The following is a 113,275-nucleotide window of genomic DNA, read 5'->3' on the forward strand; positions in this document are numbered from 1 at the left end:
ACGTTAAGAATCCATGTCACTTTGAGTGCCCACACAGATTGTCTGATAAATTGTTAAAGAGCAGTGCGACGGCGCTGAGCGCTCTGTCGCGAGGTGGCGTATATTACGCTTTCCTCTTTCAGAGTCAACCCTGAATTTCAGAGTTTTTTCCCTGCCGACCCGACTTAATCTGTGAACTCGTTCACATTCGCCGTGTCAGTGGGAGCGCATTATAGGGAGTTTTGTTTGTATGGCAAGCCTTAAAATACAAAAAACTTATCAAGCGCTCATTATTTGAACTTTAGCGTTCTTCCCTTCACGGCCTGTAAAGGCAACAACTCAGCATTCATGCGGCTTACAGCGTCATTCAGGCGAAAGGGCCACGACGGTAAAAAAAGCGTTGTGGCGATGGCCGCCCTCCCCTTTGCTTATCTTTCTTTATGCAACTCGCCCTGCAGCCGCCTCAGATGGCGGTTTAAGCAGCAGTATTGACGCATGACAAGGCGCCCATAACCGACACCTTTCTATAATCAGGCCCGTTTCTACATGACTGGTGTGAATCTATGGCTTATCAACTCAATATTAACTGGCCCGAGTTTTTAGAGAAGTACTGGCAAAAGCGGCCGGTAGTGTTAAAGAATGCTTTCCCGGACTTCGTTGACCCAATTACTCCGGACGAGCTGGCGGGTCTGGCCATGGAACCGGAGGTCGACAGTCGGCTGGTGAGCCTCGTTGACGATCGCTGGCAGGCCAGCAACGGGCCGTTTGAACATTTTGACGGTCTGGGCGAGACCGGCTGGTCGCTGCTGGCGCAGGCGGTGAACCACTGGCATATGCCGGCCGCCGAGCTGGTCCGCCCGTTCCGCGTCCTGCCGGACTGGCGTTTAGACGATCTGATGATCTCATTCTCGGTCCCCGGCGGCGGCGTTGGTCCGCATATCGACCAGTATGACGTCTTTATTATTCAGGGGATGGGCAGCCGCCGCTGGCGCGTTGGCGACAAGCTACCGATGCGTCAGTTCTGCCCACATCCGGCGCTCCTGCATGTCGATCCGTTCCCGCCGATTATCGACGAAGACCTCGCGCCTGGCGACATCCTCTATATTCCACCGGGATTCCCGCACGACGGCGTCACCCACGAAACGGCGCTGAACTACTCCGTCGGCTTCCGGGGCCCGAACGGCCGCGATCTGCTCAGCAGCTTTGCCGACTACGCGCTGGAAAACGATCTTGGCGGCGAGCACTACAGCGATCCGGATCTCAGCTGTCGCGAACATCCGGGCCGGGTAGAAGAGTATGAACTCGAACGCCTGCGCACGATGATGATCGACATGATTAACCAGCCGGAAGACTTTAAGCAGTGGTTCGGCCGTTTCGCCACCACCCCGCGCCATGAGCTGGATATCGCCCCGGCGGAACCGCCGTATGGCGAAGAAGAGGTGGTGGATGCGCTGAACGGCGGCGAAAAGCTGTGCCGCCTGAGCGGGTTGCGGGTTCTGCATATCGGCGACAGCTTCTTTGTCAACAGCGAACGGCTGGAAACCCGCGATGCCCACGCGCTGGACGCCCTGTGCCGGTTCACCACGCTGGGCAAGGATGAGCTGGGCGACGCGCTGCACAACCCGGCTTTTGTCGCTGAGCTGGTGCGCCTGATCAACCAGGGTTACTGGTACTTCGAGGAGTAATCCTCCCCCGCAAGCCTGGCCAGCCCCGGCTTGCGCCACTCCTCACCCCTGTTTTGGCAACGTCATGATAAAGCGCGTGGAGCGCGCATCGGACTCTACCCCCACGCTGCCGTGATGCGCGGTCACAATCGACTTCACGATGGCCAGCCCGATACCGCTCCCCTCTCCCTTGCGCTGCCGGGAGGGGTCGACGCGATAGAAGCGGTCAAACAGGCGGGGTAAATGCTCGGCGGCAATCGGCATACCGGGGTTTTCCACCACCAGCCGCACCAGGCCTTCGCTTTCGCGCAGATGCAGGGTGACCGTCTGCTGGCGCGGGGTATAGCGAATGGCGTTTGATAGCAAGTTACTGATTGCCCGGCGCAGCATTAACGGGTCGCCACTCACCCGGCATGCGCTGCCGCTAAAGCGCAGCGTTACCTCTTTCTCCTCCGCCCAGGCTTCAAAGAAGTCGAACACTTTACTTACCTCATCGGCGAGGTCCAGCGCTTGCTGCTCGGGGATCAGCTGGTTATTGTCCGCCTGCGCCAGAAACAGCATATCGCTCACCATCCTCGACATTCGCGAGAACTCTTCCAGACTGGAGTACAGCACATCCTCCAGCTCCTTCTGGCTGCGGGTCTGGCTGAGGGCGATTTCGGTTTGCGTCACGAGATTGGTAATCGGCGTGCGGATCTCATGGGCAATATCGGCGGAAAAATTCGCCTGACGGGTAAACACATCCTCAATCCGCTCCAGCATATGGTTAAAGGAGAGCGCCAGCCGCTCCAGCTCTACCGGCACATTCTCAGGATTTAAGCGCACATCGAGATCTCTGGAGGTGATGTTCTGAATCTGGCGGCTGATCTGACGGATTGGCTTGTGCCCCTGATACACCACCAGCAGCACAATAAAGATAATAAGGATGCTGATAATCGACGCCGCCGAGATCAGCTTCACCTTCAGCTCATTAATATAGTGCAGATGAAAGTCGATCGATAAGGCCATCAACAGGCGGTAAGTCGGCTGGCCGTCCGCCTGCTTGCCAAGCGGCAGCATAATCAGGCGCCAGGCGCGGGTCCGCATGCTGTGGTTATCATGCGTCATCGCCCGCGGATGCGGGTCGCTCCACGAAATTACATTCCCGTCCTGCAGCTGGCTCGCCATCCCGGGGGTACTGATGATATGGCTGAGATCCGGGCCGTCAGGCGACTGGAAAAGCACCGTGCCGTTGGCATCAGCAAGGCAGATAAAGACGTTGGCGTAGCCCTCAATCACGCTCTTTAATATTGCCAGCCGCTGGGGCTGCGCCTCGTCGCCGCGATCGAGCACGGTTTCAAGCGTGGTGGCGAGCTGCTTTAGATCGTGAACATCACGCTCTTCAAAGTGCGCTTTTACCGAGTTGATCATGATCCAGGTGAAAGCAAAGAACGCGACGATCGTCGCCAGGCTGATAAAGAAGGTCAGCCGGGTCGCCAGCGAAAAAGGCCGCGAAAAGCGCTTATTCGCCATCCGGCACCTCGAGCATATAGCCCACGCCGCGCACGGTCTGGATCAGCTTCGGTACAAAATCATTATCTATTTTGCCCCGTAGCCGTTTGACCGCCACGTCAATGGCGTTGGTGTCGCTGTCAAAATTCATATCCCAGACCTGGGAGGCGATCAGCGACCGGGGCAACACCTCCCCCTGGTGGCGCAGAAAGAACTCCAGCAGGGTGAACTCTTTGCTGGTCAGGGTGATACGCACTCCCCCGCGGGTAACTTTGCGGCTCACCAGATCGACGAATAAATCCGCCGCCTGAAACTGGCTTTCGACAATCACCGACGCGCCGCGCCGCAGCAAGGTCCTCACCCGCGCCAGCAGTTCGGCAAAAGCAAACGGCTTCACCAGATAATCGTCCGCCCCCAGCTCCAGCCCCTTCACCCGATGCTCCACCGTACCCAGCGCGGTCAGCAGCAGAATCGGCACGCCTTTGTCGGCGGTACGCAGCATTCTGACAATATCCCAGCCGTTCACATCCGGCAGCATGATATCGAGAATCAGCAGGTCATAATCGCTGGTCATCGCCAGGTGATAGCCGTTCAGGCCGTTATCGGCCAGGTCAACGACAAAACCGGCTTCCGTCAGCCCTTTGGTCAGGTACTCACCGGTTTTCCTCTCATCTTCGACGATCAAAATCTTCATGACTTGCTCCTTCACGCGCCTTTTGTGCGGGTTTTCAATTCTAGAGGAGCCGGACCGGATGGCAATGCATTATCAGGAAAATGACAGCTTTGTCATTTTCCTGTCACGCGTCGAACAGAGGCCATTTTGTAAAGTACCCGCCATCCATCGTTCGCCGAAAATGTCCTGCCCTATGCGCCCATTACAGCTCATCACGCTCAGCGTTATTTTTGTTCTGACCGGCTGCCTCTCGTTGGCGCCGGAGTACCAGCAGCCGGCTTCACCGGTGCCGCAGCAGTTCTCTCTCAGCCAGAACAAACTGGTGGCGATGCCCGCCGGCTATCAGGATAGCGGCTGGCGGACGTTTTTCGTCGACCCGCAGGTGAAGTCGCTGATTAGCGAGGCGCTGCTCAATAACCGGGATCTGCGCATGGCGGCTCTCAACGTTCAGGAAGCGAGAGCGCAATATGGCGTCACCGACGCCGACCGCTATCCGCAGCTTAATAGCGCCGCCAGCGCGACCCGCAGCGGCGGGCTGCAAGGCGATAGCGCCACCACCAGCGACTATCAGGCCGGGCTTAATCTTAGTTTTGATCTTGATTTCTTTGGCCGCCTGAAGAATTTGAGCGAAGCGGACCGGCAAAACTATTTCGCCAGCGAGGAAGCCCGCCGGGCGGTGCATATCTTATTGGTCGCCAACGTCTCGCAGAGCTATTTCAACCAGCGCCTGGCCTGGGCGCAGCTGCAGGTGGCCCGCGAAACATTGCGCAACTACCAGCGTTCCTATGCGTTTGTGGAGCAGCAGCTGCAGACCGGCAGCACCAGCGTACTGGCGCTGGAGCAGGCCCGCGGGGTGATTGAAAGCACCCGCGGCGATATTGCCAGACGTGAAGGCGAGCTGGCGCAGGCCAACAACGCCCTGCAGCTGCTGCTGGGGAGCTATCGGCATCTGCCGGATGACGCCGCCAGCAGCCTGCTGGATATCAACGGCGTCACCCTCCCGCCCGCGCTCTCTTCGCAGATCCTGTTGCAGCGCCCGGATATTTTAGAGGCCGAACATCGCTTACGGGCGGCGAATGCCAATATTGGCGCCGCCCGCGCGGCGTTTTTCCCGTCGATCTCCTTAACCAGCTCGCTATCCGCCGGCAGCACCGATTTATCCCGCCTGTTTAACCCTGCCAGCGGGATGTGGAACTTCGTCCCCAGCATCGAGCTGCCGATATTTAATGCCGGGCGTAATCAGGCCAACCTCGATCTCGCCGAAATCCGCCAGCAGCAGTCGATCGTGAACTACGAGCAAAAAATTCAGAACGCGTTTAAAGAGGTCGCCGACGCGCTGGCCCTGCGTCAGAGCCTGGCCGGGCAGATCGACGCTCAGCAGCGCTATCTCGCCTCCCTGCAGATTACGCAGCAGCGCGCCAGGACGCTCTACCAGAACGGCGCGGTGAGCTACATCGAAGTGCTGGATGCCGAACGTTCGCTGTTCGCCACGCAGCAAACCCTGCTGGATCTCAACTACGCCCGTCAGGTTAACGAAATCAACCTGTTCACCGCCCTGGGCGGCGGCTGGGCGGAATAACCCACATGCACCATCAGGAGTATTAATCATGAATACTGTCGCTAAAACGGTCATTTTCGGTCTTCTTGTTGCCGCGCTGTCTGGCGCACAGGCCGCTGAACATCAGCATGACGCAATGATGCACAGCGCGCCCGCCGCGCAGCAGACGCCGGCCATCAGCGCGACCGGTGAAGTTAAAGCCATTGATCTGGAGAACAAAAAGGTCACCATCGCCCATGAAGCGATCCCGGCGGTGAACTGGCCGCCGATGACCATGCGCTTCACCCTCACTCCGCAAACGCCGCTCAAGAATATTAAAGCCGGCAGCAAGGTCGCCTTCACCTTTATTCAGCAGGGCAACCTCTCTTTATTACAGGACATTCATCTCGCGCAATAGCCGCTTACGGAGATAACCCCCAATAACATCAGAATGGATAGAGCTATGGCGTCTTTAACACTCAAAAACGGTGCGCTGATCCTCAGCAGTATGCTGATTGGCGGTCTGATCTCCGCGAGCCTGTACGCGTATTTTTCGCCTCCCGCCGCCGGGAGCGCCGCCCCGGGCGCCGGACAAGAAGCACGTAAGGTGCTGTTCTGGTATGACCCGATGTACCCCAATACCCGTTTTGATAAGCCGGGAAAATCGCCCTTTATGGATATGGACCTGGTGGCGAAATACGCCGATGAAGCGCCAGCCTCCGCTTCCGCGCCGGGGGTGCGGATCGACCCGACGCAAACCCAAAACCTGGGCGTAAAAACCGAACCCGTACGCCGCGGTCCGCTGCATTTCTCCCGGCGCTTTCCGGCAAACGTCAGCTTTAACGAATATCAGTTTGTGATTGTGCAGGCGCGCGCGGCAGGCTTTATCGATCGGGTCTATCCGCTGACCGTCGGAGACAAAATCAACAAAGGCACGCCGCTTGTCGACCTGACCATTCCGGACTGGGTCGAAGCGCAGAGCGAATACTTACTGCTGCGGGATACCGGCGGAACCGCCACTCAGGTCGAGGGGATCCTTGAGCGCCTGCGCCTCGCCGGGATGCCGGAAGAAGATATTCGCCGTTTAAAGGCCACGCGCCGGATTCAGACCCGTTTCACCCTCAAAGCGCCGATCGACGGCGTAATCACCGCCTTTGATTTACGCAGCGGTATGAACATCGCCAAAGATAACGTGGTGGCGAAAATTCAGGGCATGGATCCGGTATGGATCAGCGCCGCGGTACCGGAATCCATCGCCTGGCTGCTTAAAGACCCCTCGCAGTTTGCGGTTTCGGTCCCGGCGTGGCCCGGTAAAACTTTCACCATCAGCAAATGGACCCTTCTGCCCAGCGTGGACGCCGCCACCCGCACGCTGCAGCTGCGCCTGCAGGTAGAGAACCCTGACGAGGCGCTCAAGCCGGGGATGAACGCCTGGCTCCAGCTCAACGCGCAAAGCCAGCCGATGCTGCTGATCCCATCCAAAGCGTTGATCGATACCGGTACGGAGCAGCGGGTGATCGTTGTCGACAGCGACGGGCGCTTCGTGCCGAAACGCATCGACGTGTTTCAGCAAGCCGGTGAAATGACCGCAGTCAGCGCCGGCATCAGCGAAGGCGACAAGGTGGTCGCCAGCGGCCTGTTCCTGATTGATTCCGAAGCCAATATTTCCGGCGCCCTGGATCGCATGCGCGCGCAGACGCCGTCGCCGGCGACGCCCGCCATGGCGGAACCCGTGGCGCACGCCCACTGAGGAGATGACAGATGATTGAATGGATTATTCGTCGCTCGGTGGCCAACCGCTTGCTGGTGATGATGGGCGCGCTGTTTCTCAGCATCTGGGGGGCATGGACAATAGTGAACACCCCGGTCGACGCCCTGCCGGATCTCTCCGATGTGCAGGTGATCGTTAAGACCAGCTACCCGGGACAGGCGCCGCAAATCGTTGAGAACCAGGTTACATGGCCGCTGACCACCACGATGCTGTCGGTGCCGGGAGCGAAAACGGTGCGCGGCTTCTCACAGTTTGGCGACTCCTACGTGTACGTGATTTTTGAAGATGGCACCGATCCGTACTGGGCGCGCTCCCGGGTACTGGAGTACCTCAATCAGGTGCAGAGCAAGCTACCGGCGGGGGTCAGCGCCGAAATGGGGCCGGATGCGACGGGCGTCGGCTGGATCTATGAATATGCGCTGGTCGATCGCAGCGGTAAGCACGATCTCGCCGAGCTGCGCTCGCTGCAGGACTGGTTCTTAAAGTATGAGCTGAAAACCCTGCCTAACGTCTCGGAAGTGGCATCGGTGGGCGGGGTCGTCAAAGAGTATCAGATCGTCGTCGACCCGCTGAAGCTGGCCCAGTACGGCATCAGTCTGGCGGAGGTCAAATCGGCGCTGGAGACGTCTAATCAGGAAGCCGGCGGCTCTTCGGTTGAGCTGGCGGAAGCGGAGTATATGGTACGCGCCAGCGGCTATCTGCAAAGCCGCGACGACTTTAACAATATCGTCCTCAAAACCGGCGACGGCGGCGTGCCGGTATACCTGCGCGATGTCGCGCGGGTGCAGAGCGGCCCGGAAATGCGTCGCGGCATCGCCGAACTCAACGGCGAAGGCGAAGTGGCCGGCGGCGTGGTGATCCTGCGCTCCGGCAAGAACGCCCGCGAGGTGATCTCCGCCGTCAAAGAGAAGCTGGATACCCTGCAAAGCAGCCTGCCGCCAGGGGTCGAGATCGTCACCACCTACGATCGCAGCCAGCTGATCGACCGGGCGATCGACAACCTCAGCCACAAACTGCTGGAAGAGTTTATCGTCGTGGCCCTGGTGTGCGCCCTGTTCCTGTGGCACATCCGCTCCGCGCTGGTGGCCATCATCTCCCTGCCGCTCGGCCTGTGTATCGCCTTTATCGTGATGCATTTCCAGGGGCTGAACGCCAACATCATGTCGCTGGGCGGCATCGCAATCGCCGTGGGAGCCATGGTTGACGCTGCCATCGTGATGATCGAAAACGCCCATAAGCGGCTGGAGGAGTGGCAGCACCATCACGCCGGGCAGACGCCGGGCAACGAGACGCGCTGGAAGATTATTACCGATGCCTCGGTGGAGGTCGGCCCGGCGTTGTTTATCAGCCTGCTGATTATCACCCTGTCGTTTATCCCGATCTTCACGCTCGAAGGGCAGGAAGGGAAACTGTTTGGCCCGCTCGCCTTTACTAAAACCTGGTCGATGGCGGGGGCGGCGCTGCTGGCGATCGTGGTGATCCCGATCCTGATGGGCCTGTGGATCCGCGGCCGAATCCCGGCGGAAACCAGCAACCCGCTCAACCGTTTTTTGATCCGCATTTACCATCCTTTATTGCTGAAGGTGCTGCACTGGCCGAAAACCACGCTGCTGGTCGCCGCCCTGTCGATCCTGACCATCATCTGGCCGTTAAACCGGGTCGGCGGCGAGTTCCTGCCGCAGATCAACGAAGGCGATCTGCTGTATATGCCCTCGACGCTGCCGGGAATCTCGGCCGCGCAGGCGGCGGATATGCTGCAGAAGACCGATAAGCTGATCATGACCGTGCCGGAAGTGGCCCGCGTGTTTGGCAAGACCGGTAAGGCGGACACCGCCACCGATTCCGCGCCGCTGGAGATGGTCGAAACCACTATTCAGCTCAAGCCGCAATCACAATGGCGGCCGGGGATGACCATGGAGAAGATTATCGCCGAGCTGGATAAGACCGTGCGCCTGCCGGGGCTGGCCAACCTGTGGGTACCGCCGATCCGCAACCGCATCGACATGCTCTCCACCGGGATCAAAAGCCCGATCGGCATTAAAGTCTCCGGCACGCGCCTCGCCGATATCGATGAGGCCGCTGAGCGGATCGAAGTCGTCGCCAGGACCGTACCGGGCGTGACCTCGGCGCTGGCGGAGCGCCTGGTGGGCGGGCGCTACCTCAATATCGATATCAACCGCGAGAAAGCCGCGCGCTACGGCATGACCGTGGGCGATGTACAGCTGTTTGTATCAACGGCTATCGGCGGCGCCATGGTGGGGGAAACGGTAGAGGGGGTCGAGCGTTATCCGATCAACATTCGCTATCCGCAAAGCTATCGCGACAGCCCGCAGAGCCTGCGCCAGCTGCCGATCCTGACGCCGCAGCAGCAGCAAATTACCCTTGGCGACGTGGCCGAAGTGAAAGTGGTCACCGGCCCGTCGATGCTGAAAACTGAGAATGCGCGGCCGGCAAGCTGGATCTACATCGACGCCCGCGGCCGCGACATGGTCTCGGTGGTACACGATCTGCAAAAGGCCATCACCCAGCAGGTGCAGCTCAAGCCGGGGGTCAGCGTAGCCTACTCCGGGCAGTTTGAGCTGCTGGAGCGCGCCAACCAGAAGCTGAAGCTGATGGTGCCGATGACGCTGATGATCATCTTCGTGCTGCTGTATCTGGCATTCCGCCGCGTTGGCGAGGCATTGCTGATCATTACCAGCGTGCCCTTCGCCCTGGTGGGCGGCATCTGGTTCCTCTACTGGATGGGGTTCCATCTGTCGGTCGCCACCGGCACCGGGTTTATCGCGCTCGCCGGGGTGGCGGCGGAGTTTGGCGTGGTGATGCTGATGTACCTGCGCCACGCCATTGAAGCCGAGCCGTCGCTGGAAAACCCGCAGACCTTTAGCGCCGATAAGCTCGACGAGGCGCTATATCAGGGGGCGGTGCTGCGCGTGCGGCCAAAAGCGATGACCGTAGCGGTGATTATCGCCGGCCTGCTGCCTATTTTATGGGGCACCGGCGCGGGGTCGGAAGTGATGAGCCGTATTGCCGCCCCAATGATCGGCGGGATGATCACCGCCCCGCTGCTGTCGCTGTTTATCATTCCGGCGGCGTATAAGCTGATGTGGCTGTACCGTCACCGGCAGACGCGGAAATCGGCATCGTAGGCTGCCGGATAGCGGGAGGGCGCCAGCGCGGCGCCCTCTTTGATGCTTTCACCGCCGGGTTAGTGGTCCAGCCGCTTTTCATATTGCGCCTGAAACTGCGGCGCATTCCACATCCCGTCGAACAGGGTGTAGGTGATATAGCCCTTATTCAGCCAGCCGCTGTCGTTGTCTCCCGTCGTCGGCTCCAGCGATGCCGGGTTCATCGTCTGCTTCGCCGTACCGTCGGCCTGTAGTTCATAGCCAATTTGCGGCGTCGGAAACGGCTCATTAGCGATGTAATGCACGCCTTTAATTTCCGCAGTGGGCAGCGGCGGGTAGTTGATGCTCAGACCGGATCCTTTCGGGAGCAACGCCTCGCCGGGCTGACGCGTGGCGTTCAGCTTATCCACCACCGTCACCACGTAGTCCACCGCATCGGGCCAGTATTTATGCGTACTCGGCCACTTATTCTTCATCTCATCCTCCGTGAAGCGGTAGCCGATGCTGGCGGCAATGGCCGGAAAACCGTAGCGCAGCGCGCGGGCCGCGGCGCTGACGGTACCCGAGTTTACCTGAGCCATGCCGGTATTCGGGCCGTCATTCACTCCGGAGATCACCAGATCCGGCGCGGCGCCTTTCATGATGCCCCACAGACCGAAATCGACGGCATCCGCCGGCGTGCCCGGGAAGCAGTAGCGTTTGTCGGCGACTTTTTTAACCTCAAACGTTTTCCCCGGCCGGAAGGTAATCGCCGAGCCGATCCCGCTCTGGTTGGTTGCCGGCGCGACCAACCACACGTCATAGCCTTTGGCGGCCAGTTTGTCCTGTAACGAGGTGGTGCCAACGGACTGGCAGCCATCGTCGTTCACCAGCAGAATTTTCAGCGGTTTTTGCGCGGAGTGCGCGGAGGCGGCCAGCAGGGTAAACAGTGCGGCGGCGAGGATTTTGATTTTCATTAAGACTCCTTGGTCAGCATCAGAGATATTTCTTTGGCGCAAAAAAAAACCTAAGGCCCCTGGGCGCACATTCACTTGCGCCGGGGGCCTTAGGTTTTGCCTGCGTTCAGTCACAATCCCAGGATGCAGGGAAAATACTCCGCTATGGGAAAACAATCCAGAGGGCACAGGCTTATTATGTGACTATGGTCAACAACATCAATTATTTCAGCGCCAAAAATCAGGCTACATCAGAATATTTCCCGACCAATAAACCCACCCCATTTACAACATCCTTTAACATCTTTCAGTCACCATAACGGCCTGCCCGAGAGATTATTTTCAGCATATTTCACGCCATGAGAAAGATCACAATTATTAATACCAACACAAATAACCCTTGTTTTTCTTCAGGCAACGTGAAAAAGTTTCCCGTACTGGATTGTTACTGTTTTCGACACAGGCAAAACCTACGCCATAGATTCCGGCGGTATCGTGCTATTGATGCCGCCCGGAACGAATGACGTAGGTTTTTTTTTGGCTTTAAAATAATAAGACAGCGAGAACAATATGTATAATAAATGGTTAGCAGCAATCATGATAGTCGCCAGCGTGGCGACCTGTTCAGCGGCAGAGATGAGCCATGACGACACGGTTAATATCTATTTCGCCCGGCATGGCAAAACGCTTTTAAATACCTTCGATCGCGTACAGGGATGGGCTGACTCTCCGCTGACTGAAGACGGCGTCCGCGTCGCCCGTTATCTTGGCGAGGGCCTAAAAGAGATTCAGTTCGACCGTTTTTATTCCAGCGATGCCGGGCGGCAGCGGGAAACCATGGCCGTGATCCTGCAACAGGCCGGGGTGAAAGAGTATCACCTCAACGAGCTGCCGGGCCTGCGCGAAGCGTTTTTTGGCGGTTTTGAAGGCGGCTTCAATCAGGATATGGCCGCCGCCGGGGCGAAACAGCTGGGGTTAAAAGACTCCGCCGCCCTGTTCAGCAGGATGAAGGCAGGCACCCTGCCGGTGGCTGAAAGCCAGAACGCGCTGGCCGCCGCCGACCCGAAAGGGATGGCGGAAAACTATCAGCAGGTGAAAAGCCGCACCCAGGCCGCACTGCATACCATTGTCGAAAATGCCCTCGCCCACGGCGACAAAAACATCCTCGCGATTTCCTCCGGCACCGCAATACAAATCATGATTTCCGACCTGACTGACGATACCGCAAAAAATAAACCGCTGGCCAACGCCGCCGTCGTTAAGATTATCTATCACCAGGGGAAATATTCGGTCCCTGAGATCGGCACTATGAAATATATCGAAGCCGGCAAGCAGATTCTCGATCAAAAATAATTAAGCACTTAACTCTACTATTGCGCAGATAACCGGTGAATTAACGTCACCGGGTTCACTGCGTCTCATCTCTGGGGTGTATAATGAAACGCAATATGATTACCATACTACTGCTGGCGCTTCCGGCCTGCGTCCGGGCTGATAATAACCTCCCACAACCGGATATGGTCGACACGCTATTTGCCGATCCCTTTTTCAGCCAGTCACATATGGCGCTGTCGTTTAAAAACTACTGGAAATACCTGAAAGAAGACGAGACGGAACCGAAAAAAGTTCATAATGCCTGGGGTCAGGGGGTAGCCGTTGATTATCAGTCTGGTTACTTCGCCGATATAATCGGTTTCGATGCGACCTATTATGGGGCAATGAAGCTGGGCGCCAGCGATTATTTTAACTCGCGCGGCGTACTGTATAATGACGGTACCGGGAATAAAAAGAGCAACGCCGAAGGCTTTTCCAAGTTTGGTCAGCGTAACGTGAAGCTGAAATATCAGCTAAATGATGTCAACGTCAATGCCCGCTGGGGCTGGCAGATGCTGAAAAACGTTGGCGTTATCTCCACTTCGACGCGCCTGTCACCCACCACCTATCTCGGCTGGAGCGGTGGCGTCAACTACGGTGAGCTGACCCTGCGCGGCGCCTATATTGAGCGGGCGATGGAACGCAACTCCCCGGATCAACAACGCTTCCAGAGCGCAACCGGTCACTACATCAACCATATCGCCAGCGGCGATGTGCTGTGGCAAAACGATATTCTGAATCTGCAGTATGGCTATGGTGAAAGCGATAATTACCTGCGCCGCCATGTGCTGTTCACCAGCATCAAACCGCTAAAGCCGCTCACCATCGGCACGCAGATTTATGCCACACATGCTTTGGATGAATACAAGGCCATGCCGGCGAATAAGCGCGACTTCGACCGCGATGCCCGACATTACGCCATTGACCTGAAGTGGCAGGCCGACCGCTGGAGCAGCAAATGGGGCCTCGGCTATACCGATGCCGAAAAGGCGCATGAGGTGGGCTTCTATCCCCGGCATATGAGCAAAAACTCGCGCGGGACCTTTATTTCGATGGCCTACGCCGGAAACGACTACATGCGCGACGGTGAGCTGGTACTGGCCAACATTTCAGACTACAACCTGACGCCGGAGCTGGCGGTTGGCCTGACGGGAAACATTGCGCAGTTCAGTTACAAAGGCAACCACGTGCGCAGCGGCGAAATCAATGCCTTCAGCCGCTGGGTCCCCACGCACCCGAAGCTGAAGAACCTGACCGTCTGGGCGATGTTCGGGCCGGGCTGGTCCTATCGGATGAACGGCAAAACGCCGGTGCTGAACGATGGCCGCTATATCCGCGCCCATTCGCTCTCTTCAGAGGTGATCATCGAGTATAAATTTAATCTGTTCTGAGAAACCATGCCGCCGCCGTTTATCCCTGCGGCGGCGCGGCGGCTGACGCTTCCCCCGCCCGCCGCCACTCTGTGAGCCAGGCGCAGAGCATATCGGCCATTGCCTCTGAGAACGCCCGTATCTCGTCTGCCGTACGCGGGCTGCCCGAGAAGCCGCTGCCGACGGAGCTCAGGGTGGTGGTCAGCAGATCAGCGGCCAGATGACGCTTCTCTTCTGCGGCCTGCGGCAGCACCTCGTGGATAAAGCGATGAAAGATAGCCTCGCCGGTTGCCCGACTCTCTTCGGCCTCCGGCGCATCGCGGTACAGCGGCGCGGCATCGTTAAGCGCCTGGCGCAGGCCCGCCTCCGCACATTCGGAACGAATAAACGCATGCACCAGCGCGCGTAGCCTGGCGAGCGGCGGCTGACTTTGATTTTCGAGGATTTCCGTCAGCATCGCCGTCGTCTGCTGCCATTCATCGCTCTGTAAACGAAAGAGGATCGCCGCTTTATTCGGGAAGTATTGATACACCGACCCCACGCTGACGCCCGCCTTCTCCGCCACCCGCGCGGTGGTAAAACGCGCCGCCCCCTCCTGCTGTAAAACCTGAAGCGCGGCCTGGATGATGGCGGCAACCAGCTCCGTTGAACGCGCCTGGCGCGGCTTTTTTCTTATGGAAATGAGTGACCTGGATTGACCTGACATAGCACGTTCTTCCCCTGTCTGAATGCGAATAGTTAATGCGAATGATTCGTCGTATTCTTAAAAAGATGACGAATCATTCGCATTTTAACCCGAAACGGCAATCCAATCATTCAGAAGGGCTTTTTATGTCAACCACCCTGACAGCCGCGCCGCTGGCTGCACTCTTAGAACGGCTGTTCAAGCAGGCGGATAGCGCCGCCAGCACCAGCTTATCCGGCCTCTCCCGCGCCGACCGCGAACGGATGATGAGCAGCAAAACCGAATATCTGGCGCTTTACGGCCAGCTGAAAGATCTCTGGCTACCGGTCACCCGCGAGACAGGCGCTCTGCTGTATATGCTGGCGCGCAGCGCCCGGGCGCAGCATATCGTCGAGTTCGGCACCTCGTTTGGCATCTCGGCGCTGCACCTCGCGGCGGCGCTGAAGGACAACGGCGGCGGCCTGCTGATTACCAGCGAGTTCGAGCCGGGTAAAGTCGCGAAAGCGCGTGCGCATCTGCAGGAAGCAGGGCTCGACGCTTTGGTTGAGGTACGTGAAGGCGACGCCCTGCAGACGCTGGCCGACAATCTGCCGGAGACGATCGATATGGTACTGCTGGACGGAGCCAAAGCGCTGTATCCCGACATTCTGGCGCTGCTGGAGAGCCGCCTGCGCCCTAGCGCAACGATCGTCGCCGATAACGCTGATTACAGCGCCGAATATCTGAACTATGTGCGTAACCCGCAAAACGGCTACCTGTCCGTGCCCTTCGCCGACGATGTGGAAATATCGTTGCGCCTGGGGTGAACCATACGGCCGGTGGTGGCTCATTGCCGGCAGATTTTCCACCTTCTTAAACTCATCGATTCTATGACTGAAAAACTGAGCGCCTCCTCACCGGCGCTGAATGGCAGTGTGCCGCAGGTGAACAACGTATTTTTGACGCTGCTCCCCCTTGTGGCAGCCGTCTTTATTGGCTTTCTGATTATCGGGATGCAGCTGCCGGTACTACCGCTGCACCTGCACGGCACTCTGGGCATGAGCACGCTGGTCGTCGGGCTGGTTATCGGCTCGCAATTTGTTGCGGCGCTGCTCTCTCGCTCCTGGGCCGGCAACTTTGCCGATATACACGGCGCGAAGCGCGCCATGGCAATTGGCCTGCTGGTCACGGCCGCATCCGGGGTGCTGTATCTGCTGTCGCTGCTGTTTATTCACGCGCCGGTGACGTCGGTATGGATCCTGCTGGCCGGGCGTATCGTGCTGGCATTGGGCGAAAGCCTGCTGGTCACGGGGGCCATGGGCTGGGGTATTGGCCTGGTCGGCGCACGTCACGCCGGGAAGGTCATGTCCTGGAACGGGATTGCCATGTACGGCGCCTACGCGCTGGGCGCGCCGCTTGGCGTTGCCTTTAACGTCTGGGGCGGCTTCTTCGGCCTGTCGCTTGCCGTACTGCTGGTACCGTTTATTGCCCTGCTGATCATTGCCAAAGTCCGGGGCGTCGCACCGGTATCAGCGGCGAAAACGTCTATTTTCACGGTACTGAATGCCGTCTGGCAGCCAGGCCTCGGACTGGCGCTATGCAGCGTGGGCTTCGGGGTGATTGAAGCGTTTATCGCCCTGCTGTTTACCGCCCGTCACTGGGGCAACGCTTCTCTGGCTTTCACCGCCTTTGGCCTCGCTTTTATTATGGCGCGGATATTCTTTGGCCATTTACCCGATAAGCTGGGCGGCGCCCGTGTCGCGCTGGTATGCGTGATGATTGAAGCCCTTGGTCAGTTATTTATCTGGCGCGCCGATACGCTCTCTCTCGCCCTGCTGGGCGCCGCGCTGACCGGCTTTGGCTACTCGCTGGCCTTCCCCGGTTTTGGCGTCGAGGCCGTGCGCCGCGCCCCGCCGCAGACCCGTAGCCTGGCGATGGGCGCCTACGTCGCCTTCCTTGACGTCTCTTTGGCGATCACCGCGCCGCTGGCCGGGGCGCTGGCGGGGAAATGGGGGATCGGCAGCGTCTATCTTGCCGGGGCCATTGCCGTCTCGCTATCGGTCATTATGGCCCTGATCCTGCTTGCCGGACGCGGGAACCGGGAAAGCCTGCCGGGTTGATTGCGCACAAACGCAACCCAGCCCGCTGGCCGGGCGGCAGCCCCGATGCGGACTGCCGTCGGGTATCGATCGTCGCCGCTAACCTCGTCACGTGGGTCGGGAGAGCACCGCCGTTTTCGCGCTACGGTAGCGCAAATAGAGGTTATTCAGGATCAGCGCCGCGCCGGTCATGCACGCTCCGGTCATTTCCGCGGCCGTGGGTTTTACTCCCGTGATGGCGGAAAGAGAGAATGCGGTAAGGGGAACAATATCCATAAACAGCACGCCATTAAGCGGGGTGAGAATTTTATTGCCGATATTCCAGCACAGAATACCGACAAAGCCGGCAACGATCGCCGTATAAAAAACATGCGGAATAACAAACACCAGATCCCCCGGCGCAGGTACCGGCACCACGCCGATAATATACAACATGCCGTTCAGGACCAGGATACTGCTCATTCCCAGACAGGTGGTCATTGCCGTATATTTTAATGGCGACCAGTGCGCAAAAAAGGCGGCGCCCACCGTATAAATAACCCAACACAGCGCCCCCAGGATCATCAGCGCATTGGCAATATAGCCGGAAGGCGCATGGAACAGGCTACCGTACTGCCCTTTGGTAATCACGGTGATGACGCCAAAAAAGGAGAGCAGAATTAACCCGATGGAGATGGCGGGCGGCACCACCTTACGGATGACGCCATTGACCAGAATGCCGAGCATCGGCATGGTAGCCATCATAATCGACGCCGTGAGCGCCCCGCTCTTGCCGGCCATCTGCTGGCCTAAGAAGACCAGAAAGCCAAAGCCGACGAACCCCGCTGAGCCCAGTAGCCACGCCAGCCCCGCACGCTGCCCTTTGAGGCTGAACCCCTGGCGGCCCTCGCGGAGATAGAGCGCGAGCGCTAACGCCAGACCGGTAAACCCATAGCGCAGCGAGGTGAAAGTATAGGGGTCAGCACGGGTCAGGGCGCTGGTCATAATCGGGAAAGTCGCGCCCCACGAAAGGGTGGCGATCAGGCAGCAGATGACGCCGGTAGAATACGCGTTGTTCATAGCGATATATCCGATAACATACTCCGCAACGCGATTTATCCCCGGTTGCAGAGAAACAAGAATGCGGCAGAGATAATCCGCGGTGACCGCTTATTTCAGCCAGCACCGTTATTCTGTGCTGGCGAAAAGTATTATTACGATGATGATTTATTCCGTGGGTAATATTCCCGCTTTCGCCCAGTGCGTTTTGGGTATTTCAACAATCACCACCTCCACGCTCTCCGGTTTGCATTTTAAGGTTTCTACGGCCACCCGGGTGACTTCCCGGGCAAATTCGCGTTTTTGTTCAGGCGTACGGCCTGGCTGCATTTCTAAACGTAATACCGGCATATTTATCCTCTGCTATTAAGCGCCCCGGCTGGGGCCGACAAATTTATCTTTGCCGATACCGGAAGGAGAATAAATGTGTGTTAGGTTAATTGAATCAGAACCTACAGGTTGTTAATCATGGATAAACTTGCCGGAATGGAGATGTTTGTCAGGGTGGTCGAATGCGGGAGTTTTACCGCCGCGGCCGATGTCAGCGACGTATCGGCAACCATGGTCGCCAAGCAGATCCGCGCCATCGAACAACGGCTCGGCGCGCGTTTGCTGCACCGGACCACGCGCCGCCAGCAGCTTACCGAGGTCGGGCAGCTCTACTATGAGCGCTGCCGCCGCGTGCTGGCGGAGTTTTCCCTTGCCGAACATAGCGCCATGGAGCTGCAATCCACCCCCAAAGGGCTGGTGCAGATGGTCGCCCCGGTCAGTTTCGGCGGCCAGTTTCTGGTGCCGGCGCTGAGCGTCTACATGGCGCAGAATCCCGCCGTCAACGTCATGCTGACGCTGGATAACCAGGCGCCCAACTTAAGCCAGGGAAATTTTGAGCTCGGTATCCATGTCGGTGACGTCAGCCAGCCTGACGTCGTCGCCCGGCCGCTGCGTTCCTATCGCCGGATACTCGCCGCTTCCCCCGACTACATTCGCCAGCACGGGATGCCGGCACACCCTGATCAGCTGGGCAACTTCAGCTGTCTGGGGATTTCCTACTGGATTCATCAGGATCGCTGGGAGCTGATGGGTCCCGGGGGTGAAACCTTTAAGGCGCTGGTGAAGGGGCGCTTTATGTCTAATCAGGGCAACGCGCTGCGCATCGCCGCTCTCTACGGCTGTGGCATTGTGCTGCAGCCGGAATCCATGCTGATGGAGGATATCGCCCACGGCCGCCTGGTGCCGGTCCTGCCCGAGTGGTCATATAAACCGACGCCGATGTACCTGATTTACCAGCAGGATGCCCGCCCATCGGCCAAGCTGCGCAGCGTGATCGATTTTCTGGTTGAGCGCTTTGGGGCGGAACAGTCATAAAAGGGCCGCAGGCTGCACCATCCAGTTCGTCACTATCGACTTGCTGCCTGATGCAGGCTCTGCAGCGCCATACAGACGAGAGTCAACGGTATCTGCGTCAACACGGAGATTGGCTGGAATGGGGAGAAGGGAGAGTTACGGCATCATTTTGCCGCGCACGACCACTTTACCTGGTTTGCTTTCGGGATCGGTCACCCGGCGAATCGCCAAATTCAACGCCTGCCAGGCGATCTCCTGCAAATCATGCGACAGGCAGGGAAAATGGAAGCCGTAGATCCCGGCATGCGAAACTTCATCAATGCTAAACAAAGAGACCTGCTGTTTGAGATCCAGCTCATGTTCGAGACAGGCTTTGATAATCCCCAGCGAAATCTGGTTATTACAGCCGACGAAGAAATCCGGTGCCGGATTGTTCGCCAGCCAGCGGCTGGTCTCCTGCCAGGCAATATCCATAAAGAAGTCCGCATACAGCACTTCGAATGATGCCACTTTTCCCAGCAGCGCCGCCTGCAGCCCCGTGACCCTTTCCCGGGCGACGTTGGAGTTTTCCGGCCCTGATACCACCACCACGCGCTGCGCTTTCTGCTCCAGCAACCAACGCCCGGCCTGCAACCCGCAGTCAAGGTTATCAATATAGACCCCGCTGCAGTAGCGATCGTCCAGCTCCCTGTCCACCAGCACCACAGGAATATTGAGCATTTCCAGGCGCTTGAGATACGGCGGCTGATACTGATGATCGTTGGAGATCACCGATAAAATGATCGCATCAACGTTATAACCAATCAGTTTTTCGATAATACGATCTTCGCTTTCCTGGGACTCATAGGAGTCAAACACCAGCGTGTCATAGCCCATCTTTTGCGCTTCCAGCGTGATCAACCGTGTCAGACCGCCAAAGAACGGGTTGGCCATATCAGGATTAACAATCCCGATGGTTTTACTGGTTTTTGCCCGCAGATTACGCGCAGCGGCATTGACGACGTAGCCAAGGCTGGCCGCCGTCTCGCGAATGCGCTGTAGCGTTTCCGGATGCACTTTATCCGGCTGAGAGAAAGCCCGAGAGGCGGTAATTTTACTGACGTTTGCCTGTGCGGCGACGCTTGCCAGCGTCGCCTTGCGTCCACGACCCACTGCCAAATGCAGCTCCTTAGTTAAATCATATCATTTTGTATCATTACGTCATCATGACAGAACTCTCACAAGGATGCTAACACTTTACTCCAGCCAGACGATTTACGCGCGGATCGGTAAAAATATCCAGCTCATCGCGGCTTTCAGAAGAAAATTCCGACACCACCGCCCCCTGTCCCCCGGCCTGGAACCAATGGCGGGTATTGGGGGCGATAGTATACTGCTCGCCCGGACGCAGCAAAATGTAACGATTGCAGGTATACCAAGGTTCACTGCCCTCCGGCACCCGACATATCGGCTCGCCACCGGCATCGTTCGGCGTCAAATTCTCATCATCCACAAACAGGTACACCTCTCCCCAGCGGCAGCGGAACGTCTCCTGCTTCCCAGGCGTTCCGGCAAAAGGTGGATGCAAATGTTCCGGGCAAGTCTGGCGCGGAAACAGCACCAGCTCTTTCGCGCAGTAGCGCGGCGAGTTGATATACGTCAGCAGCTGCAGGCCGGACAAGGGATAATCAGGCAAGCCAAATGTAGCTATTTCAATGCGTTGCTTTTCATCCTCCGTCAAAACAATGTCAGCCAGCTGCAGGAAATGGTGTGTGCGTTGAACGGTATCGGTCGGTGTATTCATCGTATCCTCTGCGTTATAAACGGTATCGATAACACTGGTGACAGCATTAAACCCGCCATCCTCAGTTTTTTTCTGTGATCCGCATCGCTACTGGATGTTACACGCGACCATGGAAGTTAACATATTTCGAATATTTTTAACTTAAGTCACAGTTTTCACATTCCATTTACTCCAGGATCGTCGCATCAAAATGATACCGATACCATAAAAATGATTACACAGAGAGGGCATATGAAAGCATTAGTGTTGGCAGAGGCCGGTAAAATCGCTATCGAAGATCGCAGCTTTGACGAAGTGCTCGGCGACAACGATGTCCAGATCAAAATTCACTCCGTCGGCATCTGCGGTAGCGACGTCCATTATTACCAGCATGGCCGCATTGGCCCCTTCGTGGTTGAAGCGCCGATGGTGCTCGGTCACGAAGCCGCCGGCGTGGTGCTGGCCACGGGTAAAAATGTAACTCACGTCCGCGTCGGCGACCGCGTGTGCATGGAACCGGGGATCCCGGACATGAACTCCGCTCAGACCCGCGCGGGCATCTATAATCTCGACCCGGCGGTACGTTTCTGGGCTACCCCGCCGGTCCACGGCTGTCTGCGTGAAACCGTGATCCACCCGGGTGCATTCACCTTTAAACTGCCGGATAACGTCAGTTTCGCCGAAGGCGCCATGGTTGAACCGCTGGCGATCGGTATGCATGCGGCAACCAAGGCGGGGATTAAGCCGGGCGACATCGCGCTGGTGATCGGCGCAGGGCCGATTGGCGTGGTGACGGCGCTGGCGGCGCTGGCAGGCGGCTGCTCAGATGTGATCATCTGCGATCTGTTCGATGAGAAGCTGGCGGTTGCCGCCAACTATGAAGGCCTCCATGCGGTGAATATCAAAACCGGCGATCTGGCAGGCAAAGTCGCCGCGCTGACCAGCGGCAACGGCGCGGATATCGTCTTCGAGTGCAGCGGCGCCAAACCGGCGATCGCGACGCTTGCCGAACACGCCGCGCCGGGCGCCACCGCTGTGCTGGTCGGCATGCCGATCGATGCCGCGCCGATGGATATTGTTGCCGCGCAGGCCAAAGAGATTACCTTCAAGACCATTTTCCGCTACGCCAACATGTACCCGCGTACGCTGCGGCTGCTGAGCAGCGGCAAACTGCATGTTAAGCCGCTGATTAGCCAGACCTATAAGTTTGTCGATAGCGTTGCCGCCTTCGAGCGCGCGGCCGCTGGACACGCCTCTGATATCAAAATCATGCTGGAAATGGAGTAATCCCATGACGCTCTATGCTGGCATAGACTGCGGTACGCAAGGGACAAAAGTGGTGATTGTCGACAGCCAACAGGGGGCGATCGTTGGTGAAGGCAGCGCCCCTCACCGCCTTATCAGCAACTCTAACGGACGTCGCGAGCAGGAGGCCAGCTGGTGGATCGAGGCATTAATCGCGGCCTTCCGCCAGGCGGTATCTCAGGCAAATGTCGACCCGCAAGAGATTAACGCTCTGGGCGTCTCCGGCCAACAGCATGGTTTTGTGCCGCTGGATGAACAGGGGAACGTGCTGCATAGCGTCAAGCTGTGGTGCGACACGGAAACGGCGGAAGAGAATGCGCTGCTGCTACAGCAGCTGGGCGGTGTTCAGGGATCGCTGGAGAAGCTGGGTCTGATGGTCGCCACTGGCTATACGGCCTCGAAAATCCTCTGGTTTAAGCACCATCACCCGGAACTGTGGGCGCAGCTGCATACCGTGCTGCTCCCGCATGATTACCTGAATTACTGGTTGACCGGCGAACGGGTCGCCGAATATGGCGATGCTTCCGGTACCGGCTTGCTTAACGTCCGCACTCGCCAATGGGACCAAGCCGCGGTTGAACTTATCGATGACAGCGGCCGTTTATGGAGCGCCCTGCCGCCGCTGAAAAGCGCGGAAAGCGATATTGGAACACTGCGACCGCAGGCGGCGGCAATGCTCGGCCTTAGCCCTGCGACCCGCGTCTCCACCGGCGGCGGTGATAACATGATGGCAGCCATCGGCTCCGGCAACATTGATGCCGGGACCATCACCATGAGTCTCGGTACCTCCGGCACGCTCTTCGCCTGGTCCGGGGAGCCGATCAGCTCAGGAGACGGCAAAATTGCCGGGTTCTGCTCCAGCACTAACGGCTGGCTGCCGCTGATTTGCACCATGAACGTCACCTCGGCCACCACCTCCATGCAGGCGCTGTTAGATGAGGATATCACGGGCTTTAATTCGCTGCTGATGCAGGCCACGCCTGGCGCTGGCGGCGTAGAAATGCTGCCTTTCTTCAACGGCGAACGGGTCCCGCAGCTCCCCCATGCCCGCGCCAGCCTGCATAACCTCGACAGCGATAACTTCACCCGCGCCAACCTGTGCAGGGCGGTGGTGGAAAGCGCGACATACGGTTTGCGCTATGGCATTGAATTGTTCCGCCGCCAGGGTATCGCCGCACGCGAAATTCGTCTGACCGGCGGAGGAGCACGTAGCGCAGGCTGGCGACAAATTGTCGCCGATGTGATGGGCTGCCCGGTGGTCTGTTTACAGGTCAAAGAGACCGCGGCCCTCGGCGGCGCAATTCAGGCGATGTGGGCGACAGCGCTGGCGGATGAACCCGGTCAGGATGCCCACGCGCTCCTGGCCAAACTGTGCCAACGCTTTGTTTCACTGGACCCGGCAACCTACACGCAGCCTGACGTCAGCCGTCAGGCGCAGTATGACGCACTTTATCAACGGTATCTGCAACGCCTGCAGCAGACTTATCCGGAGGTACAACTGTGACGCGCGATCCGCATACCCAACAACCCACCTATCTGCTGGAAGTCACCGGGGTCAGAAAAGCCTTCGGTCCGGTGGTGGCATTAAAGAACGCCGAATTCTGCCTGCGCCGGGGCTCCATTCACGCGCTCTGCGGCGGCAACGGCGCCGGTAAATCGACATTTCTCAGCATCCTGATGGGCTTTATTCAGCCCGACGGTGGCGACATTTTTATCAATGGCCAGCGCTGTGAATTTCATCATCCACGTGAAGCGCTGAACGCCGGGGTGGCGATTGTCCAGCAGGAGCTGAGCGCGATCCCGGACCTGACGGTCGCAGAGAATATCTGGCTGGGCCGCGAGCCAAAACGCTTTGGCTTTGTCGACTTCACCACTCTCAATCAGCGCACCGCCGCCTTACTGAAGGAGCTCGAATTCAACATTAACGCCACCGAGAAGATGCGCAACCTGAGCGTCGCCGAACAGCAGCTGGTGGAGATCGCCAAAGCCCTGTCACATGCCAATGCCGACATCATCATCATGGATGAGCCCACCTCGGCGATTGGTGAAGAGGACGCGCAGAAGATCTTCCAGACTATCAGACGCCTGGCGGATAAAGGCAAAGGGATCATCTACGTTTCACATCGCCTGTCGGAGATTTTCCAGATTGCCGACAGCTACACCATCTTTCGCGACGGCGCCTATATCCATGAAGGCCTGATCGCGGATATCACCCGCGAACAGCTGATTGAGCACATCATCGGCGGCGAGTACGACAGCGAATTCGCCAAGTTCAACCAGCCCGGCGAAGAGATAATGATGGAGGTCAAGAATCTACGCTGGCGTAACAAGATCAAGGATATCAGCTTGCAGCTTAAGCGCGGCGAAATCCTCGGCATCTACGGCCTGGTCGGTTCGGGACGCAGCGAATTTCTCGATCTGGTGTTCGGTATTCAACATGCCGACAGCGGCACGATCCAGCTGGGAGAGAAGACGCTAGGCCGCCACTCGCCGAAAGAGGCGATTGCCTGCGGTATCGCCTATGTCACCGAGGATCGCAAGGATACCGGCCTGGTGCTGTGTCGCTCGGTCAGCGAGAACATCAACATTTCGTCGTTGGACGCCATCAGTCGCGCCGGGTTTATCAGTGAAAAACGGGAGCAGGCGCGCACCAGTGAAATGATTAAACGCTTCAACGTCAAAACCCATGACGGCGAACAGCCGGTGGGCAACCTCAGCGGTGGTAATCAGCAGAAGGTGGTGCTGGGACGCTGGGCGCTACTCAATCCGGAGGTGCTGCTGCTGGATGAACCAACACGCGGTATCGACGTCGGCGCCAAGAAAGAGATCTACCGCTTTATGTCGGAATTCGCCCTGAAAAATAAGGGGATCATCATGGTCTCGTCTGAGCTGTCGGAAATTATCGGCATGAGCGATCGCATTTTAGTGTTTCGCGACGGCCAACTGGCCGGTGAGCTTACGGCCGCCAATGCGACCCAGACCGAATTGATGAAACTCGCGGTTTAACAGAGAGATAACACATGAACAGTACCCACTCCTTATCACCCGGGATTTCGTTTTTCACCCGCAATAAACGCCGTATGCACAAGTACGGCATTATCATCGCCTTCTTCGTCTTGTGCCTGATCGTGGCGCTGATTGGCGAGTACCAGGTGACTCAGGGCGCCTGGAGCAGCAACTATTTTCTCAGCGATGAAAATATGCTGATTGTACTGCGACAGGTGTCGATCAACGGCATTCTGGCGATAGGTATGACCTTCGTCATTATCTCCGCCGGGGTGGACCTGTCGGTCGGATCGGTGCTGGCGCTCAGTGGGATCGTCGCCGCCCGTTTCGCCACCAATAACAGCGGTCTGGCGATTGGCGATACCGCCACGGCGGTGATGGTACCGCTGATCGTCGCGCTGGGTATCGGCATCGTCTGCGGGCTGATAAACGGTACCGTCTTATCCCGCTATCGCCTCCAGCCGTTCATCGTCACCATGGGGATGCTGTCTGCGGCCCGCGGTTTGACCATGCTGACCACCAACGGCAACCCGGTATCACAGCTGAATAGCGATTTTCGCTGGTTAGGTAACGGCTATATCAGCGGCGTCCCGGTACCGGTGATTATCTTTATTCTGCTGTTCGCCCTCGCCTGGCTGCTGCTGAATAAAACCATTTTTGGCCGCCACGTTTATGCTGTCGGCGGTAACCCCAAAAGCGCCCGCACTTCCGGAATTAGCGTTATCCGTATCAAGGTGCTGGTGTATACCCTCTGTGGCGCCCTGGCGGGAATCGCAGGGCTGATCCTCACCGCCCGAACCGGTTCGGCGCAGACCAATGCCGGCGCGGGCTACGAGCTCGACGCCATCGCCGCGGTAGTGATTGGCGGTACCAGTATGGCCGGCGGCGTCGGCACCCTGGTAGGTACATTCTTTGGCGTGCTGATTATCGGCGTAATGAATAACGGCCTCGACCTGCTCGGCGTGCAATCGTACTACCAACAGATTATCAAAGGCGCGCTGATCGTTGTCGCCGTCTTGCTCGACCCATCGCGTAAGCAACAGCGCGATTAATTAACCTGCAAACCCCCTACCGGAGAAGAATAATGAATAAGACCAAAATTGCGTTGTGTGCTTCAGCCATGATGATGGGAAGCCTGGTGGCAGCTCAGGCGGCCCCCGTGAAAATCGCGGTGCTGATGTATGGCAATAAAGCCGAATTCGTGCAGCTGATGGAGAGATACGGCAAGGAGCATCCGGCGGTGAAAAGCGGCGAAGCGGTGCTGACGTTTTATGACGGACGTTACGATGCCTCGGTTCAGAACGACCAGGCGGCAACGGCGATTCAGACCCGCGCCGACGCGATTATCGTCAACCCGATGGATTATGAGGCCAACATCGATATCGTCACCAATGCCAATGAGGCAAAAATCCCGGTGGTGGTCACCAACGCGCGCCTGCACACTGAAGATATGACCTCAGAAGTGGTGTCTAACGATGAACTTGGCGGCTATCTGGAGGCCAGGGCGGTACTGGATAAGCTCGACTGTAAAAACCATAAAGTAAACGTAGTCATCATCGAAGGTCCGAAAGGCGGCAGTGGCGAGATTCAGCGCGGTAAAGGGAACGATAAGGCCATCGCTGAGTGTGGCGCGGGCCAGGTAACGGTGCTGGAGCGTAAGACCGCGAACTGGTCGCGCGCCGAGGCTCAACCGTTGATGGAAAACTGGCTGCAAAAGCATCGTGGTAAAATCAATGGTGTGATTGGTCAGAACGACGAGATGGCGCTGGGCGCGATTGAAGCTATTAAAGGCGCAGGTCTGAACGTCAAAGACTTTGCCATTGCCGGAGTAGACGGCGTCTCCGATGCCATTCACGCGGTACAGGCCGGGGAAATGGTCTCTATCCTGCAGGATGCCAAAGGCCAGATGCAGGGCTCTATCGACGTGGCACTGCGTACGGTGAAGGGCGAAAGCTACCAGCCGCAGTCCGATATCTGGAAACAGTACGCTAAAGACCTGAAATGGGATGGCGGAACGCAGAAACATTACTACATTCCATGGACCGTGGTGACCGCCGACAACGCACAGCAACTGCTGGACGCGCGTAAGTAATTTCCCCCTGCAATCTCCCCCGGCGAACTGCCCGGGGAGATTGCCGCCCCTTCCACATGCGATTGCTGAAACTGTTCCGGCGTTCGCACATCAACCCAGTGTTCGGCGGCCCGCAATGGCGTGGAGGCCATGAGAATGGCGCCAGGGTGCCAGCGTAAAGGAGAGTAAAAGCGAAGGGCAAACTGGCAGCCTCAGGTAAAATTACTATGCTTACAGGTAACGTTGCCGGGTAAAAATGTGAATGATATTTATAGGGAGAATGTAGATGGGATTCTGGAGAATTGTTTTAACGATTATTCTGCCGCCGCTTGGCGTACTCCTGGGGAAAGGATTTGGTTGGGCATTTATTCTTAATATCGTGCTGACTTTATTGGGCTATATCCCCGGCCTGATTCACGCATTCTGGGTGCAAACCCGCGATTAACCTGCCGCCCCCTCACGGCGCACCGGCGCCGTGTTTAATTAAAGCCATTTCTTTCCAGCAGATTTTATCTACCGTCGACCACGCGGATGTGAATATCGCTATCGCATTCATCAAGTCATATAATTTTTAATTCCTCTGCCTCCTTTCCCGGTTATGCCATAAACACAAGCGGTACTCGCGCCGCCAAAACGCCATCTTATTCCTTTATATTTGACGGTATGCACAGACCTTATTATCGCCGCCATCCCGGTCATCCTGGCGGACGCGCAAAAAAACCGTAATCCCGAAGAGATTACGGTTGGTGTCCGTTGCCGCATCAGACCATCGCCGGTACGGGTATGGTTAATTCGCGGAAAGCGGGCGCGTGGCGATATCGGGCGAGTCCTCGCCTGCCCCGGCGGCATGATGCCGCTCCGCCAGCAGGCGGCAGATCTCCGCGTGCTTATCCTCGGTAAAGGTGAAGCGCGACATAAAGCCCAGGCGAATCAGCGAGCCGATGGCGGGCAGCAGGCAGATGCCGAAGAATAGCCCGTTCAGTACGGCGGCGCTCTGGCTTTGCGCCTGAGGCACGTAGCCGATGATGGTTAAAAAGACGCCGATTAACCCGCCGCCAACCGCCACCGACATCTTGCCGGTAAAGGTCTGGCCGGAGAAGGTGATCGCCGCGCAGCGCCGGTGGGTGTGGTATTCGGCGTACTCGATGGTATCGGCAATCATCGACGAGGTAAGGATGTTAGTCATCATGACAAAGATGGTGCTCAGACCCAGCAAAACAAACAGCAGCGCCGCATGCTGGTAGCCGGCAAACCACATGATCACCCGCACCACGATATCCAGCCCGCAGAGGATCATAAACAGCTGCCGCTTCTGCATTCTGCGGGTCAGCATCGGCGCTACCAGGCAGACCACCGCCGCGATAATGCCCATCAGACCGATAGCCATCTGCAGGCCGCCATCGCCCATGTTGTAGATAAAGAAGTAGATGTAAATGCCGTTGGCGACGTTATGGAAGACGCAGAAAAAGAACGACAGCAGAATGATAAACAGCGGCTTATTGTGCTTTAAGTTGCGAAAGGTATCGCGGATGGTGACCTTTTCCGGGCTCGGCGGCACGCGCTCTTTAATCTGCAGGAAGCCGTTCAGCATCAGCGGCAGGCCAATCAGCACCATTACCAGCGCGGCCATAAAGTAGCCTTTGTCATTACTGTACTGGGCAAAAAAGGCCGCCAGCCTGGGGAAGAAAATATTGGTGCAGGCAATCCCGGCATTCACCCCGAGCATCGCCGCCGTCACCGCGCGGGTACGCTGGCTGGAATCGTTGCTCATTACCGATGACATCGACCAGAAGGGGATATCTGAAATCGCGTACAGCGTTCCCCACAGGATATAGGTCACCCCGGCGTAGAGAATTTTGGTGGTCATATCCGCTTCGATTTTATAAAACGACAGCAGCGTGATGCCGGTGATCAGCAGCGGCGCAATGAGCAAAAAGTGGCGAAACTTACCGAAACGGCTGTTGATGGTGTCCATGATGCTGGCAAACAGCGGATCGTGGATCGCATCCCAGGCGCGGGCAATCAGGAAAATGGAGCTGGCGGCAAGGGCCGAGATGCCCAGCACATCGGTATAAAAATAGTTAATAAACGAACCCACTAAACCAAAACTAAAGCACTGGCCCAACCCGTAGCCAAAATAAGACCATAGCTCGCGAGAGGGTATTTTCATTGCATTTGCCATAGCGTTTACCTTATTGCCCGGCAGCAGAGTGCCGGGCTGCATTTGTTATTATTTTTAACCCGCGGGGTGCAAACCAATACGGCTCAGTTTACGCACCAGATCCATTTCCGCTTGCGAAAAGGGAATGCCGTTTTCTTCAAACACATCGTGGAACCACAGGCGGCAATAATCCGGCGAGCGGGTCATCACCACCGGCCACGGCAGCCAGGTCTGGGTTTTACCGCGCACCAGCCCCCATTGATAGGGGGCGACATTGGCGGCGTGCATCAGCGGGAGCTGCTCTTCGATCGTGCTGCCGACGTGACGAGCCAGCCACTCGGTGCAGAACAGCGGTCGGCCGAGCTGCTGCAGTTGATGGATGATGGCGACCATGCGCGCGGTGTTGGTATAGGCATGGAAGCTGACCACATCGGACAGCGCCAGCGCGGTCTGGTCCAGCGGATGCTGGTAGAACGCTTCGCCTTCGCTTTCCTCGGGCAGCCGCCAGGCGCAGACGGTGAGCGGCTGATCGGGGTCTTCATCTCGCGCCCACGCAAACGCCTTGCGCATCAGTTCATGGGCGTAGGTTTCGAGCTTTTCGTCGTACTGCACTTCCCGCGTGCCGCTGGCGAAGATCCCGCGGTTGCCGGGTTCGTTGTACAGATCCCACAGCAACACGCGGCGGTCGGTGCGAAATTCGCGAACAATATCGCGCACATAGCGCTCAATCTGCGGCCAGCAGTCGCGATCGCAGACCTTCGCGCGCCCCGGGCTGGCGGCGGCCTGGCTGTTATGTTTGCCCGGCACCGGCATCTTTTGCGGGCCGAGATAGGGTTCATCCCCGGAGAAGCCGCAGTCGTCCATCAGCGTCAGCATGGTGCGGATGCCGTGGCCGTCGGCGAGCGCCAGGAACTGGTGGATGCGGGCAATCAGCCCCTGCCGATCGTGCTCCCAGACGATAAACGGCAGATTGATACGCAGGGAGTTATACCCCGCCTGCGCCGCCCAGCCCAGTTCCCGGTCAATGGTTTCGGCATCAAAGGTTTCCTGCTGCCAGATATCGGTCCAGTTGACCGCCGTTGCCGGCAGATAGTTAAAGCCGCACAGCCAGCCCTGCCGCTGATACCACGTCTGCGCCTGCTCTTTGCTCCACTGCTGTTTCATCGCTACCTCTTTGCTGATATTGTTTAGCTAATAAATATTAGTTGGGGAATAAACGCGCAAATAGCACCGTGCGAAAAAGGGAGCCCGGTCACAAACCGGGCGGCTGATAGCAAAAGAAACGTGACCGATGACGCACTCCCCTGCCGGATCGCAGGCCGGGAAGGTATGATGCTGATTCAACAGGCGAGGGAGCAGGGAACATGAAGCGGAAAAACAAGGTCACGATGAACGATATTGCACGCACCGCTGGCGTCTCTCAGGCCACGGTATCGCTGGTGTTGAACCAGTCGCGCAACATCAAACTCAGCGATGAAACCCGCGAGCGGGTGATGGCTATCGCCGCGGAACTGGGCTACGCCCGGCTGCCCGGTATTCACTCCCCGCGTAATCAGGAAGAGATCGCCCTGCTGGTGAGTTCCCTGCAAAGCTATGACCCGTTTATCGATGCGATAAGTCAGGCGCGGGAAGCCGCATGGCGCAATGAAGTGATGCTGACGGTGTACGATTTTGGCGACGATAGCGAACTGGCCCGCAACATTATTCGCCAGCTGGAGAAGCGCAACTGCGTGGGGATTATTCTCGCCTCGCCGGTGACCGCGGTCATCGATATGGCGCCGTTTCAGGACTGCACCGCCCTGCCGCTGGTGTTGCTCAACCAGACCGCCCCCGATTCGCCGCTGCTGCCGTCGTTCGTGCCGGATGATTTTGCCAACGCCTTTCAGGTGACCCGCCATTTGCTCAGCCAGGGCGCGCAGCGCATCGCGCATATCACCGGGGAATCCTGGATGGATGCCACCCGCCAGCGGCTGGCCGGCTATCACGCGGCGCTGGAGCAGGCGGGGCTCGAGCCAAAAGCGGAGTGGGTGCGCCAGACCAACTGGCAGTTTAATGAGTCCTACCAGGCCACCCTGGCGCTGCTGGATCTGGCGGAGCGGCCGGATGCCATCTTCTGCGCCAGCGACTGGCTGGCCATCGGCTGCTATCAGGCGCTGTCGGCCCGCGGCATCACCATCCCGGACAACATGCTGGTCGCCGGATATGACGATCAAAAGATCTCCGAGCAGTTGACCCCGCAGCTCACCAGTATCCAGCTGCCCTACGGCGAGCTGGGCCGCTTAGCGGTGGAGTACCTGTGTAACAACGAAGATGCCGCGACGCGGGTCAGCTTATCCGGCCGCTTAAAGGTCAGGCGCTCCAGCGAGCGCTGAGTCCGGGCCTATCGCGGCGGCAGCGGGTAATGGCGCAGCGGCTTAATGCGAAGAAATAAACGCTGACGGGATCGCCGGGGCGGGCATGGCGAACGTCCGCTTCATGCGCTCAACCTCGCGCAGCGGCGTCAGGCCAAACAGGCGTTTAAACTCGCGGCTGAACTGGGACACGCTCTCATAGCCGACGCGCACGCTCGCCGCCGACGCCGTAAGATTATTGCGCAGCATCAGCAGGCGGGCCTGATGCAGCCGGGTCGACTTCAGGTACTGCATCGGCGAGGTGTTGGTCACGGTTTTGAAATGGCTATGAAAAGTCGGGACGCTCATCCCGGCGGCTTTGGCTAACGCGGGCACATCCAGATTCGAATCATACTCGGCGTGCAATTTGCGCAAGGCTATCGCCACCTTGCCAAACTGTCCCTGCAGGGCGAGCGCGCTGCGCAGCGTCTGCCCTTGTTCCCCGGTAAGCACCCGGTAATAGAGCTCCCGCAGCATGGACAGCCCCAACATTTCCGCGTCCAGCGGCGAGGCCATAATCTGCAGGAAACGCAACACCGAACCGCGCATCGCGTCATCCATCAGACTCGACATCATGCTGCGCGGGGGGCCAGTATTCGCAGCGCCGCGGCCGTCCAGCGCCAGCATCAGGTCGGCGGCCAGCTTGAAATCGAGGCGGATATAGATCGCCAGCATCGGCTCGGCGGCGCTGGCATCCGTTTCCATGGTAAACGGAACCGGTACCGAGACCATCAGATAATGCTGCGCATCATACAAATAGACATCCCCGCCGAGAAAACCGCGCTTTTTCCCCTGCACCACGATAACGATCCCGGGCTCGTATAACACCGGCGTGCGCAGCAGCGGGCGATCGGAACGTAAAAAACGCACGTCGGGCAAAGCGGTGAGATTGTAGCCCTCATGCGGCGTCAGCCGATCGAGGAGGGTCACCATCTGACGGGTGATCGGTAAAGAGTGAGATGCCATATCGTTCGCGGCCGGCAGTGGAAAGTCATTGCAGTGTGGCACCCGGCAGCGGCGGCGTCCAGACGAGTCATAGGATCAGGCAAAGATCAGAGAGGATCGGGGCTACGCTTCGCACCCTCGCCGCCCTATTCTGCTTTCTCAGGTTAACGGAGGAGAAGTGGATGAACAGAGCAAAGTTATTTTTCATCACCGGCGTCAGCAGCGGCTTCGGGCGCGCGCTGGCACAAGAGGCGCTCCGGGCGGGGCACCGGGTGGTCGGGACCTTACGCCACGCGCAGGCCAAAGCGGCGTTCGAAGCCCTGGCGCCAGGACAGTGCTTCGGCAGAATTCTGGACGTCACGGATTTTGCCGCCATTCCCGCGATTGTTGCCGACGTGGAGCAGAACATCGGCACCGTGGATGTGCTGGTCAATAATGCCGGGTACGGTCACGAAGGGGTGATGGAAGAGTCGCCGATGAGTGAGATTCTGCAGCAGTTTAACGTCAACGTGTTTGGCGCCGTAGCGGTGATTAAAGCCTTTCTGCCCGCGTTCCGCGCGCGCCGCGCCGGCCATATTTTGAATATCACCTCAATGGGGGGATTCATCACCATGCCCGGCATCAGCTACTACTGCGGGAGTAAATTCGCCCTGCAGGGAATTTCGGAAACCCTAAGCAAAGAGCTGAAGCCGTTTAATATCGCGGTGACGGCGATCCAGCCCGGATCGTTTCGCACCGACTGGGCCGGGCGTTCGATGGTGCGCTCCCCGCGCAGCATCAGCGATTACGATCATAGCTTCGGGCCGATCCGGGAAACGCGAATGCAGCGCAGCGGCCACCAGCCAGGCGATCCGGTGAAAGCGGCCAGGGCCATTTTACAGCTCATCGAAAGCCCCAATCCCCCGGCGTCGCTGCTGCTGGGAAGCGATGCCGTAACCCTGGTGAAGCAAAAACTGCAGCAGATGAATGCGGATATCGACAGGTGGCGGGAGATTAGCCTTTCCACCGACGACTAAGATGATGGGGATTCTGTCCAGGGAGGGCAGAATCTCCAATAATGGCATCAATCAGACGCTTGCCGATGCCGAACCTGCGGAGACCGCCTCTTTTACCCGCGGTTAACCGTCCGCACATCCTGCCTGTCCTGTCTCCCGCCGACGGATGAACGCATCCGCTCGCCGCCTTGTGCAATATTACAATTCCGTTCAAATTTTGTTGATTTTTTGTTGTGAGCCATTCAGCAATTTCCGCTGCTGAAATTCTCCAGACTACGACAAGCCATCATGCTATGTCAGGAGAGACAAATGAGCAGCACCTCCGCCGACTTTCAGAATTTATACCAGGCCTTGAGCCACAGCGCGTCACGCCGCCCGGACGCCCTGGCGCTGGCGTTTGAAGATCGCCGCTATCGCTACCGCGATTTCCACCAGCGGGTACAGCAGACCATGGCGCAGCTTGACCGCGTCTGGTCGTTACGCAAAGGCGATCGTATTTTGCTGGCCTGGGGCAATCACCCTGCCTTTTGCGAGATGTTTTTCGCCGCGCTCGGTTTGGGTATCGAAGTCATCCCCTTCAGCACCAAGCTAAAACAGGCCGAAAGCGAAGAGCTGGTGGGCCATATCGCTCCCCAGGCGGTGTTATTCGACGCCAGCGTCCAGGACTGGCTGGGACAGACGGCGAACGCGCGTTGCGTTTCGCTCACCGACTGGCAGGCGCTGGAGCTGCCCGCAGCTCTGCCAGACCTGCCGGTACAGGTTGCCCGCGACGATACGGCGATAATGATGTTTACCTCCGGCACCACCGGCGAACCCAAAGGTGCCATCATCACCCACGGCAACCTGCTTTGCGCCATCGATGCCTATGCGCAAAAGCTTAATCTGACTGAGGCGGACAGCACTATTCTGGCGGTGCCGATTTATCACATCACCGGCCTGTCGGCGCTACTGGCCCTGTTTATCACGCTCGGCGCAACTATCTGGTTACAGCAACGTTTTAATGCGCCCGAGGTGCTCAATACCCTCCGCGAACAGCACATTACCTTTCTGCATGGCTCGCCGACGGTATTTATCCTGCTCTGTCAGGCGGCGCGCGCGCGCAATGCCCTCCAGCCGACGACCTGGCCATCGTTACGCGCCATCGCCTGCGGCGCCGGCCATCTGAATGAAGGGCTCATCAGCGAGTTAAAAACGCTGTTTCCGAATACCGCGATTCACCCGATCTATGGACTGACCGAAACCACCTCGCCCGCCACGATTTTCCCGGTCGACGTCTGGGACAACGAGAAGCGCGGCAGTTCGGGACAGGCAATACCCGGTCTTACCATCCGGATCCTCGACGACCGCCAGCAGCCTCTCCCCAACAGGCAGATCGGCCATATCTGGCTGAAAGGGGATGTGGTGATCCGCGAATACTGGCAGCGCAGCGAACGGCGGCCCAGCTGCGATGTGCAAGGCTGGTTCTGCACCGGCGATCTCGGCTATCTCGATGACGAAGGCTGGTTGTATATCAAGGATCGCAGTAAGGACATGATCAATCGCGGCGGCGAGAAGATTTACTCCCTTGAGCTGGAGAACATTATTTCGACTCATCAGGGCGTGCGTGAAGTCGCGGTGATCCCCGCGCCCAGCCCGGTATATGGCGAAGAGCCCGTGGCATTCATCGTCCCGGACGCGCAATACCACCTCACCAGCGAAGAAATCCTTGCCTGGCTGAAGGTGAAAGTCGCCCGCTTTAAGCTCCCGGCCCGCATCATCTTCACCCGCACCCTGCCGCGTACCCATAACGGCAAGGTCAGCAAAAGGCAGCTTAAAACGCGCCTCGCGGAGTCCATCACGACCCTGTCAACGGAGGAGAAAAAGTGAGCAGCAGATTTATCAGCGCCCGGGAAGCGGCGCAACTTATCCGCAGCGGCGACACGATTTGCACCGTCGGCATGACGCTGATCGGCGCGGCGGAATCCATTCTGAAAGCCATCGAAGCGCGCTTTCAGGCAACAGATGAGCCGCGCGACCTGACCCTGATGCACGCCGCAGGGCAGAGCGATCGCCAGCGCGGCAACCAGCACTTCGCCCATCCGGGTATGGTCACCCGAATTATCGGCTCGCACTGGGGGCTGGCGCCGCGCTGGATGGCGATGATCAACAACAACGAAGTGGAAGCGTGGTGCCTGCCGCAGGGGCAAATGGTCCACCTTTACGCCGCAATGGCAGCCGGCCTGCCGGGGCGGCTTTCGCCCGTCGGCCTGGGCACCTTTGTCGATCCGCGTATTGAGGGTGGACGCATGAACGCCCGTACCCGCGAACAGCCAGATCTGATTGAACATGTCGAGTTTCGCGGCGAAGAGTATCTGTTTTATCCGGCAATCCCGCTGGATGTGGTGATTGTGCGCGGCACCCATGCCGATGAGGAGGGCAACCTCACTACCGATGAAGAGGCAATGCAGCTGGAAGTGCTGCATGCGGTACTGGCCGCCAAACGCTACGGCGCGAAGGTGCTGGCGCAGGTGAAATACCGCGTGGCGAAAGGCTCGCTGCACCCGAAAAGCGTCACCGTCCCCGGCACGCTGATTGACGCCATTGTCGTCTGCGATGAACCGGAGACGGACCATCGTCAGACCTCCGGCTGGGCCTTTGATCCGGCATTCTGCGGCGATATCCGCCTGCCCGCGGCGCAAAGCGCGCCGCTGCCGCTGGATCTACGCAAACTGATCGGCCGCATCGCCTGTCGCTATCTGACGCCCGGCTGCGTTATCAACCTGGGGACGGGCATCCCTAACGATGTGATTGGCGCCATTGTCCACGAAGAACAGCTCGGTGATGCGGTCACTATCACGGTGGAGTCGGGTATCTATGGCGGGCAGCAGGCCGGCGGCACCGACTTCGGCATTGGCCGCAACCTGAGCGCGATGATAAGCCACCAGGATCAGATGCTCTATTACAACGGCGCGGGAGTGGATATCACCTTTATGGGCGCGGGCGAAATGGACCCGCACGGCCATGTTAATGCCACACGCCTCGGCGCCTCCTGCCCAGGCGCCGGCGGTTTTATCGACATCACCCAGAACGCGCGCCATGTGGTGTTCTGTTCTTCCTTTACCGCCAAAGGGCTGGAGATCGCCTGTGAACAGGGGGCGCTGCGCATTCTGCGTGAAGGAGAGGTACGCAAGTTTGTCTCGCAGGTTAACCAAATCTCTTACAACGGCGAGCTGGCCCGCGCCAAAGGGCAAACCATGCATTACGTCACCGAACGCGCGGTGTTCGAGCTGCGTCCGGAAGGGCCGGTGCTGACGGAGATCGCCCCCGGCGTCGATCTGCAACGCGACATCCTTGCACAGATGGATTTTCGCCCGTTAATTGCCCCGGAACTGACCGTGATGGACAGCGCGCTGTTTCAGCCCGCCCCCTGCGGACTGGCGGAGCGTCTGTTCCACTATTCATCATCAAACTCGTAAGGAACCGTTTATGAAACTAGCCAGTAAAACCGCCATTGTCACCGGCGCCGCACGCGGCATCGGCTTTGGCATCGCCCAAATACTCGCCCGCGAAGGCGCGCGGGTGGTTATCGCCGATCGCGACGCCCACGGCGAAGCGGCGGCGGCGGCCCTGCGTGACGCGGGTGCGGAGGCGTTATTCATCAGTTGCAACATCAGTGATAAAGCGCAGGTCGAAACGCTGTTCGCCGGGGCGGAAGAGGCATTCGGTCCGGTGGAGATACTGGTGAATAACGCCGGGATCAATCGCGACGCCATGCTGCACAAACTGACGGAAGCGGACTGGGATACGGTTATCGACGTCAACCTGAAAGGCACGTTCTTCTGTATGCAGCAGGCCGCCATCCGCATGCGCGAGCGCGGCGCGGGCCGCATCATCAACATCGCCTCCGCCAGCTGGCTGGGCAACATTGGGCAAACCAATTATGCCGCCTCGAAAGCAGGCGTGGTGGGGATGACCAAAACCGCCTGCCGCGAACTGGCGAAAAAAGGCGTGACGGTGAACGCCATCTGTCCCGGATTCATCGATACCGATATGACGCGCGGCGTGCCGGAAAACATCTGGCAAATCATGATCAACAAAATTCCGGCGGGCTACGCCGGGGATGCGAAGGACGTCGGCGAATGCGTGGCGTTTCTGGCGTCCGAGGGCGCGCGTTACATCAACGGCGAAGTTATTAATGTCGGCGGCGGCATGGTTCTGTAAGGAGAAAAGCAATGGCACAGGCCAATGATATTGTGATTGTCAGCGGTGTGCGCACCGCGATAGGGACCTTCAACGGCAGTCTGAAACATAGCCACCAGCACGATCTGGGCGCGGCGACGATCCGCGAAGCGGTGCGGCGCGCCGGAATTGCGCCGCAGGAAGTGGACGAGGTGATCGTCGGCAACGTCGGGCAGATCGCCGAAAGCGGCTTTATCGCCCGCGTCTGCCAGCTGCGCGCCGGGATACCGCAGGAAAGCACCGCCTATTCGGTCAACCGCCAGTGTGGCTCCGGACTGCAGGCGCTGGCGGACGGCATGATGGAGCTGCAAAGCGGCCAGGCGGAGGTGGTCGTCGCCTGCGGCACCGAAAACATGACGCAGCTACCCTACTACCTGCGCAAAGCCCGCGACGGCTACCGTATGGGCAACGGCGAACTGGAAGACGGGCTGATCTCCATCCTCACCTGGCCGGAAGGGCCGTATCACAACGGTATGACCGCCGAAAATGTGGCGGAGCGTTTCGGCATCACCCGCGAAGCGATGGACGATTTCGCCTGGGAAAGTCAGCAAAAGGCGCTGAAAGCGATCGAACTGGGGCGCTTTCGCGACCAGATTCTGCCGCTGGAAGTGCCGGACGGCAAAAAAGCGACCCGCTGGTTCGATACCGACGAGCATCCGCGCGCTACCCCGCGTGAAAAACTCGCCGCGCTGCGCCCGGCCTTCAAAAAGGATGGCGTGATCACCGCCGCGAACGCTTCCGGGATTAACGACGGCGCGGCGGCGCTGGTGATGATGACGCGCCAGCAGGCGGAACAACGCGGTTTAACGCCGCGGATGCGCATTCGCGGCTGGGCGGTGGCAGGCTGCGGCGCGGAGATCATGGGCTTCGGCCCGGCGCCCGCCACGCGCCGCCTGATGGACCGACTCAATCTGGACGTACAGTCCATCGATCTGCTGGAACTCAATGAAGCCTTCGCCGCGCAGGCGCTGGCGGTGATCAACGATCTGCGTCTCGATCCCGCGCGCGTTAACGTCAACGGCGGCGCGATTGCGCTCGGCCATCCGGTCGGCGCCAGCGGCGCGATCCTGCCGGTGAAACTGATGTACGAAATGGAGCGTAGCGGCGCGCGCACCGGCCTGGTGACCATGTGTATCGGCGGCGGACAAGGAATTTCTATGCTGTTTGAGCGCGAAGGCGCGTAGAAAAACGGCCCGAAGTGGGGCTTCGGGCCGGGCGTCGTTCGGGTCAGCGCCCGGCGACAACCTGAGAGCTGACATGCGGGATCGGCACGATCCCGGCAAGGCTTCTGACCACGATTACGGGGAAATAATAACCATGTCCGCAATAAATGAAAAGGCGATGAGCGATACGCAGCTACAGCGAACGCATAAAAAGATCTATCGTCACTTGATGCCGCTGCTGATCGTCGCGTACATCATTAGCTTTATTGACCGCACCAATATCGGCATGGCGAAAGCCAGCATGTCGGTGGATATCGGCCTCTCCGCCACCGCCTTCGGGCTGGGGGCGGGGCTGTTTTTCCTCTCCTACTCGCTGCTGGAGATCCCCAGCAACCTGTTTCTGACGAAGATCGGCGCCCGGCGCTGGATCGCCCGCATCATGATTACCTGGGGGATCATCTCCTGTGCGATGGCCTTCGTTACCGGACCGACATCCTTTTATATCCTGCGCCTGCTGCTGGGGGCCGCCGAAGCGGGACTGTATCCCGGCATTATCTACTATCTGACGCTGTGGTTCGGCCGTGAAGAACGTACTAAAGCCACCGGTCTGTTCCTGCTCGGCGTCTGTTTCGCCAATATCATCGGCGCGCCGTTGGGTGGGGTTTTATTGAGTCTCGATGGCATGGCGGGCTGGCACGGCTGGCAGTGGATGTTCTTTATTGAAGGTCTGCCGGCGATCTTCCTCGCGTTTATCGTGTGGCGCAAACTGCCGGATAAGCCCGCAGACGCGACGTGGCTGAACCGTGACGATATACGGGCGATCGCCGCCGACCTCGCCCGCGAAGCGCAGGAAAGCAGCCACGTTCCGAGCCGTTTCTCCCTGAAAACCGCCCTCACCACCCGCGTGTTTCTGCTGCTGGTGCTGATCTACTTCACCCATCAGTTCTCGGTCTACGGACTGAGCTACTTCCTGCCGGGGATCATCGGTAGCTGGGGGCAGCTTACTTCGTTACAGATCGGGTTGCTGACCGCGATCCCGTGGATCGCAGCGGCCTGCGGCGGGGTGCTGCTGCCGCGTTTCGCCCGCACGGAACGGCGTTCGCGCCGCATGTTGATGGCGGGTTATCTGGTGATGGCGATCGGTATGGCTATCGGCGCCAGCGGCGGCCATGGCGTCGCGCTGGCTGGCTTCTCGCTGGCCGCTTTTATGTTCTTCGCCATGCAATCCATCATCTTCAACTGGCTGCCGTCGATCATGAGCGGCCATATGCTGGCGGGCTGTTTCGGCCTGCTCAACTGTCTTGGCCTGTGCGGTGGCTTTCTCGGGCCTTTCATCCTTGGCGCTTTTGAAGATCGTACCGGTTCCGCCACTTCCGGGCTGTGGTTCGCCGTGGCGTTATTGATCCTCGGTGCGCTGGTGGCGCTCTTCATCCAAAGCCAATCGTCACATACCACCGCAGCGGCAAGACCCGCCGGCGGAGAAAAAATTTAACCAGGAGACAATCATGCGCATTGAAGTGTTGCTGGATTTAAAAACCCGGCTCGGCGAAAGCCCGGTCTGGGATGTAGAACAACAGCGGCTCTGGTGGGTGGACAGTCAGGACGGGCGGCTGTTCGCCTGCAACGCGCAGGGCGGCGCGATTCAGAGCTGGGACGTGCGGCAGAAAATCGGCTCCTTCGCCCTGCGCCAGAACGGCGAAGGCGCGGTGGTGGCGCTCCAGCACGGCGTGCATCTGCTCGATTTCGCCAGCGGCGAGCTTGAACTGCTGCATCACCCGGAGGCGGACAGACCCTTTAACCGCCTGAACGACGGCAAGGTGGACCGCCAGGGGCGCTTTCTCTTCGGGTCGATGGATATGCGCGAAGAGGAGCCGAGCGGCGCGCTGTACCGCCTCGATCCGGACCTGTCGCTGCACGTGCTCAAGCAGAACATCATCGTCTCCAACGCGCCCTGCTGGAGCCCGTCGGGCGAAACCTTTTACTTCGCCGACACCTGGACCGGTGAAATCCGCGCCTGGAACTACGACACCACCAGCGGCAATCTCTCCGGCGAACGGGTGTTCTGCGAGGTGGATCGCAGCGAAGGCGGCGCGGCGGACGGCGCAACCGTAGATAGCGAAGGCTGCCTGTGGAATGCGCTGGTCTACGCGGGCAAGCTGGTGCGCTACACGCCGGAGGGGAAAGTCGACCGCATTATCGAGATGCCGGTGAAAAAAGTCACCAGCGTGATGTTCGGCGGCGAAAACCTTGACGTGCTGTATGTCACCTCGATGGCGCAACCGCCGTTACCGCGTTTTCCTGAAGACAATCAGCTACGCGGCAGCCTGTTCGCCATTTACGGGCTGGGCATAACGGGCGTAGCGGAACGGCGCTTCGCCGGTTAAATCACTATCCGGTTCGCCGTCAAAACAATAATACCCGGTGAACTCACTCTGACCCTGACAACAAGCGGCGCGCATCACGCTGTCGCGGCGCCGTGGAGCAAACACTATGACAACGATTAATCAAACGCCTGCCAGAGAAAAAGGCGTCAAAAAGCAGTTAATCCATCGCTTCTCCTGGGTTTCATTGCTGGTGTGCTGGCTGATCTGGGTGCTTAACGCCTACGATCGCGAAATGATTCTGCGTCTGGGACCGGTTATCTCAAAGGAGTTCTCTCTCTCCCCGGAACAGTGGGGTAACCTGGTGGCGCTGATCATGGTCGCCCTTGCGGTCCTGGATATCCCCGGCTCCATCTGGAGCGACCGCTATGGTTCCGGCTGGAAACGCGCGCGTTTTCAGGTGCCGCTGGTGCTGGGTTACACCGCCCTCTCCTTCATTTCCGGGATTAAGGCCATCAGCCACGGGCTGACCACTTTCGTGCTGCTGCGCGTCGGGGTGAACCTGGGCGCAGGCTGGGGCGAGCCGGTAGGCGTAAGCAATACCGCCGAATGGTGGCCGAAAGAGAAACGCGGCTTCGCGCTGGGAGTACACCATACCGGCTACCCGATCGGCGCGCTGCTGAGCGGCGTGGTAGCCAGCCTGGTGCTGACCACCTTCGGCGAAGGTAGCTGGCGCTACTGCTTCCTGCTGGCGATGATTGTCGCCATACCGCTGATGATCTTCTGGGCGAAGTATTCCACCGCCGATCGTATCAACACGCTTTATCAGCACATCGATCAACAGGGGATGACGCGCCCGGCCGCCCAGGAAAGCAGTCATGTTGAAAAAGGCGAAGGGATGCGCACCTTCCTGCGCACTTTGCGCAACCGCAATATCTCGCTCACGGCGGGCAACACGCTGCTGACGCAGATTGTCTACATGGGGATTAACGTCGTACTGCCGCCGTATCTTTATCATGTCTCCGGCCTGTCGCTGGCCTCCGCCGCCGGGTTGAGTATCGTCTTTACCCTCACCGGGACGCTGGGACAGGTGATCTGGCCGTGGCTGTCGGACAGTCTGGGTCGCAAACGCACCCTGATCATCTGCGGGCTGTGGATGAGCATCGGCATCGCGCTGTTCTACTTCGCCACCAATATGCCGCGTCTGATCGCCATCCAGCTCTTTTTCGGCCTGGTCGCCAACGCCGTGTGGCCGATTTACTACGCCATGGCGTCGGATTCCGCCGATGAACGCGCCACCTCCACCGCCAACGGCATTATCACCACCGCGATGTTTATCGGTGGCGGGGTTTCCCCCCTGTTGATGGGGTGGCTGATCCAACTGGGCGGCGGCTGGTCGAACCCGGCGGGCTACATTTACGCCTTCTTCACCATGGCGGGATGCGCGCTGCTGGGCATGCTGCTGCAACTCATGACTACCGATAAAACGCCGCGCCACGCGCAGTAAACCAGGAGAACCCATGAAAATTGTCATCGCGCTGGATTCGTTCAAAGGCAGCTGTAGCGCGCAGGCGGCCTGCGCCGCGGTAGCCCGCGGACTACGCCGGGTCGGCGAGCCGCTGACGCTGGTGGAGATGCCGGTGTCGGACGGCGGCGAAGGGTTGCTGACGACGCTGGCGGAAAGCCCGCAGCTCAGCGCAGCCGCCTGGCGGCGACACCTGTGCCGCGATCCTTACGGCCAGCCCGTCGAGGCGGCGTTTCTGATGCTGCCCGACGGCCAGGCGATTATTGAGATGGCGCAAAGCTGCGGACTGGAATTGACCCCGCCGACCCGCCGGGATGTGCGCCGCGCCAGCAGCTACGGGCTGGGCGAGCAGGTGAAAGCGGCGCTGGACGCGGGCTGCCGGCGGCTGATTATCGGGCTGGGCGGCAGCGCCACCAACGACGGCGGCATCGGTTTCGCGCAGGCGCTCGGCGCGCGCTTCTGGCGCGAGGACGGTTCGCTGTTGCCGGCGCCCGCCGCGGGCCAGGATCTGGCGCGCATCCAGCGCATCGATTTGAGCGAACTGGATCCGCGCCTGCTGCACACCGACGTGCAGGCTTCCTGCGACGTCACTAACCCGCTGCTGGGCGAACAGGGCGCCACCTTGATCTACGGCGCGCAAAAAGGGGCGGACGACGCGGCGCTCAGCGAGCTGGAAACGGGTATGACCCACTATAACCGGCAGCTGACGCAGACGCTGGGCTACGATGTCGGCGCCTTAGCCGGCGCCGGGGCGGCGGGCGGAATGGGGGCCGCGCTGATGGCCTATTCCGGCGCCACGCTGCGTCCCGGGATCGCGCTGGTTCTGGAACTGCTCAACGCCGACCGCCATCTCAGCGATGCTGCGCTGGCCATCGTCGGCGAAGGCTGGCTCGATCGCCAGAGCGCGTTCGGCAAAGCGCCGGTGGGCGTGGCGCATGCCGCCGCGCGCTACGGCGTACCGGTGATAGCCCTGTGCGGCGGGCGCGATGACAATAGCCGACAGCTTTACCAACATCATATTGACGCCATGTGGTCGATCTGCCCGCGGCCTATGCCGCTGGCAGAGTCAATGCACGCGTGTGAAAAGCTGCTCGCCGACGCGGCGGAAAATGCGCTACGGACCTTTTTGTGCGGGCAACGGCGGGATGAACACAAGCGGACAACAGCATGATTATTACAACAGCGCTGGCTAATGAGATTGTCGCCCGGGCAATGGCGATAATCCATCACAACGTGAACGTGATCGATCATCACGGACAGATTATTGCCTCCGGAGAACGTCATCGTATTGGTGAACAGCACGAGATCGCGCGCGAGGTGATCCGTACCGGAAAACGCATTTGCATCCATAATCCCGCCGAAGCGGCGCGCTTTCAGAATGTCCATCCCGGCATTAACCATCCGATTATTTTTGCCGATCGCGTGGTGATGGTGGTGGGGATCAGCGGCGATCCTTCGGCGATTAGCCGCTATGCCGAACTGGCGGTGCTGACCGCCGAACTGCTGGTGCGCCAGGCGATGGAGATGCGTGAAACCAACTGGCGGCAGCGCCTGCGCGACACGCTGTTCTGCCAGTATCTTGAACAGGGCGCCAGCAACCCAGGCCAGGAAGCCCTGCGCCGCCTGGCGGAACTGGGCTTCACCTTCGACACGCCGCTGGTACCGGTGGTGGTCACCATCCAGGTGGAACAGCGCCATCTGAGCGAGATCCTGAGCACGCTGCTGCGCGAGTTCTCGCAGCTGACCGGGGTCAGGGAGGTGATCCTGCTGGGCAGTAACGAAATCCTGATCCTCGATGCGCTGAACGAGCCGCAGGAAACCCTGCTGAAGGGGATTGAGTTTATCCTCAGCACCCAGATCAGCCATTACCACATCGGCGTTGGCGTACAGGCGGACAGCGCGCCCGACATCCGCGAGGCGATCCAGTTCGCCCGCTCGGTGATTGAAGTGGGAAGCAAAGTGCAGCCGCAGCGCCAGATCTACTATTTCCGCGAAATGGCGCTGCTGTGCCTGTTCCGGGTGCTGGAAGACAGCTACATGGTTAACTTCTTCAATAACAACGTGCGGCAACTGCTGGAGCATGATTCTGGCGAAGTACTGCTGGATACGCTGGCCTGTTTTATCGCCAATAACGCCGAACCGGGCAAGACCTCGCTGCAATTGGGGATCCACCGCAACACCCTCTCCTACCGCCTGCAGCAGATTAAAAAGCATATCCAGCTGGATCCGATGATGTTTACCGACCTGGTGCAGCTTTCGGTGTCGGTACATTGCTACCGACGACAGAACCCGCGTCAGAGCGAGTGGATTGATACCTTGAGTTAATGGATTCCCTCTCCTGGCCGGAGAGGGAATAGCGGTTAACCCGGAGCATTACAGCCGGAAGGCGCGTAACCCGCTCAGGTCACGGTGGGACGGCATCTCCAGCAAGAAATCCAGCAGCCGTTCCCCCATCCCGGCAGACCAGCCGCCGTAACTAATATTGCCACGGAATTTACGCACCAGATCGTCATGGGACAACGGCGCGCGCGAACTGCCGCGCATGTAAGGCTGGCGAATTTCACGCACCAGCCCGTTACGGAACGTGACCCGGATGTGGCCGGTGTAATTCGCCGGGTATTCATTCTTCGGATCGACAACATAGCGGATCTTTTTCGCTAACTGCACGATACGGGGATCGTGAACCAGCGTTGCGGAGAACTGCGCCAGCCCGGCGTCCCGCTCGAAATAAGCCATCGCCATACACCAGGGGACGCTGAATTTGGCGGCGTAACCGTTGCCCGGCTGCCATTTTTCCGCCAGCGGTTCCCATAACCGATGCACGTAACCCTCGCTGGTTTCGCAAAGAATATCGACAATCTCGTCGGGATCGGGGTATTCGGCGGCTAACTGAATCATGCAATCCATATAGGGATGCGTCATGGTGCCGCTGGCGAACGGCTTGAAGGTCAGGTTATCAATACGCCAGCTTTCACCCACGCCTTCGGTAAAATGCGTAAAGTCCGGCTGCGCCGTCGGCGCGAACGCGTGGTAAAAGCTGTGTCTGCCATCGAACACGCGACGCGGCGCCAGAAAGCCCTGCTGGGCGATGCGCGCGGCGCGATAACCGGCCTGCGCGGCCCAGCCCGGGTGCAGGCGTTTGGTCCAAGCGCCTTCGGCCAGATATTCAATGATCCCGGATGATAAGCTGCCGGCAATGCCGAACGCGCCGCTCATCGTCTGCTCGCTCAGGCCGAGCGCGGCGGCCACCCCGGCGGCTGCGCCAAACGGGCCGATAACGGCAGTAGGGTGGAATCCCTGGGCATGAATTTTGCCGGGAGCGACCGCATTGAGCCGACAAGCGGTTTCCATCCCGACGGCCAGGCCGCGCAGCAAATCTTTGCCGCTCAGGGCAAAACGTTCGACGGTGGCCAGTACCGCCGGAACGGCAAAACAACCCACATGAAGCGGGGAACCTTCTAGGGTATCGTCAAAATCTTCGCCGTGGATGGCGGCGCCGTTCACCAGCGCCGCGCCAGAGGCATCAAGGGCTCTGGTCTGGCCCGGCACGCTGCATTCACCGTCGCGATCGCAGCTGTCGATCAACTGGCGCACGTAGGGCGCATGCCGCCCGGAGATGATAAGCCCAAAGCAATCAATCAGATCGTTAACAATAATGTCGCGGGTTTTCTCTGGAATATCTTCATAGCGAATCCGGGCCAGGCTGTGGGCCAGACGTTCGCTGACGCTGGCATCAGCGGGAGTCAGTTGGTTCATGGTCGAACTCCTTGTGGAGTGAAATATGTTCAGAAACCTTAATCGGCCCGCCGGATTTGCCGACGGGCCGCACAAAAACGGCCGGGCCTTTAAATCAGCCCCAGAAGGCTCCACCAAATCGGGCCGATACCCAGGTAGATTGCCAGGAACACGGCGCAAAACAGCAGACCCAGCAGCCAGAAAGGCCGCAGCGGAATATAGCCGGAGTCGTAAAATATCGGGCCGGAGCCGAGGCCGTAATGGGTGATGCCCCCCATCAGATTGCTGGAGAAACACAGGGCCAGCGCGCCGAGCATCGGCGGTGTGCCTACCGCCAGGATAACGCCGAGGAACGCGGGATACATCGAGGCCACGTGCGCCGTGGCGCTGGCGAAGAAGTAATGAGCCAGCACATAAATCAGGCACAGCACAATAAACGCCACCTGCCAGTCCAGCCCGCCGACATACCCTGCCAGCACGTTGCTCATCCACGGGATCAGCCCCAGCTTGTTGAGAAAATTCGCCATCATCACCAGCGCGGAAAACCAGATAAGCGTATTCCACGCGCCCTTTTCCGCCGCCAGGTCAGGCCATGTCAGTACCTTTGTTAACAGCAGAACCGCAAGCCCTACCAGCGCGGCGATCGTGGCGTTAACTTTGAACAGCATATCGCCGATGGTCCACAGCCCGATCAGGCCGATGAACACGCCGAGCATGATGTATTCTTTGGCGGTCACTTTGCCCATCGCCGCCAGTTTTTCTTTGGCGAGCGCCGCCGCTTCGGGGCTTTTTTTGATCTCCGGCGGCCACACCACCAGCAGAATGAGCGGCAGCAGGATCAGGCATAACAGTCCGGGAACCAGCCCGGCCAGCGCCCAGGTACCCCAGTTAATCTCTACGCCGGCGCTGCGGGCAAAGCCCACCATCAGCGGGTTGGACGCCATCGCGGTAAGAAACATCGCCGAGATAACCAGGTTGCCCTGAAAGGCATTGGACATCAGGAACGAGCCGATGCGCCGCCCGGTGCCTTTGGCCGGATCGCTGTCGTAGGCCAGCGAAATGGCTAACTGTAGCGGGAACAGCACACCGCCCAGCCGCGCGGTGTTGGAGGGGATCACCGGCGCCAGCACGATATTGGTTAACGTGGTGGCGTAGGCCAGGCCCAAAGGCGTTTTGCCGACCAGGCTCATAAACAGGTAGGCGATACGGTTACCCAGCCCGGTTTTGAGAAAGGCGCGGGAAATAAAGAACGCGCCGCAAATCAGCCAGATGGTCGAATCGCTGAATCCGCTCAGCGTCTGCGACGCGGTGAGCGTTTTCGTCAGCCCGGTGGCGGCAATCGCGGTCAGCGCGACAATCGCCATCGGGTAGGGTTTGGTCATAAAACCAACGATAGTCGCCACGAAGATAGCAAACAGCTGCCAGGCTTTAGGGTCTAGCCCCTCCGGGCAGGGAATAAACCAGAGGATCAGGAAAGTGCCGGCCCAGGCGAGATGCGGCCAGTATTTCGCCAGCAAGCTTTTCGAGGGCGCGCTCCCCGCCGTGATATTTTGGGTATTTATCATCATTATCTCCTTGTATTACGGAGTTATTCTTGTAAGAGTGCCGCCAGGACGGAGACGTCCGGCAGATCCAAAACGTTCCACGCGTGCTCGATCAATCGCCTGACGGCGGCATCGCCCAGCACCCCTGCGGCGCAACTGGCGACTTTGGCCTCAAGCTCGGTATCGGTCAGCGGATTATCGGGGCCGCCGCGATAGCGTTCGTCGGCATCTCCCCGGATCGAGCGGCCATCCCGGAGCACGATCTCAATGCGCGATCGCATCTTGTCGAACCCCCGCGCCTCGATGCCCGGATCGAATTGCGTAGTAATACGCCGCTGCATGGCCTGCATAGCGGCGCTGCCCACGAAGCCATCGGTAAACTCTTTCTTACCCGCATTGCCATTGAGCACGATCATCGCGAGGATCGCAGGCAGGGAAAATTTGGCCTGCAACGCGTTTTGGGCTATCGGGTAACGGATCGGATTCAGGATGTTTGAACCGGCGTATAAAATGACGCGCTCAATGTCACCGCTCCTGATATCGTTCTCTTTAAGCAGTTTCCCCATCAGGTCAGCGGACGGATGGGTCAGCACGCCGCAGGGATAAGGTTTGATACTCACGCCCGGCCAGTCGATACTCCAGGTTTTGCCAAAACCCTGCGCCAGTTTATCCGGCGACAGGCCGCCGCCGAATACGGCGCAAAATCCCCATATGCCGTCCAACGCAGAGGGATCGGCGGTATAACCCTCGCGGGCGAGCAGTGCGGCGGTAATGCCGTTCTCACAGGCCCGGCCAACGTGCAACGGTTTGGTCATAGTGCCGAAATTCACGCGGATACCGGCGGCAAGACTGGCCGCGATGCCGAAGCCCTGGCGCAGCGCCTCGCCACGCAGGCCGAGTACGCGGGCGGCGGCGGCATAGGTGCCGAATGTGCCGACCGTCCCGCTGGCATGAAAACCACGCTGATAGTGCTGCGGTAACATCCACTCCGCGATTTTGGTTTCGATTTCGAACCCGGACATAAACGCCAGCATAAAATCCTGGCCGGAAATGTTGCCGCGCAACTGTGCGGCGATGAGCGCGCCGGTCAACGCGGGGATGGTGGGATGCGTCAGCAGGCCGTAGACATGATCCGGGTCCACGCTGATTTGAGTATCGTCCCAGTCGTGGGCATGGCCTGCCGTACCCATCACCCTCGCGGCAACAGGAGCCGGGACTTTGACGCCCGCCCTGCCAAGCAGCCACGCTTCCTCTTTACCGCCGGTGTTTTCCGCAACACGCGCCAGAATGTTCACGCATTCATGATCCGAACCGGCCACGAACAGTCCGAGGCCGTCCAGCAGACAGCGGGTGCCAATGCGTAACACTTCCGGGGGGATAGCGCTGAAAGTCAGGGTTTCGACAAATTCCGCCGCGTCCTGCGTCATCGTCGTGCCGGTGGGAACAGTGGCAAAAGGGTTAGTTTGTATTGATGCCATGAGGTAAAAGATCTCCATGCAGTGTACGAGATTATTGTTCGTCTCTGCCGTTATGCAGGGAGCATGCCATACCATCAATGCATTGAAATACAATGAAAAATTTATCAGGCGACGCTATTTTTGAGCGCTATTGGGATATTGGGACGACCCAATTCTCCCGCTGCGCGCAGGCCAGAAATTCCCGACCGGGCGGGGTAATCTCCGTCCCCTGCTTTGTTGAACCCGCGTGCAGCATGCCGTGGCGCTTGAGGGTAGCGAGGTGACGGCGCAGCGTGGGATAAGTGATATCGTGGAATTGCGCTTTCAACAGCCCGAAAAGAGACTCCCGTCCCATGCTATGGCCTTTGGTTTTGGTGTTGTAGAGCGCCAGGATCGCAAGACAAATATCCAGCGAGCCGTCTCTGACCAGTTCCTCCTGAACGGCGGCGAAGGAAAGCGGCACCCGCTCATCAACGAGCGGCGCAGCGCTCGCCGCCTGCACGTAACGCGGCAAATCGGCAAGCGTACAGACGCGGCCCGGCGGCACCACGGTACATAAATAAGTGACCATGTTCTGCAACTCCCGCACGTTGCCGGGCCAGACATAGGCATTGCAGAAATCCGCCAGTTCGCCGTCGAATTGCAGGCGGCGGGCGTGGTGCGCGGCAGCGAAATGCCGGGCCAGAAACAACACGTCGCCGGTACGCTCACGTAGTGGCGGAATGTACAAAGGACAGGTGCAAATTCGGTAGAACAGATCCTGACGGAAACGCCCGCTGCGGATCATCGCGCTAAGGCTTTCGTTGGTGGCGGCAATCACGCGCACCGAAATCGGCAGAACCCGCTCCCCGCCGATGCGGCGCACCTCCCGTTCTTCCAGCACCCGCAGCAGTCGGGCCTGTACCGCGAGCGAGGCGCTGCCCAGTTCATCCAGGAAGATCGTGCCGTTGTGAGCCTGCTCGAACAGGCCTGGCTTACCGCCGCGCCGCGCGCCGGTAAACGCGCCCTCCTCATACCCGAACAGCTCGCTCTCGGCCAGGCTTTCCGGCAGCGCCGAGAAGTTGAATGCGACAAACGGGCCGCTGGCGCAGGCGGACGCCTGGTGGATCGCCTGAGCGAATAACTCCTTGCCAGTACCGCTTTCGCTCTCCAGCAATACCGTCAGAGACGTCCCGGCAAACTTACGCGCGGTGTCCACCGCCTGGCGGATGGCGGAAGACTCCCCCAGAATACTGGCGAAGGTATATTTCGCCGTCAGGCCCGCGCCTTTCAGTTTGCGCCTGACTTTATTTTCCAGTTCCTGAACCCGGTTCACCGGTTTTACGATAATCAGCGTACCGATATTGCCGCCGATAGGCTCGGCCACCGGCTTAATTTGCAGCACGTAATACAGGCTATTTATGCGGGTAACAATTTCCTCATCGCAGTTCTCGCAATAATACGAAAATGGCCGGTCAAGTTCGCTAAAAATATCCCCAAAGCATAATCCTTCCGTTTTATCCACGCCTGCAATCAGACTTTCCGCCGCGTGATTTTTAAAAATGATGACGCCGCTCTCGTCAATGCCAAGAATAATTTCGTCGATATTGTTGATAATCGCATTAAGGTAGGTTCGGGTATTATTGTTGCGCCGCGCAATCTGAAAAACCGAATCCATATAAGTATGGGCGATGGTATCAAGTACCGGTTCAGGAATCGACAATGCCCGTAGAATTCTGGCATACGTGGTGATGGTTAACTCTTTGACCCCAAGATTAATAAACTCCATCCAGTCGGGAACGTTTCTTTTTCTGCCCGCGCTGACGGCAACGGCCGCCCCTATTTTTTCCGGTTCCGGGCAATCGGGATAATAGGGGGAAATATCAAGATGGTTGACACCGAAACGGGCGATTTCCTGCATAAGATCGTTCGCCCGCTCAAGAGAATTATCCACCGCCAGCACGCGCGTGCCTTTAGGCAACTCCAGCAGCCTATCGAAATTCGACGGGTTGACGAAACGGCCCGCCAGCAGCAGCGGGCTGTCTTCGGCAAGCCGCTGCCGGGCGTATTCATAGCCGCCGGGCCAGGTGGCGAGGTAAAGGTCGTAACCGGACGGGATCGGCGCGCTGCCGCGCGTTTCAAGACACCAGCACAGAATATCGGCATAGTCGCCGATCAATGCCCGCAGGCGCGCGCCCATTGCATCGCAGACAACTTCCGCCAGCCCGATCACACACAGTTTTTTCTTCATATTCTGCTTATTCAATGGCGGAGCGACTCACAGCCTTTGAAAATAATCGCTCCGTGAAAGGGGAAATAACAGCAATAACCTGACGCACATATTTTTTAGCCAGGATAACCGATATAACAGGCCAAAAACCGGGAGAGCGGCACATTTTTAATGTGGCAAATACCGCGCACTGTAACGTCGCAGCGGTTAATTTCCTGCACCTTATTGGGGTGGCCTGCCTCCTGTTGGTGCAACGCTTCGGCGCCGTTTTTTATAAACCGCTGATTTAATGAACCTTTAAAAATGGCATGAATTTTTCATGCTGGGTATATGCAAGCCGGGGCAACCCTTAAGCCTTGAACCCATAAAATATCGCCAGGTAATGAAGCCTGATTGTCCTGCTAAGGACGATCGGGCTTTTTTTATTGATACGGAGAGCAAACGCACGTGCAAACGATTGATATCGGCATTCTGCTGTCAACAGAAGGGACCTATAGCCACATGGCGAACAGCGCGCTGGCCGGCGCGCGCCATGCGCTGGCGGAAATCAACGCCGACCCCGACTATCCGTTTCAGTTGCAGGCCCGGCATATTAATCCCGCCGGCGATCTGGCGGCCTACAGCGAAGCGGTAAGTACCTTTATCAATCAAGGCATTCGTCATATTTTCGGCACCATTACCTCCGCCAGCCGGAAGGAGATCATCCCGGACCTGGAGCAGCATAACCTGCTGCTGTGGTACGGCTGCCCTTACGAAGGATTCGAAAGCTGCGAACAGGTGGTGTACCTCGGCGGCTGCCCGAACCAGACCCTGCTGCCGCTGCTGCGGCTGGCGCTGGATACCTTCGGAACCCGCGCCTGGCTGACCGGCTCCAACTACGTCTGGGGCTGGGAGAGCAACCGCATCGCCCGCGAGGTGGTGGAAGCCTCCGGCGGCACGGTGGTGGGTGAAAAATATCTGCACCTGAGAAACAGCAGCGTAACGGAACTGGTGGAGGCGATTCTCAGCGCAAAGGTCGATTTTGTGCTCAACAATCTGGTAGGCGAAACCTCTTACGCGTTTCTGCGCGCGCTGGACGCCGCCTGTGTTCGCGAGCGGCGGACGTTAGCGGTGCTCAGCTGTAACTTTACCGAAGCGGAAGTCGCCGAGGTCGCGCCGCTGCGGGCGGTGCGCCTGCTCTCCTGCGGTCCGTTTTTTGAGAGCGTCGATCCCGACTTTTGCACGCGGCAGCGCCTCCAGCACGGCGCGCAGCGCATCTCCCACTACTACATTGGCGCCTGGCGGGCGGTAAGGCTGTTTGCCGACAGCCTGCGTCAGGCCGGAGACAGCCAGCCGGAAGCGGTGCTGGCGGCGCTGCATCGTCAGTATGACGCGCGTTCGCCGGGCGCCCGTTCGGTGCTGGCGCTAAACAACCACGCCTGCCTGCCCTGCCATATCGCCGAGCTGCAACAAACCCGCTTTCAACTGCTGCATAGCGAACCACAGCCGGTAATGCCCGATCCCTATCTCTCTGCCACCGACCTGCGCCAGGGCCGGACGGTGGCAGCCAGACCTGCCCTGAGGATTGTGAAATGAAAACGCTACTGTCTCCGGATTTTGATGCTCAGCCGCTCCTGCTGGTGGATTGCGAAGCCAGGAGCCGCGAAGCGCTGGAAAAAAACCTGACGCGAATGGGCATTCGCTGGCATCACCTGGCGGCGGATGAAGCCGTGCCGCCGCTCACCCCCTGCGCGGTGTTAGTGGAGCTGGAAGCGTTCGCCAGTCCGCTGACCCTGCAACAGGTCAATCTGGCGGGGATACCGGTGATCGCGCTGACTTCGCATGAGGGGCTTTCCCAGGTGCAGCGCGCGCTGGAGCTGGGAGCCACCGCGATCCTCGCCAAACCCATTACCCAGCGGGCCATCTATACCACCCTGATGATGGCGGTGGGATTACGCCAGCAACTGCACGACAGCCAACAGCAGCAGGCGCTGCTGCGCCAGCGTCTGGCGGCGATGCCGCAAATGACCCAGGCGCTGGCAGCCCTGATGCTGGCGGAAAACCTTGATGAACAACAGGCCTGGGCGCGTCTGCGCACGGAATCGATGCGCACTAACCAGCCGATGGCGCAGGTGGCGCAGCAGTGGTTGCTGCGAATGGCGTCCGGCGAGCGGGGGGCGCGATGAATCGAGTCGGATATTTTCTGCGGCGGCCCGCGCTGCTGCTCTCGCTGCTGTTTATTCTGCTGGTGGTGCTGAGCGCGCTGTTCGCCCCCTGGCTCACCCCCTTCGATCCCGATGAACAGTTTGTCGAAGGGCTGAGCCTGGAAGGCGCGCCGCTTTCGCCCAACGCCACCTACTGGCTGGGAACCGATCTGCTGGGGCGCGACCTGTTCTCACGGCTGATTTACGGCGCGCGCACCTCGTTGCTGATCGGCGTGGTCGCCAACGGTATTGCGGTATTAACCGGCGTCCTGGTGGGGCTAAGCGCCGGTTATTTACAGGGGCGTATCGGAGGGCTGCTGATGCGCTTTACCGATTTGATGATGGCGTTTCCGGCGCTGCTGCTGGCGATTGCCCTGGCGGCGATTTTCCAGCCCAGCGTCTGGATCGTGGCGCTGGTGATCGCCATGGTGAACTGGGTGCAAATCGCCCGGGTTATCTATGCCGAAACCAGCGCGCTCAGCGCCCGCGACTTTATCGCCGTGGAACGCACCCTGGGAGCCGGGACCTTACGCATTCTCGGCGTACATTTAATTCCGCATCTGGTGCCGACGGTGCTGGTCTGGGCCACGCTGGGCATCTCCACCACGGTCTTGCTGGAAGCCACCCTCTCGTTCCTCGGCGTGGGGGTACAGCCGCCGACGCCGAGCTGGGGCAACATTATCTTTGAAAGCCAGACTTATTTTACCTCGGCCCCCTGGCTGGTGTTCTTTCCCGGCGCGGCGATCGTGCTGCTGTCGCTCTCTTTCAATATCGCCGGCGACGCCCTGCGCGACGCCCTCGATCCCGGTTTAAAACGGAGAAGCTGATGCTGTTTCTGGGGAAACGTCTGTTACATGCGCTGCTGATCCTGCTCGGCGTCACGCTGATCTGCTATCTGCTGCTGTTTATGCTGCCCGCCGACCCGGCACGCCAGATCGCCGGGCGCAGCGCCACGCCGGAAGTGGTCGAAAACATCCGCCATCAGCTGGGGCTGGATCTGCCGTTTTATCAGCAATATTGGCGCTATCTGCAGGGGCTGCTGCACGGCGATCTGGGGCGCTCGTTTATTCAGCGCAGCGAAGTGAGCGAACTGGTTTCCGCCCGCATCGGGCCGTCGCTGCAGCTGATGGCGGCGGGCATTCTCTGCGAGCTGGTGCTGGGGATCGCTCTCGGCACCCTGGCGGCGCTGAAACGCGGCGGGCTGGCGGACCGGCTGCTGATGGCGCTCTCTTTTGTCGGCGTCTCGGCGCCGCAGTTTATCGCCGCGATGCTGTTTCTCTATCTGTTCGCCGTGGTGCTCAACTGGTTCCCGATGGGGGGCTACGGCGGCTTCAGCCATCTGGCGCTGCCGGCGCTAACCCTCGGCCTGCTCGGCAGCGGCTGGTACTCACGCATGCTGCGCTCGTCGATGATTGAGGTGCTGCACCAGGACTTTATTCGCACCGCGCGGGCCAAAGGGCTGGGCAGAACCCGCGTGCTGCTGCGCCACGTGCTGCCGAACGCCGTGCTGCCGCTGATCCCGATGATCGGCATTGATATCGGCATTTTTATGGGCGGGCTGGTGGTGGTCGAGTCGGTCTTTGGCTGGCCGGGCATCGGTCAGTTGGCCTGGCAGGCGATTCAACAGGTGGATATTCCGGTGATTGTCGGGGTAACCACCGTGTCAGCGGTTGCCATTGTTGGCGGCAACCTTATTGCGGATCTGGTGCTGCCGTGGGTCGATCCGCGCATTGATGTCAAAAAGTAGCAGGGGAAAATAATGAAAAAAGCATTACTGACGATGGCGGTGGCCGCGGCCTGTTTCTCTTATGGCGCGCAGGCTGACGAAAAAACCGGCGGCGATATCGTGGTGACCTACCAGAACGACGTGGCGACCCTGGACCCGGCCATTGGCTATGACTGGCAAAACTGGTCGATGATCAAAAGCCTGTTCGACGGCCTGATGGACTACCGCCCCGGCACCACCGAACTGGTGAACGATCTGGCGGAAAGCTACGCCATTTCCGACGATGGCAAGGTTTACACCTTCGTGTTACGCAAAGGGGTGAAGTTCCACAATGGCCGCGAGGTCACGGCGGCGGACGTGAAATATTCTCTGGAACGCACGGTGAACCCGAAAACCCAGAGCCCGGGCGCCGGGTTCTTCAGCCCCATCGCGGGCTATGACGAAGAAGCCAACGGCAAAGCCACCACGCTGAGCGGCATCGAGGTTGTGGACGATCATACCGTGAAGATCACCCTGAAAGAGCCCAACGCCACCTTCCTGCATGTGCTGGCGCTGAACTTCGCCTCGGTGGTTCCCCGTGAGGAGGTGGAGAAATGGGGCGCCGACTTCGGCAAACATCCGGTTGGCAGCGGCGCGTTTGAGCTGCAGGAGTGGAAGCTGGGCCAGGAGCTGATCTTCCGCAAAAACCCGAACTACTTTAAAGCCGGCGTGCCGCGGCTGGATCACATTAAGTTTGAAATGGGACAGGATCCTTCGGTCGCCCTGCTGCGGCTGGAAAAAGGCGAAGTGGATATTGCCGGTGACGGCGTACCGCCCGCGCAGTTCCTGGCGTTTAAAAACAACCCGGCCTATAAGGGCCTGATGGTCACCGGCGACCAGCTGCAGACCGGCTACGTGACGATGAAAACCACCCTGCCGCCCTTCGATAATCTCAAGGTTCGCCAGGCGGTGAACATGGCGGTCAACAAAGATCGCATCGTGCGCATTATCAACGGACGCGCGGCGCCGGCCAACCAGCCGCTGCCGCCCGCCATGCCCGGCTATGACAAAGCTTATCAGGGATTCAGCTACGACCCGACAAAAGCGAAGCAGCTGCTCAGCGAAGCGGGTTTCCCCAACGGTTTTGATACCGAACTGTACGTGATGAATACCGATCCGCAGCCGCGTATCGCCCAGTCCATCCAGCAGGATCTGGCTAAAGTGGGCATCCGCGCCAGCATCAAATCCCTGGCGCAGGCGAATGTGATTGCGGCGGGCGGCTCCGCCAGCCAGGCGCCGATGGTCTGGTCCGGCGGCATGGCGTGGATCGCCGATTTCCCGGATCCCTCCAACTTCTATGGCCCGATCCTCGGCTGCGCCGGAGCGGTAGAGGGCGGCTGGAACTGGGCGCGCTACTGCAACAAGGCGCTGGACGCGCAGGCGGCCGCGGCGGACAGCATGGTGAAGCCTGACCAACAGGACGCGCGCATTGCCGCCTGGCGCAAAATCTTTACCACCGCGATGAACGACGCGCCCTGGGTGCCGGTGTTCAACGAAAAACGCTACACCGTGCATTCCGCGCGCATGGGCGGCGAGGACGCGCTGTATGTCGATCCGGTGCATGTACCGGTCAACTACGACTATATCGGACTGAAATAATCTGCCGGCATCGTGCCGCGTTCGCCGGGGCGATGCCGCTGCTTAAAGGAGAGTCAGGATGTGCCAAAATTGCCTGGTCAAAACCATTCACCATGCGCAGCACCATTTCGGCTGGGACAACAGCCTGAGTCCGGTGGCGCACGTTGCCTCCGGCAGCCAGCTGGAATTTCACTGTCTGGATGCTTCTAACGGCTGGTTTACCCCCGGTTCCACCACGGCGGATATCCCGACGCTGCCGTTTGATAAGCTCAACCCGGTCAGCGGGCCGGTCTATGTGGAAGGCGCCCGGCCGGGCGACGCGCTGAAAGTCACGCTGGAGTCATTTCATCCCGGCGGCTTTGGCTGGACCGCCAATATTCCCGGCTTCGGCCTGCTGGCCGATCAGTTCCCCGATCCGGCGCTGACGCTGTGGCAATATGACCGCCAGACCTTAGCCCCCTGCGCCTTTGGCCGCTATGGCCGGGTGCCGCTAAAACCTTTCGCCGGCACTCTCGGCGTGGCCCCCGCCGCCGCGGGCCATCATTCGGTGGTGCCGCCGCGCCGCGTGGGCGGCAACCTGGATATTCGCGACCTGGCCGCCGGCTGCACGTTGTGGCTACCGGTGGAAGTAGAAGGCGCGCTGTTTTCTATTGGCGATACCCACGCCGCACAGGGCGACGGCGAAGTCTGCGGCACGGCGATCGAAAGCGCCATGGATGTGGTGGTGAAGCTGGAAGTGGTCAAGGATATGCCGCTGAAAACGCCGCGTTTCGCCACCCCTGGCCCGGTGACCCGCCATCTGGATCAGCAAGGCTACAGCGCCTTTACCGGTATTGGCCCTGACCTGATGACCGCCGCCCGCGACGCAGTGAGCTACACCATCGATGCGCTGTGCCGCGAACAGGGGATGTCGGCGGAAGAGGCCTATATGCTCTGCTCCGTGTGCGGCGATCTGCGTATCAGCGAAATCGTCGATCGGCCTAACTGGGTAGTGTCGTTCTATTTTCCCAACAGCGTGTTTAATTAGGAGCGTTATGTCAGCAGCCATGTTTCCGGCGCCGCTGCTCTCGGTGGAGCGCCTGTCGATCCAGTTTGGCGCACAGCGGGTGGTGGATGACGTCAGCTTTGCGCTCTGGCCGGGAAAAACCCTGTGTATTGCCGGCGAGTCGGGCAGCGGTAAGTCGCTGACCTCGCTGGCGATCATGGGGCTGCTTCCGGAGGAGGCGCATATTCCCGGCGGCGCGGTGATTTTTGCTAATCAGGACCTGCTCAGCCTGCCGGAGCGGCAAATGCAGCAGCTGCGCGGCAAATCGGTCGCCATGATTTTTCAGGAGCCGATGACCTCGCTCAATCCGCTGATGACCGTGGGCCAGCAGCTGGAAGAGACGCTGCAACGCCACGAAGCGCTGGGCCGCCGCGAACGGCGCGGCCGGGTCAGCGCGATGCTGGATGCGGTCAAAATCAGCCATGTGGAGAAGCGCCTGCAGCAGTATCCGCACGAGCTTTCCGGCGGCATGCGCCAGCGGGTGATGATCGCCATGGCGATGCTGTGCCAGCCGCAGGTGCTGATTGCCGATGAGCCGACCACCGCGCTGGATGTCACAATTCAGGCGCAGATCCTTGATTTGATGCGTGAACTGCAGCAGGAGTTTTCCACCAGCCTGCTGCTGATCACCCATGATATGGGGGTGGTGGCGGAAATGGCCGATGACGTGCTGGTGATGAATCACGGCAAAATTATGGAACATGCCCCGGTAAAAACGCTGTTTATCTCGCCGCAGGCACCCTATACCCGCCAGCTGCTGCAGGCAGTGCCGGTGCTGGGCCAGGCGCCCGCGCTGGCGCCGGTTGAAGAAACCCAGCCGTTGCTCAGCGTCCGTAACCTCTGCGTGCGCTTTCCGGTACGCGGCGATGGCCTGCGCGTGCGTCGTGAAGTCCATGCCGTGGATGGCGTCAGCTTCGATCTTTTCCCCGGCGAAACGCTGGGCATCGTCGGCGAAAGCGGCTGCGGTAAATCGACGACGGCGAAGGCGCTGATGAATATGGTGCCGTTTAGCGGCAGCGCGCAGCTTAGCGGGCAGGAGCTGCACGGCCTACGGGGCGAAGCGCTGAGCGCGGTGAGGCGCGATTTGCAGATGGTGTTTCAGGACCCCTGGGCGGCGCTCAATCCGCGCAAAACCATTTTCGATCTGGTGGGCGAACCGCTGCTGATTCATGAGCAGATGCCTGCGGCACAGCGCACGGAGCGGGTGGCGCAGCTGTTGCAGCAGGTCGGCCTGCCGGCGGACGCGATGCGGCGCTATCCGCACCAGTTTTCCGGCGGCCAGCGCCAGCGCATCTGCATCGCGCGCGCCCTGGCGCTGAACCCCAAAGTCATTATCGCCGATGAATCGGTCTCGGCGCTGGATGTGTCGGTACAGGCGCAGGTGCTGACGCTGCTGGAGGATTTGCGTCAGCGCTATCAGCTCAGCTATCTGTTTATTTCCCATGATATGGCGGTGGTGGAACGCATCTGCCACCGGGTGGCGGTGATGTTCGGCGGCCAGATCGTGGAGATCGGCCCGCGTGACCGGGTGCTGCACCATCCGCAGCATCCTTATACCCGGCACCTGCTCAGCGCCGTTCCCATGCCGGACGTTGAACGCAGACGGGAACCCCGCGTCGCCAGCGCAATGCCGGAGCGCCCGGACCCGATCAAACCCCTCGGCTGGCAGAGCGTACCGCAGAACTTTACCGATTTTGGCGGCGGGCACCTCGCCGCCTGCTGAACGGATAATGCGTTAACCCGGCGGGCGCGTCGGCGCGCCCGCCCATTTATGCCGCCAGCATGGCGGCGTGAAAATCGATTTCCCAGCGCAGAACATCGGCATACAGCGCCGACAGACGCTGTTTTTCCCCTTCATCCAGCCCCTGCGCGCAGCGATCCAGTTCCTCTTTTAACCAGCGGGCCTGGTCATAAAAGGCGTCGTCAGCGTGCATCTCCAGCCACGCGCGCAGATCATCATCGTCCTGCGGGCAAGCCGCGGCGCGGGCGCACCAGTGGTAATACATCCACTCGGCGCCGAACATCAGGGTAATAATATCGGCATAGCCGCCGCGCTGCGCCGCCTGTAACATCCCGTCGCGAAAACGCTTGATACCCGGCGGGGCCGGCAGGTATTGCTCCGCCCGCACGCCGCGCCGCGCCAGCACCGTGTCAAACCAGCCAAGCTGGGTATCCACCAGCGCATTCAGGCCGCCGATCAACCAGCGCTGCTGCGCGACAGACGGCGCATGGCTCACGCCGATCGCCACCATTTTTACCGCCGTCGCCACGAAATCGCCTTCATAGACCAGATAGCGATGAAAATCCTCCCCGGCCAGCCGGTTTCCGACTATCGCCTCGACGAACGGATGCCGCTGCATCTCCTGCCACAGCGCCTGATGCTCACGCAATAAACGATCGCTGAACGTTTCCATCTACTCCTCCAGCGCCGCCTGCGCGACGGCCATAAAGTGTTTGACCCGCGCGCGTTCAACCGGATTCCACCACACCCCGCCCTCTTTCAGCGCGCTGGCGACGATAACCCCTTGCGTACGACCGAGGATCGCCACCACGTTATCCGGCGTGACGCCGGATCCCACCAGCAGCGGCAAGGACGTGGCGCTGCGGATCTCATCGATTTCCGTCAGCGTCGCGCTGTCGCCGGTACGCTGGCCGGTGGCAATCACCGCATCGGCCTCAAAAAATTCGACATCGCGGGTCAATTCCGGGATCGAGCGATCGGCGACGATGGCGTGGCTGCCGTGTTTGACGTGGCTATCGGCAAAGACGCGGATATGGTTGGCCTGCAGCTGGCCGCGATAGCGTAACGCCCTGGCGGCGGCCCCTTCGATAAAGCCTTCGTTGGCAATATAGGCGTTAGCCCATTGATTGACGCGCACAAAATCGGCGCCGCCCGCCAGCGCCGTCGCCAGCGCCGGAATGGCCGCGTTCGCCAGCACGTTAATCCCCAGTGGAACGGAGAAACGGCGGCGCACATTATCTGTAATCACCGCCATTAGCGCCGCCGTTTCCGGGCCGATATCTTCCGGTTTAGAGAATGGAATATCGCCGTGATTTTCGACGATCAAACCATGAACGCCGCCTTCAAGATAATTCTCAGCATCCTTCAACGCACGTTCAACAATATAACCTACGCTCTCTCCACGATATTTTGGCGAGCCAGGAAAGGGGGCGCAGTGAATAACACCGATAACCGCCTTACGCCTTGAAAAAATATCTTGAATTGCGCTGACTTTTCCTGCTGATATAGAACTCATAAATCAACCTCGTATTTAAAGGAAACGGCTATGCATATTTATGTTGTCGGTAATATCGCTGTGGACGAAACCTGGCGCTGCGCTTCGTTACCACAAAAAGGAGAATCTCTGCATGGGCATAAAATAGCTCAGGATATTGGCGGCAAGGGCGCCAATCAGGCCATTGTTTTATCCCGCTGCGGGCTGCCGGTAACCTTAATCGCCGGCAGCGGCGATGATTATCATGGCCAATGGATAAATAACGCCATCAGCCAGGAATCATTATTATTTTATCCTGCCCATGCGATATCCACGCACAGTGATACCTCAATTATTTTCACCACCGACGATGGCGATAATGCCATTATGACCACCACCGCCGCAGCCGACGCATTAACGCTCGGGATTATCGAACCGCTGCTGGCCGAAGCACGCCCCGGCGATATATTGCTGCAGCAGGGAAACTTTTCCGCCGAAAAAACCGGCGCGCTTTTCGCCCTTGCCCGGCGTAAACGGATGGTCACGGTATTTAACCCTTCGCCGGTCAAACCGGCCTTCGCCGACCTCTGGCCGTTGGTCGATATCGCCGTGGTCAACGAACACGAGGCGCAGCTGCTGCATCCGGACCCCGCCGCTACGCTGATCGTGGAAACTCGCGGCGCGCAGGGGGCGAGGCTCTATCATCACCAGCAGGTTATCGATGTCGCCGCCGAGCCGGCGACGGTGGTCGATACCACCGGCGCGGGCGACACCTTTCTGGCGGTGATGCTGGCTTCCGCTCTGCGCAGAGCAACGCTTCCGGACGCGCTCGCCCTGCATCACGCCAGCCGCGCCGCCGCGTTAACCATCAGCCGCAACGGCACCCTGCAAGCCTTCCCGGATGCAAAAACGCTGGCCGCGCTGCTGGCAAGCAATGCCTGAGAGAGGCGCGTTATTTAAAAAGCGGACGGTAGCTATCGACGTTCGCTTTCGTCACGACCGTCGCCGGCACGTAAATGCTTTTCTCAACGTGCTTACCGCTGGAAATCGCATTCAGCGCTTTCACCGCCTCTTCCCCCATCTTGCGCGGATCCTGCTGTAACACCGCCGTGACATAGCCGCCGTCAATACCGGTAATGGCACGCGCGGTCAGGTCCCAGCCGAAGATTTTGATCTCTTTCTGCTTACCCTGGTTTTCCACCGCCGCGATCGCGCCAAGCAGCGCCGGTTCGCCGGTGGCGTAAATGATGGTCAGATCCGGGTTACCGGTAATCAGGTTTTCCGCCGCGGTCATCGCGTCGTCCTGAACGTTGCGCCCGTCGACGACATTGGCGACAGAGATACCGTCGTGGCCTTTTAAGGTCTCTTCAAAGCCCTGCTGGCGCGCATTCTGGATAGCCGAGTTTAACGCGCCGACGATCCCGATTCGCGCCTTCCCGCCGCTATTTTTCGTCACGTAATCCACAAAGTAATGACCGATAATTTTACCGCCTTCGACATTGTCCACGCCGACCTGTGCAGCCTGCGGACCCGCGGGCAATACCGCGTCAATGGCGATCACCGGAATATGCTTCGCGGCGGCCTCGTTTATCGCCGGCATGATGCCATTGACGTCGATAGCATCGACCATAATGCCCTTCACCCCTTGCTGGATATAGTTTTCAATCGCGTCGTTCTGCGCCACCGGATTATTATTGGCGTTAAAAATCACCAGATCTTTACCGCTTTTTTTCGCCTCGTCCTGCGCGCCTTTATTCATTTCATTAAAGAACAGCGCCTGCTGGTTAATTTGCACTAAGGCATACGTTGGCGCGGCGGCAAACGCCGTTCCCCCACCCAGGGCAGACAGACTCAATGCAACCATTAACGCCGCTTTTTTATTGATGTTGAAAAACATAGGTAATGCCCTCGACAAAATATAAAGAATGGGAACCCCGGATACCGAGGAATTTTCAGGCGGGACGAATAACGAAGCACAGACGCCGGAATAGCGTTCAGGTGATAATCGAACAGTGGGCTTTCCCTGCCATCCATTTATCTCAGGGAAAACATAAAAGCAGAAGCAACGTCGGGAACGGTTATTAAAATTCGCGTTTTGCCTACGCTTGTCAAGCGGAAAAAAGTTTATCCACGGAAGAATAAGAAAAAGCTATCGTCAGCGCGCGATACTTTATACGCCACGCGTTCGTTGGCGGTCCGCAGGGCGGCGGCGAAACGGGAGCCGATGAAGAATATGACTTAGCCCCGGCGCTATGTTACTTATAATACTCCGCCACTATCCGCAGCGCCGCTATGATAAAAAAACGGGTCGTTCTTTCCGATGTCGCTCAGCGAGCAGGGGTCTCCAAAGCCACGATTTCGCGCTACCTCAACCACAGCCTGGTTCTGCCCCAGGAGACCGCCGAACGGGTGGAATCCGCGATCCGCGAACTGGATTACCGTGGGAATAGCCTCGCGCGCCGCCTCAGCAAAGGCGGTAGCGAAACCCTCGGCCTGGTGCTGCCGGATATCACCAACCCCTTTTTCGCCGAACTGGCGAACGCCGCGGAAGAGGCGGCTTCCGAGCAGGGCTATAGCCTGGTCCTGTGCATCACCCGCAACAACCCGGAGAAGGAGCGCCAGTTTATCCGCTGGCTGGATACCTGCCAGGTCGATGGTCTGCTCTTCACCACCAACCGTCCCGACGATGGCCTGCTGCGCCGTGAAATTCAGCGTCACTCGCGCATCGTGCTGCTGGATGAAGATATCCCCGGCAGCAGCGCCCCGAAGGTCTTCGCCGACAACCTGCAGGGCGGGCGATTAGCGACCGAACAGCTGATTGCCGCCGGGCACCGCCGCATCGCCTTTATCGGCGGGCCGGACGCGCTGATGAGCGTACGCGAACGCTACCAGGGCTTTTGCGAGGCGCTGGAGCAGGCCGGTCTCCGCTGCCCGCAGGAGTGGGTGATGTACGGTCAATATGAGCGCGAATACGGCGCCCGCGCGCTCGGCCAGCTGCTGTCTTATGAGGAGCCGCCGACCGCGATCTTCGCCGCCAGCGACTTCCTGGTGCTGGGGATCCTTGACGGCCTGCGCGCCCGCCGCCTGCAGGCGCCGGAGGCGCTGTCGGTCGTCGGCTTCGATGACGCCAGCTACGCCGAATTCACCCAGCCGCGCATCTCCACCATTCGCCAACCCGCCCACCAGATGGGGCATACCGCCGTCAACCTGATGCTGCGTCTGCTGCGCGGTGAAAGCGTCCCGGAGCAGACCCGCCTCGCCGTCGAGTGGGTCGCCAGAGATTCCATTCGCCCGCTCACGCGCTAAATCAGAGCAACTCTTGCACAGTTTTAGCGCATTTTATCGCCGCCGGCGCTATCGCGCTTTCCGATCAGGTAAACCGGTTTACTTGATGAATAGAAAATAATCGCTTTTCACTCATCATGTTAGGCCCGTTGGCCATGTTGTTTTTTTCAGCTGGCACGTTTGCTGCTTTAATCACCGTGGCGAACGAGTACCGAACACAGCAGCAGAAACCCAGGGGCGTGCTGTCATCATCAAGTAAACCGGTTTACAAGAAGTGGACCGCCGGATGATGCGCCGCCCGACAGCAACGTCATCGACCATCCATTCATTTTTGGGAGTAATGGCATGCATCAACAGGCAGCAGCGGCCCGTGTCGAAATGGTGGATATCACCAAGACCTACGGTTCGATACGCTCATTGCGCGGCGTTAATCTTCAGCTTGCTCCCGGCGAAGTGCTGGGGCTGGTGGGGGATAACGGCGCCGGTAAATCCACGCTGACCAAGATCCTCTCCGGCGCGGTTGTCCCCACCAGCGGCACCATTCGTATTGACGGTGTTGAACAGCGGTTTCTGAACCCCTCCGACGCCCGCCGTTGCCAGATCGAGATGGTGTATCAGGATCTGTCGCTGTGCGACACCGTTAATGTCGCCGGCAATCTGTTTATGGGCCGCGAGCCGATGAAAAAGATCCTCGGCCTCCCCTTTCTCGACGAGAAAAAAATGCACGCCGACGCGCGCGACATGCTCAAAGGGCTGGGGATCTCGATCCCCGATACCAAAGTGATGGTGCGTAATCTCTCCGGCGGCCAGCGTCAGGCGATCGCCATCGCCCGCGCCGCCGCGTTCAACCCCAAAGTGCTGATCATGGATGAACCGACCGCCGCGCTGGCGGTGGCCGAGGTGGAGGCGGTACTGGAGTTGATCAAACGGGTGAGCGCCCGTGGCGTCAGCGTCATCCTGATCACCCACCGCTTGCAGGATCTCTTTCTCGTCTGCGACCGCATCATGGTGATGTATGAAGGCACCAACGTCGCCGAACGGCAGATCCGTGATACCAGCCTGGCGGACATCGTCAATCTGATCGTCGGTGAGAAATTTACCGCTCACTCCGCCCGCGCCCATTAAGGGGATATCGATGAGTATGATTAATCTCTCCAGCCCGCGCATGCTGCAGCACTCGCTGCCGAAGCGCATTATGCACAGCCACTCCGGGGTGGTCAGCATCGCGCTGTTTTTCGTCTTCTGCTGCGTGGTCTTTTCGCTGATCACCGGCAACTTTCTCTCCGGCAGCAACTGGCTGAACATCATTCGCCAGACCGCGCCGCTGCTGATCGTCGCCAGCGCGATGACCTTTGTGATCACCACCGGCGGGATCGATCTTTCCGTGGGGTCAACCCTGGCGCTGGTGGGCGCGCTGTCGGCGATCGCCCTTAATCAATGGGGACTGCCGTGGCCGGTGGTGCTGATCGGCGGCCTGCTGGTGGGCGCGTTGATCGGCGCGATCAACGGTTTCTTTATCGCCCGCGAAGGGATCCCGGCGTTTATCGTCACCCTCGCGACGCTGGCGATCGTGCGGGGCATCGCCCTGCTGATCACCCAGGGCTACTCGATCCCCATTCCGCAAGACAGCCTCTTTACCCAGATGGGCCGCGCCTGGGTGCTCGGCGTACCGATGCCGGCGCTGATTGGCGTCGCGGTGCTGATTGTCGCCCATATCGCGTTAAATCATATGCGCTTTGGCCGCTACGTTACCGCGATTGGCGCCAACGCGGAGGGCGCGCGCCGCGGCGGGATCAATACCCGCTCGGTGACTCTGCGGGTGTACATGCTCAGCGGGATGGCCGCCGCGCTGGCAGGGATGATCATCACCGCCCGACTCGGCAGCGGCTCCTCCAACCAGGGGGAAGGCTTTGAGCTACAGGTGATCGCCGCGGTCGTTCTCGGCAGCACCAGCCTGTTCGGCGGATTCGGCACCATTATCGGCAGCCTGCTGGGCGCGCTTTCCATCGCCGTGATCCAGAACGGGCTGATCCTCTCGCATATCTCGCCGTTTTATACCCAGATTGCCACCGGCGCCATCATCCTGCTGGCTATCTGGCTGAACACCCGCATTCTCAATCCGGTCCGCCGCCCGGCGAAGGAGTAACCATGAACGTGAAAGGATCGATTTTTCGCCACCCGCAGCCGTTGCCGGTTGGCGTGAGTAGCGGCTACGTGATGACCGTCCTCGGCCCGATGCCGCTGGCGCAAATGGGGGTGACCCTGATGCACGAGCATATTCTGCTCGACGCCGCCGGGAAATGGGTGGCCCCCTGCTGCTGTAGCGATCGGCATATCGCCGAAGCGCCGGTGAGCATTGAAAATCTCGGCGAGCTGGCGATGAACCCGTTGATGAGCCGCGATAATTGCCAGCTGTTCGATGTCGAGACGGCGATTGCCGAACTGCTGAAATTTCGCGCCCAGGGGGGCGACACGGTGGTCGATCCCACCAACCTCGGCATTGGCCGCGACCCGCGAGCCTTGCAGCGGATTTCGCGCTTAACCGGGCTGAATATCGTGATGGGTACCGGGCTCTACCTTGAGCCTTCGCATCCGGAGTGGTCGAAAACCCTCGACGTCGCCACGCTCGCCGACAAGCTGATCTACGACGTCGGCGGCAAAGAAGAGAAGCCGGAGGTGATTGCCGGGCTGATTGGCGAAATCGGCGTCTCCAGCCGCTTTACGCCGCTGGAAGAGAAATCGCTGCGCGCGGCCGGACGCGCCAACGCCGCCACCGGCGTACCGATCGAGGTGCATCTGCCGGGCTGGGAGCGGCTGGGACACAAGGTGCTGGATATCCTCGAAGAGGAAGGCGCCGACCTGCGCCACACCGTGCTGTGCCATATGAACCCCAGCTTTGCGGATAAGACCTATCAGCGCGATCTCGCCCGGCGCGGCGCGTTTCTCGAATACGACATGATCGGCATGAGCTACTACTACGCCGATGAATCGGCACAGTCGCCCTCCGACGAGGAGAACGCCCGCGCCATCCGCGAGCTAATCGACGACGGCTTTATTCAGCAAATTCTGCTCTCGCAGGACGTCTTTTTGAAAACCATGCTCACCCGCTACGGCGGGCATGGTTATGGCTACATCCTCAAACATTTTGTCCCACGCCTGCGCCGCCACGGCGTCAGCGACGAACAGCTGGAAACGCTGATGATCGCCAACCCGCAGCGCGTCTTCGGCGGCGAATGGAGAAACCAATGAAAAAATCAGTTTTACTGGTCGGCGAGTCATGGACCAGCAGCGCCACGCACGTAAAGGGTTTTGATCAGTTTTTTACCGCCACGTTTCACAGCGGCGCGGACGCCTTTATGCAGGCGCTGGCGGACAGCGACTATGCCGTCACCCACATGCCTGCGCACGACGCGCAGAACCACTTTCCGCTGACCCTCGACGCGCTGCAAAAGTGGGACGTCATCATTCTTTCCGATATCGGCGCCAATACGCTGCTGCTGCATCCGGATACCTGGCTGAAGAGCAAGCGGACCGCCAACCGCCTGACGCTGCTGCACGATTACGTGGCGGCGGGCGGCAGCCTGATGATGATCGGCGGCTACTTTAGTTTCCAGGGGATTAACGGCGCGGCGCGTTTTCGCAACACCGCCGTTGAAAAAGTGCTACCGGTACGCTGCCTGGCGTGGGACGACCGGGTAGAAACCCCGGAAGGCTGCTACGCCGAAACGGTCGCCCGCCATCCGCTGCTGGACGGACTGGACGGCGAGTGGCCGTGGCTGCTGGGCTATAACGAGGTGGAAATGCATCCGCAGGGCGAGCTGCTGGCGACCATTGCCGGAACCGGCCATCCGCTACTGGCGATACGTCAGTATCAGCGCGGACGCACCCTGGCGTGGACCAGCGATATGTCGGCCCACTGGTTGCCGGAGGAGTTCAGCGCCTGGGAAGGCTATCGCCGCCTGTGGATTAACGCTCTCGACTGGTTAACCGGGGCGCAGCGATGAATACGCCGACGCTCGCTCTCGCCCGTCAGTTGCTGAGCTTCGAGACTATTAACCCGCCCGGCCGCGAAGCGGAGTGCATGGCGTTCCTTGCCGACTGGCTGCGGGAACGGGGATTCCAGGTCACGCTGTCGACGTTCGGCGAAGGACGCAGCAATCTGCTCGCCAGTTTGCCCGGCAAGCGCGGCGGTTTACCGCTGGCCTTCACCGGCCATCTGGATACCGTGCCTCTCGGCGACGCCCCGTGGAGCCGCGATCCGTTCGGCGAAGTGGATGGCGACCGGCTATACGGCCGCGGCGCCAGCGACATGAAAGCGGCGATCGCCGCTTTCCTTTGCGCCTGCGTAGCCCGGTCGGAAGAGATAGACGCGGGCAATGGCGTGGTGCTATTGCTGACCGGCGGGGAAGAGACCGGCTGCGACGGCGTACAGGCGCTGCTGGCGCAGGGGACGCTACCCGCCGTCGGGGCGCTGATCGTCGGCGAGCCGACGGCGAACTATCCGGTCATCGGCCATAAAGGGGCGCTCTGGCTACGCTGCCGCACCCGGGGCAAAACCGCCCACGGCGCAATGCCGGAGCTGGGAATTAACGCGATTTATCGGGCGGCGGACGCCCTGCAAAAAATCCGTCACTTCTCGCCCGGCCCGCCGCACCCGCTGATGCGCCAGCCGACGCTGAACGTCGGGAGGATAAGCGGCGGGCTGAATATCAATTCCGTGCCGGACAGCGCGGCGTTCGATGTCGATATCCGCACCGCGCCGAATCTCCGGCACGACGATATCTGTACCCGGCTGCATCAGCATCTTGGCGAGGAGGTCAGCCAGGAAACGCTGGTGGATTTGCCCGCCGTGCTCAGCGATACGGATGCGCCGTGGATCCGCGATCTGTACCGGCTGTGCCAGCCTTTACACCCGCAGCCGCTGGTTCCGCGCATTGTTCCCTACTTCACCGATGCCTCGCTGCTGCTGCCCGCGCTTAATAGGCCGCCGTGTATTATTCTCGGCCCCGGCGAACCGACGATGGCGCACCAGACCGATGAATATTGTGAGCTGGGCAAACTCGCCGCCGCCGAAGCGCTCTATCAGCAGATTATCGTGGCTTACGGAGCGCCCGGCATGACCTGAGACCCGGCAAAATGGCGGGCGTCTGGCGTGATACCTTTTAGCGTTTCGATGACCTGGCCGATGAAGGCGGCGTGGCGGCGTCCGTATGCCGGTAAAACGCACGCGGCGTTTCGCGACGAAATCCCAGGCCGATGATCCGACCGAACAATCGCGGCAGCCAGCGGCTGTGGCTGACGTAGGTCATAAAACGGGAGCCGCCCGCCGCGCGGCGTTTCTTCGGCCGGCGCTGGCTCATTTTAATTTGCAAAAACTGCGTGGCTTTGGTGGGGAAATCGCGCCGCCGCTGCACCCGCCGTAGATGTTTTAGCTGTAAACACCGCTGACGCAGCGGCAGGATAATGGCGTTAGCCGCGGCCACCGCATCCTGAATCGCCAGATTAACGCCCACTCCGCCGATAGGCGACATGGCGTGCGCCGCGTCGCCGATGCACAGCACGCCAGGCTTTGCCCACTGCTCCAGCCTGTCGATACGGATGCTCAACAGTTTGACCTGCTCCCAGCTGACAATCTCCTGAAAGCGGTCGTCCTGAAACGGGGCCGCCTCGGCCACCTGCAGCAGAAATTTCTCCAGCCCGTGCTGCCGAATCGTATCAAAGCTCCCCTTATCGATCGCATAGCCGCACTGCCAGTAATCCCCGCGATCGATCATGATAAAGTTGCGCTTTGGCCCGGTATGGCCCATCGACCATGACGGATCGCCCGGTCGCTTACTGAGTTTCATCCACAGCAGGTCGCGCGGCGAACCAAACGACCGGCTGCTGAGCGCCGCTTTTTCCCGCACCACGGAGTGCCGCCCGTCGGCGCCGACCACCAGTTGGCAGGCCACGCCGATCGGGCCTTCCGCGGTATCGGCCACAACGCCGCACACCCGATCGTGCTCATAGATCAGCTGTGACACCCGCGCCGACTTGATCAGGGTGAAATGGGGAAAAGCGGCGGCCCGTTCCGCCAGAAAACTGAGGAATTCCCACTGCGGCATAAAGGCGATGAATTTGCAGCGTGTCGGCAGACGGGTGAAGTCCGCCAGCATCACATTCCGACCGGCGATTTCCGCCCACAGCGTTTCCGCACGCTGGTGCGGCAGCGTCAGGAGATCGTCAAGCAGCCCGAGCTGGTGCATAAGTTCCAGCGTTGAAGGGTGAATGGTATCGCCGCGGAAATCACGCAGAAAATCATCGTGTTTCTCCAGCACCGTCACGTCGATGCCCGCCCGGGCTAACAGGTAGCCCAGCATCAACCCGGCGGGGCCGCCGCCTACGATGCAGCAATCGGTGGAGTAAGGCGCGAACGAGGATGATGGCATGCTCTTGTCCCGGAGAACGACCCGCCTGCGGTGAGTCGACGCGTCGTGAAAAATACATCGTATTGATAATGATTATCAATATCACGCGAGACTGTCAACCTGTTGCGCCGCGAGGATGGCCGGCTCGTCATCCACCTGGCGGGCCACAGTGCGGGAAACAACCGCGTCCGCGCCGTGTTAGCGCCGCATGAGGAATTTTTTCAGTAAATTTCTGCCCGATTTTCTCGCCTGAGTGACCTCTCTACTGAGATTCCAGTTTCATACATTCAGGGAACAGTCGATGTCTATACAAAACAACCGCGCGGCAAAAGGTGTATCCGCCAGAGGTACCCGGCGTCATATTCATCATCCTGGCAAAAAACGGGCCTCTGGCAGAATGGTCAACCCCGCGTGCGGGCTGCTGGTTCTGGCCTCTTGCGTGACCTCCGTTTTTGCCGCGCAGACCCCGGCGGCGCCGTCACAACAAACCGATATTCAGTCTTTCGCCATTCCGGCTGGCGATCTAACCCCGGCGTTACAAAATCTCGCCAGTCGCGCCCGGGTCATTCTGACCTTTACGCCAGAGCAGACCCGGGGCAAAAGCACTGCCGGCTTGCAGGGGCGCTACAGCCTTGAAGAGGCCTTTAACCGATTGCTCGCGGGGAGCGGTCTCAGCGCGCAGCAGACGGCGAACGGCTATCGCCTGGCGGCGGCTGAGCCGCTCGAGGATCTGGTGATCCCGGAGCTGTCGGTGGTCAGCGGCTTAAGCGATAGCGTCTCGGCCGGGCGTTCGACCTTAAATCAGGAAGACATCGCGCGCGTGCAGGCCGATAACGTCGCCAGCCTGCTCGATCGCCTGCCCGGCGTCTCGATGGCCGGCTCCCCTCGCCCCGGCGGACAGAGTTTGAATATCTGGGGGATGGGCGATATGGAAGATGTCAACGTGGTGCTGGACGGCGCGCCAAAAGGGTTCGAGAAATACCGCCAGGGCTCGGTGTTCATCGAGCCGGAGCTGCTCAAGCGCGTTGATGTCGATAAAGGTCCGCATAACCTGCTGAATGGCAACGGCGGATTTGGCGGCACCATTACGATGGAAACCAAAGATGCCGGAGATATGCTGCAGCCCGGCGAGAATTTTGGCGGGTTGCTGAAGTACAGCTATCACACCAATGACCGCCAGGGGATCTACAGCGGCGCGCTCTATGGCCGCACCGAAGAAGGGTTTGCCGACGGGCTGGTCTATTTCAGCAAGCGCGACGGGGGCAACATTAAGCGGCCTGACGGCACGCGCTTTGCCTACTCCTCCAGCGATCAGGCCTCCTGGCTGCTGAAGTCCAACCTTTATCTGACCGATGCGCAGACCTTGACCCTGTCGGCGATGCGCTCCGAGTCCGACGGCTGGCAGCCGTTTGCCGCCAAGCGCGACGATATCAGCGCCCCCAGCCAGGCGGATATCGACCGCTACGGCCGGGATGAGGCGTGGCGCCGCATCCTGGTGTATCGCGATCAGGTGGACACCAACTATTCGGTAAAATGGAACCTGGCGCCGGAAGAGCAGCCGCTGCTGAACCTGACGGTATCTTACGCCCACTCGAAAACCGAACAGCATGATCAACGCCCGGATTCCGCGTCGCAGTACAGCTACCTGGGCTCGCTGGGGAACGAAAGCTGGGTGAGCTATGTCGATCGGCAGCTCGATATGAACAACGAGAGCCGCTTCAGCAGCGGCCCGCTCGATCATAAGCTGCTGTTCGGCGTGCGCTGGCATAAGCATAAACGCGATACGCTGATGTACTACCCGGCGCAGAAAAATAGCGCCAGCTACAACTACGGTTATTTCCAGCCCTACTATATGCCGGCGGGGGAGCAGGAAACCCGCAGCGCCTATCTGCAGGATGCGGTCAGCTACGGCAGCCTGACCATCACGCCCGGCGTGCGCTTCGATCACGTCAGCAATACCGGCCAGCCTAACCGCGCGCCGCGCTATAACGATAGCGATCCTGCCGCCGGGCATGATTACAGCAGCGTCACCTACACCGGCTGGTCTCCGCACCTGGGGGCAATCTGGAAAGCCACGCCCAACCTGTCGCTGTTTGCCGACGTCAGCCGCACCTGGCGCGCGCCGGTCATCGATGAGCAGTACGAAGTTCAGTCGGCCAGCTCTAACGTTCCCGGCACCAGCCGCGATCTTAAGGTGGAGCGTATTACCGGGATCCGGGTAGGCGCGGTGCTGGATTTCAACAACCTGGTGACGGCGGAAGACAGCCTGCAAATTCGTACTACCCTGTTCCGCAACCGCGGCAAGGATGAAATCTTCTATCGCCGCGGGGTGCTGTGCGACGCCGCCAGAAGCGGCGGAGAGTGCGGTCAGCCGCTGTCGAACTACCGTAACCTGCCGGGCTATACCATCGAAGGTCTGGAAATTGAATCCTTCTACGATAGCGATCGGGTGTTCGGCAGCTTTGCCTACTCCGCGATCCGCGGTAAGCGCGATGCTTCCCCGCGCGATCCCTGGGGCAACCAGACCTGGATTGCGGAAATTCCGCCGGTCACCGCCCACGCGGTGCTGGGGATAAAAGTGCCGCAATGGGACGCGGCGTTTGGCTGGACCGGCGATTTCGTGCGCAAACAGGACCGCTCGCCGGCCGACGGCGATCCCCTCGCTTCCGTCTGGGCGCTGCCGAAAACCGCCGGCTACTCCCTGCACGGCCTGTTCGCCACCTGGCAGCCCACGGCGCTGAAAGGGTTTGAGGCCCGGGTGGCGGTGGATAATCTGTTCAACCACGAATATTACCCCTACCTCGGCGAATCCGTGTCCGGGGTCGGGCGGAATATTAAATTCAGCGTCAGCCAGCGTTTCTGACGTTTTACCCACGGGGAGCCGTCGGCTCCCCTGCTTTCCCCTCCTGAACCCCCAGCGTAATGTAAATAATCAGCAATCTCTTGACACATAACTTACATTATTTTAATTAGTAATGATTCTTATTTTCATTTAAAACGCTCACGTTTGGTATGCCGTATGGCCAGGAAAGATATTGCAATCGCTAACGGGTTTGCCCGGCAGCTCTACAGTGAACATCACGGCTGGCTGTGCCACTGGCTGCGGCAAAAGGTCGACTGCGCCTGGCATGCCGAAGATCTGGCGCAGGATACCTTTATCAGCATTCTGCTCAGCCCACAGTTGACGGCCATTCGTCATCCCCGGCCTTTTTTAGCTACGGTGGCGCGCCGGCTGGTGGCCAACTATTACCGCCGCAAGCATATTGAAGAGCGTTATTTGCAGGCCCTGAGCGAGCTGCCGGAGGCCGAATCCCCGGCGGCGGAAATCCGTCTGCAGGCGATCGAGATGCTGGAAAAACTGGACCAGGCGCTGGACGGCCTGCCCGCGCCGGTGCGCGAAGCGTTCCTGCTGGCCCATCTGCAGGGCATGCGCTACTGCGATATTGCCGAGCGGCTGCGGGTTTCCACCAGCTCGGTCAAACAGTATTTGCAACGCGCGAATCTGCAATGTTTCTTTGCCTTATCATCGTCATAGCGGCGTGTTGATACCAGTATGAGTCCTTCATCCACTCTCAATGAACAAAGCGCCCGTGAAGCCGCCATCTGGCTGACGCAGCTGATGTCGGAAGAGGCCAGCCAGGAAGATCGGGACAACTGGCAGCGCTGGTATCAGTCGCGGCCGGAAAATGCCCAGGCCTGGCGGCAGATCGGTGAATTTTCCTCCGGTTTCTCTCTGCTTAACGGCGCGGCCGCGCAGCAGAGCCTGTCCCGCCTGGCCAACCCCCAGCGCCGCCGGCTGTTGAAGAGCATTGCCGTGGTCGGGCTGACCGGCGCGGTGGGGATCGGCGCCGGGAACGGCCTCTGGCAGCCGTGGCTGGCGGACTATCGGACGGCGATCGGCGAACAGAAAAATGTCACGCTGAGTGACGGCACGCAGCTGATGCTGAACACGCAAACGGCGGTCAACGTCACCTCCCACGACGACGGCCAGCAGGTGGCCCTGTTGAACGGGGAAATGATGGTGACGTCGCCGCAGAGCGCCGGGTTACTACGCCTGCGACTGCCGCAGGGCGAGCTCACCGCACACAACAACCGCTTCGCGATCCGGCTTAGCGATACGCAGAGCGATATTGCGGTGTATCGCGGCCAGCTGAACGCCCGCCCGGCGGCAGACAGCCACAGCGTGACCATCAATGCGGGCTATGGCCTGTGGCTTAATGAACACGGGTATAGCGCGTTACACCGGGTGCAGGCGGAACCGGCCTGGTTAAACGGTCTTATCGTCGCCGATGATATGCGGCTGGCTGATTTTCTTGATGAGCTGACGCGGTATCGCCGCGGCTACATCCGCTACCGACCGGAAGTCGCGAATCTACGGCTGTCGGGCGTTTTCCCGCTGAATAACACTGACCGCATTCTTGATGCGTTGCCTGACAGCCTGCCGGTCCAGATAAACTATCTGTCAAAGTACTTTGTCAGCGTATCCTGAAGTCATTTATTCCACTAAATAACTACTTATGGCGTTATATCCCGTTATTCCCGCCAGATATGCCCTTTGCGGCCCGGCGGCGTGTCCTGTCTATTATCTGATTGTGATTAACGTCGCGGCATTGCGCTCGCGACGACACGCTCTCCTGTACCGGTGGTAACTTTTCCATGTTAAATAAAAACGCACTCTCCGCTGCCCCGCTTTTCCCTCAGGGATGGGAGCGGGGCGCGGGAAGGCGGTGGACTTTCGCAGGTCTGCTGACGCTGCTCCTTCACGTGATGCTGCTGGGCTGGCTCTGCTATCAGTCCAGCCCGCCGCCGCCGCTACCGGCGGCCGCGCCGATGGTGGTGCTAATGCTGTCCAGCCAGACCCGGTCCGTCGCCAGCCCGGAGAAAATGCCGACCGGGGTACTCCAGACGCACTCCCTCCCCAGCAGCCGGCCTGTGGCGCAGAAGGAGGAGGCGAAAGAGGAGAGCCGGCCGGCGCTGACCCAGGCCCCGCAGGGCACGGAGCCGAAGACGCCTCCGGCGGTCAAAAAGAGCAAGCCCGCGAAGCGCAAAGACCCGACGCCGCCTAAAACCACGACGGAACGGGAGGCGATGCCGTCAAAAACGCCGCCCGCCCCGGATACCAGCGCCCCGCCCTCGATGAACGATAAGCAAGTCGCGGCGCCGCAGAACATGGCGGCGGCGCAGGCGAACCCGATGAGCTCAGACTGGAGCGGGCAGCTGCTGGCGCACCTGAGCCGCTTTAAGCGCTACCCCGCCGTGGCGCTCCGCCAGCAGCGACAGGGGGTGGTGTATATCAGCATCACCCTGGATCGCCAGGGCAACGTGCTGATGGCGAAGTTACTCCGCTCAAGCGGGGTGGATTCGCTGGACCACGAGGCGGAGCAACTGGCGAAGCGGGCCACGCCGCTGCCTGCGCCGCCGGATGATATCCGCGCGGGGCAGCCGTCGTTCAGCGTGACGCTCCCGATTCGTTTCGATCTCCGGGAGGCGCGCAGGTGAGGCTCAAGGCGCCTGCCGCTCCTAAGCCAGCATGCGGCGCATCACCTTCCCGGAGAAGGTTTTAGGCAGGGCCGAGGTGAAGTGGATACGCCGCGGCACGGCGAAGCGACCGCATCGCGCCACCAGCCGGGCGCAAATGTTTTTTTTGAGCGCGGCCTGCTGCGCAGGGTCGGCCGTATCGGTGACCACAAACAGCGCCACCATTTCCCCCAGCAGGTAGTGCGCCGTCCCGGCGGCAACCACCTCGACAACCCCCTCCAGCCCCATCAGGGCATTTTCTATCTCTGCGGTGGCGATGCGCTTGCCGCCGATATTCATCACGTCATCCATCCGCCCCTGGATAATAATCCGCTCGCCAACCCTTATCGCGCAATCGTGGGTGGCGTAGCGCCACTGTCGCTGCCGATACGACCAGTAGTACTGGTCGTGCTGGATATCATTCTGCCATAGCGTCGACATCCCGCCGGGGCCAAGCGTACCGTTAATCACCAGCATGCCCGTCTCGCCCGGCGCGCAGGTTTTCCCGCTGGCGGGATGAACCACCTCAGCCGCGCGGGTGAACACCGGCGAGAGCGCGCTGCCGGAGCCGGCCAGCAGCGGCCAGCCGGATTCGGTCTGCCAGTAATGGTTCTCGCAGGGCACCCCCAGCTGCGCGGCCACCCACTCATCGGTGGCGTTATCCAGCGGCTCGCCGGCGAGATAGAGCGTGCGCAGCGAGGTCAGATCGGCGCGCGGCCTGCCCTGCCGCCGGGCCATGCGGATCGCCCCGGCAATGGTCAGCATCCGGGTGATGCCGAGGGCTTCCACCATCTGCCACCAGTATTCTCCCGGCGAGTTAACCTCGCAGAGCACCGTCGTCAGCCCCGCCAGCAGCGGCCCATAGATCCCGTAGCTGTGCCCGGTCACCCAGCCGGCGTCGGCGGTGGTAAAGAAAATCTCGTCGTCCCGCAGCCGAAAGAGATGCACAAGGCTGGCCAGCAGCGCCACGGCGTAGCCGCCCGTATCGCGGACGATCCCTTTCGGCGTTCCCGTCGTCCCCGACGTAAACAGCAGATGCGAAGGCGCGGAGGCCGTAAGCCAGGTACAGGGCACGACGCTGCCGCGATGTCGTGCCAACAGCTCGCCAAACGCCCGGCCGTGCGTATCCACCACCCGCAGTCCGGCCATCCGCTCGGCGATAACGGGCAGTTCCTTACGGCCGCGCGGCTCGCGGCTATGCAACAGCAGCACCGGCTGGCTGGCGGCGATGCGCTGCATCAGGGCCTCATGGGTGACGGCGGAATAGACCACGACATGCACCGCGCCAATGCGCGCGCACGCCAGCATGGCGACGGCCACCAGCGGCGTCATCGGCAGGGCGATGAGCACCCGGTCCCCCGGCTTCACGCCCCAGCTTTGCATCATGCTGCTGAGGGTATTCACCTGCTGCCAAAGCTCGCGATAGCTCAGCCGGTGCGTTTGCCCGAGATAGTCGCGATGAATAATGGCGCACTTCTCCCCCTTCTCTGCTAAATGGCGGTCCAGGGCGTTAAAGCTGAGATTGGTGCGCCCGCCCGTAAACCAGCGGCAGCGCGGGCTGCCGTCAAGGCTTTCCACCACCTCGGTAAAATCCGTTTCCCAGTACAGCCGCGCGGCCTCTTCCCGCCAGAAGTCGCGCCGGAAGGGATCGTGCTCACTCTGCGCTGTTGGCATCGACGGCCTCCCGCGCGGCGATATGCCCGGCGCGGCGCGCGATGATCTCCGCCTGCCACAGAGCGTCATCGCCTACGCCTTCGAAACGCCCCGACCCCCAGGTCCAGAGCCAGGGCAGCCCAAGGAAATAGAGGCCCGCCTCAACCGAAACGCCGCGCTGATGGCGCGGATAGCCTTTCTCATCGAACGCCGGGACCTCGATCCAGCTGAAATCGGTGTGGAAGCCGACCGCCCAGATAATGGCCGAGATCGCCGCCAGATCGATCGGCTCCGCAGGCCCATCGGGCTGCCACGGCGCCTGGTAGCGGGCTTCGACCGGGGCATCAATGCCCTGCCGGGCAATCCACGCGTCGATGCTGTCTTTAATTTTTTGCGCGGTGGCGTCAGCGCCATCAAGGTTGGTCCGCAGGTCGTCAGCGGTGTGCAGTTTGCCATCGGCATACGCCAGCAGGCGCCCGTGCAGCCGCATTCCCTGGAGCGCAAACGCGCGTAAATCAATATCGCGCCCGCCGTCGCGCCCGGTCACATAGTGATTGGTTTTGCGCCGGGCCTCCTCGCCCTGCGGATGATCCTCCACCGTCAGGCGGTAGTGGCCCATATCGTCAAGCCAGTCCACCACGTCGCGGCCGCGATAAAAACGCGCCACCCGCGGCGCGCTGCCGACGCATAAATGCACCTGGCGTCCCGCGAGGTGTAGATCTTCGGCGATTTGCGCGCCGGACTGCGCCGAGCCCACCACCAGCACCTCCCCTTCCGGCAGCTGCTGCGCGGATTTGTAGTGCGCGGAATGGATCTGCACGATGCGCTCGGGAAGCCGGGCGGCAAGCTCCGGAAAGCGCGGGCGATGGTAGTTCCCCACGGCGACCACCACCTGGTCGGCCTGCAGCTCGCCGAGGGAAGTAAACAGCGTAAACCCGCCGTCGCGCTTCACTACCCGCTGGACGTTGACCCCTTCGCGCAGCGGGGCGTTGAAGCTCCGGGCGTAGCGTTCGACGTAGGCCACAATGTCGTCCCGCAGCATAAAGCCGTGGGGATCGTCGCCGTCATAAGGGAAGCCGGGAAGCTTGCATTGCCAGTTTGGCGTCACCAGGCAGAAGTTATCCCAGCGCTGCTCCCGCCAGGCCCAGGCCAGACGATGGCGTTCCAGCACAATATGACGGATGTTTTTTTGCGTCAGGCTCCAGCTCATGGCAAGACCGGCCTGACCGCCGCCAATAATGACGACAGGATAGGAGTTCGTATTCATCGTTTTCTCGGTTAACGTCAGGCTGTAATGGGGGTGATTTTTTCTACCGTGACTCTCTGCTCCGGGCTGAACTGCGCCGCCTTTTGCACGATTGCCGCCGATTGATCCTGCGCGCTGGAACAGTAATAGCCAAACTTCGCTTTGACCCTTTCGCTGGCCTCATCCAGCGCGCGCGTGGCCACCTGCACAAACTCGTTCAGCGCGTAGGGATGGTTGACCAACAGGTATTTTTCGATCGCCGTTGACGGCGAATAACAGGTTTCTTTGCTGCCGTCAGGCCAGCACACCACAAAATGCATTGCAGGCATTGTCTGTTCCTCTATTGGTGAGTCATGCCGGTAAACGGCTGCTGCGTCAGATCCCAGTAACACGCGCGCTGCTCCCGGTAGCGCAGGATCAGCTTGTGTTCGCGGGTAAAATGCCCCGCCGCGGCGCAGGCGATACCGCAGGCGGCGAAGCGCTGCGCCACCTCGTGGCAGCGCGCCTCGTCCACCGCCAGCAGAAAGCCGAAGCTGGGAAAGGCGCACAGCCACTGCTCAAGGTCGATATCCGCCGGGATCGGGATCTGCTCAAGCGTCACCTCGGCGCCGAGGCCGCAGCTCTCCAGCATCATCGTCAGCGTCCCGGCCAGCCCCGCCTGGCTGATATCCTTCGCGGCGCAGAGGCTCCCCTCGGCGGCCAGCTCCGGCAGCAGCGCGAGGGCCCGGCGCAGTTCGGCTGGATCCGCGCGGGTCGCCGCGTCCCAGTTATTTCCCGGCGGGTGCCACCTCCCCTGCAGATTGATGGCGACCATCAGCGTCTGCCCGGCCTGCGCCGCGCTGCTGCTGAGCGGACTGGCCGTTTCGCCGAGCACCGCCACGGCCAGCTGCGGCCGTTCGCTGCGCAGGTTGGTATGTCCGCCGACGATCGGCACCTGATAGGCGCGCGAGGCCGCGGCCATCCCCTGTAAGATCTGCGCCGCGTGCGGCTGCGCCTCGTCCCACAGCGCGTTGACCACCGCCAGCGGACGCCCGCCCATCGCGGCGATATCGCTCAGGTTGACCATCACCCCGCACCAGCCGGCAAACCACGGGTCTTCTGCCACAAAACGGTTAATAAATCCCTCTATCGCCAGCAGCTTGTAGCCGCTGCCGTCCGGGATCAGCGCGCAGTCATCGCCGTTGGGAGACGGATTGGGCCAGGCGTCGCGCAGCTCGCGCGCCACCTGCTGGATGTCGCGCTTATGCGCGATGCCGCTAAAGGCGTGTAACCGCGCGATCAGCGCCGGCAGGCTCGGATTCATACGCGCACCCCCGTCAGAAAAGCCGCGGCGTCAGCGGTTCGCGGAGGGCGCGAGGTCGGGATCACCATCCCGCTCAGGGGATCGTCGCAGGGCGGGTAAAACGCTAAATCGGCCTGCATCCGGGCATGCCTGACGCCGCGCAGCTCAAGCCACTCGAGGGTTTGCCAGCGCATGCGGCGAAACAGCGGTTCGTTCTGATGCTGGACCTGGGCATAAAACGCCTCGCAGCCCAGGGCGTGCGCGCTGCATACCGCGAGGCGGATCAGCGTCGGCCCCAGCTGCCCCTGGCGGCGATAGGCGGCGTCCACCGCCAGCCGCGACCCCAGCCAGACTCCCGGCGACTGCTGATGGATGCGCACCGTGCCGACCACCCGGTCGTGCCAGCCGGCCACGCAGCCCAGCGCCACCAGCAGGTGGGCGTGGTCATCGATCTCATCGCGATCGTCATCGGCGAACAGCCCCTGCTCGCGGCAAAAAACCTGCCGACGCAGCGTATAGGCCTGCTCGCGCTCCCACGGCAGCGTGACCCATTTAATGGTATATCCGGCATATTCATTCATCGCTCGCTCCTTAGGCCGTGGCCTGTTCAAAGCTGGAGAGCGACGAGCAGGCGCCGCAGCGGCCGCAGCCGGCTTTGATATCGCTGGAGCGCAAATGCGCCTGGTTCAGCATCTGGCCCAGAGGTTGTAAAATCGAGGACATAAACCGGCTGTCCGGCGCCGGATGGTGCTCCAGCGGCGTACCGCTGATCGGCACAAAGGGCACGACGAACGGATAGACGCCCAGACCAATCAGCGTTTGCGATAGCGACAGAATGGCCTCCGGCGTGTCCCCCAGGCCGGCAAGAATATAGGTGCTGACCTGCCCGCGCCCGAAGACCGCTACCGCGTCGGCGAAGGCCTCAAGGTACTGCTCGACGCTGACCTGCGCTTTGCCCGGCATGATGCGCGCGCGGACCTCCGGCGTCACCGCCTCCAGGTGCATCCCCAGCGCATCGATACCGGCCTCTTTCATCCGCGTAAACCATTTCGCGTCCCCCGGCGGCTCGCACTGCCCCTGCAGCGGCAGGTCCACCGCGGCTTTAATGGCGAGGGCGCTTTCCACCAGAATGCGCGCGCCGCGGTCGCTGCCCGACGGCGTGCCGGTGGTCATCACCATGTGTTTTACCCCGTCCAGCTCCACCGCCGCCCTCGCCACTTCGGCCAGCTGCTCCGGCGTTTTCCGGGCAATGGTGCGCCCGGCGGCCAGCGACTGGCCGATGGCGCAGAACTGGCAGGCCTTCGCCCGGTTCTCATAGCGAATGCAGGTCTGTAGGATGGTGGTCGCCAGCACGTCGGTGCCGTGCAGGGTGGCAATGTGCGAATAGGGGATCCCGTCCGCCGTTTGCCGATCGTAAAACCTGGGTTTGCTGGCGAAGCTAATCTCCCGCACCGGGATGGCGTTGTTAAACAGCCGGGCGGCGCCGGACGCCTCGTGCTTCACCTGCCACGGCGAGCGATGGGCGGCGTGGGTGTATATCGGCACCATCACCGTCACGCCGTCAATGTTCATCGCCTGATGATCCGATGGCCCGGCGCCGCCGTGGCGGCTGACGTGCTCCTGCTGCGGGTTAATGACGTTAACCCCCTGAGTCAGCAGCTCAGTAATCAGCTGCTGGCGCGTGGACGGTATGTTCTGCATCGCGACCTCCTCCGGTTTCGGGTTCTGTTTCACGCGTCACGACATAGCGGGCCGGCGTGTTATCCAGCCGCAGGCTCAGCAATTCCGGGCGGGCGTAGTGGCCGACCGAATCCATCATCCGTTTGCGTTTGGTAATCAGCGCCATATCCAAATCGGCAATCAGTATTCCTTCGCCCTGGGTCAGCGGCGGCGCCAGATGACGGCCCTCCGGCGAGATGATGGCGGTGTGACAACCGCCCCGCAGCCCCTTCTGCAGGGCGGGATCCGGGGTCAGTTCAGCGATCTGCTCTTCGCTCAGCCAGCCGGTGGCATTGATAACAAAGCAGCCGGACTCCAGAGCATGGTGGCGAATCGTGACCTCCATCTGCTCGGCGAAAATGGGGCCGACCAGCGAGCCGGGAAACTGGCTGCAGTGGATCTCTTCGTGCTGCGTCATCAGGCTATAGCGCGCCAGCGGGTTGTAGTGTTCCCAGCACGCCAGGGCGCCCACCCGCCCGACAGCGGTATCCACCACCTTCAGCCCGGCGCCGTCGCCCTGCCCCCAGATCATGCGTTCATGGTAGGTCGGCGTGATCTTGCGCCGCTTGAGCACCAGTTCGCCGCTGGCATCGAAAACCAGCTGGGTATTGTAGAGCGTGCCGCGATCGCGTTCGTTCACCCCCAGGACGACCACGATGCCGCGCAGACGCGCGCGCTCGCCGACGGCGCAGGTGATCGGCCCCGGCACCACGACGGCCTGTTCATACAGCTTGAGATGGGCGGCTCCCGCGCTGATCGCCGGGGTAATAAACGAGAAGTAGGGGTAGTAGGGAACAAACGTCTCCGGAAAAACGATGATCTCCGCCCCCTGCTCCGCAGCCTCGTCGATTGCCTCCAGAACCCGGGCCAGCGTCCTGCTGGCCTCATGAAGGTCCGGTGCAATCTGGGCTGCCGCCGCACGAATAATGCGTGATTCAGCCATCATGCGCCTCCGTTTACATCGTCCAGGTGTCGATGATGACCGCGTTATCCCGCACGTGGAGCAGTTTGAGATCGAGTACATCCAGCGGGTTGATGGGGCGAATGCCTTCCAGCAGGGAGGGTTCGCCGTGGCCGTACAACGCCTGCAGGGCAAAGCGGCAGGCGTAGACTTTCCCGCCTTCGGACATAAACTTCGTCAGCTGATTGGCGTAGTTCTGATGGCCAGGGAAAGCTTCGGCGCCGAGGGTGGGGAACCCGCGCTGCACGCCGAGCATCACCCCCGGGCCGTACAGCAGGATGGAGGTGGCGAAACCTTTGCGCTGCAGACGGGTGGCCTGCAGCATATTGACGAAGCCGATCGAACCTTCGAAAGCGACGGTGTGGAACGTCACCAGCGCCTTCTGCCCCGGCTCGGCTTTTACGTCCTCAAAGACTTTCTCTTCATAATCGACCAGGAAATCACCGGTCTGGTGGGCTGGTAATGTGACTTTTGGCATAGCGCTCTTCTCCCGATAGTTATAGGGGGAGTGTCTCTCCCCGTTATGGCACATCCGCAGGTGATGCCATGGGAGTAGAGCAAGCGCCGTGCCAGCGGACGATCGCGGGGATGCAATCAATGACCTATCAATTGCTCAAATTGTGCGCTAAAAAATTTTTATCCCGGCGATCGCCCCGCCTTCAGCTCCGTACAGAACCCGCACTATTCCGGGGAAACGCACCGATTTGATGCCTTTTTGCACCACAAATGCACACAATAAAAATCATCATGCAATCAATGATGCAATCAATGGTAAATATGATTGCATAGCACCAAACAACAGGGAATAGTGTCACTCTTTGCCGCTCTTTTCAGGGGGAGCCCTATGCTGAACAAAATCGCCAACCGCTGGAAAACCCATCAACAGCAGCATACGGCGCGCCCGGCCTACCTGCTGATTGCCGATATCATTGCCGATGGCATCAACAGCGGAGAGTTTCAGCCCCGCGACCGCTTGCCGCCGCTGCGCGATCTGGCGGCCCTGCTGGCGATTAACTACACCACGGCGACCCGCGGTTACGCCGAAGCCAGGCGACGCGGGCTGATCGACTCTCGTCCGGGGCTGGGGAGCTTTATCCGCGGCAAAGTACCCTCGGTACCGCTCAACGGCGGCAGCAGCTATGAGATGACCATGAACTCGCCGATTGAGCCGGGAGAGGAGCTGGCGCAGGCGATCGCCGCAGGGGCCATTAACCTATTTACCCAGAAAAATATTCTGGCCCTGCTGCGCTACCAGGATTTTGGCGGCCTCGCGGATGATAAAGCGATGGCGAAAGTGTGGCTGGAGAAGCAACTGCCGCCGGTCAGCATCGACGAGATTCTGGTCGCGCCGGGGATCCACAGCGCGCTGGTGGGGCTGCTGACGCTGCTGTGTCGCCACGGCGGCAGCGTGTGCGTCAGCGATTTGATCTATCCCGGACTGAAAGCCATCGCCAGCCAGCTAAATATTACGCTGCAATCCCTCCCCTGCGATGAGGACGGCCCGCTGCCGCGCGCGTTTGAACATCAGTGCCAGACCGGCAATATTCGCGCGCTCTACGTCAACCCGACGATCCAGAACCCCACCACCCTGACCCTGCCGTTACGTCGGCGCGAGGCGCTGGCGGACGTCGCGCTGCGCTACAGCATCCCGGTGATCGAGGATGAGGCGTACGCCGCGCTGGCGACGCAGCATATCGCCTCTTTCAGCGAGCTGATTCCCGAACTGACCTGGTATCTTACCGGGATGTCGAAGTGCTTCGGCCCCGGGCTGCGCACGGCGTTTGTCAAAGGACCGGGGAAACGCAATACGCAGCTGCTGGCGGGGGCGCTGCGGGCGCTGAACGTCATGGCCAGTCCGCTGACCAACGCCCTGGCCGCGCAGTGGATTCAGGAGGGGACGGCGGATCGGGTATTGCAGTCGGTGCGCGCCGAATCGGCGATCCGCCAGAAAATAGCCGCCGACATTCTCAAGGAGTTCAGCTATCGGGCAACCCCGGAGGGCTTCCACCTCTGGCTGCAGCTCCCGCGGCATTTTAACTGGAACCCTGCGGAAATGGCGGTGCAGCTGCGCGATCTCGGGGTCAGCGCCGTCTCCAGCGCCGCCTTCTGTACCGATAACAACCCGCCGGACGCCATTCGGATTTGCCTCGGCGGCGCCTGGTCGCGGGAAGTCTGCACTGAAAATTTACATACCCTGGCCCACGTGATGCGCAACCCGCTGAACTTTGGCAGCGTGATTTTGTAGGAATGCCCCCTGCCTGAACAGGGGGAACAAACGGGATCTTAGTGAATCACCTGCGACAGAAACGCGCGGGTACGCTCTGATTTCGGCTGAGAGAAGAACTCCTGCGGCGGGGCCTGCTCCACAATCTCCCCGCGATCCATAAAGATCACCCGGTCAGCCACCGTGCGGGCAAAGCCCATTTCATGGGTGACGCACAGCATCGTCATGCCATCTTCGGCCAGGCCGATCATGGTATCGAGCACCTCTTTCACCATCTCCGGGTCAAGGGCGGAGGTCGGCTCATCAAATAACATGATTTTGGGTTTCATGCACAGCGAACGGGCAATCGCGACGCGCTGCTGCTGACCGCCGGAGAGCTGCCCCGGAAACTTATGCGCATGTTCGGCGATGCGCACCCGCTGCAGATAGTGCATCGCCAGCTCTTCCGCCTCTTTCTTCGGCATCTTGCGCACCCAGGTCGGCGCCAGCGTACAGTTCTGCAGGACGGTCAGGTGCGGGAAAAGATTAAAGTGTTGAAATACCATGCCGACTTCCGTGCGCACGCGCTCGATATTGCGCACATCGTCATTGAGATGAATACCATCAACCACGATACGCCCCTGCTGGTGCTCTTCGAGGTGGTTGATACAGCGAATGGTGGTCGATTTGCCCGATCCCGAAGGCCCGCAGAGCACGATACGTTCGCGCGGTTTCACCTGCAGGTTAATGTCTTTCAATACATGGAACTGTCCGTACCATTTATTCACATTTTCGAGCGAGATCATCATTGTGTCAGCAGAATGAGTCATAGATTGTGTCATGTAAAACCTCAGTGCGATTTACGCCCGGTGTGAAAACGCTTTTCCAGATGCTGGCTAAAGCGCGACATGCTAAAACAGAAAATCCAGTAGACGAGCGCGGCAAAAACATAGCCCTCGGTCGACATACCGAGCCATGTAGGGTCAACCGTGGCCTGCTGTACGCTACTGAAAAGATCGAACAGGCCGATGATGATCACCAGACTGGTATCTTTAAACAAAGCGATGATGGTGTTAACCAGGCCGGGGATAGTGACCTTGAGCGCCTGGGGCAGAATGACCAGAATCTGCGTTTTCCAGTAACCCAGCGCCAGCGATTCCGCCGCTTCATACTGCCCTTTGGGCAGTGCCTGTAGGCCGCCGCGCACCACCTCCGCAATATAGGCCGACTGGAACAGAATGACCCCGACCAGGGCGCGCACCAGCTTATCGATGGTGGTCCCCTCGGCCATAAACAGCGGCAGCATCACCGATGACATAAACAGCACGGTAATCAGCGGCACCCCGCGCCAGAATTCGATAAAAATCACCGACAGGGTACGTACCACCGGCATCTTTGAACGCCGTCCCAACGCCAGTAAAATCCCCAACGGCATAGCCCCGGCAATCCCTACCGACGCGATGATCAGCGTCAGCGTCAGGCCCCCCCACTGGCGGGTTTCTACGCGCTCAAGGCCGAAATAGCCGCCGTACATCAGCAGCCAGACGATGATGGGATAGGCCACTATCCAGCAGGTGATGTAACGGCCGCGGCGCGGCATCGATTTGATAAACATCGGGATGATGGAGAGCAGCCCAATCACCAGCGCCAGGTTGATGCGCCAGCGCAGTTCATGCGGATAGAGGCCATACATAAACTGACCAAAGCGCGCATGGATAAACACCCAGCAGGCGCCTTCTTTAGTGCAATCGGCGCGGGTTGTCCCCACCCAGTTCGCCTGGAAGAGCAGCCAGTTCAGCGCCGGAGGAATTACGTTGCAGATAATCCACAGGCACAGCAGCGTCAGCAGGGTATTAAACCAGCTGGAGAACAGGTTCTTACGTGCCCAGGCCCAGGCTTTACCGAACGGATTCGTCGGCACAGGCGGTGTTTCATGTGTAGTCACAGACATAGTCATCCCGTTCTCTTAACGCTCAACCAGCGCGATTTTGCGGTTGTAGAGGTTCATCAGCAGCGAAATAATCAGACTGATGCTCAGATAGACCGCCATCGTGATGGCAATGGTCTCAATCGCCTGCCCCGTCTGATTCAACACCGTACCGGCAAACAGCGACACCATATCCGGGTAGCCGATTGCCGCCGCCAGCGAAGAGTTTTTCACGATGTTGAGGTACTGGCTGGTCAGCGGTGGAACGATCACCCGCATCGCCTGCGGGATGATCACCTGGCGCATGGTGACCGGATTCGGCAACCCCAGCGAACGGGCGGCTTCATTCTGCCCGGACGGCACCGACTGGATACCGGAGCGAATCACTTCGGCAATAAACGACGATGTGTAGATCGACAGGGCCAGCGTCAAAGAAGCCAGTTCCGGGATCATGACGAACCCACCGCGGAAGTTAAACCCACGGAGCTGCGGGAGATCCCAGTGGGTGGCGACCCCAAACAGCAGATGGGCGATCAGCGGGAAGACGACGATCATCGCCACGGCGAACGGCCAGGTGCGGCGCAGGCGGCCGGTCTTGAGCTGATGTTTACGGTTAAACCTGAACAACGCGACGCTACCGGCGATCGCCAGCGCCAGGGCGATGACAAAGGGCCAGGTGCCCGGCGCCGAGGTCGGCCATGGAAGGTACAGGCCACGGTTGCTCACAAAGACCAGATCGAATGCATTCAGCGCCTGGCGCGGGCCGGGCAGATTACGCAGCACCGCGAAATACCAGAAGAAGATCTGCAACAACGGCGGAATATTGCGGAACGTTTCGATGTAAATAGTCGATAGCCTGCGCAGCAGCCAGTTATCCGACAGACGCGCGAGGCCGATAAAGAACCCGAGAACGGAGGCGAAAACGATACAGAGCGCGGAAACCAGCAGGGTATTGGTCAACCCCACCATAAACACGCGCGCGTAGGTATCACCTTCAGTGTAATCAATCAGATGCTGGACGATGCCGAAGCCGGCGCTACGTTCCAGAAAAGCAAAACCGGAGGTAATGCCGCGATTGGCCAGGTTGATCACCGTGTTGTGGATGAGATACCCCACAACGGCAACCACGGCCACAATGGCGACTATCTGGTAAAACCAGGCGCGAACCGTAGGATTACCGATCGAAAAATCCCTTTTTACGGTTGGGCGTTGAGACATGTTGAAACCTCAGTGAAAAAAACGCATTGGGCACCGCAGGGCGCAGTGCCCGACTGGAAGGCAGAATTAACGTACCGGCGGGGCGTACTGAATTCCGCCCTGGTTCCAGAGTGCATTCAGGCCACGCGAAATTTTCAGCTCGCTGTCTTTACCGACGTTGCGGTCAAAGCTTTCCTGGTAGTTACCGACCTGTTTAATAATGTTGAACGCCCATTTGTTGTCGAGCTTCAGATCTTTGCCAAAGTCGCCTTCAGCTCCCAGCAGGTGAGCGATGTCCGGGTTGGACGGTTTTGCCGCCATCTGATCGACGTTTTTCGAGTTGATCCCCATTTCTTCCGCGTTCAGCATGGCGTACAGCGACCATTTGACGATGGTGAACCAGTCGTCATCCCCGCGGCGAACCACCGGGCCCAGCGGCTCTTTGGAAATCACTTCCGGCAACACAATGAACTCGTCCGGTTTGCCCAGCTTAATACGCAGCGCATACAGCTGAGACTGGTCGGACGCCAGAGTATCGCAGCGGCCGCTGTCGAGGGCTTTGGCGGATTCGTCAGAGCGGTCGAAGGTCACCGGCGTGTATTGCATGTTGTTGGCTTTGAAGTAATCCGCGACGTTCAGCTCGGTATCAGTACCGGCCTGGATACAGACGGTGGCGCCATCCAGCTCTTTCGCGCTTTTGAGACCGGCCTTTTGATGGGTCAGAAAGCCGATGCCGTCATAATAGTTCACGCCGGCGAACAGGAAGCCCATGCCGCCATCGCGCGAAGAGGTCCAGGTGGTGTTGCGGGACAGAATGTCCACTTCGCCGGATTGCAGGGCGGTAAAACGCTCTTTTGCCGTCAGCGGGGTATATTTCACCTTGCTGGCATCACCAAACACCGCAGCCGCCGTCGCGCGGCAGACATCCACATCAATACCGGTGAATTTGCCGCCGGCATCGGCATAAGAGAAGCCCGGCAGACCATCGCTGATCCCGCACTGAACAAACCCTTTCTTCTTAATTGCATCCAACGTGGCGCCCGCGTGCGCTTGCTGCGCGACAGCAAGCAGAGAAGCTGCTGCGAATAAAGTGGAGAACATCATCTTTTTCATAAAGCATCCTGTATGGATAAATCGTGTGGTTATGTGGTTGCATTGCGCGCTTTAAGTGCGCTTTTTCTGTGTGCGGCAGTCAGCCACTGATGAATAAGCAATTCTGGTGCCAGATTCCCTGACTCACTGAAATCATTGGTAATAACTATTTATAATCTTACGCATCCTGAAAACCACGATGACGGCGGAATACCAAAAGGGAGCAATACGGCGTCACGCCGATCACAAACGGTGCAACCTTTCACGACGGGAAGGCATGGAGAGAGCGCGGGCCACTGACCCCGCAGATCGGGTCATGCGCAGGTAAGTGAGGGGGTGAACGAATGCAGACAACGCACATGCGGCCTGGAGTATGACGGGCATACGGTACATCGCGCGCCATCGTTTTGCAGACTAAAGTCAGGGGGCATAAACGCTCCTTTCAGATGAGCGAATACGAGTGGGTTCCTTTATTCCCCGTGGAAGACGCCGGCTTCGTCATACTGACTCCGTCCCTTCATAACATTGATGGGGCCTCTCGCGGGCCATATCTTCGCGTCCGGCGAATTTCACCGCTTAGCCGATGATGTCCCGCAGCTGACCACACCAGATTTTTATGCGTTCATCCGTCAGTTCGGCCTGGTTAACTTCGTCAACGGGCAAGCCCACGAAGCGGTTTCCTGCAATGGAGAGCCGGGTATTGCAGTGATAGCCTTCCGTTGGCCAGTCGCCGATAGCCACCCCGCCCTGCCGCACAACTTTGTCATGCAACAGCCCCATCGCGTCCACAAACCATTCCGAATACCCCATCTGATCACCGAGGCCAAAAAAAGCGCACAGCTTGTGGGTAAAATCAGCGCGGTCAATATCGTCCCAGACGTTTTGCCAGGATGCCTGCACCTCACCATAGTCCCAGGTTGGAATACCAAAGATAATGAAATCAAAATCCAGTAGCTCACTGACGCTGCCTTCCTCAATATCAATCAGCTCAGCGGTTTCAAACCCTGGCTGGGCAGCAATTTTGTCGGCAACCCGCTCGGTGTAACGTGTCGTGCTGCCATAAACAATAGCGATTCTCATAGTCCGGTCCTGCGCGCTGGAGAAGCCCTCAACATCGAAGGGGGTTGAGGGCCAGAATTACGCCCGGCCAAAAATTTTTCCGGTCAGGAAATCCGGCCAGTTTCTCTCAAAGTAGGTGTTGCTCATATCCGGCATTGCCCTGAGTGGCGTCTTCTCAACCACGAAGCGGTCGCCCTGGTAGCGAATCGTGAACTTGTAATTTTTATCCTCATCTCGTTCCGGGCGAAAACGCCACTCTTCGCAAATGCCAGAGCGAATCTTCGGTACGCACTCGCCCTCAGGATCCAGAATGATGCGCGCGCCGCGGCTACCGCCGCCATTACGAACGTATTGTTCCAGCATGGTCAGTACCGCCGCAGAGGCCAGCGACAGATGTCGCCACATGAACAGTTCGCCCACCTCAGCGACATGGCCAATCGCAAGCCCGCCGGCATAGACGCGGTCTTTCAGCCTATCGGCCTGTTCACGCGCGCCGGAAATCTCACCGGCAGAACACAGAAACCCGGCGTAGTCCGACATGCGCGACTGGATCTGATCGCGAATCTCGCGCAGCGTCATGCCATTATGATTGCCGAGCGCGTCCCGAATCACCCTGTTAACCTGAGCCAGCACGGGAGCGGCAAGCGAGGGCAGGTCGTCTGCCGAACCGCGCTTTCCAGCGCCAGCGATATACTGCGCCGCGCGCACGCCAAAAACCTGCCCCGCGTTGAGCGCGGCGCCTCCCGGTCGGGTCACGCCATGAGTCCCGGAAACTTCGCCGATGGCGTGGCAGCCAGGTAGCGAAGTCTGCCCCCAGATATCCACGTCAATACCGCCATTCATATGCTGGTTATTCATGGCGAACTGCAGCGGGGTGGTTTCCAGGTCATTGCCGTGCATCTGGTACAAAGAAATAGAAAGAGGATTCATCTGACGCAGACGATCGACAGGCCGTTCCGCCAACGCATTATTGTTTTCCAGATAGGCGCGCACGTCGTCATCCAGCCTGTCGAGGCTGAAGGGCCGGTCGCCCGGTACCGGCTGCGGATTACGCAGAAAATCCATAAATACTTTACGCCCCCGCGTTTGCTCTTTGGCAATCGCCATATCGACCAGGCTTGAGCCAAAGTCCAGGGTGCGCGTAGCGTGGAATGGCCACTGATATCCCTTCCGGAAAACGTTGGACGCCAGCTCCTGCGTGGTCCGGTAGTAGTCCGCCAGAAAGTTGAACTCTGCGCCTGCGCCATCAACGGAGTAGATATAAGGCATGACCTGAACATACGTGCCGGACAGATTCCAGGGAAAAGCCGTGCGCGGCGTACCGATCCCAAATTGGCTTTCAATGATGTTAACCAGCGCCAGCCCTTCCTCCAGAGCCAGTCCCAGCGAGCCAAAGCATTTTTTGGGGTATACGCTGTCGCGATACATCTCTCCTGGCCCCCCGGTCGCCAGCACCACGTTTGGCGCCAGGATGACGCCAAGCCCGTTGGCGTTCCTGCTTCGTCCGCCTGTTGCAACCACCATACCAGCGCAACGCTCCGTACCCGTCTCATCATTCTGACGTAGCAGGCGCAGCGCCGTGGCGCCGCTCAGCAACGGAATGCCAAGCTGCAGCACTTCCTGCAGCAGCACCTTGACCATCAGGCGCGAAGTGCGTGGCCCGCACGACGTCGCCCTGCCCGCGTCGTCATGATCTGTCTTGTAGCGAAGGATGGCCCCCAGGCGGTCCTCAGGCAATTCCAGCCCGAGATACTGCAATCCGGCCAGGGTATGAATAGATCCGACGGCTTCAACATAGGCTGTGTCAGCATCCATTCCGCCTCCGCTGCCTAACGCCTCGGCAAGTCGCAGGAAATTATCGCCCTTGCCAGAGGTCGCAGCGGTAAACAGTGTCTGCTTGTCTGAACCGGAACAGGCTGACGTGCCCATATACAGCCCGGCGGTGGCGATAAGTACGTTCAGACCACGGCGTTTCAGCTCAACGGCGGCACGCAGCCCGGCCGCACCGGAACCTACCACCACGGCATCGGCGCGATAAACGGGATACTCCTCACCGTCCTGTTGCACAACGTCAGCGACTTCCGCCGTCCGGAATCCTTTCGGGAAGGAAACCTGCGTCAGTTCGCTAAGGATTTGCCGATCAATAAAACTCATTTTCTACTCCATCGCTGGTCTTTATCGAAATTCTGCAGGGGGCGCGGGACGGTCGTACGACAGTAGCAAGGATGGGCAGATGCAGGAACGCACGCTATAACGGCCACCGATTGCTCCTGCATAAACCTCTCCGGCAGAGAGCCGGGGGAGGTTTAACGCCCGGCTATGCCGAGTGGTGAGGCGCTGCCGCAGGTAGACGTTTATCCGCTTTCGCCGCATCGTTCACATCATCCAGGTCGCGGTCACGCGTCTCTGGCGATATGAAGGTTGCAATAACGGTCCCTAGCGTCAGCAGGCACAGGTACGAAGCAATGAATACCCAGGCTGCACGACCGGTAGGATCAGCGGTAGTAACGGCCCATGCAATCAACGCGGAACCCACCAGCGGCGCGAGCCCCCCGGCAATCACAGCAGACACTTCCCTCGCCAGCGCCACACCGATGTAGCGGTGACGGGCGCCAAAAAGCTCCGGCATATAGGCTCCCTGCGCCCCAAACATTCCCCATGAACCGACACCAAGTGCAACGGACAACATGACGATGGAGCTGGTCACATTCCCGTGACTGAAGGTCCACCATACCGGGAAGGCGATAGCCAGCTGGAAGATAGCAAATGAACGGTAAACGATGACGCGGCCAAAACGGTCAGTCAGCCAGCCAGCGATCGGTACGACAATCGCCCCGACTACGACCGCTGAAATCAGGCACAGCGTACCGACAACCTTCTCCATACCGACAACGCCCACCAGATAGCTGACCGCAAGCGCCTGATAAATTGACGAACCACCGTTTTCCCCCAAACGCAGGCCTATACCAATCAGGACGTTACGGCGAGACGTTTTCAACAGGTTGCGCAGCGGCTTATCGGTAACCTGCTTTTTAGCCTCAAGTTTTGCGAACGAGGGCGATTCCTTCAGATGCAGACGGATATATACAGCGATGGCGATGATGAATACGCTTGCCAGGAACGGCACGCGCCACAGCCAGCCTTCCGCCACATTGGTTTCCATATTCAGCAGCATGAAGTAGACGGCAGCGGCGATAAAGGTACCAATCTGGATGCCGAGGAACGGCAATGAGGCATAAAATCCTCGCTTCCCTTTAGGCGCGTACTCTGTCATCAGAACTGCCGCCCCCGCCTGCTCGGCACCGGCCCCCAGCCCCTGTAGCAAACGAAGCGCGACGAGCATAATCGGCGCCCAGATACCGACAGTTTCATAGGTGGGCAGGAAGCCGATCAGCGTACTTGCCGTCCCCATCAGCAAGACGGTCGCCAACAGTACAAACTTGCGTCCCAGACGGTCTCCCAGCGAACCGAAAAGAATCCCGCCAACCGGACGGATGGCGAAACCCAGGAAGTATGTACCGAAGCTGGCGATCAGGGCCATGCCCGGCCCCTGATGCGGGAAGAAGAGTGGGCCAAAAATAATCGCTGAAGCAAGGCTATAAAGCGCAAAATCATAATATTCCAGCGCGCTGCCAAGCGAACAGGTCCAGGCGGCACGGCGTAAATCTTTTGTTGTGACTTCATCATGTAGCAGGGAGGTGTTATTCCCGGCGGTATTATTCTGAGTGCGGGTATTCATAAAGTCATCTCCCGCCGGAATCTTAAACAGGATTAATATTCCGGCATTGTGGGTATCTTATTTATAATGAATGACGCCCGGTATGGGCATCCTTAGTCACAGAATCAGCGTGCCTTGAATTCCGGTTGTCGTTTTTCCCTGAATGCCTGCCCACCCTCACGGGCATCTTCCGTGGTGGCTGTATATGCCCCAGCCAGCGCTTCAAGCGTTCGACCGACGGCAATCCCGTCGCCGGCGTCAATGATTTGCTTCGCCATCTGAACCGCAATCGGCGCGCGCGCCGCAATCTGATGCGCCATCTGCAGACCGACGTCAGCAAGCGCAGCATCTTCTACCACCCGATTGACCAGCCCGCATTCCCGCGCTCTGATGGCATCTACGGGCTCTCCTGTGAATGCCATTTCTTTCACCATCGGTGAGCCAATCAGGCGCGTTAGGCGCTGTGAACCAGACCAACCCGGAACGGTGGCCAGACCGGTTTCCGGCAGGGCCATCTTCGCGTTTGCCGAACAGATCCGGATATCCGCCGCGGCGGCCAGCTCCAGCCCGCCGCCATAGGACAAGCCGTTCATCAAGGCAATAACCGGCTGCGGCAGTTCAGCCAGTGCATCAAAGACCTGATGGCCACGACGAATCCAGCTACGCCACATATCCAGCGGCATCAGAGCGTTCCAGCGCGTGATATCGGCCCCGACGCAAAAAACTTTCGCGCTCGCGCTCTTAAGCAACACCACCCGGACATCGCTGCTGTTTTCCAGGGTACGGCAGTGACCAGCGAGTTCTTCAAGCATTTCCGGCGTAAGCGCATTGAGTTTTTCCGGGCGGTTCAGCAGCAGCGTGGCAACATGCCCGTTAATCTCAAGGCTAATACTTCCGTTACTCATGATGGGTTCTCCTCAGTAAACAGGCTGCGGTCCATGACTTTCAGATCGGGTGATACCCGCAGCGGTGTCTCGCTCTGCTGCAGGATGTCGCGCTCCAGATCCACGCCCGGCGCAATTTCGGTCACGACCAGGCCGTCTGCGGTCAGCTCCAGCACGCAGCGCTCGGTCACATACATCACCTGCTGGCCTTGCTCAATGGCGCGTTTGCCGGAGAAGGTGACGTGCGCCACTTCGCTAACCACTTTTTTGGCTTTACCTTCCCGCAGGATCTGCAGCTCGCCGTTTTCCAGCGCCAGTTGGGCACCGGCATTGTAGAAGCCGGAGAACACCACTCGCCTGGCATGAGAGGTGATATCAATAAAGCCGCCGCAGCCGGCGGTGACGTGTGGACGTGCAGGCAATAGCGAAACGTTGACGGAACCGTCGGCGCCAATCTGTAGAAAGGACATCAACGTCACGTCAAAACCGCCCCCCTGGAAGTAGGTGAACTGCTGCGGTGAAGGCATGATGGCTTCGGCGTTCGATGCACAGCCAAACTGGAATTCCAGCAGCGGTACGCCCCCTACGGCTCCCTGCTCCAGTAGCCAGGTCACTTCTCCATGACGCTGTTCTTCCAGCAAAATGCGCGGCACGTTGGCTGAAATGCCGAAGCCCAGATTGACAGCCTCCCCATCCCTGAGTTCTTGTGCCACCCGGCGGGCAATCACTTTTGCAGGACCGTTGTCCATCAGGGAAAACTCCTCCAGTGGGCGAATCATTTCGCCTGAAATGGCCTGGTCATACACGGTCTGTGTGGTCTGCGTCTGCTCTGATGCCACCACCACATAGTCAACCAGCACGCCTGGTACACGCACATCTTTCGGCTTGATACTGCCGGAGGTGACGCGGCGTTTGACCTGTGCAATCACGATGCCGCCGTTGTTGCGTACGGCCAGCGCTTGTTCAAGTGGCCCCAGATAAGCGCCTTCATGTTCGTAGGAGAGGTTGCCGCGTTCATCGGCCGTGGTGGCGCGAATGATAGCCACGTCAGGCGCGATTGACGGGAAGAACAGCCATTCATCGCCGGCGAACTGCGCACGCTCTACCAGCGGAATAGATTTAGCCTTGTCGTTCATGGCACCGCCCTGACGGAGCGGATCGACAAAGGTATCCATACCGGTTTTGGTCAACACGCCCGGACGGTGGGCAGCGGCTTCACGATGCATATCAAACAAAATACCCGACGGAAGGTTCCAGGCCGGAATGTCATTGCCGGTGATCATCTGCCAGATGGCCGGCGGCGTTGCCGATGAAGGGCCCGATGGGTATGAACCGGCGATCACTTTGGAGAGCAGTCCTGGGATTGCGATGTGATCGATGCCCTTCACGCCGTACATATCGCCCGCCGCAATAGGATGGATGGTGGTCAGAGAGCTGGGGTGTCCTGTACGAGCGTAGCGCTCGCCAATGGCTGCAAGTACTGTATCCGGGCACCCCATACCGCTGGATGAGGAAACAGTAACGGTGCTGCCATCGGGTATGAGCGCTGCGGCTTCATCAGCGGTAATCAGTTGCTTTTTCATACGACCTTCCAATTATTTCGATTTAATTTAAAAAAAACAATTCATTGTTTTATATGAAAAATTTATTTTCATATTTATTGGATCGATCTAAATTTGATGAATTAATACTCGGGATAAAGATTTCCATCAACCTGAATGGCTCAGATTTGCGACTTACTGCACATTACAGAGAAAAACGGAAATCATGGCAGAAACAGAAACTGTGATAAGGTTGCTAAGACCAATCGGAAACCGTCTTTTATGAGCACCGCAGGGAGAAAAATGTCAACGAGACCTTCTGAACATCGGCGTATCACATTGTCCGATGTTGCCCGTGAGGCTGGCGTTTCTAAGTCCACCGTTTCTCTGGTATTGAATCAGAGCGAGTTGATTAAAGCAGAAACACGTCATCGGGTGCAGGAGGCGATGGACGCCCTGGGTTATGTCTATAACCGTTCGGCAGCCAGTTTACGCTCCCGTCATTCCCAGACAGTGGGCGTTGTCATTGATGATCTCACCAACCCGTTTTTTGCCGAATTCACCATGGGCCTTGAAACGACCCTGGCCGAGCATGGTTTTATCACAATGATGGCCAATACCTCCCAGCAGCAGGACAGACAAAAACACGTTCTGGACGCGCTGCTTGAACACCACGTGGCGGGGTTGGTTTTGTTTCCGGTCAACGGTACGAAAGAAGAGGATTTGCTGCGGTACGTCAAAAGCCGGACACCGCTTCTGATTGCTATGCGCCCCATGGAATTTAAGCAGATTTCGGTCGATTATGTCGGAGTTGATAGCGTGTCAGGCATGCTGGAAGCGACAGAACACCTCATTATGAATGGCCACTCTCGTATCGCATTTATTGGGGGACTTTCCAGCCACGCCCGTTTTACCGGCTACGTCCAGGCGATGCGTCATCACGGCCTCGAACCCTGGGATGACAACGAGAATAACTACCGCTGTGAACCCACCCGCGCAAATGGTTACCAGATGATGCTAAGCCTGATGAAACTGCCGGAACCCCCTACCGCTGTTCTGTATTACAACGACTTGATGGCATTCGGCGCGATCTCCGCGTTGGGAGAACTCAACCTCAAGGCCGGGCAGGATATTTCGCTTATTGGTCATGATGGCGTTTCGGCTGGCGCCTACAGCAACCCGCCGCTGACAACAATTGCTATCGATCCGCTGTCGCTGGGACAGCATGCCGCGAAGCAGATCTTGCAGCGCATTGAATCGCCAGAGAAACCCGTCAGCCATCTGGTCATCCGGCCCAACTTGCAGATTCGCTCCTCGACAGGAAAGGTAAAAGTCGTCAGCAAAGATTGAATCTGCTGAATGGTCAACCGCTTCCCGACAGCCATGGCGATTCAGATCTTGCTGGCGACAAAAACCAACAGAGCGCTGTGTGAACACCTAAAGGCAGGGTAGCAGTTGAAAATAGGCTATGGCGTCTATCCCAAAGCGCGGCAAAATGCGATTAGCGCGAAGGTGATGCCTGCCGCTCCCGGTGGCTCTGCTGCGGTAGTGATTGAGGCACTGGAACGTCTGAAATTAGCTCAATGATAATAGCCTCTGGGTAGATTTGCCTTTCCTGGCGCTTGAGGAGAATATTTTTAAATATGTAATTTCATCACCAGTGATAAAAGCTAGCGTACCGCCTCACTTGATAAAAATAGCCAGGCCGGCACGCCAATCAGTACGTTTATTAATCAGATAACTTAACTATCTGTTGATATCGTTTCTAAGGCATACAACGCCTTGAGAAAATAATAATCGCCATAGCCCGTCGCCTGATCGATTCCCAGACCATGCGGCAGATCGGCGGTCGAATGTGCCAACAGACCTTCATTGTCCTCAACAATACAACAGGCGGCCAATGCCTGAAGGATCGTCCGAGCTGCGGTTTTATATCGCTCTTTCCCGGTCAACCGATATAAACGTAGCAAGCCATATGCGCTGATGGCTCCAGCTGACGCATCTTTTGGCGCATCAGGCCGCTGGTCGTCATAATCCCAGAAAGGTATATGGTCGGTTGGTAGATGCGACAAAATAAATTCGGCAACTTTTTCTGCCGTTTCCAGATAAATATGATTATGCAACGCATCGGCCAGCAGGGCTAAACCGGTAATCGCCCACCCCTGCCCACGAGCCCAGGCGCTGTCCGCCGAAAGCCCCTGGTAAGTATCACCACGAACGCCTGTTCCCTCCTCAGTGAAATGATAGACATGAAAAACTGAACCGTTCGCTCGTAAATGATGTGAAAGCGCTTTTGTGGTATGTCGTTCAATAACCGCTAATAATGCAGGATCTCCCCCGTTCTTTACCGCCCAGGCCAATAGCGGAAGATTCATTAATGTATCGATCAGGACTGAGGTAGACCATTCTTCTCCGCCAAAAAAGCCCCATCCAGGAATAAACCCGGCACGCTGATTAAATTGTGCCGCGAGGCTGCTTGCCGCCGTTAGCGCGGCTTGTTTATAGTGCGCCTGATGGGTGAGTCGCCATCCAGCTATTGCGCTCGGATAAAACATAAAGCCCAAATCATGATTGTGTCGATCGTTGGCTCTCGGCAGTAAGCGCTCGGTAAAATGTGTGGCAACGGTTAATAATGCTGGCGACGGATTACGCTGGTAAGCCAACCAAAGAATACCGCTCCAAAAACCGCCAGTCCACACGCCATCCGACGTAAAGACATATTTACCTCGTTCAGTAATATGTGGAAAGTTAGTAAACTTCTGCGCATTTACATGCGTTTTAGCAAGACACTTATTAATCGCATCAGATAACCAATTCATAGAATCCTCATTCAGTCCGAATATTTAGACATACAGACTCGAACTGCTTTAGTAAAGTAGCCTGATAAAAATAAATAGAGCGCTTAACGATATTTGTCATGCAATGATTGATATTAACTTAGCGGATATCAATGACGCATTATATTTGCATTATTACGCCACTCCGGATCGATGCCGTAATGACTCGCCGTCAACGACTTTTTTTTGCTTAATCGAGAGACCGAAAATTACCGAAATCGCTAAGCTTACCGCCATCAAATAATAAGAGGAGTTTGTTGAATGTGTAATACCATTCAGCATCCCAACTAAATAAGACCCAATAAAGGCCCCCACCGCGGCCATGCTATTGATCATCCCCCCTGCGCCCCCCACCATCGAAGTGGGTAATACATCATGTACCAAGGCGAAAAAAGGGCCGAATGGAACATACAGGCAAATCCCCGTGATGACCAGCAACAGATAAGAAACCCAAAAATGCGTATTGCCGAGCAGCGCCAGCGCTAAGAAACAGCAGGCGGCAATAAAAATAGGCCAGGCGACAAATGCTACGCGTTTTTGATACTTATCACTCAGCCAGGCTGCAATTAACATGAAAATAGCGGCCAAACCATAAGGTAAGGCTGAGAGCAATCCGGTTTCAGACATTGAGATCGCCCCGGAATGTAAAATTGACGGCAACCACATTAAAAAACCATAAAAACCAATGCTCTGGAAAAACATCCAGCCCGCCAGTTTGATCACATTGGCAGAACGGAAAACTTCACGCCAGCTGGTCATGACTTCTTTACTTTTTTGCTCATTCTCCAGCGCCTGGTTGATTGCCGTTTTTTCTTCGGCGCTTAACCAGTCGGCCTGCTCGGGTTTATCGCGGATCACGTACCACCAGACCACCGCCCACAGCACTGCCGGGATCCCTTCAATGACGAACATATGGCGCCATCCCCAACGCTCGACTAACCAGCCCGAGAGAATGGACATCCACAACACTGTCACAGGATTGCCTAACAAAAACAGGGTATTAGCCCTGGACCTTTCGGAATGACTAAACCAGCGGGAAACCAAAATCAGCAAACAGGGCGTTACGATGGCTTCCACCACCCCAAGCATAAAACGGATTATAATCAACGAGGTGACGTTAGTAACCAGGCCGGTCAATGTCGCGCAAAGCCCCCAGATAACCAAACTCCAGGTCAGTAATTTACGCACGCTCCATTTTTCCGCCAACATTCCTCCCGGAATTTGTAAGGTAAAATAGCCCAGAAAAAACAACGCGCCAATCAATGAAGCCATTGAAGGGTCAATTCCCAGGTCATCGCCGATCCCGGCAGCCGAAGCAAAGCTGTAGTTTGCTTTATCGAGATAAGACAAACTGTAGGTGATAAAAATCGTTGGCATAATATATAGCCAACGGCGTACAGGTAATGTATTCATCTTGCTAACCTCAATTGAATTTAAGAGGATCGTTATATTTTTTATCGAGATGATTATTTTGCCGATGTTTTTTTATAAGAATTTCGCCTCCCTTTTTTCCAGGAAAGCAGCAACACCCTCCGCACAATCAACCGTACGGAAAATATTTTCACTAAAGCGCAAATTCTGCAGGAAGCATTGCTCAGTAGGTTGCATACCAATCTCACGCACCCCTCGCTTAATTAATTTAATTGCTTCTCGTGGTTTTAATGCAATTTCTTGCGCTAAACTGACCGCTGCCTCTAACACTGTCCCGGCAGGCGCCAGACGATTGACCATACCCCATGCGATGCATTGTTGCGCTTCAACAAATGTTCCGGTCATCATCAGTTCCACCGCTCGCGCCGCGCCGATAAGTTTTGGCAACCGAAATAATCCCCCACTACCGGGAAACACACCGAGATTAATTTCAGGTAATGCTATTTTTCCGCTGTCGGATAAAACCCGTAAATCACAGGCCATTGCCATTTCGAAGCCACCGCCGCAAACGACGCCTTCCATAGCAGCAATCACCGGCTTATTCAAAAACTCAATAGTATTAAAAGTTTCATTCTCTTTCTGGAGTTTCTTTTCAATTACGTTATCCCAGACCTCAGGAAACTCCTTAATATCCGAGCCCACACAGAATGCTTTGTGACCCGAACCGGTTAAAACGATGACCCGAACCTCATCATCGGCATCCAGAGACTGCAAAGTTGCACGTAATTGTTTTGATAACGAAAGCGTGACCAGATTTAACGGCGGATTATTCAGTGTGACAACTGCAACCGCACCCTGCCTCTCACAATTGATCAGTAACATAAATATTTACTCCTGGTGGGTAGTAATAACATTATTCGCCAACAGCTCGGCGACCTTTTCTGCCGAATAGCCCAGTTCGAGCAGCACTTCTTCGCTGTGCTCTCCCAGTTCGGGCGGTAACCGTCGTAGCGGCAATGGCTTGCCATCGTAATGATTGGGATGCCCTAAAACGCGCACCCTACCAGCAACCGGATGATCCATAGTCAAAAAGACCTCGTTGAATTGCACCTGTTCATCTTCGACCACTTGGGGGTATTCATTCACCGGAGCATGCCAAATACCTTCCTGTTTAAATAACGCCGTCCATTCCGCCGTAGTTTTAGTGCACATTTCAGTCGCAACGCATGCATCAAAATCTATCCGCTGGCGCATTTGATCCTGGGCGGTAAAACCGGCTAGCGCCTGTGGACTGAACACCGACTTTAAACGTTCAAATGGCGTTAGCGAGAGAGAAATATAGCCATCACGCGTGGCGTAAATACCATACGGGCTTTGATGAAAACGGCTGGATAAACCGCTATCTGCCCGTGGCGTTAACTGGCCGCCGTTGAGAAAATAATTCAATGGTTCGATTTGCAGATCGAGCGCCGAATGCAGTAAACACGCGTCGACTTTATGTCCCTTGCCGCTTTTTTCCCGATTGAAGATCGCCGCGATAATTCCAAGCGCAGCCAATGCTGCACCATGCTGATCGACAATAGCGGTCCCCACAGGCATCGGCGGATGGGAGCCAGGTCCGTTTAAGGCCGCCAGTCCGCTAATACTCTGCGCCATTAAATCTTGCCCCGGTTCTTTAGCCTTAGGACCAGCAGAACCATAGCCGGTACAGGAACAGTACACGATGCGCGGATTAACCTTTTTAACTTCCTCATAGCCCAGCCCCAACCGATCCATTACGCCAGGTTTAAAATTTTCGATGATCACATCGTATTGACTTAGCAGATCGTAAATAATCTGCTTCCCACTTTCTGACTTGAGATCTATTGCCATACCGCGCTGATTGCGATTTGCCAACAGGAAAAACACGCTGACCCCATTGACATAGGTGTCACAACCGGACCAGGAACGCTCATAGGCCCCTTTCGGTGATTCCACTTTCACAACATCAGCGCCTAAATCTGCCAACATCTGCGCTGCAGAAGGCCCCTGTAAGTAATGAGTAAAACTAAGAACTTTCACACCTTCTAGCATAGTCACCTCACATATTCGACATTGTCGAACGAAGTTCATAATAATGATTCTAAAAAAGGCCGTCCTGACGGCCATCCTTTAGTTATGACGAAAGACTTGCGGATCCTGGAACAGACTCTGCCCTTTAAAACCAATTTGCCGGGAAGCGGTTAGCGCCGCTGCCGCAATTTTCTCACCTAACCGTCTTTGCTCTTCGCTATCCAATCGGAAATCAAAATCAATGATACAGATCGCCGCCAGCGGGTCGCCGATTGATTGAAGTACTGGCGCCGCGATGGTTGATAAATCAGGCAGTTCATGGCTTATCGCATAGCCATCGCGGGATACTTGCATCAGTTCAGAGTACAGATCCGCTTCCTGCGCACCAGGCAGTAATTGCCGTATTTGTCTGCGGCTACTTGCGGCTAAAATCGCCTTACCGCTGGCGCTCTGGCTAAGAGAAAATTTCGGCAAGCCATTCAACTGCGGCTGAACAATATCACTGCCACTAATTTTCTCCAGTAACACAATTTCATTATCATTAAACAGTGACAGACAAACCAATTTGCCAGTCTCTTTTGCTAACCCGACACACACGTCATTACTGACGGAAATCAGATCGTTTTTTGCGATAAATCCGGCGCTGATGTCATAAAAGCGTGCTCCGGCGGTTAGCGTCGCATAGCCGCGATCGTCCAATCGTAAAATAGCCAAATCCAGCAATGAATTAAAAATATCCGACGCGCTACTTTTCGGTAGCCCCAGTGCGTTTCGCACCTCCGCCATGGTGACGGGTTCGCGACTTTTTGCTATGAACTCCAGAATCTGAACCGTCCGTTCAATGGTTTTATTCATCCGCTTGCGTTCTGAACCTCGTTCAACAATGTCGAATTGATCATTTAATGGACAGTGCATAAAAAAGCCAGAAATTTCGCCAGCCATGATAAATTTTTGTGATGTCGATCAAAACTGACCAACAACGAGAGACAGAATTTTACTACCAAACGCATATCAGTAGATAGGGCACACAGTGGTGATTAAGGGGATTAAACTGATGGCAACTTTGCTACTATATCCCGCTAACTGGGAGGTTAAAATGTCCATACAGAGCGTTAGCAGAGCATCCGCTATTTTAAAACTGTTTCGCGAACACGAAAAACTGTCGATCGCGCAAATAGCCCTTCTGATGAACCTGAGCAAAACGACAGTGCACGGGTTGGTAAAAACGCTTGAGGAGGAAAAACTTCTACAACAGGATGCAAAATCAAGGCTTTACTCGCTCGGACATATTAATTACGAGCTGGGTATGCTGTATCAGTCGCGTATTGTCACGCACGCTGTGGTCCTGCCATGGATGAAAAAGCTCAGCGAGCAGGTGGAAGAAACGGTGCAGCTCGCTACCTTAACCGACGCCGAAGTGATTTATCTCTCACGCGTCACCACACAAGATTTTTATGGTTTTTCCATTGCGGAAGGTCTGCGTATGCCAGCCCATTGCACCTCAACCGGCAAATGCATGCTCGCCACTCTGCCTGTACCTCGCCTGATGGAACTCTATCCACAAGAAACATTGCTGACACGAACTCCGCAGACTATTGCAACTCGTAGCGAATTACTGCAACAACTACAAACGGTGGCGCAGGCGGGTTATGCTATTGACGATGAGGAAGCGGAAAAGGGATTACGTGGTATCGCCATTCCGCTGCTCACCGCAGCTAACAGCGCTCCGCTAGCGATCTGTATTTCCGGAACCGTGAACCATATGACCGATGCACGCATCCGCCAATACTTGCCTGCGCTCCAGGACACGCGCCTTGAGATTGCCAGACTGCTCGGTAATAACACCACGCACGCCGCCGCCTTATATTAATCCGCATGGTTACGTAATGCCGATCGGTTAAGGATCAGCTGGCGGCTCCAATGATGGGGTGAGAACCCGTCATCTAATCGAAGGCATGTCATTTTTTTCGATCTATATCAAAGTGGAATAAGCTCCCCTCTTCCGGACCTTTCGCCAGAACATTAATCACCTCGAGGGTTGAGCTTCTGAGTCCGCACTCGATGCCGTTGAGGTGAGCGCGATCAAGCCCGTACTTGTCCGCAAATGCCTCCTGGGACGGGCCAGATTGCAATCTGAGCTTTTTAATGCGCCCCTCCAGAGAGCCTGAATCTGAGGAGGAGTCATTCATATAAATAATATGATGCTTTTAACCTGTCAGGCCGCGGATGACCAATTTGCATAAGGGGATAAATAGATTGGCAGCAGTACGCAAATATTGCCCCGTCAGCACAAATGATTTTAAGACCAGCAAAGCCACTCAGATCTTATGATTCGTATTTTGACATAATGATATTTAATACATTGACCGGATCAATGGATAGCAAGGCAGCAATATGCGCGAATTCCACGACATCTAATCTCCTCTCACCATTCTCCATTTTGGCGACAAATGACTGTGGGCGCCCCAGCGCCTGGGCCAGCTTGACCTGAGTTAGCCCCTTCTCTTTTCTCGCAGCACGTAATATTTTTATAACCGATTGATATTCATCAGAATAAATAGAAGACATGTCATTTTTCTCGATCGATATCCCAAAATCGAATATCGATCGCTTCCATAAATATCCCAAAACGGGATAATAAATTATCCAACAATATCCAATAACAATCAGAACGCATCACGATAGCTCAGCGCCCATGACCGACGAGAAATAACCGCCAGCTAATTTACTCCGGGTGAAACCTTGGGATTCTGGCCGCTGCGTGACTCAGGGGCATAGTCAGGACCACCGCCTTCAGTTTCCAGAAGAAGACAAATATAAGCCCGCTAAAAACAATGAATTTCGTTTGTAACCTTAACCAACACAGGGAACTTTACTTATGAAAATCACCACCGCTGTCGCACTGCCAACCCGCCCTACGCAAGGAGGTCGCCATGTTTCTGGTTACCCTTGCTGAAAGCTTTATCAATATTTTCCAGCTCGCCGGGAAGGTCTTTCTCGACATGATGAGCGGGATCATTCCGATGCTGATTTGCCTGCTGCTCGCCATCAACTTTCTGATGAAGCTGGTCGGCCAGCGGCGCATGGAACGGGTAGCGACGCTGTTTGGTCGCTCGCGGATCCTGACCTATGGCCTGCTGCCGATCCTCGGCTGGTTCTTTATGAGCAGCCCCGGCGCGCTAACGCTCGGCAAGCTGCTGCCGGAAAAGAGCAAACCCGGGTATGAAGACGCGCTGGGCACCACCGCCCACCCGCTGACCAGCCTGTTCCCCCACGTGGTGCCCTCGGAGCTGTTCATCTGGCTGGGCGTCGCCGCCGGGATCAAAACCCTCGGCCTGCCGGTGACCGAACTGGCGCTGCGCTATATCGCCGCCGCCATCATCATTGGCCTGCTGCGCGGCATGATCACCGAATATCTGTTCCTGCGCCTGCGCCATAAGGCGACGGGAGGTGCGACATGATCTATCAGGCCCATATCGAACGCGTCGGCCCCCATGTGGCGGACGGCCTGGCGGATAACCTGCTGATTACCTTTCACGCCGACGGCCCGGCGGACTGCCTGGATTACGCCCTGGCCCTGCGGCCCGTTTTTCAGCACGAGCATGCCCGGCTACGGGCGGGCGATCGGTTCACGCTCGGGGGCGAAGACTACCCCATCACCGCCGTTGGCAGCCACGCCCTGCAGGCGCTGCTGGAGCTCGGGCACCTGACGCTGGTGTTCGATAGCGCCAGCGCGCCGCGCCATCAGGGCACGGTACATCTTGCCGGCAAGGTCCCTGCGTTTGCGGTGCTGCAGGGCGATCTGATCGTTAAGGAGAGTGCGCAATGAACCTGATCAACGTAGCTCCCGGCGCCGAAGGGTTCGGGACCGGGCTGAGGCTGCCGATCGGCAGCGGCCTGAAGGTGGTGTCGCTGACCGGACGGGAGATCCATCCCGTCGCCCGTCGGCTGGGCGAACTCACGCAATCGGAGGTGATCAACGGCTTTCAGGCCGTTCCGCCGGATGAAGAGACGCTGTGCGTGGTGATCAACTGCGGCGGCTCGCTGCGCTGCGGGCTGTATCCGAAAAAAGGCATCAAGACGATTAACGTGATGCCCACCGGCCAGGCCGGGCCGCTGGCGCAGTTTATTAACGCCAGCAACTACGTGTCGGACGTGCATGAAGGGCAGATCACCCGCGTGGCGGCGGACGCGATGCCGGATGAGCCGCAGACGATTGCGGTGGAGCCTGCCCCGCCGGTCGCGCAGACGCCGCCGCCCGCCACCTTCGGCAATCAGCTGATTCTGGCGGTGGAAACGCTGGGCAATAAGACCGGCCACGTGATCGCCCTGCTGTTTGCCGCCAGCCGCGAGGCGGTGGACGTGTCGGTGCGAACGGTGATCCCGTTTATGGCCTTTGTCTCCGTGCTGATCGCCATCGTCCAGGCCACGTCGTTGGGCAACGTGATCGCCCACGCTCTGACGCCGATGGCGAACTCGCTGTGGGGACTGCTGCTGCTGTCGGTGATCTGCGGTATCCCCTTTCTGTCGCCCATTCTCGGGCCCGGCGCGGCGATTACCCAGGTGGTGGGGGTGATGATTGGCACCCAGATTGGGCTGGGGAATATCTCGCCGGCTTTCGCCCTGCCCGCTCTGTTCGCCATTAACGTACAGGTGGGCTGCGACTTCGTGCCCGTCGGCCTCTCGATGCAGGAGGCCAAACCGGAGACCATCGCCAGCGGCGTACCGGCCTTCCTGCTTTCCCGACAGTTGACCGGCCCGCTGGCCGTGATGATTGGCTGGGCATTCTCTCTGGGACTGTTTTAACAGACATATAAGGAACGTCATGATGAACAAGTTAAAAGTGGCCGTTGTCGGCGCGGGGATCTATGGCAAGCACCATATCAACGCCTATCTGCATAACCCGGACGTGGAGCTGGTCGCGGTCTGCGACAACAACACGGAGCGTTGCCATGCCGTAGCGGATGAGCTGGGCATCGCCGGGTACGCCAGCCTGCCCGCCCTGCTGGATGAACAGCAGGTGGATATCATTTCCGTGGCGACGTCCGATCCTTTCCATAAGGAACCGGCTCTGCAGGCCATTGCCCACGGTAAGCATGTGCTGATTGAAAAACCGCTGGCGACCTCGGTGGCCGACTGCGAGGCGATTATTGCCGCCGCCAGGGAGCATGGGGTAACCGTCGGCGTCGATTTTCACAAGCGCTGGGACCCGGCGGCGATCCGCGTGCGCATGGAGGTGCAGAAGGCGGAAAGCGGCAGGATCCTGCGCGGCTATATCAATATGGATGATGTGATCGCCGTTCCCACCGACTGGCTGGCCTGGTCAGCGCGCAGTTCGCCGGTGTGGTTCCTCGGATCGCACTGCTTCGACATGGTGCGCTATATCAGCGGGCAGGAGGTGAAATCGGTTTACGCCGTCGGGCAGAAACGCCTGCTGGCGAGTAAAGGGCTGGACACCTGGGACAGCGTACAAAGCACCCTGCTGATGGAGGACGGCAGTTCGTGGGTCATTGAAAACAGCTGGGTCCTGCCCGCCGCTTTCCCGAAAGACAACGACGGGCGCATGGCGGTGCTGTGCGATAACGCCTGGATCCGCTCCGATTCACAAAACCGCGGGCTGGAGATCTTCGGCCAGCAAACGGTTAAGACCCCGAACAGCTACTTCATTACCTACCGCGACGGCGTCGCCAGCGGGTTTGGTATTGACCCGATTAATGACTTTATTAAAGCGGTGCAGACCGATACCCCCTATGCCGCCAGCGCAGACGACGGGCTACAGGCCAGCCGGATTTGCGAGACGGCGCATAAAAGCCTGCTGAGCGGCCAGGCGGAGCTGCTGGTTTAAGGGCTCCGGGAACAGGGATGTTCCTTTCTCCTTGTCACTTTATACATCTGGCCACCGGCTACCGGCATTAGCCGGTGGCCAGATGTCCTGCCCTGCGAATAGCTATCCACATCAGGCCTGCGGGTGCGAATCATTCACACTTCGAACGAATCAGTTTCTTCCTGTCGATCGGATTACCTTCCCGGTCAAAATAGCGGCTCGGCCAGATTTCCGCAGGGTCGATCCCCAGCGCCTGGGCAATTAAAAACTCCCCCTTGGGCCAGGGGCGAGACAGCGTGTTGGCCAGCGTTGACGAGCTCAGCCCCGCCTGGCGCGACACCGCCGCCAGCGACAGGTTGCGCTTTTTCAATTGCGCAATAATATCAGCCGGATGCATATCAGTTCTGTTCATCTCATTTATCCCTTTGCGTTCGCGAAGTCGTGCAAATTCCCACCACCACACTAAGTAATACTTAGTACATTTTCAACTAACAGCTTCCAAAATCGTGATTCTGTCTCCAGCCTTTCAGGATCATCATGCTGCCGCACCGTTTAAAAGAAGCGCGCCTCAGAACGGGGCTTTCCCAGCAGAAGCTGGGCATCCTCGCGGGCATCGATGAGGCGACGGCGAGCGCGCGGATGAACCAGTATGAACGCGGGATCCACACCCCTGATTTCGCGCTGGCCTGCCGGCTGGCGGAAGTGCTGAAAATCCCGGCCTGTTATTTTTATACGGTTGAGGACGATCTGGCGGAAGTGGTGGCGGGCTGGTATCAGCGCTGAGGCGAGCGGGCTTATTCGCGGGATGGGGGATGGGCTGACGTTGTTCCCCGATGGTTGCTAATAATATTTAGCGTTAACTCATTTAATTACCAGCAAGAAATAAATCCATTCATGCACTCTATTTCTCCACTGTAAAGATCACTCTTCAATATAATCCCCGGTTCTTAAAATAAGTCAGAAGGTGCCGATTAAGTTTTATTATCCGCTGGACTTTGTTTTTATTACTGGCTAAATTTACAGGTGTTATTTAGCGCGATGCGGATGTGCGCCAACACACCCGCATCGCTCATCACAATCACTATTTATACGGAATAGCAATTATGACTGAAACCGATTGTATTGCAGATTCATGCGATCCAGAAGTGTCGCCGAAAAATAAGCGCCAGTTAACCATGAGCTATGTGAGCCGTTTTCCGGATTACAGCCCTATTCCGGCGTTAACGATGAAAGGCCAGTGGCTGGAAGCCGCAGGGTTCGCGACGGGCACAAAGGTGGAAGCCCGGGTGATGGCGGGATGTATCGTGCTGACGGCGGTAGAGCCGGAACCGGAGTTGGAAGAAGCGATGCGTCGGGTGGAGAAGCTGTCGGCAAGGAAGCAGAAGCAGATCCGGGAGTTTATTGGGGTGATTGCGGGGAAACGGAGCATAAAGAATTAATGCTTCTGAACCGGTGAGTATTGGTGGAGACAGGAACACGGGTTTCTGTCTCCCAAAATAGTATCTTCAATGCTTGAACAGCCGGTAAAAGCAGAATAGCACACAGGTTACTCCCGTTAATAATGCGGGGTTTATGAGAGTAAACATTAATCTGAAGTTATTTATCGCCTCTTATCCATCTCCCTGGATGTATATATGGTTCATCACCCGTTCGCTCACCCAACGGTCAGGGATGAATAAAAACATGACGACCAGCAGAACTAAAAAGACGATGGTCTTCATTTTCCACTATTGTTACCGACGTCACTATCGGGCATAGACTTGTCAGTGGGTGCAGGTTGATACTCAACTATTTGCTGAAATGCATTCAGACGACAACCAATGACCACATACTTTCCCTTCACTATACTGATGTAATCATAGTTAGAACAGTGCAAATACAGCAAGATATTTGACATAGAGGAGTGGGTGTTTTCATGCCTGTTTCTTGTTGCATATCTTACGGATGATGAACATCAGTAGAGCAGTAACGACTGCCATCATCCCACCGAGAACCCATAAAAATGAAGGATCTACTTCGCCATCTGCAAATCCCAAACCAGTACGATTCAGAAAATCATTGCTAATTTGAGATAAGTAATCGAGTAAGCTGCCCAGAGGAAACAAGACGATAAAGAAGGAAGCAACAAGGCGCACCAGGCCAATCAGTATATTATTTCTTAACTTTGCATGAAGCATAATCATCCCGTCCTGTCACATCAATACGCCCATACGCCATCAACCTTTTACCACCAGGAACACGAATCTTCTTAAGCAAGGATTGTCTAACCAGCTGAAAACCTGGGATGTTGTAGAAAGTTATGCATCCCCAGGACTCTCCTTCGCCATTCGGCCTCAATGGATGCAGTCGGAATGAGCCTCTATCGACCCCATTCACGAAAACGTTGTCAGCCATGGTAGAAGCATTAAATAATGCCGAACCATTCAGAATGTTCGGTTCCGTTCTTGAAATCTTTTACAAACCTATCCACTCGATTAGCAATGCTTCCTTCCGGTGCATCAACGATCCAGTAAGTACCAACGGGTAACGCTGCATTCCTGATAAAGGCGCACTCTGCAACATTGGTTACGGGTTCTATCCCTGAAAAAACAGGAAACGCCCCGACACCATAGACATGTAGTTTCAATCTCCTGCCATCTGCTGATACATCGTTGTAATCCATCCTACAAATCTGCATAACAATCTTCCCTGTCGATTTGCAGTCTGTGTTACAACCGATTTTGAATCGCCACGGATAATCTAGACACTTCTGAGCCGTTGATAATATAGGTTTTCATATTCAGCCGGTGGCATCTGCTCGCTCGAACCATGCCGACGCTTACTGTTATAAAACATTTCGATATAATCAAAAATATCGCTTCTGGCTTCGTCTCTCGTTCCGTAGAGCCTTTTCTTAATCCGTTCGCGTTTCAGAAGCTGGAAAAAGCTTTCCGCAACCGCGTTGTCATGGCAGTTACCGCGACGACTCATGCTGCCTTCCAGACCGTGTGATTTCAGGAACGACTGCCACTCATGGCTCGTGTACTGACTGCCCTGATCAGAGTGAACCAGTACCTGCTTTTGAGGATTACGCCTCCACACCGCCATAAGTAATGCGTTCAGGACAATCTCTTTTGTCATGCGGGGTTGCATTGACCAGCCGATAACTTTTCGGGAGAACAGGTCAACCACCACGGCCAGATACAGCCAGCCTTCGTGGGTTCGGATGTAGGTTATGTCCGTCACCCAACGCTCATCCGGTGAGTCCGGATTGAACTGCCGCTGGAGCCTGTTGGGTGTCACGATGCTGGCTTCTCCTTTACGTGCACGTGGGCTGCGGTACCCAACCTGAGCTTTTATTCCGGCACGCTTCATCAGTCGCCAGACCCGGTTCACTCCGCACTGCTGTCCGGTATCACGTAGATCGAGATGGATCTTGCGATAACCATAGACGCAGCCAGACTCAAGCCAGAACTGTTTGATCTGCCCGGTCAGCATCTGGTCTGTCTGGTGACGCTGTGAATGTGGCTGCTTAAGCCAGAAATAAAATCCACTCGGATGGACATCCAGAACCCTACAGAGCAAACGAACAGGCCAGCAACGGCTGTTGTCGCGGATAAAGGCGTACCTCAGTCGGACAGCTTTGCGAAGTACGCCGCGGCTTTTTTTAATATGTCCCGTTCGTCCGTAACCCGCTTCAACTCTTTCTGAAGACGGCGGATCTCGGCCTGAGCATCTGACTGTTCATTATGAGTGGAAGAATCCGGACTGGATTTGACCCTATATATCCAGACGTTTTTGCTCTCTTACGGTTGCGATAACTTCCTGCGTATATATTCCCGTGGTGAGCGATATCCCAGTGCA

At 58.3% G+C, this 113,275-nt stretch carries 101 protein-coding genes and 2 pseudogenes; 55 read left to right on the top strand and 48 right to left on the bottom strand.

From position 1 onward, the window contains the following. Positions 1-542: 542 nt before the first annotated feature. On the top strand, positions 543-1,664 hold the full coding sequence (locus EDF73_RS23935; RefSeq protein ID WP_132731498.1) for a cupin domain-containing protein: 1,122 nt from the start codon (positions 543-545) through the stop codon (positions 1,662-1,664). 42 nt (positions 1,665-1,706) lie between these two features. Here EDF73_RS23935 and EDF73_RS23940 read toward each other — a convergent pair whose 3' ends face one another. Beyond that, the gene (locus tag EDF73_RS23940) at positions 1,707-3,155 is read right to left on the bottom strand and encodes a Cu(+)/Ag(+) sensor histidine kinase (protein ID WP_132731499.1); all 1,449 of its coding nucleotides are present in this window, start codon (positions 3,153-3,155) and stop codon (positions 1,707-1,709) included. Beyond that, positions 3,145-3,828: a copper/silver response regulator transcription factor gene (locus EDF73_RS23945; RefSeq protein WP_132731500.1), complete on the bottom strand. Its 684-nt coding sequence runs from the start codon at positions 3,826-3,828 to the stop codon at positions 3,145-3,147. Before EDF73_RS23945 ends, EDF73_RS23940 begins: the two co-directional genes overlap by 11 nt. Before the next feature lie 172 nt (positions 3,829-4,000). Here EDF73_RS23945 and EDF73_RS23950 point away from each other — a divergent pair, with 172 nt between their 5' ends. Genes EDF73_RS23950 through EDF73_RS23965 form a run of 4 tightly spaced genes read left to right on the top strand, consistent with a single transcriptional unit; the run spans position 4,001 to position 10,261 of the window. Further along, complete coding sequence (locus EDF73_RS23950; RefSeq protein WP_132731585.1) at positions 4,001-5,386, top strand: efflux transporter outer membrane subunit; 1,386 nt, start codon at positions 4,001-4,003, stop codon at positions 5,384-5,386. A gap of 28 nt (positions 5,387-5,414) precedes the next feature. Next, on the top strand, positions 5,415-5,762 hold the full coding sequence (gene cusF / locus EDF73_RS23955; protein ID WP_132731501.1) for a cation efflux system protein CusF: 348 nt from the start codon (positions 5,415-5,417) through the stop codon (positions 5,760-5,762). Between the two features lie 45 nt (positions 5,763-5,807). Continuing rightward, complete coding sequence (locus EDF73_RS23960; protein WP_132731502.1) at positions 5,808-7,094, top strand: efflux RND transporter periplasmic adaptor subunit; 1,287 nt, start codon at positions 5,808-5,810, stop codon at positions 7,092-7,094. 11 nt (positions 7,095-7,105) lie between these two features. Continuing rightward, positions 7,106-10,261 carry a CusA/CzcA family heavy metal efflux RND transporter gene (locus EDF73_RS23965; RefSeq protein WP_132731503.1) on the top strand — a complete coding sequence of 1,052 codons (3,156 nt, stop codon included), beginning with the start codon at positions 7,106-7,108 and terminating at the stop codon, positions 10,259-10,261. A gap of 59 nt (positions 10,262-10,320) precedes the next feature. Here EDF73_RS23965 and surE read toward each other — a convergent pair whose 3' ends face one another. Further along, on the bottom strand, positions 10,321-11,196 hold the full coding sequence (gene surE, locus EDF73_RS23970; RefSeq protein ID WP_132731504.1) for a 5'/3'-nucleotidase SurE: 876 nt from the start codon (positions 11,194-11,196) through the stop codon (positions 10,321-10,323). A 576-nt stretch (positions 11,197-11,772) separates the two neighbouring features. Between surE and EDF73_RS23975 the strand changes: the two genes are divergently transcribed. Continuing rightward, entirely contained in the window at positions 11,773-12,528 is a 756-nt protein-coding gene (locus EDF73_RS23975; protein WP_132731586.1) for a histidine phosphatase family protein, read from the top strand. An 83-nt stretch (positions 12,529-12,611) separates the two neighbouring features. Next, positions 12,612-13,940, top strand: coding sequence for an OprD family outer membrane porin (locus tag EDF73_RS23980; RefSeq protein ID WP_132731505.1), 1,329 nt, complete (start codon positions 12,612-12,614; stop codon positions 13,938-13,940). A gap of 19 nt (positions 13,941-13,959) precedes the next feature. Here EDF73_RS23980 and EDF73_RS23985 read toward each other — a convergent pair whose 3' ends face one another. Beyond that, entirely contained in the window at positions 13,960-14,625 is a 666-nt protein-coding gene (locus EDF73_RS23985; protein WP_132731506.1) for a TetR family transcriptional regulator, read from the bottom strand. Between the two features lie 125 nt (positions 14,626-14,750). Between EDF73_RS23985 and EDF73_RS23990 the strand changes: the two genes are divergently transcribed. Next, a complete protein-coding gene (locus tag EDF73_RS23990; protein ID WP_132731507.1) occupies positions 14,751-15,410 on the top strand; it encodes a class I SAM-dependent methyltransferase in 660 nt (219 codons plus the stop codon). A 63-nt stretch (positions 15,411-15,473) separates the two neighbouring features. Further along, positions 15,474-16,703: an arabinose transporter gene (locus tag EDF73_RS23995; protein ID WP_132731508.1), complete on the top strand. Its 1,230-nt coding sequence runs from the start codon at positions 15,474-15,476 to the stop codon at positions 16,701-16,703. 87 nt (positions 16,704-16,790) lie between these two features. Here EDF73_RS23995 and EDF73_RS24000 read toward each other — a convergent pair whose 3' ends face one another. Together EDF73_RS24000 and EDF73_RS24005 are read right to left on the bottom strand one after the other, a co-directional pair. Next, positions 16,791-17,741 carry a DMT family transporter gene (locus EDF73_RS24000; protein WP_132731509.1) on the bottom strand — a complete coding sequence of 317 codons (951 nt, stop codon included), beginning with the start codon at positions 17,739-17,741 and terminating at the stop codon, positions 16,791-16,793. A 147-nt stretch (positions 17,742-17,888) separates the two neighbouring features. Further along, positions 17,889-18,071: a 4-oxalocrotonate tautomerase gene (locus tag EDF73_RS24005; protein WP_132731510.1), complete on the bottom strand. Its 183-nt coding sequence runs from the start codon at positions 18,069-18,071 to the stop codon at positions 17,889-17,891. Positions 18,072-18,188: 117 nt separating this feature from the next. On the opposite strand from EDF73_RS24005, the gene EDF73_RS24010 reads away from it, so the two are divergent. Further along, positions 18,189-19,085 carry a LysR family transcriptional regulator gene (locus EDF73_RS24010; protein WP_132731511.1) on the top strand — a complete coding sequence of 299 codons (897 nt, stop codon included), beginning with the start codon at positions 18,189-18,191 and terminating at the stop codon, positions 19,083-19,085. Positions 19,086-19,220: 135 nt separating this feature from the next. Here the strand turns inward: EDF73_RS24010 and EDF73_RS24015 are convergent, their stop codons facing one another. Beyond that, positions 19,221-20,222 (bottom strand): LacI family DNA-binding transcriptional regulator, encoded by a 1,002-nt coding sequence (locus tag EDF73_RS24015; RefSeq protein ID WP_132731512.1) that lies wholly within the window; start codon positions 20,220-20,222, stop codon positions 19,221-19,223. A 70-nt stretch (positions 20,223-20,292) separates the two neighbouring features. Further along, complete coding sequence (locus tag EDF73_RS24020) at positions 20,293-20,847, bottom strand: D-lyxose/D-mannose family sugar isomerase (RefSeq protein WP_132731513.1); 555 nt, start codon at positions 20,845-20,847, stop codon at positions 20,293-20,295. Positions 20,848-21,078: 231 nt separating this feature from the next. On the opposite strand from EDF73_RS24020, the gene EDF73_RS24025 reads away from it, so the two are divergent. From EDF73_RS24025 to EDF73_RS24055, 6 genes are all read left to right on the top strand, one after another. Continuing rightward, entirely contained in the window at positions 21,079-22,113 is a 1,035-nt protein-coding gene (locus EDF73_RS24025) for an NAD(P)-dependent alcohol dehydrogenase (protein WP_132731514.1), read from the top strand. A gap of 4 nt (positions 22,114-22,117) precedes the next feature. Then, positions 22,118-23,635: a xylulokinase gene (xylB, locus tag EDF73_RS24030; RefSeq protein WP_132731515.1), complete on the top strand. Its 1,518-nt coding sequence runs from the start codon at positions 22,118-22,120 to the stop codon at positions 23,633-23,635. After that, positions 23,632-25,137 carry a sugar ABC transporter ATP-binding protein gene (locus EDF73_RS24035; RefSeq protein ID WP_132731516.1) on the top strand — a complete coding sequence of 502 codons (1,506 nt, stop codon included), beginning with the start codon at positions 23,632-23,634 and terminating at the stop codon, positions 25,135-25,137. The genes xylB and EDF73_RS24035 overlap by 4 nt, the downstream gene beginning before the upstream one ends. Before the next feature lie 14 nt (positions 25,138-25,151). Then, positions 25,152-26,189, top strand: a complete 1,038-nt coding sequence (locus EDF73_RS24040) for an ABC transporter permease (protein WP_132731517.1) — start codon at positions 25,152-25,154, stop codon at positions 26,187-26,189. Between the two features lie 32 nt (positions 26,190-26,221). Further along, positions 26,222-27,229, top strand: a complete 1,008-nt coding sequence (locus EDF73_RS24045) for a substrate-binding domain-containing protein (protein WP_132731518.1) — start codon at positions 26,222-26,224, stop codon at positions 27,227-27,229. Between the two features lie 265 nt (positions 27,230-27,494). After that, the gene (locus EDF73_RS24055; protein ID WP_015585265.1) at positions 27,495-27,653 is read left to right on the top strand and encodes a YqaE/Pmp3 family membrane protein; all 159 of its coding nucleotides are present in this window, start codon (positions 27,495-27,497) and stop codon (positions 27,651-27,653) included. Positions 27,654-27,995: 342 nt separating this feature from the next. Here the strand turns inward: EDF73_RS24055 and EDF73_RS24060 are convergent, their stop codons facing one another. After that, entirely contained in the window at positions 27,996-29,390 is a 1,395-nt protein-coding gene (locus tag EDF73_RS24060; RefSeq protein WP_132731519.1) for an MFS transporter, read from the bottom strand. Between the two features lie 54 nt (positions 29,391-29,444). Continuing rightward, complete coding sequence (locus tag EDF73_RS24065; protein WP_132731520.1) at positions 29,445-30,533, bottom strand: cellulase family glycosylhydrolase; 1,089 nt, start codon at positions 30,531-30,533, stop codon at positions 29,445-29,447. A 200-nt stretch (positions 30,534-30,733) separates the two neighbouring features. Here EDF73_RS24065 and EDF73_RS24070 point away from each other — a divergent pair, with 200 nt between their 5' ends. Next, a complete protein-coding gene (locus EDF73_RS24070; RefSeq protein ID WP_132731521.1) occupies positions 30,734-31,741 on the top strand; it encodes a LacI family DNA-binding transcriptional regulator in 1,008 nt (335 codons plus the stop codon). Between the two features lie 42 nt (positions 31,742-31,783). On the opposite strand, the gene EDF73_RS24075 is transcribed toward EDF73_RS24070, so the two are convergent. Continuing rightward, positions 31,784-32,725, bottom strand: a complete 942-nt coding sequence (locus EDF73_RS24075) for an AraC family transcriptional regulator (RefSeq protein WP_132731522.1) — start codon at positions 32,723-32,725, stop codon at positions 31,784-31,786. Positions 32,726-32,886: 161 nt separating this feature from the next. Between EDF73_RS24075 and EDF73_RS24080 the strand changes: the two genes are divergently transcribed. From EDF73_RS24080 to EDF73_RS24125, 10 genes are all read left to right on the top strand, one after another. Beyond that, complete coding sequence (locus EDF73_RS24080; RefSeq protein WP_132731523.1) at positions 32,887-33,720, top strand: oxidoreductase; 834 nt, start codon at positions 32,887-32,889, stop codon at positions 33,718-33,720. A gap of 288 nt (positions 33,721-34,008) precedes the next feature. Continuing rightward, a complete protein-coding gene (locus EDF73_RS24085) occupies positions 34,009-35,565 on the top strand; it encodes a class I adenylate-forming enzyme family protein (RefSeq protein WP_132731524.1) in 1,557 nt (518 codons plus the stop codon). After that, entirely contained in the window at positions 35,562-37,154 is a 1,593-nt protein-coding gene (locus EDF73_RS24090; RefSeq protein WP_132731525.1) for a CoA-transferase, read from the top strand. The genes EDF73_RS24085 and EDF73_RS24090 overlap by 4 nt, the downstream gene beginning before the upstream one ends. Positions 37,155-37,164: 10 nt before the next feature. Beyond that, positions 37,165-37,899, top strand: coding sequence for a 3-oxoacyl-ACP reductase FabG (fabG, locus tag EDF73_RS24095; RefSeq protein ID WP_132731526.1), 735 nt, complete (start codon positions 37,165-37,167; stop codon positions 37,897-37,899). Between the two features lie 11 nt (positions 37,900-37,910). Beyond that, the gene (locus tag EDF73_RS24100; protein ID WP_132731527.1) at positions 37,911-39,101 is read left to right on the top strand and encodes a thiolase family protein; all 1,191 of its coding nucleotides are present in this window, start codon (positions 37,911-37,913) and stop codon (positions 39,099-39,101) included. Between the two features lie 133 nt (positions 39,102-39,234). Further along, positions 39,235-40,572 (top strand): MFS transporter, encoded by a 1,338-nt coding sequence (locus EDF73_RS24105; protein ID WP_132731528.1) that lies wholly within the window; start codon positions 39,235-39,237, stop codon positions 40,570-40,572. 13 nt (positions 40,573-40,585) lie between these two features. Next, positions 40,586-41,464 carry an SMP-30/gluconolactonase/LRE family protein gene (locus EDF73_RS24110; protein WP_132731529.1) on the top strand — a complete coding sequence of 293 codons (879 nt, stop codon included), beginning with the start codon at positions 40,586-40,588 and terminating at the stop codon, positions 41,462-41,464. A gap of 106 nt (positions 41,465-41,570) precedes the next feature. Further along, complete coding sequence (locus EDF73_RS24115) at positions 41,571-42,908, top strand: MFS transporter (RefSeq protein WP_132731530.1); 1,338 nt, start codon at positions 41,571-41,573, stop codon at positions 42,906-42,908. A 13-nt stretch (positions 42,909-42,921) separates the two neighbouring features. Then, entirely contained in the window at positions 42,922-44,097 is a 1,176-nt protein-coding gene (locus EDF73_RS24120) for a glycerate kinase (RefSeq protein WP_132731531.1), read from the top strand. Beyond that, on the top strand, positions 44,094-45,251 hold the full coding sequence (locus tag EDF73_RS24125; protein ID WP_132731532.1) for a sugar diacid recognition domain-containing protein: 1,158 nt from the start codon (positions 44,094-44,096) through the stop codon (positions 45,249-45,251). Before EDF73_RS24120 ends, EDF73_RS24125 begins: the two co-directional genes overlap by 4 nt. A 48-nt stretch (positions 45,252-45,299) precedes the next feature. Here the strand turns inward: EDF73_RS24125 and EDF73_RS24130 are convergent, their stop codons facing one another. From EDF73_RS24130 to EDF73_RS24145, 4 genes are all read right to left on the bottom strand, one after another. Next, entirely contained in the window at positions 45,300-46,682 is a 1,383-nt protein-coding gene (locus EDF73_RS24130; protein WP_132731533.1) for an MmgE/PrpD family protein, read from the bottom strand. Between the two features lie 89 nt (positions 46,683-46,771). After that, the gene (locus EDF73_RS24135; RefSeq protein ID WP_243655259.1) at positions 46,772-48,229 is read right to left on the bottom strand and encodes a DASS family sodium-coupled anion symporter; all 1,458 of its coding nucleotides are present in this window, start codon (positions 48,227-48,229) and stop codon (positions 46,772-46,774) included. Positions 48,230-48,249: 20 nt separating this feature from the next. Continuing rightward, entirely contained in the window at positions 48,250-49,683 is a 1,434-nt protein-coding gene (locus EDF73_RS24140) for an MmgE/PrpD family protein (RefSeq protein WP_132731534.1), read from the bottom strand. 127 nt (positions 49,684-49,810) lie between these two features. Beyond that, positions 49,811-51,892: a sigma 54-interacting transcriptional regulator gene (locus EDF73_RS24145; protein ID WP_132731535.1), complete on the bottom strand. Its 2,082-nt coding sequence runs from the start codon at positions 51,890-51,892 to the stop codon at positions 49,811-49,813. Positions 51,893-52,318: 426 nt separating this feature from the next. Between EDF73_RS24145 and EDF73_RS24150 the strand changes: the two genes are divergently transcribed. The 7 genes from EDF73_RS24150 to EDF73_RS24180 are packed head-to-tail and all read left to right on the top strand — an operon-like array spanning position 52,319 to position 60,165. After that, positions 52,319-53,446, top strand: coding sequence for a transporter substrate-binding protein (locus EDF73_RS24150; RefSeq protein WP_132731536.1), 1,128 nt, complete (start codon positions 52,319-52,321; stop codon positions 53,444-53,446). Continuing rightward, positions 53,443-54,036 (top strand): ANTAR domain-containing protein, encoded by a 594-nt coding sequence (locus EDF73_RS24155; protein WP_132731537.1) that lies wholly within the window; start codon positions 53,443-53,445, stop codon positions 54,034-54,036. Before EDF73_RS24150 ends, EDF73_RS24155 begins: the two co-directional genes overlap by 4 nt. Then, a complete protein-coding gene (locus EDF73_RS24160; RefSeq protein ID WP_132731538.1) occupies positions 54,033-54,881 on the top strand; it encodes an ABC transporter permease in 849 nt (282 codons plus the stop codon). Before EDF73_RS24155 ends, EDF73_RS24160 begins: the two co-directional genes overlap by 4 nt. Beyond that, entirely contained in the window at positions 54,881-55,801 is a 921-nt protein-coding gene (locus tag EDF73_RS24165) for an ABC transporter permease (RefSeq protein WP_132731539.1), read from the top strand. Before EDF73_RS24160 ends, EDF73_RS24165 begins: the two co-directional genes overlap by 1 nt. 12 nt (positions 55,802-55,813) lie before the next feature. Continuing rightward, a complete protein-coding gene (locus EDF73_RS24170) occupies positions 55,814-57,418 on the top strand; it encodes an ABC transporter substrate-binding protein (RefSeq protein ID WP_132731540.1) in 1,605 nt (534 codons plus the stop codon). A gap of 58 nt (positions 57,419-57,476) precedes the next feature. After that, on the top strand, positions 57,477-58,424 hold the full coding sequence (locus EDF73_RS24175) for an acetamidase/formamidase family protein (protein ID WP_132731541.1): 948 nt from the start codon (positions 57,477-57,479) through the stop codon (positions 58,422-58,424). Positions 58,425-58,431: 7 nt separating this feature from the next. Then, positions 58,432-60,165 (top strand): ABC transporter ATP-binding protein, encoded by a 1,734-nt coding sequence (locus tag EDF73_RS24180; protein ID WP_132731542.1) that lies wholly within the window; start codon positions 58,432-58,434, stop codon positions 60,163-60,165. A 46-nt stretch (positions 60,166-60,211) separates the two neighbouring features. Here EDF73_RS24180 and EDF73_RS24185 read toward each other — a convergent pair whose 3' ends face one another. Both EDF73_RS24185 and EDF73_RS24190 read right to left on the bottom strand, forming a co-directional pair. Further along, complete coding sequence (locus EDF73_RS24185; RefSeq protein WP_132731543.1) at positions 60,212-60,856, bottom strand: TenA family protein; 645 nt, start codon at positions 60,854-60,856, stop codon at positions 60,212-60,214. Continuing rightward, positions 60,857-61,699: a BtpA/SgcQ family protein gene (locus EDF73_RS24190; RefSeq protein WP_132731544.1), complete on the bottom strand. Its 843-nt coding sequence runs from the start codon at positions 61,697-61,699 to the stop codon at positions 60,857-60,859. A 30-nt stretch (positions 61,700-61,729) separates the two neighbouring features. Between EDF73_RS24190 and EDF73_RS24195 the strand changes: the two genes are divergently transcribed. After that, positions 61,730-62,599, top strand: coding sequence for a PfkB family carbohydrate kinase (locus tag EDF73_RS24195; RefSeq protein ID WP_132731545.1), 870 nt, complete (start codon positions 61,730-61,732; stop codon positions 62,597-62,599). Positions 62,600-62,609: 10 nt separating this feature from the next. On the opposite strand, the gene EDF73_RS24200 is transcribed toward EDF73_RS24195, so the two are convergent. Continuing rightward, on the bottom strand, positions 62,610-63,521 hold the full coding sequence (locus EDF73_RS24200; protein WP_243655260.1) for a substrate-binding domain-containing protein: 912 nt from the start codon (positions 63,519-63,521) through the stop codon (positions 62,610-62,612). A gap of 428 nt (positions 63,522-63,949) precedes the next feature. Between EDF73_RS24200 and EDF73_RS24205 the strand changes: the two genes are divergently transcribed. From EDF73_RS24205 to EDF73_RS24230, 6 genes are all read left to right on the top strand, one after another. Further along, complete coding sequence (locus tag EDF73_RS24205) at positions 63,950-64,963, top strand: LacI family DNA-binding transcriptional regulator (RefSeq protein ID WP_132731547.1); 1,014 nt, start codon at positions 63,950-63,952, stop codon at positions 64,961-64,963. 357 nt (positions 64,964-65,320) lie between these two features. Next, complete coding sequence (locus tag EDF73_RS24210; protein WP_132731588.1) at positions 65,321-66,067, top strand: ATP-binding cassette domain-containing protein; 747 nt, start codon at positions 65,321-65,323, stop codon at positions 66,065-66,067. Positions 66,068-66,086: 19 nt separating this feature from the next. After that, complete coding sequence (locus EDF73_RS24215) at positions 66,087-67,088, top strand: ABC transporter permease (RefSeq protein WP_165905791.1); 1,002 nt, start codon at positions 66,087-66,089, stop codon at positions 67,086-67,088. 8 nt (positions 67,089-67,096) lie between these two features. Next, positions 67,097-68,191 carry a phosphotriesterase-related protein gene (locus EDF73_RS24220; protein ID WP_132731589.1) on the top strand — a complete coding sequence of 365 codons (1,095 nt, stop codon included), beginning with the start codon at positions 67,097-67,099 and terminating at the stop codon, positions 68,189-68,191. Further along, on the top strand, positions 68,188-68,946 hold the full coding sequence (locus EDF73_RS24225; RefSeq protein WP_132731549.1) for a glutamine amidotransferase: 759 nt from the start codon (positions 68,188-68,190) through the stop codon (positions 68,944-68,946). The genes EDF73_RS24220 and EDF73_RS24225 overlap by 4 nt, the downstream gene beginning before the upstream one ends. Further along, positions 68,943-70,067, top strand: a complete 1,125-nt coding sequence (locus EDF73_RS24230) for a M20 family metallopeptidase (RefSeq protein WP_132731550.1) — start codon at positions 68,943-68,945, stop codon at positions 70,065-70,067. Before EDF73_RS24225 ends, EDF73_RS24230 begins: the two co-directional genes overlap by 4 nt. Before the next feature lie 37 nt (positions 70,068-70,104). Here EDF73_RS24230 and EDF73_RS24235 read toward each other — a convergent pair whose 3' ends face one another. Continuing rightward, positions 70,105-71,370 (bottom strand): FAD-dependent oxidoreductase, encoded by a 1,266-nt coding sequence (locus EDF73_RS24235; protein ID WP_132731551.1) that lies wholly within the window; start codon positions 71,368-71,370, stop codon positions 70,105-70,107. 376 nt (positions 71,371-71,746) lie between these two features. Here EDF73_RS24235 and EDF73_RS24240 point away from each other — a divergent pair, with 376 nt between their 5' ends. The 4 genes from EDF73_RS24240 (at position 71,747) to EDF73_RS24255 (ending at position 76,848) form a co-directional block, all read left to right on the top strand. Next, positions 71,747-74,212 (top strand): TonB-dependent receptor, encoded by a 2,466-nt coding sequence (locus EDF73_RS24240; RefSeq protein WP_132731590.1) that lies wholly within the window; start codon positions 71,747-71,749, stop codon positions 74,210-74,212. Between the two features lie 156 nt (positions 74,213-74,368). Then, the gene (locus EDF73_RS24245; protein ID WP_132731552.1) at positions 74,369-74,884 is read left to right on the top strand and encodes a sigma-70 family RNA polymerase sigma factor; all 516 of its coding nucleotides are present in this window, start codon (positions 74,369-74,371) and stop codon (positions 74,882-74,884) included. 18 nt (positions 74,885-74,902) lie between these two features. After that, a complete protein-coding gene (locus tag EDF73_RS24250; RefSeq protein ID WP_132731553.1) occupies positions 74,903-75,838 on the top strand; it encodes a FecR domain-containing protein in 936 nt (311 codons plus the stop codon). 167 nt (positions 75,839-76,005) lie between these two features. Then, positions 76,006-76,848: an energy transducer TonB gene (locus EDF73_RS24255; RefSeq protein ID WP_132731554.1), complete on the top strand. Its 843-nt coding sequence runs from the start codon at positions 76,006-76,008 to the stop codon at positions 76,846-76,848. A gap of 21 nt (positions 76,849-76,869) precedes the next feature. Here EDF73_RS24255 and EDF73_RS24260 read toward each other — a convergent pair whose 3' ends face one another. The 8 genes from EDF73_RS24260 to EDF73_RS24295 are packed head-to-tail and all read right to left on the bottom strand — an operon-like array spanning position 76,870 to position 84,205. Further along, positions 76,870-78,540: an AMP-binding protein gene (locus EDF73_RS24260; RefSeq protein WP_132731555.1), complete on the bottom strand. Its 1,671-nt coding sequence runs from the start codon at positions 78,538-78,540 to the stop codon at positions 76,870-76,872. Further along, positions 78,521-79,786, bottom strand: coding sequence for an MSMEG_0569 family flavin-dependent oxidoreductase (locus EDF73_RS24265; protein ID WP_132731556.1), 1,266 nt, complete (start codon positions 79,784-79,786; stop codon positions 78,521-78,523). Before EDF73_RS24265 ends, EDF73_RS24260 begins: the two co-directional genes overlap by 20 nt. Positions 79,787-79,803: 17 nt before the next feature. Beyond that, positions 79,804-80,094, bottom strand: a complete 291-nt coding sequence (locus EDF73_RS24270; RefSeq protein ID WP_132731557.1) for an MSMEG_0570 family nitrogen starvation response protein — start codon at positions 80,092-80,094, stop codon at positions 79,804-79,806. An 11-nt stretch (positions 80,095-80,105) separates the two neighbouring features. After that, complete coding sequence (locus tag EDF73_RS24275) at positions 80,106-81,068, bottom strand: sll0787 family AIR synthase-like protein (RefSeq protein ID WP_132731558.1); 963 nt, start codon at positions 81,066-81,068, stop codon at positions 80,106-80,108. After that, entirely contained in the window at positions 81,065-81,628 is a 564-nt protein-coding gene (locus EDF73_RS24280) for an MSMEG_0567/Sll0786 family nitrogen starvation N-acetyltransferase (RefSeq protein WP_132731559.1), read from the bottom strand. Before EDF73_RS24280 ends, EDF73_RS24275 begins: the two co-directional genes overlap by 4 nt. A gap of 10 nt (positions 81,629-81,638) precedes the next feature. Continuing rightward, positions 81,639-82,748: an MSMEG_0568 family radical SAM protein gene (locus tag EDF73_RS24285; protein WP_032413247.1), complete on the bottom strand. Its 1,110-nt coding sequence runs from the start codon at positions 82,746-82,748 to the stop codon at positions 81,639-81,641. Continuing rightward, positions 82,708-83,712, bottom strand: coding sequence for a Nit6803 family nitrilase (locus tag EDF73_RS24290; RefSeq protein ID WP_011154630.1), 1,005 nt, complete (start codon positions 83,710-83,712; stop codon positions 82,708-82,710). Before EDF73_RS24290 ends, EDF73_RS24285 begins: the two co-directional genes overlap by 41 nt. A gap of 10 nt (positions 83,713-83,722) precedes the next feature. Then, positions 83,723-84,205 carry an MSMEG_0572/Sll0783 family nitrogen starvation response protein gene (locus EDF73_RS24295; RefSeq protein WP_004210304.1) on the bottom strand — a complete coding sequence of 161 codons (483 nt, stop codon included), beginning with the start codon at positions 84,203-84,205 and terminating at the stop codon, positions 83,723-83,725. A gap of 366 nt (positions 84,206-84,571) precedes the next feature. Here EDF73_RS24295 and EDF73_RS24300 point away from each other — a divergent pair, with 366 nt between their 5' ends. After that, positions 84,572-85,972 (top strand): PLP-dependent aminotransferase family protein, encoded by a 1,401-nt coding sequence (locus EDF73_RS24300; RefSeq protein ID WP_132731560.1) that lies wholly within the window; start codon positions 84,572-84,574, stop codon positions 85,970-85,972. 38 nt (positions 85,973-86,010) lie between these two features. Here EDF73_RS24300 and EDF73_RS24305 read toward each other — a convergent pair whose 3' ends face one another. The 9 genes from EDF73_RS24305 to EDF73_RS24345 form a co-directional block, all read right to left on the bottom strand. Beyond that, positions 86,011-86,772, bottom strand: coding sequence for an amino acid ABC transporter ATP-binding protein (locus EDF73_RS24305; RefSeq protein ID WP_132731561.1), 762 nt, complete (start codon positions 86,770-86,772; stop codon positions 86,011-86,013). 8 nt (positions 86,773-86,780) lie between these two features. Next, a complete protein-coding gene (locus EDF73_RS24310) occupies positions 86,781-87,881 on the bottom strand; it encodes an amino acid ABC transporter permease (RefSeq protein WP_132731562.1) in 1,101 nt (366 codons plus the stop codon). 15 nt (positions 87,882-87,896) lie between these two features. After that, positions 87,897-89,075 carry an amino acid ABC transporter permease gene (locus tag EDF73_RS24315; RefSeq protein ID WP_132731563.1) on the bottom strand — a complete coding sequence of 393 codons (1,179 nt, stop codon included), beginning with the start codon at positions 89,073-89,075 and terminating at the stop codon, positions 87,897-87,899. Positions 89,076-89,141: 66 nt separating this feature from the next. After that, positions 89,142-90,167 (bottom strand): amino acid ABC transporter substrate-binding protein, encoded by a 1,026-nt coding sequence (locus tag EDF73_RS24320; RefSeq protein WP_132731564.1) that lies wholly within the window; start codon positions 90,165-90,167, stop codon positions 89,142-89,144. A 555-nt stretch (positions 90,168-90,722) separates the two neighbouring features. After that, entirely contained in the window at positions 90,723-91,226 is a 504-nt protein-coding gene (locus tag EDF73_RS24325; protein WP_132731565.1) for a flavodoxin, read from the bottom strand. Between the two features lie 57 nt (positions 91,227-91,283). After that, complete coding sequence (locus tag EDF73_RS24330; protein WP_132731566.1) at positions 91,284-93,359, bottom strand: FAD-binding protein; 2,076 nt, start codon at positions 93,357-93,359, stop codon at positions 91,284-91,286. A gap of 163 nt (positions 93,360-93,522) precedes the next feature. Beyond that, positions 93,523-94,944, bottom strand: a complete 1,422-nt coding sequence (locus tag EDF73_RS24335) for an MFS transporter (RefSeq protein ID WP_132731567.1) — start codon at positions 94,942-94,944, stop codon at positions 93,523-93,525. Between the two features lie 104 nt (positions 94,945-95,048). Further along, positions 95,049-95,828 carry an enoyl-CoA hydratase-related protein gene (locus EDF73_RS24340; protein ID WP_132731568.1) on the bottom strand — a complete coding sequence of 260 codons (780 nt, stop codon included), beginning with the start codon at positions 95,826-95,828 and terminating at the stop codon, positions 95,049-95,051. Then, complete coding sequence (locus tag EDF73_RS24345) at positions 95,825-97,390, bottom strand: acyl CoA:acetate/3-ketoacid CoA transferase (protein WP_132731569.1); 1,566 nt, start codon at positions 97,388-97,390, stop codon at positions 95,825-95,827. The genes EDF73_RS24340 and EDF73_RS24345 overlap by 4 nt, the downstream gene beginning before the upstream one ends. Before the next feature lie 261 nt (positions 97,391-97,651). Between EDF73_RS24345 and EDF73_RS24350 the strand changes: the two genes are divergently transcribed. After that, entirely contained in the window at positions 97,652-98,698 is a 1,047-nt protein-coding gene (locus EDF73_RS24350) for a LacI family DNA-binding transcriptional regulator (RefSeq protein ID WP_132731570.1), read from the top strand. Between the two features lie 69 nt (positions 98,699-98,767). Next, positions 98,768-98,926: pseudogene (locus EDF73_RS27880) on the top strand (S-adenosylhomocysteine hydrolase); the annotation flags it as partial. Positions 98,927-99,090: 164 nt separating this feature from the next. Here EDF73_RS27880 and EDF73_RS24360 read toward each other — a convergent pair. The 5 genes from EDF73_RS24360 to EDF73_RS24380 form a co-directional block, all read right to left on the bottom strand. Continuing rightward, positions 99,091-100,167, bottom strand: a complete 1,077-nt coding sequence (locus tag EDF73_RS24360) for a glycoside hydrolase family 88 protein (RefSeq protein ID WP_132731571.1) — start codon at positions 100,165-100,167, stop codon at positions 99,091-99,093. 153 nt (positions 100,168-100,320) lie between these two features. After that, positions 100,321-101,598, bottom strand: coding sequence for an MFS transporter (locus EDF73_RS24365; protein ID WP_132731572.1), 1,278 nt, complete (start codon positions 101,596-101,598; stop codon positions 100,321-100,323). A gap of 72 nt (positions 101,599-101,670) precedes the next feature. Then, positions 101,671-102,438: an enoyl-CoA hydratase-related protein gene (locus EDF73_RS24370; RefSeq protein ID WP_132731573.1), complete on the bottom strand. Its 768-nt coding sequence runs from the start codon at positions 102,436-102,438 to the stop codon at positions 101,671-101,673. A gap of 6 nt (positions 102,439-102,444) precedes the next feature. Further along, entirely contained in the window at positions 102,445-103,629 is a 1,185-nt protein-coding gene (locus tag EDF73_RS24375; protein ID WP_132731574.1) for a CaiB/BaiF CoA-transferase family protein, read from the bottom strand. 78 nt (positions 103,630-103,707) lie between these two features. Next, positions 103,708-104,550 (bottom strand): IclR family transcriptional regulator C-terminal domain-containing protein, encoded by an 843-nt coding sequence (locus EDF73_RS24380; RefSeq protein ID WP_132731575.1) that lies wholly within the window; start codon positions 104,548-104,550, stop codon positions 103,708-103,710. A gap of 112 nt (positions 104,551-104,662) precedes the next feature. Here EDF73_RS24380 and EDF73_RS24385 point away from each other — a divergent pair, with 112 nt between their 5' ends. Next, positions 104,663-105,478, top strand: a complete 816-nt coding sequence (locus EDF73_RS24385) for an IclR family transcriptional regulator (RefSeq protein ID WP_132731576.1) — start codon at positions 104,663-104,665, stop codon at positions 105,476-105,478. Between the two features lie 88 nt (positions 105,479-105,566). Here the strand turns inward: EDF73_RS24385 and EDF73_RS24390 are convergent, their stop codons facing one another. Both EDF73_RS24390 and EDF73_RS24395 read right to left on the bottom strand, forming a co-directional pair. Next, entirely contained in the window at positions 105,567-105,797 is a 231-nt protein-coding gene (locus EDF73_RS24390; RefSeq protein WP_132731577.1) for a helix-turn-helix transcriptional regulator, read from the bottom strand. Between the two features lie 136 nt (positions 105,798-105,933). After that, positions 105,934-106,176, bottom strand: a complete 243-nt coding sequence (locus tag EDF73_RS24395) for a helix-turn-helix transcriptional regulator (protein ID WP_132731578.1) — start codon at positions 106,174-106,176, stop codon at positions 105,934-105,936. A 365-nt stretch (positions 106,177-106,541) separates the two neighbouring features. Here EDF73_RS24395 and EDF73_RS24400 point away from each other — a divergent pair, with 365 nt between their 5' ends. From EDF73_RS24400 to EDF73_RS24415, 4 genes are read left to right on the top strand one after another with little or no spacing between them, the layout of a single operon-like run. Next, positions 106,542-107,069, top strand: a complete 528-nt coding sequence (locus EDF73_RS24400) for a PTS glucitol/sorbitol transporter subunit IIC (RefSeq protein WP_132731579.1) — start codon at positions 106,542-106,544, stop codon at positions 107,067-107,069. Beyond that, positions 107,066-107,437, top strand: a complete 372-nt coding sequence (locus EDF73_RS24405; protein ID WP_132731580.1) for a PTS glucitol/sorbitol transporter subunit IIA — start codon at positions 107,066-107,068, stop codon at positions 107,435-107,437. Before EDF73_RS24400 ends, EDF73_RS24405 begins: the two co-directional genes overlap by 4 nt. Further along, entirely contained in the window at positions 107,434-108,414 is a 981-nt protein-coding gene (locus EDF73_RS24410; protein WP_132731581.1) for a PTS glucitol/sorbitol transporter subunit IIB, read from the top strand. Before EDF73_RS24405 ends, EDF73_RS24410 begins: the two co-directional genes overlap by 4 nt. Before the next feature lie 22 nt (positions 108,415-108,436). After that, complete coding sequence (locus tag EDF73_RS24415; RefSeq protein WP_132731591.1) at positions 108,437-109,453, top strand: Gfo/Idh/MocA family oxidoreductase; 1,017 nt, start codon at positions 108,437-108,439, stop codon at positions 109,451-109,453. A gap of 130 nt (positions 109,454-109,583) precedes the next feature. Here the strand turns inward: EDF73_RS24415 and EDF73_RS24420 are convergent, their stop codons facing one another. Continuing rightward, entirely contained in the window at positions 109,584-109,844 is a 261-nt protein-coding gene (locus EDF73_RS24420) for a helix-turn-helix transcriptional regulator (protein ID WP_132731582.1), read from the bottom strand. Positions 109,845-109,969: 125 nt separating this feature from the next. Between EDF73_RS24420 and EDF73_RS24425 the strand changes: the two genes are divergently transcribed. Both EDF73_RS24425 and symE read left to right on the top strand, forming a co-directional pair. Next, entirely contained in the window at positions 109,970-110,215 is a 246-nt protein-coding gene (locus EDF73_RS24425) for a helix-turn-helix transcriptional regulator (protein WP_032689680.1), read from the top strand. A gap of 320 nt (positions 110,216-110,535) precedes the next feature. Next, on the top strand, positions 110,536-110,871 hold the full coding sequence (symE, locus tag EDF73_RS24430) for an endoribonuclease SymE (protein WP_132731583.1): 336 nt from the start codon (positions 110,536-110,538) through the stop codon (positions 110,869-110,871). 474 nt (positions 110,872-111,345) lie between these two features. On the opposite strand, the gene EDF73_RS24435 is transcribed toward symE, so the two are convergent. The 4 genes and pseudogenes from EDF73_RS24435 to EDF73_RS24445 form a co-directional block, all read right to left on the bottom strand. Beyond that, on the bottom strand, positions 111,346-111,609 hold the full coding sequence (locus EDF73_RS24435; protein WP_132731584.1) for a hypothetical protein: 264 nt from the start codon (positions 111,607-111,609) through the stop codon (positions 111,346-111,348). Next, positions 111,584-111,826 (bottom strand): tlde1 domain-containing protein, encoded by a 243-nt coding sequence (locus EDF73_RS28030; protein WP_347812720.1) that lies wholly within the window; start codon positions 111,824-111,826, stop codon positions 111,584-111,586. Before EDF73_RS28030 ends, EDF73_RS24435 begins: the two co-directional genes overlap by 26 nt. Positions 111,827-111,836: 10 nt before the next feature. Then, positions 111,837-112,094, bottom strand: coding sequence for a tlde1 domain-containing protein (locus tag EDF73_RS28035; RefSeq protein ID WP_347812721.1), 258 nt, complete (start codon positions 112,092-112,094; stop codon positions 111,837-111,839). Positions 112,095-112,171: 77 nt separating this feature from the next. After that, positions 112,172-113,151, bottom strand: a pseudogene (locus tag EDF73_RS24445) (IS3 family transposase); the annotation flags it as partial. Positions 113,152-113,275 lie beyond the last annotated feature (124 nt).

Origin of the sequence: Klebsiella sp. BIGb0138 (assembly GCF_004342285.1) — a bacterium.
In the GTDB taxonomy this organism is placed as follows: Bacteria; Pseudomonadota; Gammaproteobacteria; order Enterobacterales; family Enterobacteriaceae; genus Klebsiella.

Coding starts and splice junctions, on each gene's coding strand:
- EDF73_RS23935 (WP_132731498.1), top strand. CDS start 543: ATGGCTTATCAACTCAATATTAACTGGCCCGAGTTTTTAGAGAAGTAC.
- EDF73_RS23940 (WP_132731499.1), bottom strand. CDS start 3,155: ATGGCGAATAAGCGCTTTTCGCGGCCTTTTTCGCTGGCGACCCGGCTG.
- EDF73_RS23945 (WP_132731500.1), bottom strand. CDS start 3,828: ATGAAGATTTTGATCGTCGAAGATGAGAGGAAAACCGGTGAGTACCTG.
- EDF73_RS23950 (WP_132731585.1), top strand. CDS start 4,001: ATGCGCCCATTACAGCTCATCACGCTCAGCGTTATTTTTGTTCTGACC.
- cusF (WP_132731501.1), top strand. CDS start 5,415: ATGAATACTGTCGCTAAAACGGTCATTTTCGGTCTTCTTGTTGCCGCG.
- EDF73_RS23960 (WP_132731502.1), top strand. CDS start 5,808: ATGGCGTCTTTAACACTCAAAAACGGTGCGCTGATCCTCAGCAGTATG.
- EDF73_RS23965 (WP_132731503.1), top strand. CDS start 7,106: ATGATTGAATGGATTATTCGTCGCTCGGTGGCCAACCGCTTGCTGGTG.
- surE (WP_132731504.1), bottom strand. CDS start 11,196: ATGAAAATCAAAATCCTCGCCGCCGCACTGTTTACCCTGCTGGCCGCC.
- EDF73_RS23975 (WP_132731586.1), top strand. CDS start 11,773: ATGATAGTCGCCAGCGTGGCGACCTGTTCAGCGGCAGAGATGAGCCAT.
- EDF73_RS23980 (WP_132731505.1), top strand. CDS start 12,612: ATGAAACGCAATATGATTACCATACTACTGCTGGCGCTTCCGGCCTGC.
- EDF73_RS23985 (WP_132731506.1), bottom strand. CDS start 14,625: ATGTCAGGTCAATCCAGGTCACTCATTTCCATAAGAAAAAAGCCGCGC.
- EDF73_RS23990 (WP_132731507.1), top strand. CDS start 14,751: ATGTCAACCACCCTGACAGCCGCGCCGCTGGCTGCACTCTTAGAACGG.
- EDF73_RS23995 (WP_132731508.1), top strand. CDS start 15,474: ATGACTGAAAAACTGAGCGCCTCCTCACCGGCGCTGAATGGCAGTGTG.
- EDF73_RS24000 (WP_132731509.1), bottom strand. CDS start 17,741: ATGAACAACGCGTATTCTACCGGCGTCATCTGCTGCCTGATCGCCACC.
- EDF73_RS24005 (WP_132731510.1), bottom strand. CDS start 18,071: ATGCCGGTATTACGTTTAGAAATGCAGCCAGGCCGTACGCCTGAACAA.
- EDF73_RS24010 (WP_132731511.1), top strand. CDS start 18,189: ATGGATAAACTTGCCGGAATGGAGATGTTTGTCAGGGTGGTCGAATGC.
- EDF73_RS24020 (WP_132731513.1), bottom strand. CDS start 20,847: ATGAATACACCGACCGATACCGTTCAACGCACACACCATTTCCTGCAG.
- EDF73_RS24025 (WP_132731514.1), top strand. CDS start 21,079: ATGAAAGCATTAGTGTTGGCAGAGGCCGGTAAAATCGCTATCGAAGAT.
- xylB (WP_132731515.1), top strand. CDS start 22,118: ATGACGCTCTATGCTGGCATAGACTGCGGTACGCAAGGGACAAAAGTG.
- EDF73_RS24040 (WP_132731517.1), top strand. CDS start 25,152: ATGAACAGTACCCACTCCTTATCACCCGGGATTTCGTTTTTCACCCGC.
- EDF73_RS24045 (WP_132731518.1), top strand. CDS start 26,222: ATGAATAAGACCAAAATTGCGTTGTGTGCTTCAGCCATGATGATGGGA.
- EDF73_RS24055 (WP_015585265.1), top strand. CDS start 27,495: ATGGGATTCTGGAGAATTGTTTTAACGATTATTCTGCCGCCGCTTGGC.
- EDF73_RS24060 (WP_132731519.1), bottom strand. CDS start 29,390: ATGGCAAATGCAATGAAAATACCCTCTCGCGAGCTATGGTCTTATTTT.
- EDF73_RS24065 (WP_132731520.1), bottom strand. CDS start 30,533: ATGAAACAGCAGTGGAGCAAAGAGCAGGCGCAGACGTGGTATCAGCGG.
- EDF73_RS24070 (WP_132731521.1), top strand. CDS start 30,734: ATGAAGCGGAAAAACAAGGTCACGATGAACGATATTGCACGCACCGCT.
- EDF73_RS24075 (WP_132731522.1), bottom strand. CDS start 32,725: ATGGCATCTCACTCTTTACCGATCACCCGTCAGATGGTGACCCTCCTC.
- EDF73_RS24080 (WP_132731523.1), top strand. CDS start 32,887: ATGAACAGAGCAAAGTTATTTTTCATCACCGGCGTCAGCAGCGGCTTC.
- EDF73_RS24085 (WP_132731524.1), top strand. CDS start 34,009: ATGAGCAGCACCTCCGCCGACTTTCAGAATTTATACCAGGCCTTGAGC.
- fabG (WP_132731526.1), top strand. CDS start 37,165: ATGAAACTAGCCAGTAAAACCGCCATTGTCACCGGCGCCGCACGCGGC.
- EDF73_RS24100 (WP_132731527.1), top strand. CDS start 37,911: ATGGCACAGGCCAATGATATTGTGATTGTCAGCGGTGTGCGCACCGCG.
- EDF73_RS24105 (WP_132731528.1), top strand. CDS start 39,235: ATGTCCGCAATAAATGAAAAGGCGATGAGCGATACGCAGCTACAGCGA.
- EDF73_RS24110 (WP_132731529.1), top strand. CDS start 40,586: ATGCGCATTGAAGTGTTGCTGGATTTAAAAACCCGGCTCGGCGAAAGC.
- EDF73_RS24115 (WP_132731530.1), top strand. CDS start 41,571: ATGACAACGATTAATCAAACGCCTGCCAGAGAAAAAGGCGTCAAAAAG.
- EDF73_RS24120 (WP_132731531.1), top strand. CDS start 42,922: ATGAAAATTGTCATCGCGCTGGATTCGTTCAAAGGCAGCTGTAGCGCG.
- EDF73_RS24125 (WP_132731532.1), top strand. CDS start 44,094: ATGATTATTACAACAGCGCTGGCTAATGAGATTGTCGCCCGGGCAATG.
- EDF73_RS24130 (WP_132731533.1), bottom strand. CDS start 46,682: ATGAACCAACTGACTCCCGCTGATGCCAGCGTCAGCGAACGTCTGGCC.
- EDF73_RS24135 (WP_243655259.1), bottom strand. CDS start 48,229: ATGATGATAAATACCCAAAATATCACGGCGGGGAGCGCGCCCTCGAAA.
- EDF73_RS24140 (WP_132731534.1), bottom strand. CDS start 49,683: ATGGCATCAATACAAACTAACCCTTTTGCCACTGTTCCCACCGGCACG.
- EDF73_RS24145 (WP_132731535.1), bottom strand. CDS start 51,892: ATGAAGAAAAAACTGTGTGTGATCGGGCTGGCGGAAGTTGTCTGCGAT.
- EDF73_RS24155 (WP_132731537.1), top strand. CDS start 53,443: ATGAAAACGCTACTGTCTCCGGATTTTGATGCTCAGCCGCTCCTGCTG.
- EDF73_RS24160 (WP_132731538.1), top strand. CDS start 54,033: ATGAATCGAGTCGGATATTTTCTGCGGCGGCCCGCGCTGCTGCTCTCG.
- EDF73_RS24165 (WP_132731539.1), top strand. CDS start 54,881: ATGCTGTTTCTGGGGAAACGTCTGTTACATGCGCTGCTGATCCTGCTC.
- EDF73_RS24170 (WP_132731540.1), top strand. CDS start 55,814: ATGAAAAAAGCATTACTGACGATGGCGGTGGCCGCGGCCTGTTTCTCT.
- EDF73_RS24175 (WP_132731541.1), top strand. CDS start 57,477: ATGTGCCAAAATTGCCTGGTCAAAACCATTCACCATGCGCAGCACCAT.
- EDF73_RS24180 (WP_132731542.1), top strand. CDS start 58,432: ATGTCAGCAGCCATGTTTCCGGCGCCGCTGCTCTCGGTGGAGCGCCTG.
- EDF73_RS24185 (WP_132731543.1), bottom strand. CDS start 60,856: ATGGAAACGTTCAGCGATCGTTTATTGCGTGAGCATCAGGCGCTGTGG.
- EDF73_RS24190 (WP_132731544.1), bottom strand. CDS start 61,699: ATGAGTTCTATATCAGCAGGAAAAGTCAGCGCAATTCAAGATATTTTT.
- EDF73_RS24195 (WP_132731545.1), top strand. CDS start 61,730: ATGCATATTTATGTTGTCGGTAATATCGCTGTGGACGAAACCTGGCGC.
- EDF73_RS24200 (WP_243655260.1), bottom strand. CDS start 63,521: ATGGTTGCATTGAGTCTGTCTGCCCTGGGTGGGGGAACGGCGTTTGCC.
- EDF73_RS24205 (WP_132731547.1), top strand. CDS start 63,950: ATGATAAAAAAACGGGTCGTTCTTTCCGATGTCGCTCAGCGAGCAGGG.
- EDF73_RS24210 (WP_132731588.1), top strand. CDS start 65,321: ATGGTGGATATCACCAAGACCTACGGTTCGATACGCTCATTGCGCGGC.
- EDF73_RS24225 (WP_132731549.1), top strand. CDS start 68,188: ATGAAAAAATCAGTTTTACTGGTCGGCGAGTCATGGACCAGCAGCGCC.
- EDF73_RS24230 (WP_132731550.1), top strand. CDS start 68,943: ATGAATACGCCGACGCTCGCTCTCGCCCGTCAGTTGCTGAGCTTCGAG.
- EDF73_RS24235 (WP_132731551.1), bottom strand. CDS start 71,370: ATGCCATCATCCTCGTTCGCGCCTTACTCCACCGATTGCTGCATCGTA.
- EDF73_RS24240 (WP_132731590.1), top strand. CDS start 71,747: ATGGTCAACCCCGCGTGCGGGCTGCTGGTTCTGGCCTCTTGCGTGACC.
- EDF73_RS24245 (WP_132731552.1), top strand. CDS start 74,369: ATGGCCAGGAAAGATATTGCAATCGCTAACGGGTTTGCCCGGCAGCTC.
- EDF73_RS24250 (WP_132731553.1), top strand. CDS start 74,903: ATGAGTCCTTCATCCACTCTCAATGAACAAAGCGCCCGTGAAGCCGCC.
- EDF73_RS24255 (WP_132731554.1), top strand. CDS start 76,006: ATGTTAAATAAAAACGCACTCTCCGCTGCCCCGCTTTTCCCTCAGGGA.
- EDF73_RS24260 (WP_132731555.1), bottom strand. CDS start 78,540: ATGCCAACAGCGCAGAGTGAGCACGATCCCTTCCGGCGCGACTTCTGG.
- EDF73_RS24265 (WP_132731556.1), bottom strand. CDS start 79,786: ATGAATACGAACTCCTATCCTGTCGTCATTATTGGCGGCGGTCAGGCC.
- EDF73_RS24270 (WP_132731557.1), bottom strand. CDS start 80,094: ATGCCTGCAATGCATTTTGTGGTGTGCTGGCCTGACGGCAGCAAAGAA.
- EDF73_RS24275 (WP_132731558.1), bottom strand. CDS start 81,068: ATGAATCCGAGCCTGCCGGCGCTGATCGCGCGGTTACACGCCTTTAGC.
- EDF73_RS24280 (WP_132731559.1), bottom strand. CDS start 81,628: ATGAATGAATATGCCGGATATACCATTAAATGGGTCACGCTGCCGTGG.
- EDF73_RS24285 (WP_032413247.1), bottom strand. CDS start 82,748: ATGCAGAACATACCGTCCACGCGCCAGCAGCTGATTACTGAGCTGCTG.
- EDF73_RS24290 (WP_011154630.1), bottom strand. CDS start 83,712: ATGATGGCTGAATCACGCATTATTCGTGCGGCGGCAGCCCAGATTGCA.
- EDF73_RS24295 (WP_004210304.1), bottom strand. CDS start 84,205: ATGCCAAAAGTCACATTACCAGCCCACCAGACCGGTGATTTCCTGGTC.
- EDF73_RS24300 (WP_132731560.1), top strand. CDS start 84,572: ATGCTGAACAAAATCGCCAACCGCTGGAAAACCCATCAACAGCAGCAT.
- EDF73_RS24305 (WP_132731561.1), bottom strand. CDS start 86,772: ATGACACAATCTATGACTCATTCTGCTGACACAATGATGATCTCGCTC.
- EDF73_RS24310 (WP_132731562.1), bottom strand. CDS start 87,881: ATGTCTGTGACTACACATGAAACACCGCCTGTGCCGACGAATCCGTTC.
- EDF73_RS24315 (WP_132731563.1), bottom strand. CDS start 89,075: ATGTCTCAACGCCCAACCGTAAAAAGGGATTTTTCGATCGGTAATCCT.
- EDF73_RS24320 (WP_132731564.1), bottom strand. CDS start 90,167: ATGAAAAAGATGATGTTCTCCACTTTATTCGCAGCAGCTTCTCTGCTT.
- EDF73_RS24325 (WP_132731565.1), bottom strand. CDS start 91,226: ATGAGAATCGCTATTGTTTATGGCAGCACGACACGTTACACCGAGCGG.
- EDF73_RS24330 (WP_132731566.1), bottom strand. CDS start 93,359: ATGAGTTTTATTGATCGGCAAATCCTTAGCGAACTGACGCAGGTTTCC.
- EDF73_RS24335 (WP_132731567.1), bottom strand. CDS start 94,944: ATGAATACCCGCACTCAGAATAATACCGCCGGGAATAACACCTCCCTG.
- EDF73_RS24340 (WP_132731568.1), bottom strand. CDS start 95,828: ATGAGTAACGGAAGTATTAGCCTTGAGATTAACGGGCATGTTGCCACG.
- EDF73_RS24345 (WP_132731569.1), bottom strand. CDS start 97,390: ATGAAAAAGCAACTGATTACCGCTGATGAAGCCGCAGCGCTCATACCC.
- EDF73_RS24350 (WP_132731570.1), top strand. CDS start 97,652: ATGTCAACGAGACCTTCTGAACATCGGCGTATCACATTGTCCGATGTT.
- EDF73_RS24360 (WP_132731571.1), bottom strand. CDS start 100,167: ATGAATTGGTTATCTGATGCGATTAATAAGTGTCTTGCTAAAACGCAT.
- EDF73_RS24365 (WP_132731572.1), bottom strand. CDS start 101,598: ATGAATACATTACCTGTACGCCGTTGGCTATATATTATGCCAACGATT.
- EDF73_RS24370 (WP_132731573.1), bottom strand. CDS start 102,438: ATGTTACTGATCAATTGTGAGAGGCAGGGTGCGGTTGCAGTTGTCACA.
- EDF73_RS24375 (WP_132731574.1), bottom strand. CDS start 103,629: ATGCTAGAAGGTGTGAAAGTTCTTAGTTTTACTCATTACTTACAGGGG.
- EDF73_RS24380 (WP_132731575.1), bottom strand. CDS start 104,550: ATGGCTGGCGAAATTTCTGGCTTTTTTATGCACTGTCCATTAAATGAT.
- EDF73_RS24385 (WP_132731576.1), top strand. CDS start 104,663: ATGGCAACTTTGCTACTATATCCCGCTAACTGGGAGGTTAAAATGTCC.
- EDF73_RS24390 (WP_132731577.1), bottom strand. CDS start 105,797: ATGAATGACTCCTCCTCAGATTCAGGCTCTCTGGAGGGGCGCATTAAA.
- EDF73_RS24395 (WP_132731578.1), bottom strand. CDS start 106,176: ATGTCTTCTATTTATTCTGATGAATATCAATCGGTTATAAAAATATTA.
- EDF73_RS24400 (WP_132731579.1), top strand. CDS start 106,542: ATGTTTCTGGTTACCCTTGCTGAAAGCTTTATCAATATTTTCCAGCTC.
- EDF73_RS24405 (WP_132731580.1), top strand. CDS start 107,066: ATGATCTATCAGGCCCATATCGAACGCGTCGGCCCCCATGTGGCGGAC.
- EDF73_RS24410 (WP_132731581.1), top strand. CDS start 107,434: ATGAACCTGATCAACGTAGCTCCCGGCGCCGAAGGGTTCGGGACCGGG.
- EDF73_RS24415 (WP_132731591.1), top strand. CDS start 108,437: ATGAACAAGTTAAAAGTGGCCGTTGTCGGCGCGGGGATCTATGGCAAG.
- EDF73_RS24420 (WP_132731582.1), bottom strand. CDS start 109,844: ATGAACAGAACTGATATGCATCCGGCTGATATTATTGCGCAATTGAAA.
- EDF73_RS24425 (WP_032689680.1), top strand. CDS start 109,970: ATGCTGCCGCACCGTTTAAAAGAAGCGCGCCTCAGAACGGGGCTTTCC.
- symE (WP_132731583.1), top strand. CDS start 110,536: ATGACTGAAACCGATTGTATTGCAGATTCATGCGATCCAGAAGTGTCG.
- EDF73_RS24435 (WP_132731584.1), bottom strand. CDS start 111,609: ATGCTTCATGCAAAGTTAAGAAATAATATACTGATTGGCCTGGTGCGC.
- EDF73_RS28030 (WP_347812720.1), bottom strand. CDS start 111,826: ATGGCTGACAACGTTTTCGTGAATGGGGTCGATAGAGGCTCATTCCGA.
- EDF73_RS28035 (WP_347812721.1), bottom strand. CDS start 112,094: ATGGATTACAACGATGTATCAGCAGATGGCAGGAGATTGAAACTACAT.